Source organism: Bacillus sp. FJAT-27001, assembly GCF_019039175.1.
Classification (GTDB): domain Bacteria; phylum Bacillota; class Bacilli; order Bacillales; family Bacillaceae; genus Bacillus; species Bacillus velezensis.
The window spans coordinates 340866-455721 of the sequence record NZ_JAHOAA010000002.1; the positions used below are offsets into that span (position 1 = coordinate 340866).

119 protein-coding genes and 4 pseudogenes are annotated in these 114856 nt (G+C 45.3%); 99 read left to right on the forward strand and 24 right to left on the reverse strand.

What is annotated here, in order from left to right; all coding sequences use genetic code 11:
* Positions 1 to 198: 198 nt before the first annotated feature.
* The 3 genes from greA to BGM27_RS06410 all read left to right on the forward strand — a co-directional run bounded on the left by greA (position 199) and on the right by BGM27_RS06410 (position 3260).
* On the forward strand, positions 199 to 672 hold the full coding sequence (gene greA / locus BGM27_RS06400; RefSeq protein ID WP_003152766.1) for a transcription elongation factor GreA: 474 nt from the start codon (positions 199 to 201) through the stop codon (positions 670 to 672).
* Between the two features lie 53 nt (positions 673 to 725).
* Complete coding sequence (locus BGM27_RS06405; RefSeq protein WP_020954249.1) at positions 726 to 2480, forward strand: peptidoglycan D,D-transpeptidase FtsI family protein; 1755 nt, start codon at positions 726 to 728, stop codon at positions 2478 to 2480.
* 63 nt (positions 2481 to 2543) lie between these two features.
* Complete coding sequence (locus BGM27_RS06410) at positions 2544 to 3260, forward strand: YrrS family protein (RefSeq protein ID WP_007408217.1); 717 nt, start codon at positions 2544 to 2546, stop codon at positions 3258 to 3260.
* A 39-nt stretch (positions 3261 to 3299) separates the two neighbouring features.
* Here BGM27_RS06410 and BGM27_RS06415 read toward each other — a convergent pair whose 3' ends face one another.
* Positions 3300 to 3503 (reverse strand): YrzA family protein, encoded by a 204-nt coding sequence (locus BGM27_RS06415; RefSeq protein ID WP_007408218.1) that lies wholly within the window; start codon positions 3501 to 3503, stop codon positions 3300 to 3302.
* 183 nt (positions 3504 to 3686) lie between these two features.
* Between BGM27_RS06415 and BGM27_RS06420 the strand changes: the two genes are divergently transcribed.
* The 5 genes from BGM27_RS06420 (at position 3687) to BGM27_RS06440 (ending at position 7473) form a co-directional block, all read left to right on the forward strand.
* A complete protein-coding gene (locus tag BGM27_RS06420) occupies positions 3687 to 4328 on the forward strand; it encodes a class I SAM-dependent methyltransferase (protein ID WP_007408219.1) in 642 nt (213 codons plus the stop codon).
* Between the two features lie 20 nt (positions 4329 to 4348).
* Entirely contained in the window at positions 4349 to 5044 is a 696-nt protein-coding gene (gene mtnN / locus BGM27_RS06425; RefSeq protein ID WP_003152774.1) for a 5'-methylthioadenosine/S-adenosylhomocysteine nucleosidase, read from the forward strand.
* 47 nt (positions 5045 to 5091) lie between these two features.
* Positions 5092 to 6015, forward strand: coding sequence for an O-acetylserine dependent cystathionine beta-synthase (locus BGM27_RS06430; protein ID WP_007408220.1), 924 nt, complete (start codon positions 5092 to 5094; stop codon positions 6013 to 6015).
* A gap of 1 nt (position 6016) precedes the next feature.
* Positions 6017 to 7159, forward strand: a complete 1143-nt coding sequence (locus BGM27_RS06435; protein WP_007408221.1) for a bifunctional cystathionine gamma-lyase/homocysteine desulfhydrase — start codon at positions 6017 to 6019, stop codon at positions 7157 to 7159.
* An 83-nt stretch (positions 7160 to 7242) separates the two neighbouring features.
* Positions 7243 to 7473 (forward strand): YrhC family protein, encoded by a 231-nt coding sequence (locus BGM27_RS06440; protein WP_007408222.1) that lies wholly within the window; start codon positions 7243 to 7245, stop codon positions 7471 to 7473.
* Between the two features lie 39 nt (positions 7474 to 7512).
* Here the strand turns inward: BGM27_RS06440 and BGM27_RS06445 are convergent, their stop codons facing one another.
* Together BGM27_RS06445 and fdhF are read right to left on the reverse strand one after the other, a co-directional pair.
* A complete protein-coding gene (locus BGM27_RS06445; RefSeq protein ID WP_003152780.1) occupies positions 7513 to 8004 on the reverse strand; it encodes a helical membrane plugin domain-containing protein in 492 nt (163 codons plus the stop codon).
* A gap of 17 nt (positions 8005 to 8021) precedes the next feature.
* Entirely contained in the window at positions 8022 to 10964 is a 2943-nt protein-coding gene (fdhF, locus tag BGM27_RS06450) for a formate dehydrogenase subunit alpha (RefSeq protein WP_096335159.1), read from the reverse strand.
* A gap of 306 nt (positions 10965 to 11270) precedes the next feature.
* Between fdhF and BGM27_RS06455 the strand changes: the two genes are divergently transcribed.
* The 7 genes from BGM27_RS06455 to BGM27_RS06485 all read left to right on the forward strand — a co-directional run bounded on the left by BGM27_RS06455 (position 11271) and on the right by BGM27_RS06485 (position 18243).
* A complete protein-coding gene (locus tag BGM27_RS06455; RefSeq protein ID WP_007408224.1) occupies positions 11271 to 11639 on the forward strand; it encodes a Na-translocating system protein MpsC family protein in 369 nt (122 codons plus the stop codon).
* A 266-nt stretch (positions 11640 to 11905) separates the two neighbouring features.
* Positions 11906 to 12706 carry a formate/nitrite transporter family protein gene (locus tag BGM27_RS06460; RefSeq protein ID WP_007408225.1) on the forward strand — a complete coding sequence of 267 codons (801 nt, stop codon included), beginning with the start codon at positions 11906 to 11908 and terminating at the stop codon, positions 12704 to 12706.
* Between the two features lie 389 nt (positions 12707 to 13095).
* Complete coding sequence (locus BGM27_RS06465) at positions 13096 to 13236, forward strand: YrzI family small protein (protein WP_003152787.1); 141 nt, start codon at positions 13096 to 13098, stop codon at positions 13234 to 13236.
* Positions 13237 to 13409: 173 nt separating this feature from the next.
* Positions 13410 to 13565, forward strand: a complete 156-nt coding sequence (locus BGM27_RS06470; RefSeq protein WP_007408227.1) for a hypothetical protein — start codon at positions 13410 to 13412, stop codon at positions 13563 to 13565.
* A 173-nt stretch (positions 13566 to 13738) separates the two neighbouring features.
* A complete protein-coding gene (locus BGM27_RS06475) occupies positions 13739 to 14278 on the forward strand; it encodes a class I SAM-dependent methyltransferase (protein ID WP_007408228.1) in 540 nt (179 codons plus the stop codon).
* 209 nt (positions 14279 to 14487) lie between these two features.
* On the forward strand, positions 14488 to 15054 hold the full coding sequence (locus tag BGM27_RS06480) for a TetR/AcrR family transcriptional regulator (protein ID WP_003152789.1): 567 nt from the start codon (positions 14488 to 14490) through the stop codon (positions 15052 to 15054).
* Between the two features lie 27 nt (positions 15055 to 15081).
* Positions 15082 to 18243 carry a bifunctional cytochrome P450/NADPH--P450 reductase gene (locus tag BGM27_RS06485; RefSeq protein ID WP_007408229.1) on the forward strand — a complete coding sequence of 1054 codons (3162 nt, stop codon included), beginning with the start codon at positions 15082 to 15084 and terminating at the stop codon, positions 18241 to 18243.
* A gap of 149 nt (positions 18244 to 18392) precedes the next feature.
* Here the strand turns inward: BGM27_RS06485 and BGM27_RS06490 are convergent, their stop codons facing one another.
* Positions 18393 to 19601: an MFS transporter gene (locus tag BGM27_RS06490; protein WP_007408230.1), complete on the reverse strand. Its 1209-nt coding sequence runs from the start codon at positions 19599 to 19601 to the stop codon at positions 18393 to 18395.
* A 124-nt stretch (positions 19602 to 19725) separates the two neighbouring features.
* On the opposite strand from BGM27_RS06490, the gene BGM27_RS06495 reads away from it, so the two are divergent.
* From BGM27_RS06495 to manA, 6 genes are all read left to right on the forward strand, one after another.
* Entirely contained in the window at positions 19726 to 20610 is an 885-nt protein-coding gene (locus BGM27_RS06495; protein WP_007408231.1) for a LysR family transcriptional regulator, read from the forward strand.
* Between the two features lie 67 nt (positions 20611 to 20677).
* Entirely contained in the window at positions 20678 to 21160 is a 483-nt protein-coding gene (ybaK, locus tag BGM27_RS06500; RefSeq protein WP_007408232.1) for a Cys-tRNA(Pro) deacylase, read from the forward strand.
* Between the two features lie 44 nt (positions 21161 to 21204).
* Positions 21205 to 22122 carry an MBL fold metallo-hydrolase gene (locus BGM27_RS06505; RefSeq protein ID WP_007408233.1) on the forward strand — a complete coding sequence of 306 codons (918 nt, stop codon included), beginning with the start codon at positions 21205 to 21207 and terminating at the stop codon, positions 22120 to 22122.
* A gap of 229 nt (positions 22123 to 22351) precedes the next feature.
* Positions 22352 to 24304 carry a mannose transport/utilization transcriptional regulator ManR gene (gene manR, locus BGM27_RS06510; RefSeq protein WP_020954247.1) on the forward strand — a complete coding sequence of 651 codons (1953 nt, stop codon included), beginning with the start codon at positions 22352 to 22354 and terminating at the stop codon, positions 24302 to 24304.
* Between the two features lie 152 nt (positions 24305 to 24456).
* The gene (locus BGM27_RS06515) at positions 24457 to 26415 is read left to right on the forward strand and encodes a fructose-specific PTS transporter subunit EIIC (RefSeq protein ID WP_007408235.1); all 1959 of its coding nucleotides are present in this window, start codon (positions 24457 to 24459) and stop codon (positions 26413 to 26415) included.
* 14 nt (positions 26416 to 26429) lie between these two features.
* Positions 26430 to 27377 carry a mannose-6-phosphate isomerase, class I gene (gene manA, locus BGM27_RS06520; protein ID WP_007408236.1) on the forward strand — a complete coding sequence of 316 codons (948 nt, stop codon included), beginning with the start codon at positions 26430 to 26432 and terminating at the stop codon, positions 27375 to 27377.
* Between the two features lie 95 nt (positions 27378 to 27472).
* On the opposite strand, the gene BGM27_RS06525 is transcribed toward manA, so the two are convergent.
* The gene (locus BGM27_RS06525) at positions 27473 to 28198 is read right to left on the reverse strand and encodes a MurR/RpiR family transcriptional regulator (RefSeq protein WP_007408237.1); all 726 of its coding nucleotides are present in this window, start codon (positions 28196 to 28198) and stop codon (positions 27473 to 27475) included.
* 236 nt (positions 28199 to 28434) lie between these two features.
* Between BGM27_RS06525 and BGM27_RS06530 the strand changes: the two genes are divergently transcribed.
* The 9 genes and pseudogenes from BGM27_RS06530 to BGM27_RS06570 form a co-directional block, all read left to right on the forward strand.
* Entirely contained in the window at positions 28435 to 29247 is an 813-nt protein-coding gene (locus BGM27_RS06530; RefSeq protein WP_007408238.1) for a Cof-type HAD-IIB family hydrolase, read from the forward strand.
* A 32-nt stretch (positions 29248 to 29279) separates the two neighbouring features.
* Entirely contained in the window at positions 29280 to 30083 is an 804-nt protein-coding gene (locus tag BGM27_RS06535; RefSeq protein ID WP_007408239.1) for an HAD-IIB family hydrolase, read from the forward strand.
* A 173-nt stretch (positions 30084 to 30256) separates the two neighbouring features.
* Positions 30257 to 30589 carry a DUF2651 family protein gene (locus BGM27_RS06540; RefSeq protein ID WP_007408240.1) on the forward strand — a complete coding sequence of 111 codons (333 nt, stop codon included), beginning with the start codon at positions 30257 to 30259 and terminating at the stop codon, positions 30587 to 30589.
* Between the two features lie 217 nt (positions 30590 to 30806).
* Positions 30807 to 31307 carry a DinB family protein gene (locus BGM27_RS06545; RefSeq protein ID WP_007408241.1) on the forward strand — a complete coding sequence of 167 codons (501 nt, stop codon included), beginning with the start codon at positions 30807 to 30809 and terminating at the stop codon, positions 31305 to 31307.
* Positions 31308 to 31468: 161 nt separating this feature from the next.
* On the forward strand, positions 31469 to 31990 hold the full coding sequence (gene satA / locus BGM27_RS06550) for a streptothricin N-acetyltransferase SatA (protein WP_007408242.1): 522 nt from the start codon (positions 31469 to 31471) through the stop codon (positions 31988 to 31990).
* A gap of 112 nt (positions 31991 to 32102) precedes the next feature.
* Positions 32103 to 32165 carry a tetracycline resistance efflux system leader peptide gene (locus BGM27_RS20785; protein WP_134816631.1) on the forward strand — a complete coding sequence of 21 codons (63 nt, stop codon included), beginning with the start codon at positions 32103 to 32105 and terminating at the stop codon, positions 32163 to 32165.
* 33 nt (positions 32166 to 32198) lie between these two features.
* Positions 32199 to 33575 (forward strand): Tet(L)/Tet(K)/Tet(45) family tetracycline efflux MFS transporter, encoded by a 1377-nt coding sequence (gene tet / locus BGM27_RS06560; protein WP_007408243.1) that lies wholly within the window; start codon positions 32199 to 32201, stop codon positions 33573 to 33575.
* Positions 33576 to 33898: 323 nt separating this feature from the next.
* Complete coding sequence (locus tag BGM27_RS06565; protein WP_007408244.1) at positions 33899 to 34435, forward strand: ATP-binding protein; 537 nt, start codon at positions 33899 to 33901, stop codon at positions 34433 to 34435.
* Between the two features lie 260 nt (positions 34436 to 34695).
* Positions 34696 to 35336 (forward strand): annotated as a pseudogene (locus BGM27_RS06570) (isocitrate/isopropylmalate family dehydrogenase); the annotation flags it as partial.
* A gap of 211 nt (positions 35337 to 35547) precedes the next feature.
* On the opposite strand, the gene BGM27_RS06575 reads toward BGM27_RS06570, so the two are convergent.
* From BGM27_RS06575 to sigK, 4 genes are all read right to left on the reverse strand, one after another.
* The gene (locus BGM27_RS06575; RefSeq protein ID WP_007408245.1) at positions 35548 to 36420 is read right to left on the reverse strand and encodes an AraC family transcriptional regulator; all 873 of its coding nucleotides are present in this window, start codon (positions 36418 to 36420) and stop codon (positions 35548 to 35550) included.
* Between the two features lie 646 nt (positions 36421 to 37066).
* On the reverse strand, positions 37067 to 37594 hold the full coding sequence (locus BGM27_RS06580; protein ID WP_007408246.1) for a PadR family transcriptional regulator: 528 nt from the start codon (positions 37592 to 37594) through the stop codon (positions 37067 to 37069).
* Positions 37591 to 38433, reverse strand: coding sequence for a sialate O-acetylesterase (locus BGM27_RS06585; protein WP_007408247.1), 843 nt, complete (start codon positions 38431 to 38433; stop codon positions 37591 to 37593). Before BGM27_RS06585 ends, BGM27_RS06580 begins: the two co-directional genes overlap by 4 nt.
* Positions 38434 to 38907: 474 nt before the next feature.
* A complete protein-coding gene (gene sigK / locus BGM27_RS06590; RefSeq protein WP_007408248.1) occupies positions 38908 to 39630 on the reverse strand; it encodes an RNA polymerase sporulation sigma factor SigK in 723 nt (240 codons plus the stop codon).
* Between the two features lie 458 nt (positions 39631 to 40088).
* Between sigK and BGM27_RS06595 the strand changes: the two genes are divergently transcribed.
* Complete coding sequence (locus BGM27_RS06595) at positions 40089 to 41345, forward strand: MFS transporter (protein ID WP_007408249.1); 1257 nt, start codon at positions 40089 to 40091, stop codon at positions 41343 to 41345.
* On the forward strand, positions 41311 to 41736 hold the full coding sequence (locus tag BGM27_RS06600) for a GNAT family N-acetyltransferase (RefSeq protein ID WP_007408250.1): 426 nt from the start codon (positions 41311 to 41313) through the stop codon (positions 41734 to 41736). Before BGM27_RS06595 ends, BGM27_RS06600 begins: the two co-directional genes overlap by 35 nt.
* Positions 41737 to 41774: 38 nt before the next feature.
* Here BGM27_RS06600 and BGM27_RS06605 read toward each other — a convergent pair whose 3' ends face one another.
* The gene (locus BGM27_RS06605; RefSeq protein ID WP_007408251.1) at positions 41775 to 42401 is read right to left on the reverse strand and encodes a TVP38/TMEM64 family protein; all 627 of its coding nucleotides are present in this window, start codon (positions 42399 to 42401) and stop codon (positions 41775 to 41777) included.
* 228 nt (positions 42402 to 42629) lie between these two features.
* Here BGM27_RS06605 and BGM27_RS06610 point away from each other — a divergent pair, with 228 nt between their 5' ends.
* The 3 genes from BGM27_RS06610 (at position 42630) to BGM27_RS20730 (ending at position 44375) form a co-directional block, all read left to right on the forward strand.
* The gene (locus BGM27_RS06610) at positions 42630 to 43364 is read left to right on the forward strand and encodes a polysaccharide deacetylase family protein (RefSeq protein ID WP_007408252.1); all 735 of its coding nucleotides are present in this window, start codon (positions 42630 to 42632) and stop codon (positions 43362 to 43364) included.
* Positions 43365 to 43433: 69 nt separating this feature from the next.
* A complete protein-coding gene (locus BGM27_RS06615; protein WP_007408253.1) occupies positions 43434 to 44165 on the forward strand; it encodes an SGNH/GDSL hydrolase family protein in 732 nt (243 codons plus the stop codon).
* Between the two features lie 75 nt (positions 44166 to 44240).
* Complete coding sequence (locus BGM27_RS20730) at positions 44241 to 44375, forward strand: hypothetical protein (protein WP_003152848.1); 135 nt, start codon at positions 44241 to 44243, stop codon at positions 44373 to 44375.
* Between the two features lie 132 nt (positions 44376 to 44507).
* On the opposite strand, the gene sda is transcribed toward BGM27_RS20730, so the two are convergent.
* Positions 44508 to 44648 (reverse strand): sporulation histidine kinase inhibitor Sda, encoded by a 141-nt coding sequence (sda, locus tag BGM27_RS06620; RefSeq protein ID WP_003152850.1) that lies wholly within the window; start codon positions 44646 to 44648, stop codon positions 44508 to 44510.
* A gap of 357 nt (positions 44649 to 45005) precedes the next feature.
* On the opposite strand from sda, the gene BGM27_RS06625 reads away from it, so the two are divergent.
* From BGM27_RS06625 to BGM27_RS06660, 8 genes are read left to right on the forward strand one after another with little or no spacing between them, the layout of a single operon-like run.
* Complete coding sequence (locus BGM27_RS06625) at positions 45006 to 45524, forward strand: YqeG family HAD IIIA-type phosphatase (protein WP_007408254.1); 519 nt, start codon at positions 45006 to 45008, stop codon at positions 45522 to 45524.
* Positions 45525 to 45526: 2 nt separating this feature from the next.
* Positions 45527 to 46627 carry a ribosome biogenesis GTPase YqeH gene (gene yqeH / locus BGM27_RS06630; RefSeq protein ID WP_007408255.1) on the forward strand — a complete coding sequence of 367 codons (1101 nt, stop codon included), beginning with the start codon at positions 45527 to 45529 and terminating at the stop codon, positions 46625 to 46627.
* Positions 46628 to 46646: 19 nt separating this feature from the next.
* On the forward strand, positions 46647 to 47489 hold the full coding sequence (gene aroE, locus BGM27_RS06635; protein ID WP_007408256.1) for a shikimate dehydrogenase: 843 nt from the start codon (positions 46647 to 46649) through the stop codon (positions 47487 to 47489).
* Positions 47483 to 47773: a ribosome assembly RNA-binding protein YhbY gene (gene yhbY / locus BGM27_RS06640; RefSeq protein ID WP_007408257.1), complete on the forward strand. Its 291-nt coding sequence runs from the start codon at positions 47483 to 47485 to the stop codon at positions 47771 to 47773. Before aroE ends, yhbY begins: the two co-directional genes overlap by 7 nt.
* Before the next feature lie 10 nt (positions 47774 to 47783).
* Positions 47784 to 48353, forward strand: a complete 570-nt coding sequence (locus tag BGM27_RS06645) for a nicotinate-nucleotide adenylyltransferase (RefSeq protein ID WP_007408258.1) — start codon at positions 47784 to 47786, stop codon at positions 48351 to 48353.
* The gene (yqeK, locus tag BGM27_RS06650; protein WP_007408259.1) at positions 48343 to 48903 is read left to right on the forward strand and encodes a bis(5'-nucleosyl)-tetraphosphatase (symmetrical) YqeK; all 561 of its coding nucleotides are present in this window, start codon (positions 48343 to 48345) and stop codon (positions 48901 to 48903) included. Before BGM27_RS06645 ends, yqeK begins: the two co-directional genes overlap by 11 nt.
* Positions 48904 to 48920: 17 nt before the next feature.
* Positions 48921 to 49277: a ribosome silencing factor gene (rsfS, locus tag BGM27_RS06655; RefSeq protein WP_007408260.1), complete on the forward strand. Its 357-nt coding sequence runs from the start codon at positions 48921 to 48923 to the stop codon at positions 49275 to 49277.
* On the forward strand, positions 49274 to 50011 hold the full coding sequence (locus BGM27_RS06660) for a class I SAM-dependent DNA methyltransferase (protein ID WP_007408261.1): 738 nt from the start codon (positions 49274 to 49276) through the stop codon (positions 50009 to 50011). Before rsfS ends, BGM27_RS06660 begins: the two co-directional genes overlap by 4 nt.
* A 68-nt stretch (positions 50012 to 50079) precedes the next feature.
* Here BGM27_RS06660 and comER read toward each other — a convergent pair whose 3' ends face one another.
* A complete protein-coding gene (gene comER, locus BGM27_RS06665) occupies positions 50080 to 50901 on the reverse strand; it encodes a late competence protein ComER (protein ID WP_007408262.1) in 822 nt (273 codons plus the stop codon).
* A gap of 58 nt (positions 50902 to 50959) precedes the next feature.
* Between comER and BGM27_RS06670 the strand changes: the two genes are divergently transcribed.
* From BGM27_RS06670 to BGM27_RS06680, 3 genes are all read left to right on the forward strand, one after another.
* Positions 50960 to 51574, forward strand: coding sequence for a helix-hairpin-helix domain-containing protein (locus tag BGM27_RS06670; protein ID WP_007408263.1), 615 nt, complete (start codon positions 50960 to 50962; stop codon positions 51572 to 51574).
* A 65-nt stretch (positions 51575 to 51639) separates the two neighbouring features.
* Positions 51640 to 52209: a ComE operon protein 2 gene (locus BGM27_RS06675; protein ID WP_007408264.1), complete on the forward strand. Its 570-nt coding sequence runs from the start codon at positions 51640 to 51642 to the stop codon at positions 52207 to 52209.
* On the forward strand, positions 52210 to 54561 hold the full coding sequence (locus BGM27_RS06680) for a DNA internalization-related competence protein ComEC/Rec2 (RefSeq protein WP_007408265.1): 2352 nt from the start codon (positions 52210 to 52212) through the stop codon (positions 54559 to 54561).
* A gap of 18 nt (positions 54562 to 54579) precedes the next feature.
* On the opposite strand, the gene BGM27_RS06685 is transcribed toward BGM27_RS06680, so the two are convergent.
* Positions 54580 to 54714, reverse strand: a complete 135-nt coding sequence (locus BGM27_RS06685; RefSeq protein WP_003152870.1) for a YqzM family protein — start codon at positions 54712 to 54714, stop codon at positions 54580 to 54582.
* A gap of 40 nt (positions 54715 to 54754) precedes the next feature.
* Here BGM27_RS06685 and BGM27_RS06690 point away from each other — a divergent pair.
* Positions 54755 to 54911, forward strand: a pseudogene (locus tag BGM27_RS06690) (hypothetical protein).
* A gap of 34 nt (positions 54912 to 54945) precedes the next feature.
* Positions 54946 to 55987 (forward strand): annotated as a pseudogene (gene holA, locus BGM27_RS06695) (DNA polymerase III subunit delta).
* A gap of 16 nt (positions 55988 to 56003) precedes the next feature.
* On the opposite strand, the gene rpsT reads toward holA, so the two are convergent.
* Positions 56004 to 56270 (reverse strand): 30S ribosomal protein S20, encoded by a 267-nt coding sequence (gene rpsT, locus BGM27_RS06700; protein ID WP_003152876.1) that lies wholly within the window; start codon positions 56268 to 56270, stop codon positions 56004 to 56006.
* Between the two features lie 202 nt (positions 56271 to 56472).
* Here rpsT and gpr point away from each other — a divergent pair, with 202 nt between their 5' ends.
* The 12 genes from gpr to mtaB all read left to right on the forward strand — a co-directional run bounded on the left by gpr (position 56473) and on the right by mtaB (position 70393).
* The gene (gpr, locus tag BGM27_RS06705) at positions 56473 to 57579 is read left to right on the forward strand and encodes a GPR endopeptidase (protein WP_020954238.1); all 1107 of its coding nucleotides are present in this window, start codon (positions 56473 to 56475) and stop codon (positions 57577 to 57579) included.
* A 68-nt stretch (positions 57580 to 57647) separates the two neighbouring features.
* Positions 57648 to 58841 carry a stage II sporulation protein P gene (gene spoIIP / locus BGM27_RS06710; protein ID WP_007408269.1) on the forward strand — a complete coding sequence of 398 codons (1194 nt, stop codon included), beginning with the start codon at positions 57648 to 57650 and terminating at the stop codon, positions 58839 to 58841.
* 16 nt (positions 58842 to 58857) lie between these two features.
* The gene (locus BGM27_RS06715) at positions 58858 to 59196 is read left to right on the forward strand and encodes a YqxA family protein (RefSeq protein ID WP_007408270.1); all 339 of its coding nucleotides are present in this window, start codon (positions 58858 to 58860) and stop codon (positions 59194 to 59196) included.
* A 132-nt stretch (positions 59197 to 59328) separates the two neighbouring features.
* Positions 59329 to 61164: a translation elongation factor 4 gene (lepA, locus tag BGM27_RS06720; RefSeq protein ID WP_007408271.1), complete on the forward strand. Its 1836-nt coding sequence runs from the start codon at positions 59329 to 59331 to the stop codon at positions 61162 to 61164.
* Between the two features lie 59 nt (positions 61165 to 61223).
* Complete coding sequence (hemW, locus tag BGM27_RS06725) at positions 61224 to 62363, forward strand: radical SAM family heme chaperone HemW (protein WP_007408272.1); 1140 nt, start codon at positions 61224 to 61226, stop codon at positions 62361 to 62363.
* 80 nt (positions 62364 to 62443) lie between these two features.
* A complete protein-coding gene (gene hrcA, locus BGM27_RS06730; protein WP_003152889.1) occupies positions 62444 to 63475 on the forward strand; it encodes a heat-inducible transcriptional repressor HrcA in 1032 nt (343 codons plus the stop codon).
* A gap of 59 nt (positions 63476 to 63534) precedes the next feature.
* A complete protein-coding gene (grpE, locus tag BGM27_RS06735) occupies positions 63535 to 64110 on the forward strand; it encodes a nucleotide exchange factor GrpE (RefSeq protein ID WP_003152892.1) in 576 nt (191 codons plus the stop codon).
* 24 nt (positions 64111 to 64134) lie between these two features.
* A complete protein-coding gene (gene dnaK / locus BGM27_RS06740; protein ID WP_007408273.1) occupies positions 64135 to 65973 on the forward strand; it encodes a molecular chaperone DnaK in 1839 nt (612 codons plus the stop codon).
* 185 nt (positions 65974 to 66158) lie between these two features.
* Complete coding sequence (dnaJ, locus tag BGM27_RS06745; protein ID WP_003152895.1) at positions 66159 to 67286, forward strand: molecular chaperone DnaJ; 1128 nt, start codon at positions 66159 to 66161, stop codon at positions 67284 to 67286.
* 23 nt (positions 67287 to 67309) lie between these two features.
* The gene (gene prmA / locus BGM27_RS06750; protein WP_007408274.1) at positions 67310 to 68245 is read left to right on the forward strand and encodes a 50S ribosomal protein L11 methyltransferase; all 936 of its coding nucleotides are present in this window, start codon (positions 67310 to 67312) and stop codon (positions 68243 to 68245) included.
* Between the two features lie 22 nt (positions 68246 to 68267).
* Positions 68268 to 69038, forward strand: coding sequence for a 16S rRNA (uracil(1498)-N(3))-methyltransferase (locus BGM27_RS06755; protein ID WP_007408275.1), 771 nt, complete (start codon positions 68268 to 68270; stop codon positions 69036 to 69038).
* Positions 69038 to 70393: a tRNA (N(6)-L-threonylcarbamoyladenosine(37)-C(2))-methylthiotransferase MtaB gene (mtaB, locus tag BGM27_RS06760; protein ID WP_007408276.1), complete on the forward strand. Its 1356-nt coding sequence runs from the start codon at positions 69038 to 69040 to the stop codon at positions 70391 to 70393. Before BGM27_RS06755 ends, mtaB begins: the two co-directional genes overlap by 1 nt.
* A 37-nt stretch (positions 70394 to 70430) precedes the next feature.
* Here mtaB and BGM27_RS06765 read toward each other — a convergent pair whose 3' ends face one another.
* The gene (locus tag BGM27_RS06765; protein ID WP_007408277.1) at positions 70431 to 71357 is read right to left on the reverse strand and encodes a Na/Pi symporter; all 927 of its coding nucleotides are present in this window, start codon (positions 71355 to 71357) and stop codon (positions 70431 to 70433) included.
* Between the two features lie 171 nt (positions 71358 to 71528).
* On the opposite strand from BGM27_RS06765, the gene rpsU reads away from it, so the two are divergent.
* The 25 genes and pseudogenes from rpsU to BGM27_RS06890 all read left to right on the forward strand — a co-directional run bounded on the left by rpsU (position 71529) and on the right by BGM27_RS06890 (position 94512).
* On the forward strand, positions 71529 to 71702 hold the full coding sequence (rpsU, locus tag BGM27_RS06770; RefSeq protein ID WP_003152957.1) for a 30S ribosomal protein S21: 174 nt from the start codon (positions 71529 to 71531) through the stop codon (positions 71700 to 71702).
* Positions 71703 to 71716: 14 nt separating this feature from the next.
* Positions 71717 to 72163, forward strand: coding sequence for a GatB/YqeY domain-containing protein (locus BGM27_RS06775; RefSeq protein WP_007408278.1), 447 nt, complete (start codon positions 71717 to 71719; stop codon positions 72161 to 72163).
* 122 nt (positions 72164 to 72285) lie between these two features.
* The gene (locus tag BGM27_RS06780) at positions 72286 to 73602 is read left to right on the forward strand and encodes an NfeD family protein (protein WP_007408279.1); all 1317 of its coding nucleotides are present in this window, start codon (positions 72286 to 72288) and stop codon (positions 73600 to 73602) included.
* A gap of 24 nt (positions 73603 to 73626) precedes the next feature.
* Entirely contained in the window at positions 73627 to 74619 is a 993-nt protein-coding gene (gene floA / locus BGM27_RS06785; protein WP_007408280.1) for a flotillin-like protein FloA, read from the forward strand.
* A 27-nt stretch (positions 74620 to 74646) separates the two neighbouring features.
* Positions 74647 to 75081: a hypothetical protein gene (locus BGM27_RS06790; protein WP_007408281.1), complete on the forward strand. Its 435-nt coding sequence runs from the start codon at positions 74647 to 74649 to the stop codon at positions 75079 to 75081.
* A 56-nt stretch (positions 75082 to 75137) separates the two neighbouring features.
* Complete coding sequence (yqfC, locus tag BGM27_RS06795) at positions 75138 to 75419, forward strand: sporulation protein YqfC (RefSeq protein WP_003152966.1); 282 nt, start codon at positions 75138 to 75140, stop codon at positions 75417 to 75419.
* 17 nt (positions 75420 to 75436) lie between these two features.
* Positions 75437 to 76661: pseudogene (gene yqfD / locus BGM27_RS06800) on the forward strand (sporulation protein YqfD).
* Positions 76625 to 77584 carry a PhoH family protein gene (locus BGM27_RS06805; RefSeq protein ID WP_007408283.1) on the forward strand — a complete coding sequence of 320 codons (960 nt, stop codon included), beginning with the start codon at positions 76625 to 76627 and terminating at the stop codon, positions 77582 to 77584. Before yqfD ends, BGM27_RS06805 begins: the two are co-directional and overlap by 37 nt.
* Before the next feature lie 80 nt (positions 77585 to 77664).
* A complete protein-coding gene (locus BGM27_RS06810; protein ID WP_007408284.1) occupies positions 77665 to 79797 on the forward strand; it encodes an HD family phosphohydrolase in 2133 nt (710 codons plus the stop codon).
* Positions 79798 to 80271 carry an rRNA maturation RNase YbeY gene (gene ybeY / locus BGM27_RS06815; protein ID WP_003152973.1) on the forward strand — a complete coding sequence of 158 codons (474 nt, stop codon included), beginning with the start codon at positions 79798 to 79800 and terminating at the stop codon, positions 80269 to 80271. It begins immediately after the preceding gene.
* Positions 80252 to 80626 (forward strand): diacylglycerol kinase family protein, encoded by a 375-nt coding sequence (locus BGM27_RS06820; RefSeq protein ID WP_003152974.1) that lies wholly within the window; start codon positions 80252 to 80254, stop codon positions 80624 to 80626. The genes ybeY and BGM27_RS06820 overlap by 20 nt, the downstream gene beginning before the upstream one ends.
* 123 nt (positions 80627 to 80749) lie before the next feature.
* On the forward strand, positions 80750 to 81160 hold the full coding sequence (locus BGM27_RS06825; protein WP_003152976.1) for a cytidine deaminase: 411 nt from the start codon (positions 80750 to 80752) through the stop codon (positions 81158 to 81160).
* The gene (gene era / locus BGM27_RS06830) at positions 81141 to 82046 is read left to right on the forward strand and encodes a GTPase Era (protein WP_007408285.1); all 906 of its coding nucleotides are present in this window, start codon (positions 81141 to 81143) and stop codon (positions 82044 to 82046) included. Before BGM27_RS06825 ends, era begins: the two co-directional genes overlap by 20 nt.
* 154 nt (positions 82047 to 82200) lie before the next feature.
* A complete protein-coding gene (locus tag BGM27_RS06835; protein ID WP_007408286.1) occupies positions 82201 to 82344 on the forward strand; it encodes a YqzL family protein in 144 nt (47 codons plus the stop codon).
* A 36-nt stretch (positions 82345 to 82380) separates the two neighbouring features.
* Positions 82381 to 83148, forward strand: coding sequence for a DNA repair protein RecO (recO, locus tag BGM27_RS06840; protein WP_007408287.1), 768 nt, complete (start codon positions 82381 to 82383; stop codon positions 83146 to 83148).
* A 301-nt stretch (positions 83149 to 83449) separates the two neighbouring features.
* Positions 83450 to 84337 (forward strand): glycine--tRNA ligase subunit alpha, encoded by an 888-nt coding sequence (glyQ, locus tag BGM27_RS06845; protein ID WP_003152984.1) that lies wholly within the window; start codon positions 83450 to 83452, stop codon positions 84335 to 84337.
* Positions 84330 to 86369, forward strand: coding sequence for a glycine--tRNA ligase subunit beta (gene glyS / locus BGM27_RS06850; protein ID WP_007408288.1), 2040 nt, complete (start codon positions 84330 to 84332; stop codon positions 86367 to 86369). The genes glyQ and glyS overlap by 8 nt, the downstream gene beginning before the upstream one ends.
* 100 nt (positions 86370 to 86469) lie before the next feature.
* Positions 86470 to 87108: a transcriptional regulator CcpN gene (gene ccpN, locus BGM27_RS06855; RefSeq protein WP_003152989.1), complete on the forward strand. Its 639-nt coding sequence runs from the start codon at positions 86470 to 86472 to the stop codon at positions 87106 to 87108.
* Positions 87109 to 87133: 25 nt separating this feature from the next.
* Positions 87134 to 87946: a pyruvate, water dikinase regulatory protein gene (locus BGM27_RS06860; RefSeq protein ID WP_003152991.1), complete on the forward strand. Its 813-nt coding sequence runs from the start codon at positions 87134 to 87136 to the stop codon at positions 87944 to 87946.
* Between the two features lie 255 nt (positions 87947 to 88201).
* A complete protein-coding gene (locus BGM27_RS06865; protein ID WP_007408289.1) occupies positions 88202 to 88708 on the forward strand; it encodes a YaiI/YqxD family protein in 507 nt (168 codons plus the stop codon).
* Between the two features lie 21 nt (positions 88709 to 88729).
* A complete protein-coding gene (gene dnaG / locus BGM27_RS06870; RefSeq protein ID WP_007408290.1) occupies positions 88730 to 90541 on the forward strand; it encodes a DNA primase in 1812 nt (603 codons plus the stop codon).
* Between the two features lie 192 nt (positions 90542 to 90733).
* Entirely contained in the window at positions 90734 to 91855 is a 1122-nt protein-coding gene (gene rpoD, locus BGM27_RS06875) for an RNA polymerase sigma factor RpoD (protein ID WP_003152998.1), read from the forward strand.
* 350 nt (positions 91856 to 92205) lie between these two features.
* A complete protein-coding gene (gene cccA / locus BGM27_RS06880) occupies positions 92206 to 92568 on the forward strand; it encodes a cytochrome c550 (RefSeq protein WP_003152999.1) in 363 nt (120 codons plus the stop codon).
* Between the two features lie 125 nt (positions 92569 to 92693).
* A complete protein-coding gene (locus BGM27_RS06885; RefSeq protein WP_012118009.1) occupies positions 92694 to 93398 on the forward strand; it encodes a tRNA (adenine(22)-N(1))-methyltransferase in 705 nt (234 codons plus the stop codon).
* On the forward strand, positions 93391 to 94512 hold the full coding sequence (locus BGM27_RS06890; RefSeq protein WP_007408292.1) for a Nif3-like dinuclear metal center hexameric protein: 1122 nt from the start codon (positions 93391 to 93393) through the stop codon (positions 94510 to 94512). Before BGM27_RS06885 ends, BGM27_RS06890 begins: the two co-directional genes overlap by 8 nt.
* 20 nt (positions 94513 to 94532) lie before the next feature.
* Here BGM27_RS06890 and BGM27_RS06895 read toward each other — a convergent pair whose 3' ends face one another.
* Together BGM27_RS06895 and vrrA are read right to left on the reverse strand one after the other, a co-directional pair.
* On the reverse strand, positions 94533 to 95477 hold the full coding sequence (locus tag BGM27_RS06895; RefSeq protein WP_007408293.1) for a 4-hydroxy-3-methylbut-2-enyl diphosphate reductase: 945 nt from the start codon (positions 95475 to 95477) through the stop codon (positions 94533 to 94535).
* Positions 95478 to 95599: 122 nt separating this feature from the next.
* Positions 95600 to 96295: a VrrA/YqfQ family protein gene (gene vrrA, locus BGM27_RS06900; protein ID WP_007408294.1), complete on the reverse strand. Its 696-nt coding sequence runs from the start codon at positions 96293 to 96295 to the stop codon at positions 95600 to 95602.
* A gap of 165 nt (positions 96296 to 96460) precedes the next feature.
* On the opposite strand from vrrA, the gene BGM27_RS06905 reads away from it, so the two are divergent.
* Both BGM27_RS06905 and BGM27_RS06910 read left to right on the forward strand, forming a co-directional pair.
* Positions 96461 to 97777: a DEAD/DEAH box helicase gene (locus BGM27_RS06905; RefSeq protein ID WP_003153010.1), complete on the forward strand. Its 1317-nt coding sequence runs from the start codon at positions 96461 to 96463 to the stop codon at positions 97775 to 97777.
* A gap of 10 nt (positions 97778 to 97787) precedes the next feature.
* Entirely contained in the window at positions 97788 to 98681 is an 894-nt protein-coding gene (locus BGM27_RS06910) for a deoxyribonuclease IV (protein WP_007408295.1), read from the forward strand.
* A gap of 32 nt (positions 98682 to 98713) precedes the next feature.
* Here the strand turns inward: BGM27_RS06910 and BGM27_RS06915 are convergent, their stop codons facing one another.
* On the reverse strand, positions 98714 to 98968 hold the full coding sequence (locus BGM27_RS06915) for a DUF2624 domain-containing protein (protein WP_003153013.1): 255 nt from the start codon (positions 98966 to 98968) through the stop codon (positions 98714 to 98716).
* A 118-nt stretch (positions 98969 to 99086) separates the two neighbouring features.
* Here BGM27_RS06915 and BGM27_RS06920 point away from each other — a divergent pair, with 118 nt between their 5' ends.
* Positions 99087 to 99968 (forward strand): YitT family protein, encoded by an 882-nt coding sequence (locus BGM27_RS06920; RefSeq protein ID WP_007408296.1) that lies wholly within the window; start codon positions 99087 to 99089, stop codon positions 99966 to 99968.
* A gap of 123 nt (positions 99969 to 100091) precedes the next feature.
* Positions 100092 to 100502: a zinc uptake transcriptional repressor Zur gene (zur, locus tag BGM27_RS06925; protein WP_003153018.1), complete on the forward strand. Its 411-nt coding sequence runs from the start codon at positions 100092 to 100094 to the stop codon at positions 100500 to 100502.
* A 29-nt stretch (positions 100503 to 100531) separates the two neighbouring features.
* On the opposite strand, the gene BGM27_RS06930 is transcribed toward zur, so the two are convergent.
* Positions 100532 to 101113: a nucleotidase gene (locus tag BGM27_RS06930; RefSeq protein WP_007408297.1), complete on the reverse strand. Its 582-nt coding sequence runs from the start codon at positions 101111 to 101113 to the stop codon at positions 100532 to 100534.
* A 133-nt stretch (positions 101114 to 101246) separates the two neighbouring features.
* Between BGM27_RS06930 and BGM27_RS06935 the strand changes: the two genes are divergently transcribed.
* Entirely contained in the window at positions 101247 to 101624 is a 378-nt protein-coding gene (locus tag BGM27_RS06935; RefSeq protein ID WP_087920773.1) for a DUF308 domain-containing protein, read from the forward strand.
* Between the two features lie 32 nt (positions 101625 to 101656).
* Here the strand turns inward: BGM27_RS06935 and ispG are convergent, their stop codons facing one another.
* From ispG to BGM27_RS06950, 3 genes are all read right to left on the reverse strand, one after another.
* Positions 101657 to 102775, reverse strand: a complete 1119-nt coding sequence (ispG, locus tag BGM27_RS06940) for a flavodoxin-dependent (E)-4-hydroxy-3-methylbut-2-enyl-diphosphate synthase (RefSeq protein ID WP_169510269.1) — start codon at positions 102773 to 102775, stop codon at positions 101657 to 101659.
* Positions 102776 to 102907: 132 nt separating this feature from the next.
* Positions 102908 to 103210, reverse strand: coding sequence for a LysM peptidoglycan-binding domain-containing protein (locus BGM27_RS06945; protein WP_007408299.1), 303 nt, complete (start codon positions 103208 to 103210; stop codon positions 102908 to 102910).
* 91 nt (positions 103211 to 103301) lie between these two features.
* On the reverse strand, positions 103302 to 104066 hold the full coding sequence (locus tag BGM27_RS06950; protein ID WP_020954234.1) for a DUF1189 domain-containing protein: 765 nt from the start codon (positions 104064 to 104066) through the stop codon (positions 103302 to 103304).
* 158 nt (positions 104067 to 104224) lie between these two features.
* Between BGM27_RS06950 and BGM27_RS06955 the strand changes: the two genes are divergently transcribed.
* The 9 genes from BGM27_RS06955 to pstB (BGM27_RS06995) all read left to right on the forward strand — a co-directional run bounded on the left by BGM27_RS06955 (position 104225) and on the right by pstB (BGM27_RS06995) (position 113675).
* Positions 104225 to 104707: a DUF456 domain-containing protein gene (locus BGM27_RS06955; protein ID WP_007408301.1), complete on the forward strand. Its 483-nt coding sequence runs from the start codon at positions 104225 to 104227 to the stop codon at positions 104705 to 104707.
* Positions 104708 to 104872: 165 nt separating this feature from the next.
* Positions 104873 to 105478, forward strand: coding sequence for a superoxide dismutase SodA (gene sodA, locus BGM27_RS06960; RefSeq protein ID WP_003153025.1), 606 nt, complete (start codon positions 104873 to 104875; stop codon positions 105476 to 105478).
* A gap of 119 nt (positions 105479 to 105597) precedes the next feature.
* The gene (locus BGM27_RS06965; protein ID WP_007408302.1) at positions 105598 to 106887 is read left to right on the forward strand and encodes an MFS transporter; all 1290 of its coding nucleotides are present in this window, start codon (positions 105598 to 105600) and stop codon (positions 106885 to 106887) included.
* A gap of 101 nt (positions 106888 to 106988) precedes the next feature.
* The gene (locus BGM27_RS06970) at positions 106989 to 109136 is read left to right on the forward strand and encodes a peptidoglycan D,D-transpeptidase FtsI family protein (protein ID WP_007408303.1); all 2148 of its coding nucleotides are present in this window, start codon (positions 106989 to 106991) and stop codon (positions 109134 to 109136) included.
* A 155-nt stretch (positions 109137 to 109291) separates the two neighbouring features.
* Positions 109292 to 110194 (forward strand): phosphate ABC transporter substrate-binding protein, encoded by a 903-nt coding sequence (locus tag BGM27_RS06975; RefSeq protein ID WP_007408304.1) that lies wholly within the window; start codon positions 109292 to 109294, stop codon positions 110192 to 110194.
* Positions 110195 to 110242: 48 nt separating this feature from the next.
* Positions 110243 to 111172: a phosphate ABC transporter permease subunit PstC gene (pstC, locus tag BGM27_RS06980; RefSeq protein ID WP_012117997.1), complete on the forward strand. Its 930-nt coding sequence runs from the start codon at positions 110243 to 110245 to the stop codon at positions 111170 to 111172.
* A complete protein-coding gene (gene pstA, locus BGM27_RS06985; RefSeq protein WP_007408306.1) occupies positions 111172 to 112056 on the forward strand; it encodes a phosphate ABC transporter permease PstA in 885 nt (294 codons plus the stop codon). Before pstC ends, pstA begins: the two co-directional genes overlap by 1 nt.
* An 18-nt stretch (positions 112057 to 112074) precedes the next feature.
* Positions 112075 to 112881, forward strand: a complete 807-nt coding sequence (gene pstB / locus BGM27_RS06990; protein WP_007408307.1) for a phosphate ABC transporter ATP-binding protein PstB — start codon at positions 112075 to 112077, stop codon at positions 112879 to 112881.
* An 11-nt stretch (positions 112882 to 112892) separates the two neighbouring features.
* A complete protein-coding gene (gene pstB / locus BGM27_RS06995) occupies positions 112893 to 113675 on the forward strand; it encodes a phosphate ABC transporter ATP-binding protein PstB (RefSeq protein WP_003153040.1) in 783 nt (260 codons plus the stop codon).
* A 99-nt stretch (positions 113676 to 113774) separates the two neighbouring features.
* Here pstB (BGM27_RS06995) and BGM27_RS07000 read toward each other — a convergent pair whose 3' ends face one another.
* Both BGM27_RS07000 and BGM27_RS07005 read right to left on the reverse strand, forming a co-directional pair.
* The gene (locus tag BGM27_RS07000; protein ID WP_007408308.1) at positions 113775 to 114239 is read right to left on the reverse strand and encodes an endolytic transglycosylase MltG; all 465 of its coding nucleotides are present in this window, start codon (positions 114237 to 114239) and stop codon (positions 113775 to 113777) included.
* Positions 114236 to 114589: a hypothetical protein gene (locus tag BGM27_RS07005; RefSeq protein ID WP_003153047.1), complete on the reverse strand. Its 354-nt coding sequence runs from the start codon at positions 114587 to 114589 to the stop codon at positions 114236 to 114238. Before BGM27_RS07005 ends, BGM27_RS07000 begins: the two co-directional genes overlap by 4 nt.
* Positions 114590 to 114856: the final 267 nt, after the last annotated feature.

Below are 114856 nucleotides of genomic sequence, written 5' to 3' on the forward strand. Positions count from 1 at the left end.
ATGAGACAGTTCCCTTCTTTCCCTGTTTATAAACCGAAACATTTGCAGAAAACACACATTCAGTTTAAGATAAACAGTACCTATATGGGAGAGAAGAACGAGGACTGCCCTGTGTTCTCATTCTTGATTTTTTCGTTTATGCTCTCATACATAATCACACGTTATTGTTGAGGGACAACCACCAAGGAGTGAAGGAACATGGCACAAGAAAAAGTTTTTCCGATGACTCACGAAGGAAAACAAAAACTTGAACAAGAATTAGAGCAATTGAAAACGGTTAAACGTAAAGAAGTAGTAGAACGCATTAAAATCGCAAGAAGCTTCGGAGATCTGTCAGAGAACTCTGAGTATGATTCTGCAAAAGAAGAACAGGCATTTGTGGAAGGGCGCATCACGACGCTTGAAAACATGATCCGCAATGCGAAAATCATCGAGGACGACGGCGGTTCAAATGTAGTCGGTTTGGGAAAAACCGTATCATTCATCGAATTGCCGGACGGTGAAGAAGAATCTTACACGATTGTCGGAAGCGCTGAAGCTGATCCGTTTGAAGGGAAAATTTCAAACGACTCGCCAATCGCCAAAAGCCTGCTCGGCAGAAAAGTGGACGAAGAAGTGACAGTTCAGACGCCGGGCGGAGAAATGCTCGTGAAAATTGTGAAAATTTCATAAGATCCGTTTAACATTGAAACACCTCGTCCAAAATGTGGATGAGGTGTTTTTTTATGATCGTATCAAAAAGGCTGAAAGCGGCCGTGATTTGTTTTCTGCTCGTGTTTTTCTTTCTGCTTGCGAGGCTGGCTGAAATTCAGCTGTTTTTCACAGAATCTTTTTCAAAATCCAATATTAATCTGATTCAGGAAAGCGTCAAGCAGCGGACGGAAGAAGTCCTTATTTCAGACGGACGCGGCTCTTTTCTTGATCGGAACGGCAAAGAACTGACCGGAAAAAAGCAGCCTGCCGTCATACTGTTTCCCTTTCTCGTGACGCAGGATTGGCCGGTTGACCGGGTATCTGACATTCTCGGAATGAAACAGGGGGAGCTCAGGCAGCTGCTCACGGAAGCGAAAAAACCGGTGATCCTGAACAGCAGAAAAATAAAACATTTGACGAAACAATCCGTGTCAAATATCAATTCTTTGAAATATCCCGGCATTTACGGCGTATATATGAAAGACAGCAAAGAAACAAACATAGCCGCTCATCTGTTGGGCGCGACAAACCAGGACCCTGAGCTTTTGAAAAAGAAATACCCCGGCAGGAAGGAACTGCCGATCACGGCAAAAATCGGGACAAGCGGGATGGAGCGGACGTTTGATGAGTTTTTACTGGCGGATCAGGACACAAAACTTTTGTATCATGTCGACGGAAGGGGAAACCCTTTATTCGGAATGGACGTCAAATATACGGCTGAAGCAAACGCGTTTTATCCGCTGCAAGTCAAAACCTCCATCGACCGCAATATTCAAAAAGCAATGGAAGATGTATTGAAAGACCGCGGGTTAAAAAAGGGGGGAGCCGTCCTTTTAGACATTGAAAAAAGCAGTGTGCTCGGAATGGTATCAAAGCCTGACGCCGACATGTCAAAGCAGCAGACACTGCAAAATTACATGCTGACGCCGATTTATCCGGGATCAGTATTTAAAACGGTGATCGCCGCGGCCGCAATAGAACAAAACGAAGTGAAGCCGGGCACTTCCTTTAACTGCAATCTCAACCTGTACGGAGAGCCGGGGGATGACAAAGGCACGCTCAGTTTTGGAGAAAGCTTTGCCCAAAGCTGCAATTATACGTTTACAAGTCTTGCGGAAAAATTGATCAAAAAAGATGATTCCGTTATTGAAAACATGGCGGAAAAACTCGGTCTCACACAGCGGGCGGGCTGGGAAGGCAAGCTGTACCGGGAAGACGGATTCAGGCAGCTGTATAATGAAAAAAGCGGGGTCATTTGGGGAGATGACAAAGACAAAACCGTAAAAAAAGCCGTCGCACAGACGGCGATCGGGCAAAAAAACGTGAAAGTCACGCCTCTTGAAGTCGCCAATATGATGGCGGCGATTGCGCGCGGCGGTGAAAAAAAACAAGTCAAAATCGCGGACAAAATTGAATACAAAAACAAAACGACGATGGCGTCATTCAAAGATCAGCCGTTAAAAGGGGAAAACATCGACAAATATACGGCGCAGCAGCTTCAAAAAATTCTCAGAGAAGTCGTCACCTCACCGAAAGGAACCGGCCGAAGGTTTCAGGACCTGCCGTATGAGATAGCAGGCAAATCGGGAACGGCCCAGACGGGAATGTTCACAAAAGAAAAACAGACGCTTTACCACAAATGGTTTGCGGGATACTTTCCCGCGGACAAGCCGAAATACGCTCTGGTGGTGCTGCACATGGACACGCCGGGGGATAAGGCTCTGACAAATACAGTGTTTTATGATATTGTTAAAAAGGTACATGAAAATGAAATAAATCAGACATAGAACAACCGCTCAGCCCATGTTAAAATATATGCTGAGCAAGAGGGATAAAGGAGTGCAGAATGATTGAGCAATAAACAATCTCGTTTTGAAAACCGTGATAAGCGCAGAAAAGCAAATATGGTGCTTAACATTTTAATTGCTATCGTATCTATTCTTATTGTCGTCGTTGCCGTCAGCCTCTTCATCAACAGTCCGTCGAGCGACGTGAGCGAAAAAGCGGACACGAGCCAGAAGCAGGAAACACCTGCATCAGGCAAGACGAAGCAGACATCCGATGAAGACATAAAAGACAGCAAAAAAGATACGGCATCAGACGATGACAAAAAAGATAAACAGGATAAGGACACATCTGATTCATCTTCAGACTCTGACAGCAAAAAAGACGATGATTCATCGAAAAGTGATGACAGCAGCAAAAAAGACTCTGATTCAAGCGATCCTTTTAAAGGCGCAAAAATAACAGAGGGCGGCTCATCAAGCGATGTCGAGAAAACAATTGTTAACCCAAAATGGAAAGCGGTCGGCACAAAGCAGACGGGAGAACATACGGCGACGTATGACTCAAGCTCTGAAGACTGGTCCGAAATGCTTGACGCCATCTCTTACGCAACAGGCGTGTCAAAAGATCATATGACAGTGCTGTGGCTCGGAAACAATGGAAGCCCGCAAGATGCGAAGGGTAAAGTTTTAGACAAAACGAACGGCAAAAAATATCAGGTCACCATCACTTGGAAAGACAAAAAAGGCTGGAAGCCGACAAAAGTAGAAACCTTAAAATAACCGCAAAAAAGCAGCTGATTATTCAGCTGCTTTTTTCTGTCATACGTCAGCTGAAAAATGCACCGACGCGCTGTAAAGGATTCTGCCGTCAACGGCCGTCACCTGATGGGATACGGAACGGACGCGAAGCATAATCGCCTGGTTGTTTTCAATCTGAACGTTTATTTTTTTTTCAAGCTCCTGCAAAGATACCGCTTCGAAAAATTCTACTTTATCTTTGATTAAATCCAATTGAAAATTCATCAGTACAGATCCTCCTGATTTTTCTTCTGAGTCAATGAAAGTATAAGCCTTTCTGCCGTAATTGCGCAATAATCCCAAAGTATTTTAGTACCCTTCCATTCTTTTTTGTGATAGGATAGGAACTGTTCCACGATTAATCCATACTATACTCATAGGAATTATAAATTATGGAGAGTGAAAAATATGGGCCGTGAATTTATTCCTTTATTTGAAGATTGGGCAGCGACTTATGACGCCACAGTGCACGGGGCTGACAAACAATATGCCGCTGTTTTTAAAGGATATGACAGCATTCTTGACAACATTGTCGCACTTTCAGGTTCAAACGTTTTAGAGTTCGGACCGGGAACGGGGAATTTAACGGCGAAATTAGCCGCCGCGAACAAAAAGGTGTTTGGTGTAGAACCGTCTCCGTCAATGAGAAAACTGGCGGCTGACAAGCTTTCTGACAAAGCCGTGTTCAGTGACGGAGATTTTCTGGAGTTTCCCGCTCCGCCTTTTCAAATAGATACCATCGTCAGCTCGTACGCCTTTCATCATTTAACCGATGAAGAAAAGCGAACGGCTGTAAAGCAGTATGGCGCAATCCTTCAGAAGCATGATAAAATAGTGTTTGCCGATACAGTCTTTAAAGATCATGAAGCTTATGATGTAGCCATTAAAAAAGCAATCCGAAACGGCTATCATCAATTAGCGGACGATTTAAAGACGGAACATTATCCGACACTCGGGACAATGAAAAACATCTTTTCAGAAGAGGGATTTGCCGCGCGGTTTACGCAGCAAAATGACTTTGTCTGGATAATGGAGGCGATTAAACGGTAAATCGAAGGGATTGTGTATAAATGAAACTGGCAGTCATCGGAGCAATGGAAGAGGAAGTTACGATTTTAAGAAGCAAACTGAAAGACGCAAAACAAGAGATGATCGCTCACTGTGAGTTTACAACTGGCAGCTATGAAGGCGTCGAAGTCATCTTGCTGAAATCAGGTATCGGGAAAGTCAACGCGGCGATCAGCACGACGCTTCTGCTTGACCGTTTCAAACCTGATTATGTGATTAACACAGGCTCAGCGGGCGGTTTTCATCATACATTGAATGTAGGCGACGTCGTCATCTCAACAGATGTCCGCCATCATGACGTAGATGTGACGGCGTTTGACTATGAATACGGACAGGTGCCGGGTCTTCCGGCAGCATACAAAGCTGATGAAAAGCTGATCAGTATTACTGAGGAAGCGGTTTCTGAACTGAACGGCATTCAAGTCGCCAAAGGCACAATCGCTACGGGAGATTCTTTTATGAATGATCCGAAGCGGGTTGAAGACGTACGCGCCAAATTTGCGGATTTGTACGCGGTTGAAATGGAAGCTGCGGCTGTCGCACAGGTGTGCCACCAGTTCAAAACGCCTTTTGTTGTCATCAGAGCTTTATCTGATATTGCCGGAAAAGAATCTGACGTTTCATTTGATAAATTTTTAGAACAGGCTGCCGTTCATTCAACTGAGCTTGTCCTGAATGTCATCAAACGAATTCACTAAGCGGGGGATTCTCGTTCTCCTCCGCTTTTCCAGGAGGAGGACATATATTGAACGTGATAACAGATATTACAGAACTGATCGGAAATACACCGCTGCTCCGTCTCAAGCATTTTGATCTACCGGAGGGAACAGCGGTTTATGCTAAGCTTGAGATGATGAATCCGGGCGGAAGCATTAAAGACAGGCTGGGCGGGATGCTCATTGAAGATGCGCTTCGCACGGGAAAGGTGAAACCGGGCGGCGTTATCATTGAGGCGACTGCCGGAAACACCGGGATCGGACTCGCTCTGTGCGCCAGAAAGCATCAGCTTCGCGCCGTTTTTTGCGTCCCGGAGCATTTCAGCAGAGAAAAGCAGCAAATTATGAAAGCTCTCGGAGCGGACATCGTGCATACGCCGAGAGAAGAAGGCATGCAGGGAGCCATCCGAAAAGCGCTTGAACTGGAGAGAGAGATTAATAATTCTTATGCCGTTCTGCAATTTAAAAACCGAGTAAATCCATTGACTTACTACAAAACGATCGGACCTGAAATATGGAACGCGCTCGGCGGGGATATCCACGCTTTTGTCGCAGGAGCGGGTTCCGGCGGCACCTTTGCCGGTACGGCAGCTTATTTAAAGGAGAAAAATCCTGCCGTCAAAACGGTGATCGTTGAACCGGAAGGCTCGATCCTGAACGGAGGAGAGCCGCATGCCCATAAAACGGAAGGCATCGGCATGGAGTTTATCCCGGATTATATGGACGAGAACCATTTTGACGCCATTTACACGGTGGAGGACGATACGGCGTTTTCGCTTGTCAGAGAAGCGGCCGAGAAAGAAGGCCTCTTAATCGGAAGCTCTTCAGGGGCGGCTCTTTATGCAGCGCTTGAAGAAGCGAAAAAAGCGCCCGCCGGATCAAATATCGTCACCATTTTCCCTGACGGCAGCGATCGATATATAAGCAAAAACATTTTTCAAGGAGGCCAGTAAGATGAAGAAAAAAACGCTGATGGTGCACGGAGGAATTACGGGAGATGAAAAAACAGGAGCGGTTTCCGTACCGATTTATCAAGTAAGCACGTACCGGCAGCCGAAAGCGGGCGAGCACACGGGTTATGAATATTCAAGAACGGCCAATCCGACGCGGACGGCGCTTGAAAGCTTAATTGCGGAGCTTGAAGGCGGCGCGGCGGGATATGCGTTCGGCTCAGGCATGGCTGCGATTACTGCCGTCATGATGCTGTTTGACAGCGGCGATCATGTTATTTTGACGGATGATGTATACGGCGGCACTTACCGGGTGATGACAGGCGTGCTGAACCGCTTCGGCATTGAAGCGGACTTTGTCGATACGAGCAGTGAAGAAAAAGTCAAAAAGGCCATTCGCCCGAATACGAAAGCCATTTATATCGAAACACCGACAAACCCGCTATTGAAAGTGACTGACCTCAAACTGATGTCTGACATCGCAAAAGAAGCGGGTGTATTGCTTATCGTCGATAATACGTTTTACACGCCGTATTTCCAACAGCCGCTCAGCTTCGGCGCGGACATCGTGCTTCACAGCGCGACAAAATATCTCGGCGGCCACAGCGATGTCGTCGGCGGCTTAGTCGTCACGGCTGATAAAGAACTGGGCGAAAAGCTTCATTATGTGCAAAACTCAACGGGCGGCGTTTTAGGACCGCAGGATTCATGGCTTTTGATGAGAGGCATTAAAACGCTGGGACTCAGAATGGATGCCATCAATCACAGCGCCGGAAAAATCGCCGGGCTGCTTGAAGCACATGATGCCGTTCAGACGCTCTACTATCCCGGATCAGCGAAACACCCGGGCCATGAGCTGACAAAAGCGCAAAGCTCCGGTTTCGGCGGAATGATTTCCTTTGATGTCGGCAGCAGCGAACGCGTCGACGCGTTTTTAGAAAAATTGAACCTGTTTACGATCGCGGAAAGTTTAGGAGCGGTTGAAAGCTTAATCTCCGTGCCGTCCAGAATGACGCACGCATCGATCCCGCGCGACCGCCGGCTTGCGCTTGGCATTACCGACGGGCTCGTGCGGATCTCGGTCGGTATTGAGGATACTGAGGATTTAACGGCGGATGTGAAACAGGCGCTTGATTCACTTTTATAAAGAATGGATAGATTTACATTCTCTGTCGGCTGTCAGCTTGTATTATAATGTTGGTAGACTATAAAACTGGCAGGTGACCTTATATGGAGAAGAAAAGACTGAAATCATTAATAGAAGATTTTAAGCATTACGCATTTATTCTGCTTGCAGTCAGCACCTTCATTTATATCGGCGCGGTTCTTCCCGGACAAGGGCTGACCGCGGGCCAGAAAATGCTGATGTTTGTAACGGATTGTGTATTTTTAGCGGGCGCTTATTTCTGCGTTGACCGTTCACTTATTTATAAAAAGAGGCTGGAAGAGGCCGAAGAATAAAAAAAAGCCATTGTCTTTTGACAATGGCTTTTTCGTTTCTTATTCAGACGGGGTTTCGCGTAATTCTTTTCCCATTCCTTTTAAAAACTGCAGCCCGAAGCCGAGCGCGCGGTTAATATCAGGATCACCGACGGCTTTCATCAGTTCAAACATACTGACTTTCCTGTCCTCTTTTAAAAATCTTTGCGCCTGATCCGTCCCGGCCATGGCGCTTTCTAAAAGTCTGCCCATAAATTCGGGATCAGCTTTTGACAGCGCGCCTCCCGCGGCCATCATCGTATTCAGGAGATTGGTGACAGGTTCCCGGGAAATCTGTCCGAGTGCGATTTTGGCAATCTCCTCTTTTGCCTGGAGCATATAGCCGGCGGCATCAAAAATGCCCAAGCCATTCAGCTCTGCCATGATGGACATCGTTTTCGCGACGGCTTCTTCATTTTCTGCGAGAAGCGTCTTCAGTTCTTCCAGTTTTTCAGCTTTCAGCTGTTCCTCTGTTTTCGTTTCTTTTTGAATTTCAGTAATTGGGCTTGCCATAATGTTTCCTCCTTTCCTTAATCAGTTAAGTGCACATAGCCCGGACGGTTCCATTTTCGCTGAGCTTCCACACCGTTTTGCGGATGACGTTTTTTGTTCCGCGGATTCGTTTTCGGAAGCGGCGGAGTATCACAGGAACCGAGCACTTCCATGCGGACTTTTGTCTGCTTATAGGCAGGTGTATGTGTCCGTGAATCATACGCAGGCCCGGTCAGGAAATTAATCGCAGAATCTTTATCTGTAGAGTTCATCGGCAGATAAAGCTCATTTGCGCGGACGCGGTCTGTCACAAGCGCGTTCAATTTAACCGCCCCAAAAGGAGAGACGAGCCGGATCATTGTCCCGTCGCAAATTCCGCGTTCAGCCGCGAGCTCCGGCGATACTTCAACAAATACATCCGGAACTTTAGACTGAATGCCTTTTGACTTGTTTGTCATGTTTCCTTCGTGGAAATGTTCAAGCATCCGTCCGTTGTTAATATGCAGGTCATATTCTTCAGGGAATACGGCAGGCTCCACCCAATCGCTCAGCGCAAAACGGGCTTTTTTGTCCGGGAAGTTAAAGCCGTCTTCATAAAGAAGCGGAGTGCTTTCTCCCGTAAAGCTTCCCCACAAGAAGCTGTTCCAGCCGCTAAGAACGTCGTAGCTTGCTTTTCCGAACAGCGGAGAAAGGCTCGCCATTTCTGAGAAAATGTCGCTAGGATGCGTGTAATTCCAATCAGCGCCTAAACGATTGGCGACTTCCTGAATAATCCACCAGTCGGGTTTTGCATCGCCGAGTGTCGGAAGCGCCTGATACAATCTTTGCACACGCCGCTCTGTGTTTGTAAATGTTCCGTCTTTTTCAAGAGATGGAACCGCAGGCAGGATGACATCCGCGTATTGCGCCGTTCTTGAAAGGAAAATATCCTGCACAACAAAGAAATCAAGGCTGGATAAAATGTTATGAACATGGTTGGCGTTTGAATCGACGAGCGCCATATCTTCACCGACGAGATACATGGCTTTCATGTTTCCTTCTTCAATCGCATGGAGCATTTCGATATTATCAAGACCCGGCTTGCCGTCAATTTCAACACCGTAAGCTTTTTCGAATTTAGCGCGTGCCGCATCATCGGTAATATGCTGATACCCCGGAAGCCAGCCTGGAAGAGTTCCCATATCGCAAGCGCCTTGAACGTTGTTATGTCCCCGCAGCGGATAGGCTCCGGCGCCCGGACGGCGGTAGTTTCCTGTGGCAAGCAGCAGGTTGGAAATCGCCGCTGATGTATCAGAGCCGCCTGTATTTTGAGTAACGCCCATGCCCCAAAGAACACAAGTGCCGTCTGCATCACGAATCATTTCGGCAATGCGGATGATCGTATCCTGAGAAAGTCCGGTGATGCGCTCCGCATATTCCAATGTGTATTTTTCCAGCGTTTCTTTATAATCATCAAAGTAGTTGACATTTTCATCAATAAACGCTTGATCGTGCCAGCCTTGGTCAATCATATATTTCGTTACTGCCATGAGCCAGACCTGGTCAGTCCCTTGTTTCGGGCTGATAAAGAGGTCGGACCGTTCAGCCATTTCATTTCTGCGCAGATCGGCAACAATCAGTTTTTGGCCGTGCAGTTTATGGGCGCGTTTCACGCGTGTGGCCAGAACCGGATGTCCTTCCGCCGGATTGGCGCCGACGATGAGCACGAGGCCCGCTTTTGCGATATCTTTAATTGTGCCGGCGTCTCCGCCCATACCGACGGTGCGGAATAAGCCGTCCGTTGCCGGTGACTGGCAGTAGCGTGAGCAGTTATCCACGTTGTTGGTTTCAAATACTTGACGTGCCAATTTTTGAATGACGTAGTTGTCTTCATTCGTAATTTTAGAAGAAGAAATAAAACCGACAGAACCATTTCCGTGTTCGGCCTTGATCGAACCGAGTCTTGAAGCGACAAGATCAAGAGCTTCTTCCCATGACGCTTCAACAAATGCGCCGTTTTTCCGGATAAGCGGTTTTGTAATCCGTTCTTCCGAATTCACGAAGTCCCAGCCGAATTTCCCTTTCACACATGTGGAAATCGCGTTAACCGGAGCATCGGAAACAGGCTGAATTTTAAGGATGTCACGGCCTTTTGTCCATACTTCAAAAGAGCATCCGACGCCGCAGAACGTGCAGACTGTTTTTGTTTTTTTCGTCCGTTTATCGCGCATAGCCGCTTCCACTTCAGACACGGCGAAGATGCTTGTATAGTCGGGTTCAACATTTTTCACTAAATCAATCATCGGTTCCATGACATCTTCTTTTATTCCTGTCATAAATCCGGCTTGGCCGATCATTGATTTTTCCATCAGTGCGTTACAAGGACAGACAGTGACACACTGGCCGCAGCTGACGCAGGAAGATTCATTAATGGCGACGCCTTCATCCCAAATGACCCGCGGGCGGTCGCGCTCCCAATCAATTGAAAGGGTCTCATTCACCTGAAGGTTTTGACACACTTCCACACATTGGCCGCAGGCGATGCATTGGTTCGGATCATAGCGGTAAAACGGGTGAGACATATCAACCGCGCACTTTGAATCATCTTTCGGTGTATACGGATATTTCTGATGCTCAATTCCCATCATTTCCGCTGTATTATGGAGTGTGCAATTGCCGTTGTTGTTATCGCATACCGTACAGTAAAGCAGGTGATTCTCGAGCAGGCGGTCCATGGCCTCTGTCTGAGCCTCTTTTACCCTTCCCGACGTAAGCGAGATGGACATCCCGTTTTCTGCAGCCGTGGAACAAGAGCGCTGCAATTTCCCGTTTACTTCAACAATACAGGTGTCACATGTTTGAATCGGATCCACTTCCGGTACATGGCAAATTTGCGGAATCTCAATTCCGTTTTGGTTTAAAATATCTAAAATCTTAGACCCCTCTGGTGCTACATACTCCGTGCCGTCAATTTTGACACGGATAGACTGAACGTCTGTCACTTCCAATTCCCCTCCATCTTTTAAACTCGAAAAAAAGCCATGCACATAGATACCGGCCTCCTGTCCGGAGAACGGTAAAAATACGCATGGCGGAATAGTTCACTAGCAAGTCTTACTAACAGACCAATCCTATTTGTATAAAACGATAGACTCATAACACGTTTCCTATTACAAATCCATCTTCACTGCTTTTATTATAAGGTGATATTTATTATAATACAATACGAAAGGAAAACTTTAACCAGGTGAAATGTCACAAAGGGGAACCGGGAATGTCTTTCATAGGCTAAAATCGGAGGGGACAATATGTCTAAAAAAATTCATGAATTTAACGATATTATCCGGAAATTGCGCAAAGAATTATTTGGAAAGGGGCCTGAACGAATTCACACCGTTTTTGTGGATAACATGGCGGTATCTACACTTTACGGCAATCTAAGCGCAAGTGAGCAGTTTATCGCACGCACGCCTGAAGGAAGAGAAATGGTTCATGCGGCGCGAACCAGCTTAATTCAGGAGCTGTATTCAAAACAAACGCCTGACGGAATGGAAGAGCTCATCGGAGCAAAGCTGGTGCATCTGTTTTCAGATATAAAAATAGAGGAAAATATTGCTGTATCGGTGTTTGTCTTTGACCGCTCAATTGAAGAGCATAAAGAAGAAATCAAAAGCTGACAATATTCAATTGACACGAAATTGTCACATTTGATATGATATGAACTGCCAGCAGTGGCCTAAGGACGATTTTTTATGGAATGTGTGCATGATCTGTACATATTCTATACCGCATATTTTCATTCTGCTTGATATTGTTGTATGGGTATGCATACAAGTTAGGCAGCATTCAAACCCCGTTTTTTCAGACGGGTTAGTTGAATGCTGCCTTTTTTGTTAGGCGTCTTTGGAAACTGCGGGCTGAAATGATAAATGGAGGGGTTATTATGGCTTTTCGTAAACCGGACGAAATAGCGGAGCTTGCGGTCGAATCAGGGGTAAAAAAGGTGCATTCACCGCTTTCAGCACTGATTGTATTAGGATTTTTGGGAGGAGCGTTTATCGCACTCGGTTATTTGCTTGATATCCGTGTCATCGGCGACCTTCCGAAAGAATGGGGAAGCCTGTCGAGTTTAATCGGGGCGTCCGTGTTTCCCATCGGATTGGTGCTCGTTGTTCTTGCCGGCGCGGAGCTGATTACGGGAAATATGATGTCGGTATCCATGGCGCTGTTTTCCAGAAGAATATCCGCCGGTGCATTAGTGAAAAATTGGGTGATCGTGACGTTGATGAATCTTGTCGGCGCACTGTTTGTCGCTTACTTTTTCGGACATGTTGTCGGATTAACCGAAACAGGACCTTACTTGGAAAAAACGATTGCGGTCGCACAAGGCAAATTGGATATGCCGTTTGGAAAAGTCATTGTTTCGGCGATCGGCTGTAACTGGCTTGTCTGTTTGGCTGTCTGGCTTTCTTTCGGCGCAGAAGACGGAGCCGGAAAAATCGCGGGTATATGGTTTCCGATTATGGCGTTTGTCGCAATTGGTTTTCAGCACGTTGTAGCCAATATGTTTATCATCCCGGCTGCGATATTTGCAGGTTCTTTTTCGTGGGGTGATCTGATTGGCAATCTCATTCCGGCCTTTATCGGGAATGTCATCGGCGGGGCAGTGTTTGTCGGTCTTATTTATTTTATTGCATATTCAAAAAAAGATCAGAAAAAGCAAGGGATGAAAAGAGTTTCCTGAGGTAAGAAAGATGCCGGAAAACACGGACAATTGAAGCAGAATGCCAGCACATTTTCCGTCCAAATCTTGAAAAAAATGTTTACAAAATGGAAGCTGATGGATATACTTACAAAGTAAGAAAAAAGCAAAGGGAGGTTGAATCACATGACGACGTTAAACGGCAATCAAAATCTACAATTGAACCGATTCAGCCTGTGGAAGAGTTCGTGTCCTTCCTTAACCTCTGCCCGTCAAGCACGTTAATTTCGGAGTATCAGGACATTCGCAGCTCCCCGCAGGGAAAGAAGCACAGTCTTCTTTTGTCTGCGGATTTAGTCTGCCCGCAGCGCATATGAACTTTGCTGCGGGTTATTTTCGCTTGTGCGGATATTGAAAGGGGGTGAGCGATAATGACCATTAATCTTTTCTTTTTAACACTGACCATTTCAAAGCGTTTTAAAAGTGCGGAAGAGTATGAACGAGAACAGCAGGTCGAAGAGTTTTATAATGAAGCGAAAGAACGCCAGCTGAAACACTTTTATATGAACTGAACGGACACGAAGGGCCAAAACGGAGGAGAAGGAGGAGATTATCATGTTCAGAATTGAACTGCTGAATCATTACACAATGGAGAAGGACCAGGTTTAGCGAGGATGTTGCTGTCACGTCGCAGACGGCCTGCATACCATGGTAAAGAAAGAAAAATTGGTAAGCGGGTGATAGCATGCAAGGCGGTCAGAACAGAATTCCATCCATCGGGCACGGGTATGCGTCAATGCCCCATTCATTTAAACACGGCTACGGCAACCCGTATCGCCGGCAGAGAATGGCGGCGCTTTCCCGGCAGACAAGATATATAGCACCGTATTATTGGTACTAGAGCAGGCGGAAAACCTACGTTTTCCGTCTTTTTTTTTATGAAAACAAATATAAATTTCAAATAAATCGAAACGTTCATGAAGAGAAGTGCGTCTAGTTAGTACCTCATACTAATATGAGGTAATATTATTTCTGAATAATAAATCACAGGAATGGAAAAGCGGGTGTTATACAATGTTGCAACACACATCTTCAGCATTAAAACGAATGCGCGCGAAATACTTTGCTGCATCAGAACCGGCAGAGTCAGTCATTCAGCAAATCTTGATGGACATACAGGAATACGACCGCATTTTGGAAATCGGGACCGGAAACGGCTCAATGTTTAAACAAATCATCGGACAGCTTGAAAAGGGCAGTCTTAAAAGCATAGAAACATCGAAACGTAAAATACGGAAAACACAGCGCGCAAACCGTTCGGTTATAAAAGCCGGGCTCGGAAACATTCAGCAGGGGAGGCCGGAAAGCATACCGTTCCGCGACCGCAGTTTTCATAAAGTCTTCTCGTTACATACTGCTGAAACAGTCAGCGATTACCGGACGGCATGTAAAGAAGTGTACCGCGTTCTTCAAATTGACGGGTGTTTCTATATGGTTTTGAAACCTTCGCGGATGAGTGAAAAGGATGTGATTGAGGTGCTCTATGATCAGCATTTCAGAGACATTTCAGTTGTCAGCAGAGATTCATTCCATTTTATTACTGCCATTAAATAGAATATTTCTTGGGAAATAAAAAGAGCTGCTTAAGTCACTGCAGCTCTTTTTGTGAAATTGGGCATATTTCCTTATTTTTGGTTATTTCACATATATTTTATATTAAAAAAAGTTTTTTTCTTATACAATGGTAATCAGATGACCGTACATTTTAAATATTTTGAACAAACGGAATGAATATTCATTCCGCATTTAGAAAGGGGGATGAAATGACAGCTTCAAATAAGGTTGAACTCATTATGAAAGCGTCGCTTACTTTGTTTACAGATAGAGGATTTGACGCCACGACGATTCCGATGATTGCCGCTCAGGCCGATGTCGGAACCGGCACAATTTACCGTTACTTTGACAGTAAAGAGACACTTGTGAACGTACTGTATCAGGAAAGTGCGCAGCGTTTTATGAAAAAAGTCAAAACGGACTTTCAGGGGATATCTGTAAGAGAAGGGTTTCATCACCTGTTTTATTGTCTGATTGATTTTACGAAGGAAAGTGAGTATGCATTGTTTTTTCTTGAAACGAATAAGGACGCCTACTTTCTGAATGAAACGAGCCGTAAGCTTCTTGATGAAATAACACAGATGCTTGACGTCTTTTTTCAGCGCGGCAAGTCTGAAGGCGTGCTCCGCAATCTGCCGTCCAATGTGCTGATGGCGCTGCTGCTCGGGGCATATCTCAAACTCTATCAGCTTATCCGGACGGGAAGCGTCGAAATAACAAAACCGTTTCTGAAAGAACTGGAACAATGTTCTTGGGATGCCATCAGAACTCATTAACTATTCGCCGAAGGAAGGAAGATCGATATGAAACAGCTAAGCGCTATACCGCAGCCGAAAACATACGGGCCTCTGAAAAATCTCCCTCACTTGGAAAAAGAAAAACTGTCACAATCGCTTTGGAAAATTGCCGAAGAATACGGCCCGATCTTTCGTTTTGAATTTCCGAGCTCTGTCGGGGTCTTCGTATCAGGCCGCGAGCTCGCGGCAGAAGTCTGCGATGAAAAGCGATTTGACAAAAATCTCAGCAAAGCTTTGCTGAAGGTCCGTGAGTTTGGCGGTGACGGACTATTTACGAGCTGGACTCACGAAAAGAATTGGCAGAAAGCGCATCGGATTTTATTGCCGAGCTTCAGCCAGAAGGCGATGAAAGGCTATCATTCAATGATGCTGGATATTGCCATGCAGCTCGTGCAGAAGTGGAGCAGATTAAATCCGAATGAAGAAATTGATGTTGCCGAAGATATGACGCGCCTGACGCTGGATACAATCGGCCTGTGCGGATTTCATTACCGCTTTAACAGCTTTTACCGCGACACACAGCATCCTTTTATCACAAGTATGCTTCGTGCGCTGCAGGAGGCAATGCGCCAATCACAAAGACACAGCCTGCAGGACAAGCTGATGATCAAAACGAGACATCAGTTCCAGCAGGATATTGAAGAGATGAATTCGCTTGTAGACCGGATCATCGCTGAACGGAGGGAAAATCCGGATGAGAATCTGTCTGACCTTTTAGCATTGATGCTTGAAGCGAAAGACCCCGTAACGGGGGAAAGGCTGGATGATGAAAATATCCGTTATCAAATCATTACCTTTTTGATCGCTGGGCATGAAACCACAAGCGGGCTGCTTTCTTTTGCGATATACTGCCTGCTGAAAAATAAAGATAAATTGAAAAAAGCCGTTCAGGAAGCCGAGCGGGTGCTGACGGGAGAGACCCCTGAATATAAGCAGATTCAGCAGCTGACATATATCCGCATGGTGCTAAACGAGACTTTGCGGCTGTATCCGACTGCCCCGGCATTTTCTCTGTACGCGAAAGAAGATACGGTTCTCGGCGGGAAATATCCGATTGCGAAGGGACAGCCGGTGACGATTCTGACTCCGCAGCTGCACCGGGATAAAAGCGCATGGGGAGAAGATGCCGAGTCATTCCGTCCGGAAAGGTTCAGTGATCCCGCGGCAATCCCGGCAGATGCGTATAAGCCGTTCGGAAACGGACAGCGCGCATGCATCGGGATGCAGTTTGCCCTGCAGGAAGCGACAATGGTGCTCGGCCTTGTCCTGAAACATTTTGAACTGATTGATCATACTGATTATGAGCTTACGATTAAAGAAGCTCTAACCATTAAGCCCGGTGATTTTAAAATCCGTGTGAAAAACAAGGACGTGTCCAATCATCAGCCCGTACAAAACCATAAAGCTGAAGGCAGCGGTCACAAAGAAGAAACGAAAGAAATCCCGTCCCACGGAACGCCGCTTCTCATTCTTTACGGTTCAAATTTGGGAACTGCGGAAGGAATCGCGGAAGAGCTGGCTGATATCGGAAGAAGCAAAGGATTTTCAACTGAAACCGGCCCGCTCGATGATTATGCCGGGAAACTGCCTGTAAAAGGCGCGGTCGTTATTGTTACGGCTTCTTATAACGGGGCGCCGCCTGATAATGCAGCGGGTTTTGTGAAATGGATGGAAACCCTTGAAGATCAGGAATTAAAGGGTGTTTCTTACGCCGTCTTCGGCTGCGGAGACCGCAACTGGGCCGCCACTTACCAAAGGATCCCCCGCCTGATAGACAAAGTGCTTGAAGAAAAAGGGGCAAAACGGCTGACCTCTATCGGGGAGGGCGACAATGCCGATGATTTTGAGTACAGTCAGGAAGCCTGGGAAGACTCATTCTGGAAGGACATCATGAAGGCTTTTCATATAGAGGCCGCTCCAAAACAGACAAACAAATCACAGTTATCAATCGAATACGTAAGTGAAGCAGCCGAGACGCCGATTGCCAAAACGTACAAAGCATTTGAGGCGGAGGTCATCACGAACAAAGAGCTTCATACCGAAAGCAGCAAGCGCTCAGTCCGGCATATTGAGCTGCGTCTCCCCGAAACAGAAACGTATCAGGAAGGAGATCATCTCGGGGTGCTTCCGCAAAACAGCGGGGAACTGATCAGCCGTGTCATTCGCCGATTCGGTCTTGATCCGAACCAGCACTTTAAGATCAAGGGCCGGCAGCTGCCTCATCTGCCGATGGACCGGCCGGTTAATGCGCCGGAGCTTTTGGCGTCCTATGTAGAGCTGCAGGAGCCGGCAACGAGAGCCCAGCTTCGCGAACTTGCCGCACATACCGTGTGCCCGCCGCACCAAAAAGAATTGGAGCATCTTTATTCTGATGATGCGGCATATAAAGAAAACGTGCTGAAAAAACGAATGACCATGCTGGACCTGCTGGAAGATTATCCTGCATGTGAACTGCCGTTTGAGCGCTTTTTAGAACTTCTGCCGTCCTTAAAGGCGCGCTATTATTCAATCTCAAGCTCACCGAAGGCAACCAGCGGGGAGCTCAGTATCACGGTCGGCGTTGTGACGGCTCCGGCATGGAGCGGCCGTGGGGAATACCGGGGCGTGGCTTCGAACTATTTAGCCGGATTACAAAAAGGCGATTCTGCCGTCTGTTTCATCCGCTCGCCGCAGTCGGGTTTCGCATTGCCTGAAAATCCGAAAACGCCTCTCATTATGGTCGGAGCAGGCACAGGAATTGCGCCGTTCAGGGGATTTATCCAGGCGCGGGCTGCCGAAAAAATGTCCGGTAACAGCCTGGGTGAAGCTCATTTATACTTCGGCTGCCGGCATCCTGAAGAAGACGATCTGTACAAAGATGAATTCGACCATGCGGAGAAAAACGGCCTTGTCACCGTGCATCGGGCGTATTCCAGGTTAGATCAGGACTGTAAAGTATATGTACAGGATGTTCTGCTTCGCGAGGCTGCACAAATTATTGCCCTTCTTGACCAAGGCGGCCATCTCTATATATGCGGCGACGGAAGCAAAATGGCTCCGGCTGTCGAAAATGTACTGCTTCAGGCGTATGAAAAGGTGCATAACACCGATTCAAAAGTTTCCTTGGAGTGGCTTGAACAGCTGCAGGCGGAAGGAAGATATGCGAAAGATGTTTGGGCAGGTATGTAACAGAAGAGTGAGACAACTGAAGAATGTTTTTTAATTGAAGAAAGCCGGCACGATATTTGAAATCTACTGAATCAAAAGGAATAGTTATAGGGAGTATCGTGCCGGCCTTATCTTTAGTATCGGACAAAAGGCACAAATCTTTAATGTTTTTATTGATTTACATGCAGGCGGCTATGTCCCTTTTTTCTGAATTCCGCCAGAAATAAAACCGGATAAGACAGCAATAGCAAAACCGAAATAAATGAAATGATACCGATCCAATGAAAATGCGTCCAAAAGAAACCGCCGCAAGACCCGGCCACGCTTGAACCGATATAGTATGCAAGCAGATATAATGAAGAGGCTTGCGCGCGCTGATCACCGGCTGCGCGGCCGACCCAGGCGCTTGCGATCGAATGAGCGCCGAAAAAGCCGAAGGTAAAGACGGCAATCCCCGCGATTTTGAGCGCAAGCTGGGGCAAAAGTGTCACCGCTGCGCCGGCAAGCATAACAAAAATCGCAATCTTAATCATTTTTCCGCTTCCGAAAAGATCTGCTTTTTTCCCCATATAGACCGAGCTGAACGTTCCCGCGAGATAGACAATAAAAATAAAACCGATCACAGTCTGCGACAAATGATAAGGAGCCGCCATTAAATGAAAGCCGATATAATTATATAATGTCACAAAACTCCCCATTAATATAAATCCCAGAGATATTAACAAAAGCAGCCGTTTGCGGTGCAGGACCGCTCCGTATTCCTTACATGCCGCTTTTACGCCCGCATGCCGCTGAGATGAATGGCGCGGAGCCGGAAGAAAACGCCAAAACAAATAGCTTAATACAATAGAAAGAATGCCGATGATGGCAAGCGCCGGCCGCCAGCCGAATACATCGGTCAGAAGCCCCGTTAACAGCCTGCCGCTCATTCCCCCGATGCTTGTGCCGCTGATATACAAGCCCATCATTTTCCCGAGGCCCTTCGGATCAAACTCCTCGCCTACATATGTCATAGCGACAGCCGGAACTCCTGCCAGGAAAATACCGAGCAGCGCCCTCATCGCCAAAAGCGCCGGAAAGGCCGGACTGAACGCTGTTAATAGACCTAAAACAGAAGTAGCTGTTAACGACAGCACCATTAATTTTTTTCTGCCGAATCCGTCAGACAACGAAGCGGCGGCCAATAATGAAAATGCCAAAACGGCTGTTGAGATGGATAAAGTTAAGCTGGCAGCCGCAGCGGAAATATGAAACTCTTCCGAAAACAAAGGCATAAGCGGCTGTGTCGTGTAAAGCGTGGCGAAGGTCACAAAGCCGCTGATAAACAGAGCCAAGCTGGCCTTTCTGTAAGCCTTTGTGTGAGGCTGAATAAACGTCATGAATGTCCCTCTTTTCTCACTGTTGGTTATATATGTATCGTACGCTTTTCATTTCAATGTGTCTAATTTATAATAACTATAGAATTAATGCGTGTAGGTTATGAAGAAAGGGGAGAAGGAGAAAATGGAGCTTCATCAAATTGACAACTTCATTGCGGCGGCAACTCATCAGCATTTCACAAATGCGGCAAAAGAAAGAATGATTTCTCAGCCGGCATTAAGCCGATCGATTATCAGGCTCGAAGAAGAATTAGGCGCGCCGTTATTTTACAGAGAGACAAAAGCCGTCCGGCTGACAAGGCACGGAGAGCAGTTCTTAATAAAAGCAAAACAAGCGAGACGAGCTTTAAATGAAGGCGTTGAACAAGTGAAAAAGAATATGAGCCTGGAGCACGGCGAAATATCTGTATCTTTTCTTCATACGCTCGGGCTGCGCTTAATGCCTCAGCTGATTGCCGAATTTAAAAAGCTATACCCAAACGTGACCTTCCGGCTTTATCAAGGCGCAAATGAAACGCTTCGCAAAATGGTGGAAACGGGAGATGCGGATATCTGTCTCAGTTCCCCGCCGCTTCCCAGCGAGCTTTTACAATGGACAGTGCTGGAGAAAGAGCCTCTTTATGCGGTGCTACCTGAGAACCACCCGCTTGCAGGAAATAAAAGCATTCAAATGAAAGAGATGCAGGACGAGGATTTTGTGGGTTTTAAACCGGGATACGGGCTGAGGTATATGTTTGATCTGATGTGCCGGGATTTGAATATACACCCGCATCTCGCATTTGAAGGAGAGGAAGTGTCAACCATATTAGGGCTGACCGCCGCGGGTCTGGGGGCTGCAGTGCTGCCGAAAACCGCGGAGCATTCATACTTTCCGGTCGTTTTTCTTCCGGTTGCAGATTACCAATGCGAACGCACCATAGCGTTAGCCCAGCTGAAAAACCATGCTCTCTCTCCCGCTGCTGAGCGTTTTAAACAGTTTGCACTTGAGTATTACAAAGCACGCAACTGAGCGGTCATTTTATTAAAATCAAAGTTGAAAATAAAGCAGAAAGAAATACAGAAAACGGAGGAAAACCATGGCGAAAAAAACAGTGAAAACAAATGCTGTCCGTATCATTGAGCAGCAAAACATTCCCTATGAGCTATTAGGTTACAAAACAGAAGGGGGACAGCCCGCAGACGGTCTTTCCGTTTCACAAAAAATCGGATACGCTGCCGAATATGTTTATAAAACCTTAGTGGCATCTGCAGGAACTGATCATTATTACGTCTTTGTCGTTCCCGTTGCAAAAGAACTGAATCTGAAAAAAGCTGCGAAGGCGGCAGGTGAGAAGAAAATAGAAATGATTGCCATGAAGGACCTTTTGGGAGTAACCGGCTATATGCGCGGCGGCTGCTCTCCGATTGGCATGAAAAAAAGGTTTCCGACTCTTATTGATAGATCCGCTGAAACACTGGAGTTTATGATTGTCAGTGCGGGGAAAATCGGAATGCAGCTGAAAGCAGCGCCTCAAGATTTAGCCGAAGCAAGCGGGGCGGTATTTACAGACATTGTATAAATGTCCGATGAATCTAATGGAACACGTGTCAAGGGAGAATGATAATGAAAAAAAGATATGAAAACTTGAATGGCGTGAAGAATGAACATGGATTCAGAGACATGTGGAAATGGATGAAAGAACGAAGAGAAAAAAGTAAAGACTTAAGCGAGAACATTCCGAAAGCGGTCACAAGGGATGTCCGTGATGTTGCTGTCAATCGGACGGAAACCGCCATAACATGGATCGGCCATTCTTCATTTCTGATCCAAATACAGGGGCTTAACATAATGACCGACCCTGTATGGGCGCGGAGGATGGGTTTTCAAAAACGGCTGACAGAGCCGGGATATGAGTTGAGCGAACTGCCTGACATTGATGCTGTGCTCATCTCACATGGGCATTATGACCATCTTGATTTTCCGAGTATAAAAAAACTGAGAGGAAACCCGGATTTTTACGTGCCTGCGGGACTGAAAAAGCTGTTCAACAAAAAAGGCCGCAAAAAGGTCCATGAAATGAATTGGTGGGATCGTTTTGAGATGCGGGGGGTGAATATATCATTTGTTCCGGCCCAGCACTGGACACGGAGAACGCTTTGGGATACCGATACCTCTCATTGGGGAGGCTGGGTCATAGAAAGCAAAAACGGCGAGTCCATCTATTTTGCAGGAGATACAGGCTATTTTGAAGGCTTTAAAGAAATCGGAGAGAGGTTTCGTATTAAGGCGGCTCTGATGCCGATCGGAGCATACGAACCGGAATGGTTTATGCAAGTGTCACATATCAATCCGGAAGACGCCGTGAAAGCGTTTTTGGAGCTGAAGGCTGACAGCTTCATTCCCATGCATTACGGGGCATTCCGGCTTGCTGATGATACAGGCCCGGAAGCATTAAGCAGACTGCATGGCGAGTGGGACCGACTTGCATTACCTCCTGAAAACCTGAAAGCATTAGCGCTTGGCGAAACATTTTGGCTGTAACAGCAGGTTTTTGCTGCCGACACCAATCGTTTAAAAACGGTTGGTGTTTTGTTGTCAACCAAAGGTGAACAGCTTTAGTATAAAACATGATTTTTCCGGAATCTGCGGTAAAAAACAAAACTTTTTACTCTTTTGTTTCACTATAAAATGAAAACGGTTTCGTATGTGCAGTATATTTAACCTATCACAATTGCTCCAGCAGAAACGGACAGGAAGGATAGAAAAACAGATGAAATACATGAATTCAAGGCAGAAAAAGATTTTGTATCTGTTGTTATCTGAACCTGATGACTACTTAGTTGTGCAAGATTTCGCAGACAGGGTCCGCTGTTCTGAAAAAACGATCAGGAATGATTTGAAAACGATTGAAGATTTCCTGAATGAACATGCTCAAGCTCAGCTGATCCGCAAACCGGGATTAGGCGTCTATTTACATATATCTGAACAGGAAAGGTCACGGTTAAGCCGGCAAATTTATAATGAGCACTTTACGTGCAGGCACAAGACTGATGAAGAAAGAATACTTCACATCGCTTATGATTTATTAATGAATTCAAAGCCCGTTTCCGCAAAAGAAATTGCCGCACAGCATTTTGTAAACAGAGCTTCCATTAAAAAGGATGTAAGTGCGGTTGAAGAGTGGCTGAAGCGATTTGATCTCACGCTGGTTTCTAAACAGCGGCTCGGCTTAAAGATTGAAGGGGACGAAAAAAACAAAAGAAAAGCATTGGCGCGAATTTCAGATTTGATTGATAATGCGGAATTTACAAGCCAATTTATAAAAAGTAAGTTTTTAAGTTATGAAGCGGACTTTGTGAGAAAAGAAATCAAGTTATTACAAAAAAAACATTCTATCTATTTTACGGATGAAACATTTGAAAGTTTGCTGCTGCATACATTGCTGACTATCCGCCGTATCAAAATGAAACAGCCGGTCGCCATTTCTGCAAGACAGCTGGACGCGGTAAAAAAGAAGAAAGAATATGAATGGACACTGGCTTGTTTAAAACGGCTTGAGCCGGTATTTGCCATCCGGTTTCCTGAGGAAGAAGCCGTCTATTTAACTTTACATATAATAGGCGGGAAAGTCCGCTATCCATCGCAGCAAGAAAAGAAGCTTGATCTTGAAGATTCTGAGCTTTCCAAAGTCGTCAGGCATTTGATCAATCGTGTTTCAGAACTGAAAATGCTGGATTTTCATAAAGACCAGGAACTGATCAACGGATTGAACATTCATCTCGATCCGGTGTTGAAGCGGCTGAGCTATGATCTCTCTGTTTCAAACCCCATGCTTCACGACATCAAAAAAATGTACCCTTATTTGTTTCATCTTATCATTGACGTTTTAGAAGACATCAATCAAACATTTGATCTTTATATTCCTGAAGAAGAGGCGGCCTATTTGACGCTGCATTTTCAGGCAGCGATCGAACGGCTGCGCCGAAGCAGGCATAACCCTAAAAGGACGATCATCGTCTGCCATATGGGCATTGGCATGTCACAATTGCTGCGGACTAAAATTGAACGCAAATTTCATCACATTACGGTAAAAGACTGTATCGCAAAAGCGGAGCTGACAGAGTATATCAAAAAGCATAAAGATATAGATTTCGTTATTTCTACGATAGGGCTTGGAAATGTAACGATCCCTCATATTGTCGTATCACCGCTTTTGGAGTCTGCTGATGAAAAGAAGCTCAGCGCATTTATGCAACAGCTTGATACATCGCACCGCCGGGAGCAAAAAACGTTTAAAATGCTGAACGACACGACTCCGTTTCTCGTTTTTTTACAGCAAGAGACAGAGCACCGTTATCAGGTCATTGAAAAGCTGGCGCAGGCTTTGTATGAAAAAGGCTATGTAGAAAAAGAGTATGGCATTCATGCAGTAATGAGAGAAAAAATGTCGGCGACAAATATCGGGGCGGGTATTGCCATCCCTCACGCGAACTCTAAATATATCAAACAATCAGCCATTGCAATCGCCACCTTAAAAGAGCCGATTGAATGGGGGACAGAAAAGGTGTCGCTCGTTTTTATGCTTGCTGTCAAACACGAAGATCAAAACAAGGTAAAGCAATTATTCAGTGAGCTTTCCTATCTTAGCGAGCAGCCGGCATTTATTCAAAAACTGACGGAAGAAAAAAATGTGATGACGTTTTTATCGTATTTAAACTATTAAAAGCAGGGAATATCTCCCTGCTTTTTTTCTGTTTATAGGGAAAAATGCCGTTATTTCCGGAACTTATGGTAAAAAAACGCGCTTATCACAGGCTGATTTCAGTATAAAGTTGAGACAAGATCTTGAAATTCAGACTGCAAAGGAGGATTTATATGAAACTGTTAGCGATTACATCATGTCCGAACGGCATTGCCCATACGTATATGGCTGCTGAAAATTTACAAAAAGCAGCCGGCAGATTAGGCGTTGAGATCAAAGTGGAAACCCAAGGCGGAATCGGGGTGGAAAATAGGCTGACCGAAGAGGAAATCCGGGAAGCAGACGCAATCATTATCGCGGCGGACCGCTCGGTGAACAAAGACCGATTCGCGGGAAAAAAGCTGCTGGCCGTCGGGGTTCAGGAAGGCATCCGCAAACCGGAAGAATTAATTCAAAAAGCGCTTAGCGGTGAAGTGCCGGTCTATCAATCTGCTTCAAAAGCTGAATCCGCAAGTCAGCAGGGCAAAAAACAAAACCCGATTTACCGTCATTTAATGAACGGCGTTTCTTTTATGGTTCCTTTCATTGTCGTCGGCGGATTATTGATAGCGGTTGCATTGACGCTTGGAGGAGAAAAAACACCAAAGGGGTTAGTCATTCCGGACGAGTCTTTTTGGAAAACGATTGAACAGATCGGCAGTGCTTCTTTTTCATTCATGATCCCGATTTTAGCCGGGTACATCGCGTTCAGCATCGCTGATAAGCCGGGTCTTGTCCCCGGAATGATCGGCGGATATATTGCGGCATCCGGCAGCTTTTACGACAGTGCAAGCGGCGCAGGATTTCTTGGAGGAATCATTGCGGGATTTTTGGCGGGATATGCGGCGCTTGGAATCAAAAAATGTAAAGTTCCTAAAGCAATACAGCCGATTATGCCGATCATTATTATTCCGGTGTTTGCCTCACTGATCGTCGGTTTGGCGTTTGTCTTTCTGATCGGCGCCCCCGTCGCTCATATTTTCGCATCATTAACAGTTTGGCTTGCGGGAATGAAAGGTTCGAGCTCAATTCTTCTGGCATTGATTTTAGGAGCGATGATCTCCTTTGATATGGGAGGACCCGTAAACAAGGTGGCCTTTCTTTTCGGATCGGCAATGATCGGAGAAGGAAATTATGAAATCATGGGCCCGATTGCCGTTTCCATTTGTATACCGCCGATAGGGCTTGGGATTGCAACGTTTTTAGGAAAAAGAAAATTCGCCGCCGCAGAAAGAGAAATGGGAAAAGCATCATTTACGATGGGCCTTTTCGGTATCACGGAAGGAGCCATTCCATTTGCGGCCCAAGACCCCCTTCGTGTGATCCCGAGTATTATGGCGGGTTCTATGACCGGATCGGTGATAGCGATGATCGGCCATGTGGGGGACAGAGTGGCACACGGCGGCCCCATCGTTGCTGTACTTGGAGCAGTAGATCATGTACTGATGTTTTTTATCGCTGTAACAGCAGGCTCTCTTGTCACCGCTCTGTTGGTTAATGTACTGAAGAAAGATATGGCGAAATCCCCCGCGCCCGGCGAGGTGCTGCAGTCTGCCGCACCAAATGAAGCTGCAGCGGCAAAAGAAACAAAGGAACCATCTCAGGCTGACAGCCGAAAAGCCGGGATGACCGAAATCAAAAAACTGACTGACATTATCAGTACGGACTTGATTGAACCGCATTTATCCGGCGAAACGAGGGATGACATTGTCGACGAAATGATCGAGAAAATGTCCCGTAAAGGTATGCTGCTGTCTGACAGCGGATTTAAGCAGGCCATTTTGAGCCGGGAACAGCAGGGAACCACGGCGATAGGTATGAATATCGCCATTCCGCACGGAAAGTCTGAAGCCGTCAAAACGCCGGGTGTCGCATTCGGAATAAGACGCTCGGGTGTTGACTGGAACAGCCTTGATGGTTCTGATGCAAAACTGATTTTTATGATTGCCGTACCGAAGGAAAGCGGCGGAAATCAGCATCTGAAAATATTGCAGATGTTATCCCGAAAACTGATGGATGACAGCTATCGGGAAAGGCTGCTCTCCGTTCAGACAAAAGAAGAGGCGTATGAGCTTCTGGAAGAAATCGAATAAAGCGGGGGATGATCATGTCTACTGAACCGATATTTTTCAATCCGGTTTTCAAAGAAAGAATTTGGGGAGGCGCCGCCCTGCGTGATTTTCACTATAATATTCCGTCCGAGCGGACAGGGGAGTGCTGGGCCTTCGCCGCTCATCAAAATGGACAGAGCACAGTTCAAAACGGCATGTATAAAGGATGTACGCTCGGTGAATTGTGGGAGCATCACAGAGATTTATTCGGAAACCTTGAAGGAGATCGTTTTCCTCTTCTTACAAAAATTTTGGACGCGGACCAAGACCTGTCCGTTCAGGTGCATCCGAATGATGACTTTGCCAAAATGCATGAAAACGGGGAACTTGGAAAAACCGAATGCTGGTATATCATTGATTGTGCAAAAGATGCGGAGATCATTTTCGGCCACAACGCAACAACAAAAGAAGAACTGATATCCATGATTGAGCGCGGAGAATGGGGCGGGCTCCTGAACAGAGTTAAGGTAAAGCCGGGAGATTTCTTCTTTGTCCCAAGCGGCACCGTTCACGCGATTGGAAAGGGCACACTTATTTTAGAGACGCAGCAAAATTCAGATACGACTTACAGATTGTATGATTACGGAAGAAAAGATGCGGACGGCAGGCTGCGCGAGCTCCATTTGGAAAAAAGTATAGAAGTGATAGACGTTCCATCTGTCCGTGAACGGCCGACCGTTCAATATAAACAAACAGATGATCTGCTGGCAGCTGTTTTAATAGAATGTCCTTATTTTTCAGTCGAAAAGTGGGTTGTAAAAGGTGAAGCAAATCTATTCCAGCATCATCCCTTCCTTCTTGTCAGCGTGATCGAAGGAGACGGAATAATGAGTGCAGGCGGACATGAATATCCCTTTAGAAAAGGAGATCATATTCTCCTGCCTTCCGGTTTGGGAGAATATAAACTGGCAGGCCATGCAAATTGTATTGTGTCTCATCTGTGATCCTCAAAACCCTTCTCTAGCATCAGAGAAGGGTTTTTTATTATTTTTACAAAAAGGACGGAATTTCCAGTGTATCAGTGTTTTCGTTCCTGAATTTATTCTCTCAATTTGTATATCTCCCGAGCCATTGATTCAAGTATGTACATAGCGGGGATTTGGGTGGTGACATTCGCATTTTCAACCCATTCTTCCGTCACGTAATATGAAATATTCACATCGGACATTTTGGCAATGGTTGAATGTTTATGATTTGTAATACTGATGACCCGGCTGCCTTCTTGTTTCAGCTGATTCAGATGAGTCACCGTAGAATCTCCTTCACCTGAAACCGATAATGCGATTGTGATGCTGTTATGACGGAAATGGGAATGGGCCGGAAAGTAAGGATCTTTAATATACATTGAAAGTTTCCCTAAGCACGAAAAATATCTGGCCCCGTATTCGGCGAGAATTCCTGAACTTCCCACTCCGATAAAAATGACGCTTTCTGCATCGGCCGCAAGGGCTGCTGCTTCCTTCAGCTTTTCTTCCATCTCTCCGCTTACTGTTCTTTCAAAAAACTCGGCAACGGAATGATGGGGACTCTTTAAAATCGTTTTTTTATTTGCCTCCGTATACATTTTCAGCTTCACCTTAAACTCCGAAAACCCTTCACAGTTTATTTTTTTGCAGAAACGTAAAATAGAAGCCGTAGATACATGGGTTTCATTTGCCAATTCACGGATTCGCATATAGACGACTTTCTCGCTATTTTGGGAGATGTAGTTGTATAAAGAAGTTTCAAGCTCGTTAAATGAAGCAATCATTTCGTGTGTGAACATGCAGGGGGATTCTCCTTTTTATGAGAATGGTGAATGTACATCTAATCGTAACATATCATTTTTAAAAGAAACATAGTGTTATATTTATGTGACAAATCACTTTTTGTGTCATTCAAAACAAGACGTCAGCCAATGATTTACGGCGCAAAACAACTGCGGATATAATTCGTTCATACGCTTTATGCATGATCTCTTCAAGGGTCTCTGACAAAAGCGGCCGAAAAAAGGAGGACAATATGAGTATCAAACTGATAGCGGTTGATATGGACGGAACGTTTTTGAATGATGAAATGGCATATAATAAAGAGCGTTTTATGAATCAGTATCGTGAATTAAAATCGCGGGGGATTAAATTTGCCGTAGCAAGCGGAAACCAATATGCGCAGCTTACATCCTTCTTTCCGGAAATCAAAAGTGAAATCGCTTTCGTTGCTGAGAATGGCGCTTTCGTCGTGAATGCCGGAGAAGAATTATTCGCGGGTAGCATGTCTGAAAACACTATAAAAGCAGTGATCCTTGCTTTAGAGCAGTATGAGGTGAAAAACGTCATTGTCTGCGGAAAAAAAAGCGCGTATATTCATGAAAAGGCCGGTGAAGATGAATATCTGCATGCCAGTAAGTATTATTATGTGTTAAAAAGGGTGCCGCATTTTGAAAACATCGATGATGACATTTTAAAATTTTCCATCAGCTTTCCCGCCGAACATTGTTCCGCACTTCTGAGCCATTTGAAAAACGCCATCGGGTCTTTCGTCACGCCTGTATCAAGCGGGCACGGTGACATAGATCTGATCATACCGGGGCTTCATAAAGCAAGCGGGATTAAGCTTCTCCAGAAACAATGGGGGATGGGTGATGAAGAGTGTGCGGCCTTCGGAGACAGCGGCAATGATCTGGAGATGGTGTCCGCCGTGAAATACGGGGTCGCCATGGATAATGCGCAGGAAAGCATTAAACAGGCTGCCGCGCATATCACGCAATCAAACAATGAAGAAGGGGTCTTAAATGCGATTGATTCCATCCTCAAATGTGAAAAACCCTTTGTCTGAAAAAGACGTTTTAACTGCGGAGGTGCTGAACGATGATTAAATTAGTGATTACGGATTTAGACGGTACATTTTTAAATAATCAAGGCGATTTTGACAGAACGTTATTTGAAAAGACAAAACGAGTAATGGAGGAACAGCATGTCGCTTTCGCCATCTGCACCGGGAAGCAGTGTGAAAGGGTGGAAGCCTTATTCGGAGAAGACGCGAATGATTTTTGGGTTTTAGGAGACAGTGCCACACGTATAAAAAAGAACGGCAAGTTCGTATATGAATCTTTGATCAGCAATGAAGCGGGACTGTCAATTATAGGCGCTTTAGAAAAAATCAGCTGCGGGCATAGCATTATCGCGTGCACAAAAAATGGCGCGATCGTAAAAGAAAATCTGTCTGAAAGTGAAATGAAATATGTAAATGCCTCTTATGCACATGTAACGAAAATAACTGATTTTACTGAGATAAAAGACGATTTTATCAAGATTACGGTTCATGACCCCGACGCCAACTGTCCGGAAACGAGAGAGAAGCTGCATGAATTTTTTCACCAATTATATATCGTAGCATCAGAGGATACCTGGATGGACATATCAAATATCGGAATACATAAAGGAACAACAGTACAAGAACTGCAGCGATTATTAGGGGTTTCGGCTGATGAAACAATGGCGTTCGGAGACGGCCGCAATGACAAAGAATTGATGGAAGCGGCATCCTACAGCTTTGCGGTTAAGAATGCCATTGACGAAATAAAAGATGCGGCGCACTTTGTCATCAAATCAAATGAGGAAAGCAGCGTCATGCACACGATTATGAGAATATTAGCGCTGCAAAAACAATGATGGGCTAAAATCAATGCGGCATGACTTACTAGGGATAGAAAAAGCGGGCTATCCTCAGACTTTAATTCACTCCTGATTTTCCTAAAGTATGTTAAAAATGAATAAATATCTATATTTGACTCGATGGTATTGGTATAATATGTATAAAATGAATGAAGCGGTGTAATATCAAGATGAAAAAAATCACTTCATATCAGACAAAAAGTAGGAACTGCCTCGTTTTGAAATTCGGAGGTGTTTGTATTAGCCCGCTGTTGAGCCCCGCGTATATCATTCTTATTTTTCTTCCGGCAGCTTCTTTTCTGTTAGGGATTTTAGGATATTTCATCTTTAAAAAAGTATGGATGATGGTTGTTATTGTCTTCATTTTGTCCTTGATATTCATGTTTATTGTAATAGGTGCCGAACCGACATTTTTCATTTGGGTGGCTATGATGACGGGGAGCTGTTTTGTCTCCGGTTCAATCACTAAGACGATATGGACTTTTGCAAAGAGAAAATATTAGACAGAAGAATCCTGTTTGAACAGCTATCCTTTTTTTGTCGATTGAAGAAAAAGAAGTATAGAGGTATCCGTTATGTTCTTATATTTTGTCTGTTGTTGTCAGTTCGGGCTTTCTGTTAAAAATGTCTGTCTATCGTTTTGTTCTTTTTTAACTAAACGGAGCACTATAATTGAACTGCAGATACATAGAAAAACAAAAAAGGATAAGGAGGATTTTTATGTTTCAAACTTTAGACCATTTTTTGAAATCTTGGGAATTCGAAGCCGATGCGACACAAAAACTGCTGAATCATCTGACTGATGAATCACTTAAACAAGAAATCACTTCAGAACATTGGACTTTAGGCCGTATTGCTTGGCATACTGTCGCTGCCATTCACATCATTACCTCAAACACAGATTTAACGTTTCACGCTCCGGCCGAAGATTATCCTGTTCCTGCATCGGCGCGGTTTATTGCTGAGAGTTATCATCAAGCCAGTAATGCATTTGTACAGGCGTTAAAAACGCAATGGACTGACGATACACTTCAAGAATGTGTCAACTTTATTGGTCAGCAATTGCCAAATGGTTCACTTTTGATGTTTTTAATTCAACATCAAAACCATCATCGAGGACAAATGACTGTCCTTATGAGACAAGCAGGTTTACCTGTTCCGGGTATTTACGGTCCGGCAAAAGAGGAATGGATTAAATTCGGTTTGGAAGCTCCGAAATAGGATATTGTTGTAAGGGCTCGAAAGAATAGATGATACCAATCGATGTTGGTATCTTTTTTGTTTTAGTCTTAGAGTGATTAAACCGGTATCCATGACATGCAGACGAATCAACAGTTCAATAGATGTAAATTAAGGTCAATAAATGCAGAAAGGTGATTATGATGATAACTAAAATGACGCGATTCAATATGAAAGACTTCAATAAACCAAACGAACCTTTCGTAGTTTCAGGGAGAATCATCCCTTCATTTGAGGACAATGTTTGGACATATACAGAGGAGAAATTTGCTGAGCCTTATGTCAAAAAATATGACGATGAAGACATTGATGTCAGTTATATTGAAGAAGAGGATAAAGTTGTCTTTTTTTATTACGCAGAGAACGACTGTGTCGGCCGGAGTAAGCTTCGTTCTAATTGGAATGGATACGCACTGATTGAAGACATTGCCGTTGCAAAAGATTATAGAAAAAATGGTGTCGGGACGGCTTTATTACATAAATCGATTGAGTGGGCGAAGGAGAATCATTTATGCGGTCTTATGCTTGAAACACAAGATATTAATGTTTCAGCTTGTCATTTTTATGCCAAAAATAACTTTGTCATAGGAGCGGTCGATACAATGCTTTATTCCAATTTTTCAACAGCAAATGAAATTGCGGTTTTTTGGTACTGTAAATTTTAAATATAACAGTATTTGATGTTTCGTCATTTGCGGGTGTGTGTCGCAAAGTATTCAAAACATCGGCTTGAGGATTTATAATAAGGTATATCAATCAATGCAGGGGGAGTTATGTATGAAGTGCAAAAAAATGAACAGGGTCCAATTAAAAGAGGGAAGCGTATCAATGGCCCTATAAACTGCGTCTGCCCTCATTAATGGAGGGAAATTTGTGAATACGCCTTATTCACAGTCAGCTTTACGGCACCACCAAGTGTTCATTTGGCTTTGTGTTCTGTCATTTTTCAGCGCATTAAATGAAATGGTTTTGAACGTATCATTACCTGATATCGCCAACGATTTTCATAAACTGCCAGCGAGTGCAAACTGGGTGAACACGGCCTTTATGTTAACCTTTTCCATCGGAACTGCTCTGTATGGAAAGTTATCAGATCAGCTGGGGATCAAAAAGCTGCTCCTATTTGGAATTATGGTAAATGGCTTCGGGTCGATCATTGGATTTGTCGGACACTCTGTCTTTCCTGTACTCATTCTGGCCCGATTTATTCAAGGGGCTGGTGCAGCCGCATTCCCGGCTCTTGTGATGGTTGCAGTAGTACGCTATATTCCGAAAGAAAACAGGGGTAAAGCATTTGGTCTGATCGGGTCGCTGGTGGCAATGGGGGAAGGTGCCGGACCAGCTATTGGCGGAATGATCGCTCATTATATTCACTGGTCATATTTGCTGCTTATTCCGACAGCAACAGTTATCACCGTTCCATTCCTGATGAAACTGCTGGAAAAGGAAGAAAGAATCAGCGGGCGCTTTGATATGGCGGGGATTATATTAATGTCTGCAGGCATCGTATTTTTTCTGCTGTTTACAACGTCATATAGAATGTCTTTTCTGATCATCAGTATTCTAGCTTTCCTGATATTTGTGAAACATATTAGGAAAACTCAAGATCCCTTTGTTGACCCTGCGCTGGGGAAAAATGCCTTGTTTATGATGGGCGCCCTTTGCGGAGGCCTGATATTCGGCACTGCAGCAGGATTTGTGTCTATGGTTCCTTATATGATGAAAGATGTTCACCATTTAAGTACTGCGGCAATTGGAAGCGGGATTATGTTTCCCGGGACGATGAGCGTCATCATCTTCGGTTACATTGGAGGATGGCTTGTTGATCGGAAAGGTTCTTTATATGTGCTGACCATTGGGATTGTATTGATGTCTTCCAGCTTTTTAATCGCTGCCTTTTTCATAGATGCGGCACCTTGGCTCATGACCGTTATCATCGTTTTTGTTTTTGGGGGGCTCTCCTTCACAAAAACGGTTATATCTACAATTGTGTCTGGCAGTTTGAAACAAAAGGAAGCCGGCGCCGGAATGAGTCTGCTTAATTTTACGAGCTTTTTATCAGAGGGAACAGGCATTGCAATTGCAGGCGGTTTATTATCGATCCGCTTGCTGGATCAAAGGCTGCTGCCTGTTAATGCTGATTATTCCGCTTATTTGTACAGTAATATGCTCATTCTTTTTGCAGGAATCGTTGTTATGAGCTGGCTGGTAACCATGAATGTCTATAAACGTTCGCAAAGAAATGACTAAAAAGGGAAAAGGATCAAACTTGATAAAAGTTTTGATCCTTTTTTGAGGAGATTCCTTATTCCGGAAGCTTTTGTCGATCAATGAAAGGGGAGTTCACTGCCAATCGGGACTTTTGAGAAAGTGTTTGAGGATATTAAAATAGGCCGGAGAGAAAGTTAATCATTCTGTTTGAAAATGACCATGAAGTTCGTAAGCAGTATGGTTTTAACACGCATCTGGATTCCCCTGACAAAGTAAAGGTTTTTGGGGATTTATGTTAAAATAATAGTAAGAACCTTGTGCAGCGGACAGGGAGTTTCGTTGCTTCATAAGGAGAGGGATCTATGAAAAATAAGATTCACATACTGGGAGCCTCCGGAGTCGGAACTTCAACATTGGGAGTTGCATTATCAAAGCATTTGCCTCATACGCATCTTGATACTGATGATTACTATTGGACAGATAAATTCACTAAAAAAAGAGAAATTCCTGAAAGAAGAAAGTTGCTTGAAAAAGACTTGACAATAAATGAGAAATGGATTCTTTCTGGCGCAGTGTGCGGCTGGGGCGATGATTTAAAAAGTTATTTTGACCTTGTCATCTTCTTATGGATTCCGCAGGATATACGGCTCGAGAGATTAAGGCATAGGGAATTTCAGCGTTATGGAAACGAAGTGTTAGCCGGCGGCAGTAAATATGAACAATCAAAAACATTTTTAGAGTGGGCTTCTTTATATGATCATGCCGGAATGGAAGTTAGAAGCAAAGCTTTACACGAACATTGGATGGCAGATTTATCTTGTCCATTGTTAAAAATTGAAGGAGATTACTCAGTCAATGAAAGAGTTGATCGTGTCTTGGATTATCTGAATTCAAACTAACGGATGGAGATAACTGCAAAATCCAAAAGTCAAAGACGGTTCCGGCCATTTTAACGGAGCTGTTTTTTTATACCGCTTTCAGTTTCTCTGTTGTGAAGTGATTTATTTTCGGCAGTATCCCACAATAGAGAAGTGATTTGTTCTTCGTGAGGAAGTTTTTGGTTAAGTTGCAAGAAACGGAACTCCAATGAATAGATACACCCTGAAACCTGTCCAGCCAGCGTTTAAGCTGGTTACCATTGAGTGAAAAGCAATTGCCGCCGGCAAAGACAATACCTGGAATGAAAAGTATTGCAGGGAAAGCTAATTTGGTCATTTACCGTGAAAATACGGAAGGCTTTTACGCTGGCCGAAATATGTATATCGGTTTAGGGGAATGGCAGGTAACCCCGGAAGTGGCTGTATTGACTGGAGTTTTCACTAAAAAGGCGATTACACGTATTGCGCATGCAGCCTTTCAAAGTGCGATGGAACGCCGTAAGAAGGTTACATGGCTCGGGACTCTTTTTGAATACGTGCCGAGAAATGCCGGAACAATACCCTGAAGTGGATGATTATCATATCGATGCAATGACGGTACATTTAGTTCGTCGGCAGCTTGGGGCTTGCACTGTCAATTAATACAAATGGGAAAGCAGGCAATGGCCCAGGCTGCTCAAGGTTCGGCACCTGACATTGCAGGGAAAATATTGCGAATCCTATCGGTATTATACTTTCAACTGCTATGTTGTTTGAATGGCTCAGTACACAGTATCGTGATAAAAAGCTGAAAGAAGCAGCGGAATTAATAGAAAACTCACTTCGGGAAACCGTGAAGGCAGGAATCAAAATGGGAGATCTTAGCGGTCAATCATCAACGTCCGACTTTGCAGAAGCAATTGCAGAAAGGATCGGACGTTAAGGCGGAAAATAAGAGGTGAGAAGCAGATCATCAAAACGCAATAGGACACCTCAATTTAGATTTTCAGTAAGAACGGCTCTGCTCATTAAAAAACTCAATTCGTAGATTAATGGCATCAATAATGCTGCAGATCGGGTTAGTAACTTAAAGAGGAAGGGATGAGACCCCTTCCTTAACACCTTCAATTCCTCTAATTTCATTGTAAGATATATTACTTTTTTGAAATGGGTATCCAAATTTCACTTTTAAAAGATGGCGATGTTACATCTTTATGCTCATTCCACAGGATTTCTGGGCCTTCAATTTGTTCATAATGTGACGATGGAAACCATTCAGAATAAATCCGCCCCCATACTTCCTGCAGTGCATCCGGAAATGATCCGGCTGCTTCGAATACAGCCCACGTTGAGGCAGGGACTTCAAGCTGTGATAGGTGATTTGGGCAATGTTTCGTTGTGGCTGCGCCAATATAGTGATCAAGCTCACCGTTTTCCTCTGTCCGGCCTTCAGAAAAGTTCGTGGATGCACTGATGAGTCCTACAGGCGCTACATTAGAAAGCTCTTTTAGTTGTTTGATTGCTGTTTCATCTAAACTTTCCCACATCGATGCAATGTCAGGATTCACGCCTTTGAATAAAATAGGGACTCTTTTTTTAATGCCGACGATGCGAAATGCCTTTTTTTCTTCAATGCGATAGTTCATTTCATTTCCTCCTTTGATTGATAACTGGAAGGTCATTCGCGGATAAGCTTTAAGTGAATGGCCATTATGTTTAGCTGCTGATGGGCTTATGCCATGCAGATTTTGAAATGCTCGTGCAAAAGAATCTGGTGAGTGATAACCGTATTTTATTGCAAGATCAATCACCTTTACGCTGCTGTCTTTAAGTTCAAAAGCTGCAAGAGTAAGACGTCGTCGACGAATATATTCCGATAATGAAATACCTGTAAGGAAGGAAAACATCCTTTTAAAATGATATTCAGAGCAGAAAGCAAGCCTTGCTGCTTCTTTGAAATCAATATCGTTCGTGAGGTTTTCTTCAATATACGTTAATGCGCTATTCATCCTTTTAAGCGAATCCATTTATTTGACCTCCTTTAACAAAAGAATAACAGGAGCGAAATGTATCTGCCCGACATTTCGTGCACAGTTTTGCAGGATAACTTATATGTAATAAATTAAGTGATTCACCTGTATTTGTACAGATAAAGAAAACCACCTAATAACTGCTTGGGTTTCATAAGATGAAAGAAGTTATCATTGTTTTATATTGAAAAGAAAACAGAAAAAGACGGAGTTTTCTTGTTGGAGGGGTTTACTATCAATCAATTGAAAGTTGCTTACGCAGAGGTAGATAAAATGTCGAGAACGGTGTTCACCTTCACTGCTTGTTCAATTAGAGGAAGTGATTCTTCCTTAAGGGAGATCACTTTTTCTTATTCGACGAAAGCAGCAGTTTAGCGGAAGATGGAGAAAAATCAGTTGACTTACTTGAATACTAAATAGGTGTAAAAAGTGGTTATTCATACGGATTGAAAAAGAAGAACACGCAGCAGATTCACTTGCTCTTGTTCGGGGCAAGTGTTGACAACCCCATTACTGGTTTAATTAAAAGAAGGGGTATAAAACCTGTATCAATGGTGTTACTCGATATCTGCGACACAGGTTTTATATGCAGGTAACTAATATTCCTATATATGTAACATTGCATTTTTTATTATGCAATAGTTCACTCTATTTCTGCTTTCAATTTTTCGAACCACTCTAAATTAACCAAGTGATGTGAACGGGAATTTTCATTCATGCGGCGAAAGTAATTGATTGTGCCGGGAATTTCTTGAGTGATGGACAGGTATTCGTCAAGGAGCTCGATTCGAGTTTTAGTCTGATCGATTTGTGATTGGATCAGATCCAGTAATTTATTTTTGTCGAATTCATCGGCAAAGAGTAACGCCCCATAAAATTGCAGGTTCACATATTCCGATTTAGTGCCGTATTTGATCATTAATTTCTCGAATTCTGCCCTTCCCGATTCTGTGACGTTAAAGTTACGGATTTCACGCCCGCTGGTTGAGGGTTTCTGCTGAATCTGTTCAATCAAACACTTTTCTTCAAGTTGCTGCAGATTGTAATAAAATGAACCTTTCGTGAAGTTAACGATGTACTTGTAATGACGTTTTTCCATTAAGGCCAGAAGTTCATAGCCGTGAGCTCCGGGGTTTTGGATGAGCAAGCCAAGGATAAGTAAGGGAATCATGGTTTCATCACCTTCGCCATCCGCGCCTCAAATTCCGCGTACGTGATTTTACCCGAAGCCAAATCCATACTATGAAGGTAAATCTGTTCTGTTTTAGAATAGTCACCATTCACTTTCAGTGATTGCTCCTCTCCCGAAATGGGTTTCAGGATATGGTGCTTTTTCGAAAAAGCCTCGAAATAGCGATAACCGAATTTGCGTTGTGAAGCTGCGTCTAAATGAATGCCATCAGGATTCGCAGTCAAACCTGCCGCAGTAACAAAATAACAATTCTGTTGTTCATTAGCAAAACGCAGCAATTGTTCATTAACCTGTCGAAATTCAGTCGCGTGCTGTCCAAAACCAGTCTTCCCAAGAAAGTCACCAAGCCCTCCAATAATCAACGGTAGCTCATCTAATTCCAACTCGTTTCTTAGCGTCTCGATGATAAGAGTTAATTTCTCGTAATAAGTTTCATGCAGCGAACGATAACTGTCACTCTCACCTTGATGCCAAAGGATTCCACAAATTTGACTGGATCGGAGGGCGAAGCGGGCTTCGGACAAAGCATGCTGAAAAAGGATGCCTTCCGGATGCCAGTCATTCAATGAACTGCCGCCTTCCGCACACGGGATCAAGCCAATTTCTTCATCGGGATGAGCTTTCGACCATGCATCTGCAAAAGATGCGGCCAGGCCAACGCCTGAAACCGGACGGTCGTAATTAATCGGCTCTGTCATCATCTGCCACTGTCCATTGCGCAGCATTTTAATTTTTTCATTATAGATAGGGTCTACTTCATTCAAAAATCCACGGCCCGCCATATTCGACTGCCCCAACATTAAAAAAGACTTTATCATCTAATTTTTCACTTCTTTACATCAATATTTTAGTCTAATTAGACTATAGTCCATTCAGCTTGTCTTGTAAAGTTTCAACTAGGTTTTATTTTTATTATTAGTATGTATGAAAAACAAACTAACATTGAAAATTTGGTGGATGTATTTGAGAATTAGCAAGTTCTTTTGCTTTAGGTCTTGATAAACAATGAAAAAACAACAAAAACCCTGTCATGTAAGGGTTCCTATGAGGTTCAAAATCATTTTTCATAGGAAATACATTCAATGATGGGGGTGTAGCCCAAATGAAATGGATTGTTAAAAAGAGAGGGCTATGTTGAAGGGGTTAAATATCAATAAAAAATTATTAAAAAGGTTAACGATTGTACCAATTCTATTCATTTGTTATGTTTTATTTTTAAATCCTGAAGTTATACTTGAAGAGCAATGTCCTAAAATGCAGAAAAAGCCGGGATGTCAGATCCGGCTTTTCGCTCACTTTCCCTTCTTCTTCCGCTTCTCCTTCTCCGCCCGATAAAACTCATGAAACATCTTCATCAATGCGCGTTTTTCAATCCGCGACACATAACTCCTTGAAATGCCGAGCTCCTTTGCGATCTCGCGCTGCGTTTTTTCTTTTTTTAAATCAAGCCCGAAGCGGCCGACGATGACTTCTTTTTCGCGGTCGTCTAAAATATCGATATATTTTTTGACCTTTTCAAGTTCCATGTTGAGCTGAATGGTGTCGATCACATCTTCGCTTTCCGACTTGAGGACATCGATCAGGCTTATTTCATTCCCTTCTTTATCCTGGCCGATCGGATCATGAAGGGAGACGTCTTTTTTCGTTTTTTTCAATGCGCGCAGATGCATTAAAATCTCATTCTCAATACATCGTGCGGCATATGTGGCAAGCTTCGTGCCTTTTCCGGCTGAGTAGCTTTCAATTCCTTTAATCAGCCCGATTGTACCGATGGAGATCAGATCTTCCGCGTCCTCTCCCGTGTTTTCGAATTTTTTCACAATATGGGCGACTAAACGGAGATTATGTTCGATCAGCATGTTGCGGGCGTGTTCATCTCCTTCAGCCATAAGGTCTAAGTATTTTTTCTCCTCATTATTTGAGAGCGGTTGTGGAAAGGCATTATTTTTCACGTATGATACTAAGAACACAAGTTCTTTCACAATAAACCCGAGCGCTGCAAAAACACCTGTCACCGTCCTCACCTCCACAAAGTTATGTAGGCAATCGCCTATATGTAACTGTATGTGGAGGTAGGGCTGTTTGTGTCTGTACAGGGAAATTAATCAAAATCGGGTTTTATTTCTTACAGCCTCTTGATTTTTGATGATTGAGCCTGTATATTTTTTAAAAAAGTAAGGGTGAAAACAATATAACCGAAAAGCGCTGAAGAGACGAGTAGACAGATATCATTCATGACAGAGAGCTCCGGGAGCTGTGAAGGAGTATGAATGGATGTGTTGAAACAAACCTCTTAGCTTCGCATCGGAATCATGCAACCCGACGATGATGCGGCGGATACTCCTGTTACCGAGTAAGCTTTGTACCCGGCAAGGCCGGCACCAAACCGAATTGAGGTGGCATAGCGGGCTGTTTCCCGTCCTCAAGACTTTATTGTCTTGAGGGCGTTTTTTATTTCTAAGGGAGGGATAAGATGAAAAACCTGAAGTCTTGGCGGTACCCGTTGCTTCTGTTAACCGGAATCGGGATAGCAAATATTGGTGAATGGATCTATTTTTTGTCTCTTAATCTTATTGTCTTAAAAGAAACGGGGTCTGCTTTTGCGGTTTCCATCCTTTATTTAATCAGGCCTGCGGCTGTTTTGATGACAAATGGCTGGGCGGGCAGCATCATCGACCGGTGTAACAAACGGAATATGATGATGTCGCTTGATTTCACCCGGGCTGCATTCATTGCCGTTCTGCCGCTGATGGTTACTGCACGGTCTTTATTTTCCGTTTATTGTATCGTGTTTTTGATTCATATGGCCAATGCGATGTTTCGTCCGTGTTCCATGGCGTATGTGACGATGCTTATTCCGGCTGAAAGGAGAAAACGATTCAATTCACTAAGGGCTTTGTCGGAATCAGGGGCTTTTCTCCTCGGGCCGGCTGCGGCCGGGCTGCTTTTTATCGCCGGCACGCCGATTTTTGCGATTTGGGTGAATGCGGGGGCTTTAGTGCTGTCCGGTTTCATCACGATGATGCTGCCGAACCTTGAAAATGAGCCTCACGTACATTCTCCCAGACAGAAGCTTTCTTTGGCAGTGTGCAAAGAAGATTGGAAGCTCGTCTATCGCTTCAGCCGAACGGCGCGAAACGTCATGATCATTTATTTTTTATTCAGTCTGGTCATGACCGTTATGCCATCCGCGCTTGATTCGCTTGAAGCCGCTTTTGCAAAAGAAGTTCTTCAGCTGACTGATGCCGATTATGGTTTTCTCGTCAGTGTCTCAGGGGCAGGCATTATTGCGGGAGCGCTTGTCAATGTGTTCTTTAATAAAAAAATGCCGGCTTCTTTATTGATGGGAATGGGCTCTTTATTCACAGCGGCCGGATATATGATTTATGCGTTTTCTGACGTTTTTTGGACGGCTGCTTTCGGATTTTTCCTTCTCGCTTTTTTTCTGGCGTTTGCCAATACAGGCTTTCTGACGTTTTATCAAAAGAATGTTCCGGTGGACATCATGGGGAGAGTGGGGAGCTTTTATTCATTAGTCGAAGCCGTCTTCATTATAGTAGTAACGGCGGTTTTCGGAGCGGCTTCTGTCAGTTCTTCCGTCCGCGGCATCGTCATCGCAGGCGCTGCTGTTATGCTGGCGTTGGCAGCCGTTTTATGCTCGTTCTTATTTGCGGCCGCAAGAAGGAGGACTCCTGATGTATTTCAAGCGGATCAATTTAAACAAACATAAAGAGACGGCCGTTTCGTTTGGTGAGGATTCGTTTTTCGTCAGCTTTGGCACGGCGGATCATTTTAATAGGGATGAATATCTCAGGTGGCTGTCATCCCAAATCAAATGCTTTCCCGACGGTTTTATGCTGCTTTTTCATAACGGACAGCCGATCGGACAGCTAGAAGCTTCCATCAAATTTTACCGCAGCCAAAAAATCGGTTATGTGCACCTTTACTATATGACTGAGAAGCAGAGGGGAAGGGGGTGCGGAACGAAACCGCATCAATACGCGAATCAGTTTTTCAGAGCGAACGGTGTTTCGGAATATCACCTGAGAGTTTCGCCGGGCAATGAAGCGGCTCTGTCATTTTACAGAAAGAAAAATATGGTAGTGGTCGGTTCAGAATGAGAGGAGCCGTACCGCCGGAATAGGGGGCGGTACGCGCTTCATTTTTTCGTTGTTTTTAAAAGGCCGGGAAACTTCTTATAAATGACCGCCATTAAGACGAGCATATACATTCCGTAAATCCCGAAAGACAGCAGTTTGTTGCTTGTAAATGAAGCGCCTGCGACGGTCACGATCACAATGTTCGGAATTTTGCCGAGCACCGACGCAGAAAAAAAGATCGGCCATCGGATATTACTCAGCCCGCAGACGGTATTCATGGCAAGCGACGGTATAATCGGAATCAGCCGCCCGAAAAGCACCGCCGTAAACGCGTGCTGATGAAATGAATCTTCATATTGGGCCGCTGCCGGGTAAGCCAGCAGCTTTTTTCTGGCCCAGTCTCTGAATCCGTACCGAACGAGAAAAAACAACGCCATTGTTCCGAGCATCGCGCCTGACAATGTAATCCACACCCCGTTTACAATCCCGAAAACCGCTCCGTTTAAGGCCGCGATAATGGCGAATGGAACAATCGGAAAAAATACGTCAGCTGCGACCAGAAGGATACTCATAAGCACGGCGTACATGCCGCCCGCGCGAATCATGCTGAGCCAGACGTCTTTTTGCAAAAAGCCGATCATCACGACAGCAATGATGACGGCAAGACTGAATCCCTTTTTTATCATCTGCACGTTCACCTCTTTTCAATTAGTATACAGCACAAATCTATCTCCTTCTATTAAAATAAGCTGTCCGATAAGCGTATTTGATTTATCAGCATTTGCCGTTTGATGAGAAACGGCTGCACCCGGATTTGGACAAAAACAAGCGGGTGATGTGCATCATTTGATGCAGAGAATGATTTTTTATAAAAGGGGACACGTTAACAGTAGTGTTTACTGGAGGTGTAAACGTTGAGATGCTTTCATCTGATCATCATGATATGCGTCCTCACGAGTCTCACTGCCGTGTCCGCCGATGCGAAATCTTTAAAAAGAAGTGACATGGAGAAAACGGGAAACGTGTACTGGGATAAAAGGTCTGAAAAAAAGAAACTATCTTTAACCTTCGATGACGGCCCCCATCCTGTCTATACGGAGGCTGTGTTAGACGTGCTGAAACAGCACAATGTTAAAGCAACCTTTTTTTGTGTCGGGAGCCGTATAGACAAATACCCCATAACGGCAAAACGCATCGTTGAAGAAGGGCATGAAATCGGCAACCATACGATGAACCATGTTTATTTTCACCGACTGAAACGCAAAGACATTTTACAAGAGCTTCACAGCTCAGCGCATCATATCACATCGCTACAGCCGGAAGGGGACAAGTTATTCCGCCCGCCGGGAGGGTCGCTGAATCATACGGCTTTCAAAAGCATCTTAAAAGAGGGCTATCATATCATCATGTGGTCATGGAACCAAGATCCGAGGGACTGGAAAAGGCCAGGGAAAGGAAAAATCGTCAGGCACGTTGTTTCACATGCCAGAGATGGAGATATCGTTCTTCTGCATGACGGCGGAGGAAACCGGCGCCAGACGGTTGAGGCTTTGAAAGAAATCATTCCAAAGCTGAAAAAGCAGGGCTACACGTTTGTTAAGGTTTCGGATTTGATCGGACAGGATTCCGGTCCTTTTCATATCCAGTAAAGAGAGCGCCGCGTTGAAAGCCGCCAAAGAGATGTGTACCATAGGAGGTAAGGTTTGGGGGGAGAGAAAATGAAGTTTGCTGTTCTTTTTATTACGATAATCTGTCTGTTATCAGGATGCGCCGCGGGCAAAGAAAAAAGTGTTGTCGCGTTCGGCGACAGCAATACGCGCGGTTCCAACTGGGATTATCGTGATTATCCGAAGGCGCAGCAGTGGGTAAACATTTTAAAAACAGCGGAACGCGGCCGTCTTACGGTTATAAATGCGGGAATAGGCGGCCAGACGACTGAGGATGCGCGCCTGCGTTTTCAAAGCGACGTGCTGGACCGTAAGCCCCAATATTTATTTATCATGTTCGGAACAAATGATGCGGGCATTTTGACGGGCGATCAGCCGCGGGTATCAAAGAAACGGTTTAAAGAAAACCTGACTTATTTCATAAACGAAAGCAGAAATCACGGCATAAAGCCGATTTTAATGACGTGCATCCCGGTTATAGAAGGAAACGGAACGCATCATCTCTATTACTATTCGAGATATAAAGCCTCAGCCTTTAAAGAAAAAGGCGGCGCGAGAAAATGGCATAATTCCTATAACGGCGTTACGAGGCAGGTTGCAGCTGAGTTGAAAGTGCCGCTGGTGGATAACTGGAAACACTTTATACGCGCGGACGGCGGCAAAGATACAGACCGGGCGCTGATTCAATCCGGACTGATAGATCCCTCCGGAAATCATATGACGCCAAAAGGCGCCAGAATCTTAATTGAAGGCATAAAAAATGGGCGGGTTTTGGAACGCTGACGCCGTCAGCTGCCTAAACCGTTTTGCTTCTGCTTCATAGGCTGTAGAAAAAACATCTTTTTGGAGGCGATTGCTATGAACCGCGGTTTCCCTCCGCAATATCCTGTATGCCCGCCTCCTCGGGTGAATGCGGGGTACTGGTACGCATTTTTTGTTGTGCTGCTCGTCGTCATTCTCGTCCTGGGCGGTCTGTATTGGTTCAATATATAGCAGCTGTCCTCTTAAACACCTCTATTTTAGGGGTGTTTTTTGTTGAAAGTGGTAGTAATGCGCATAACCGAAGTGATATAATATCAGTCATCTGAGTAAAAAAAGGAAATTCGCCCGGGAACTTTTTTCTGTTTAAGAAGAAACGGAAATAATGTGTCCGAGCGATCTTCTTTTAATTTCGTTTTCAATTAACTCGATAAATTCACGGCTCAAATTCATTTCATTGGCTTTGAAATAAGATTCTATTAGTAATTCATCAGAAAGCTTTCTCATGCCGGGGACCCAATTAATGGGAGTGGCACCTCCTTACAATTGTAATCAATCATCAGACGCAAGCATATGATGGAAGGTTGCGTTTCAATCATGGTGAGGTTATCTTTAATCTACCATGAAATACAAATAAGAACAATCGTTCTGTTATCCACACTCGTAAGTGGATAACCTGTTAGTATCTTGTTTATAATCTGGATAAATCCGGATGTAATAAGAGTGGATAATGTGTGTAATTTTATCCACAACTGGTGAAGAAACCCAATTTTTGTCGAAATTTTTTTACTGAGTCCGACTTTGTTTTTAAATCTGACAGGTTTCGACATATAGATGGTAGAAAGAAAAGGAAGGGTGCGGGTTTTGTTAAAAAAGTTTTTTTTACCTGACGAATTTGTGAAAAATATATTTCATATCACACCGGAAAAGCTCAAAGAACGCAATGTGAAAGGGATTATTACAGACCTTGACAACACGCTTGTGGAGTGGGACAGACCGAGTGCGACACCTCGATTAATCGAGTGGTTTGAAGAAATGAAGGAGCACGGCATTAAAGTCACGATCGTCTCCAATAATAATGAACGAAGAGTGAAATTATTCTCGGAGCCGCTTGGCATACCGTTTATTTATAAGGCAAGAAAACCGATGGGACGCGCCTTTAAAAGAGCCGTCAGCAGCATGGATCTGAAAAAAGAAGACTGTGTGGTCATCGGCGATCAGCTGCTTACTGATGTTCTCGGCGGAAACAGAAACGGGTATCATACGATCCTCGTCGTGCCTGTCGCTTCCTCTGACGGAGTCATGACGCGCTTTAACCGCCGGATTGAACGGAGAATATTGAGTTCTTTGAAACGTAAAGGCCATATTCAGTGGGAGGATTAGAAATGGAAAAGGTTGTTTGCATCGGCTGCGGAGTAACGATCCAGACCGAGGATAAACAAGGTCTCGGATACGCGCCAAAGGCATCGCTCACGAAAGAGAATGTCATCTGCCAGCGCTGCTTCAGACTGAAAAATTACAATGAAATTCAAGATGTTTCATTAACGGATGATGACTTTTTAAATATCTTGCACACAATCGGCGATACTGACTCTCTTATTGTCAAAGTCGTTGATATTTTTGATTTTAACGGAAGCTGGATAAACGGGCTGAACCGCTTTGTCGGCGGTAATCCGATCATTCTTGTCGGTAATAAGGCCGATATCCTGCCGAAATCCGTAAAACGGGAACGGCTCGTTCAATGGATGAAACGCGAAGCGAAAGAATACGGCTTAAAACCCCTTGATGTCTTTTTAATCAGCGCTTCCCGCGGACAAGGGATGAAGGAAGTCATTGACGCCATTGAACATTACCGCGAAGGGCGCGATGTGTATGTGGTGGGCTGTACCAATGTCGGCAAATCCACATTTATCAACCGGATTATTAAAGAGGTCTCAGGGGAAGAGAATATTATTACCACCTCTCAATTTCCGGGCACGACGCTTGACGCGATTGAAATCCCGCTCGATGACGGATCTGCGCTTTATGATACGCCGGGAATCATTAACCATCACCAGATGGCGCATTACGTGGACAAGCGTGACTTAAAGGTGCTGACACCGAAAAAAGAACTGAAGCCGCGCACTTTTCAGCTGAATGAAAAACAAACGCTTTATTTCGGCGGGCTTGCCCGGTTTGACTATGTATCAGGCGATAAAACGGCGTTTGTCTGCTATATGCCGAATGAATTGATGATTCACAGAACAAAGCTTGAAAATGCTGATGCCTTATACGAAAAGCATGCGGGAGAACTGCTTACCCCGCCCGGAAAAGATCATTTGGATGAATTTCCGGAGCTTACGCCCCACACGTTTACGATTAAAGAAGGAAAGACGGATATCGTTTTTTCCGGTCTCGGCTGGGTCACGGTGCAGCAAGCAGATAAAAAAATAACGGCATACGCTCCGAAAGGCGTACACGTATTTGTCCGCCGTTCATTAATATAGAGAGAAGGGGAGAGGGAGCATGAAACAATTGTACGGAGTAATCGGAAATCCGATCGGGCATTCAATGTCACCCGATATTCATAACGCGGCTTTGCAAGATAAGAACATCAACGGGCAGTATTTTGCGTTTCAGGTGGAACCTCATCATCTCAAGGACGCCGTTAACGGAATCAAGGCGCTTGGCATCTGCGGAGTGAACGTCACAGTCCCGCATAAAGTCGCGATCATGGAGCATCTGGATGAAATACATGAAAGCGCGAAAGTACTCGGGGCCGTAAATACCGTCAAAAGAGAGGGAGACAGGCTCATCGGGTATAATACTGACGGAGATGGGTTTTATAAATCCTTAGTCAAAGTATTGGACAAACCGATATCAGAGCTCTCCATCCTCATGATTGGGGCGGGAGGAGCGGCAAGAGCGATTTTTACGACGATCGTCCGCAGAGAGCCGAAACAATTTGACGTTTGCAACCGCACGCCGGAAAAAGCAGAAAGTCTGATTGCGGCTGCTCCCTCTTTTCAGCAGAAACGCGCCCTTACTTTAAAAGAAGCTGAAAATCAGCTTGAACAATATGACGTCATTATTCATACAACATCTGTCGGCATGTATCCGAAAACGGATGCCGTGCCGCTCTCATTGGAACGGGCCAAAACGGGCGCCATCGTTTGTGATATCGTATACAACCCGATTCAAACGGCGTTCTTAAAAGAAGCTGAAAAAAGAGGTTTAACAACCCTTGACGGTGTCGGCATGTTTGTGGAACAGGCTGCACTGTCTTTCAAGCTGTGGACGGGACAAGAGCCTGACAGCGGCTTAATGAGAGCAATTGTTGAAGGAAAACTAGGAGGAACACAATGTTAACAGGAAAACAAAAACGGTTTTTGCGTTCAAAAGCGCATCACTTAACGCCTATTTTTCAAGTGGGAAAAGGCGGAGTCAACGAAAACATGGTGAAACAGATTGCCGAGGCTTTAGAAGCAAGAGAGCTGATTAAAGTCAGCGTGCTTCAAAACTGCGAAGACGATAAAAATGATGTCGCAGAAGCCCTTGTGAAAGGCACCCGCTCACAATTGGTGCAGACGATCGGAAATACGATCGTACTGTATAAGGAATCAAAGGAAAATAAACAAATCGAGCTTCCGTAAGGTGGTTGACATGAAGAAAATCGGAATATTCGGGGGCACATTTGACCCTCCGCACAACGGACATCTTCTGATGGCTAATGAAGTCCTTCATCAGGCGGAGCTCGATGAGATTTGGTTTATGCCCAATAAAATCCCTCCGCATAAGCAGAATGAAGACTTTACAGACAGCCGGCACCGGGTGGAGATGCTGAAGCTTGCCATCAGCTCTAATTCCGGCTTTAAGCTTGAGCTTGCGGAAATGGACCGGAAAGGCCCTTCTTATACCTATGATACCGTCCGTTTACTGAAGGAGCGGCACCCGAACGACAAGCTTTTCTTTATTATCGGGGCGGATATGATTGAATATCTGCCGAAATGGTACAAACTGGACGAACTGCTCACGCTCATTCAATTTATCGGAGTGCGGCGCCCGGGGTATCATATTGAGACACCGTACCCGCTGCTTTTTGCCGACGTTCCGGAATTTGACGTTTCGTCAACGATGCTGAGAGAACGTCTCAAAGCAAAAAAGCCGACGCAATACTTAATGCCGGATAAAGTGAGGCAGTATATAGAGGAGAATGATTTATATGAATCGTGAGGAAGCACTTGCCTGCGTCAAAGAGCAGCTGACCGAGCATCGCTACATCCACACAATCGGCGTGACAGATACGGCGGTTATTCTCGCAGGCCGGTTCGGAGCAGACCCGAAAAAAGCGGAAATGGCGGCTATTTTTCATGATTATGCGAAATTCCGGCCGAAAGAAGAAATGAAGCAGATCATCGTGCGGGAAAAAATGCCGGCTGAGCTCTTGGATTACAATGCCGAGCTGTGGCATGCCCCTGTGGGAGCGTATCTGGCTGAGAAAGAAGCGGGGATCACTGATCCTGAGATCTTGGATGCAATCCGCTATCACACGTCAGGGCGTCCCGGAATGACCCTTTTAGACAAAGTCATTTACGTTGCGGATTACATTGAACCCGGCCGCCATTTTCCCGGAGTGGAAGAGGTGCGCCGTCTGGCGGAAACAGATCTGAACGATGCGCTCATACAAGCAATGAAAAATACAATGATATTTCTGATGAAAAAAAACCAGCCGGTCTTTCCGGAGACGTTTGCAACCTATAACTGGCTGGTGTCTCAAAATTGACAGGAGGAATTTGAAGAATGAATCAAGCTTCCGTATTAAAAATCGCGGCAAAAGCATGCGACGATAAACGTGCAGAAGATATTTTAGCGCTGGACATGGAAGGAATCTCACTTATAGCGGATTACTTTTTAATCTGCCACGGGAATTCTGATAAGCAGGTTCAGGCAATTGCGCGTGAAATTAAAGATCAGGCAGAAGAAAACGGCATTGATGTCAAAAAGATGGAAGGGTTTGATGAGGCCCGCTGGATTTTAGTTGATCTCGGCGACGTCATTGTCCACGTTTTCCATAAAGATGAAAGAAGCTACTACAATCTTGAAAAGCTATGGGGCGACGCGCCGCTCGCAGAGCTTGAACTCGGCTTGAACTCATGATTTACCAAGGCTTCGCCGGCGTATATGACGAGTTAATGTCACATGCGCCGTATGATGAATGGGCGGGCTGGATCGAAGCGTCTCTTCCGGAAAAGGGAAGGGTGCTTGATCTTGCCTGCGGAACCGGAGAAATATCCATCAGGCTTGCTGAAAAAGGCTGCGAAGTCACGGGGATTGATTTGAGTGAAGATATGCTGAGCTGTGCCCAGCAGAAAAAAACGGGAAAGCCGATTCTTTTTCTCCAGCAGGATATGAGAGAGCTTTCCGGTTTTGAAGAACAGTTTGATGCCGTTGTCATCTGCTGTGATTCCCTAAATTACTTAAAAACGAAAAATGATGTCTTAAGCACCTTCAAAAGTGTTTTTCAAGTTTTGAAGGAGGGCGGCCTGCTTCTGTTTGACGTCCATTCCCCATTTAAAATGACGGAGCTTTTTCCGGACAGCACCCATGCGGATCAGGATGAGCAGATCAGCTATATCTGGCAAAGCTTTGCCGGCGATGAAGAGCTTTCTGTCATCCATGATATGTCTTTTTTCGTATGGAACGGACAATCTTATGACCGTTATGACGAGACGCATGAGCAAAAAACATTTTACATTGAAGAATATGAACAAATGCTTGCAGAGACCGGATTTGAACTGAAGAAGGTGACGGCTGACTTTACAGACCGGCCTCCTTCAACAGAGTCTGAACGTCTTTTCTTAACGGCAGGCAAACCAAAAACCATCGTTTAAACGGAACGATGGTTTTTAAAATGCATTTTTGGCGATTGGCGCGATAAAGCACTTTATGGCATACTCAGTTACACGTGAAATTGCTTCTTCACTAACGATATATCTTCATCGTATTTGTCATGTGTACGCTGAAAGACACGGTTGAACATATCCTGAACACCGCTTTCGAGAGCCTTCAGTCCTTCTCCGGTTACGCCGCCTTTTACGCATACTTTTTCCTGCAAGGCGGGAAGCGTGTAATGCCCTGTTTCCAGAAGCTTTCCGAGACCGACAAGCATTTCCGTCGACATTATCACGGCTTCTTCTTTGGTGATGTCCGTTTCGTCCACTGCCGCGTCAATAAAGCGCTGAACGAGATAACTCATAAAAGCGGGCCCGCAGCTGACAATGTCTGACGCCGCTCTTGTAATGCCGCTGCTGATTTCTACGGGTTTTGAAATATGAGTGAACAGCGTTTGAATATCCGCTTTTGCCGACTCGCTGCAGCTTTTGCCGAACGTAACAAGCGAGACGCCGGCCAAGGCGCGGTTCGTAATGCTCGGAATGACGCGGGCCGTCTGACACGGAACCGTATGTTCAATCTGATCCGTCTGAACGGGGCTGGTAATGGAGATTAAAATGTGATCTTTCCGTAAATGCGGTGTGAGTTTTTTCAGCAAAGGATATATATCCAGCGGTTTTACACAAATGAATATTATTTCATTATCCTGTACGAGCTTTTCCTGATCCTCGGTGACATGGATGCCGCTGAAACGTTCTTTTAGTTTTAATGCTTTTTCGATTGTTCTGTTTGTGATGGTGATATGTGAGGGATCGGCAGCGTTTGATTCGATAAACGATTCAATCAGGATCGTTCCCATGTTTCCGGTGCCGATAAAGCCTATTTTCAATGAATTCCCCTCCTTTTTCCCTTAATCCTCTAAACCTTATGCGGGGAGGCAATGCAATATGACGAAAGCGATGATGACGGAGCGGCTGCGGCGGAACCTGAAAATTCTGGGCGCTTGTCTTGCGGCAGGGGCGGTTTTTATCTGTATTTGGCTGTTTCGTTCTGAAAAGGAAGAGCCGGTCAAACAGCAGTCCGTGCTCGGCCAAACAGCCTCAGCATCCGTCGCGGACAAAAAAGACACCGCAGACGACAAGATTATGATTGATGTGAAAGGCGCGGTCCGAAATCCCGGCGTGTATGAAATGAAAGCGGGAGACAGAGTGACGCAAGCCATTGAAAAAGCCGGCGGCCTGAAGAAAAAGGCGGATGAATTGAATGTTAATTTAGCAGAGCAGCTGCAGGACGGGACGATTGTTTATATTCCGAGTGAAGGCGAAGAGGAGAATCGCCCGAAAACAGCGGCGGGTGAAAAGGAGAATGCAGCTGTCAATATCAATACGGCATCTCTGGACGAACTTCAGGCGATTTCCGGGGTGGGGCAGAAAAAAGCGGAAGCGATTATCGCTTACCGAGAAGAAAAAGGACGGTTTCAGACTGCTGAAGATTTGATGAATGTATCAGGCTTTGGAGAGAAGTCATTTGAGCGGATAAAAACTTCCATTACGGTAAAGTGAATTGACGGTTCTGCTTAAATCTATGTAAACTTAGAAAGCAACAAGACTTTTTGGAGGGAACACTTGTGGAACGAATCTCATGGAATCAATATTTTATGGCGCAAAGCCATTTGCTGGCGCTGAGAAGCACATGTCCGAGACTGTCAGTCGGGGCAACCATAGTCAGAGATAAGCGTATGATTGCCGGCGGATACAACGGCTCAATCGCCGGCGGCGTCCATTGCGCTGATGAAGGATGCCTTTTAATAGATAATCATTGCCAGCGGACCATACATGCAGAGATGAATGCGATTCTGCAATGTTCTAAGTTCGGTGTTCCGACGGAAGGCGCCGAAATTTATGTGACGCATTATCCTTGTATTCAATGCTGCAAATCAATTATCCAGGCAGGCATCAAAACGGTCTATTATGCCGAAGATTACAAAACACAGCCTTATGCAAAAGAGCTGTTCAGCCAAGCCGGAGTCAAGGTGGAGCAGGTCGAACTTGATGAGATGATCATCGATCTGAAAAACCGTGAAAAATTGTCTTTTGTAGCAGGTCTGATTCAGCAATTATCTGATGCGGGGGTTAAGGCAGATGAACTGAAAAAAATTCATGAACAGGCCAATGAGCTGTTTACCAGTTACGTATAAATGAAATATAAATACCTTCTTCTGCCTCTGGCGGCGGTTTCTGCAACTGCGGGAATTGCCGCCGCTCATGTCTTCTGGGTTCTGCTCCTTTTTCTTCTGTATCTTCTCTTTATTATTGTAAAAACAAAGCAGTATGCTCCGGTTATCGTCTGCCTCGTTTCTTTTTGTCTTTATTTCTTTCTTTATACGGTTTGTGACGCTGCGAATGTAACGCGCTATCAGGCCGGCAGTTATACTGAACAGGCCGTCATCACTAATATTCCGAAGGTTGACGGAGCGAAAATGTCAGCTGTTATCCGTACACATGACAAGGAAAAATGGGCGGCTTCGTACAAAATCCGTTCTCTTGAGGAAAAAAGACTCATTGAACAGCTTGAACCGGGGATGCGCTGCACGTTTACAGGCTCTCTGGAACAGCCTGCACATGCGACGGTTCCCGGAGGTTTTGATTATAAGGAATATCTTTACTCTCAGCAGATTCACTGGTTATTTTCCGTGACTTCCATTGAGCAGTGTGAAAAATCCAAACAGCCGCTGTTTAAACTGCTGAACATCAGAAAAAATTTGATTTCGATCATTCGGAATCACGTGCCTGAATCTTCCGCCGGAATTGTTGAAGCGCTGACCTTAGGTGAAAGATTTTCTATAGAGGACGATATACTGAGTGCGTATCAAAATTTGGGAGTCGTTCATTTAATGGCGATTTCCGGAATGCATGTCGGTCTTATTACGGCGGGATTATTTTATGCTCTGATCAGAATCGGGCTGACAAGAGAAAAGGCGGGAATTTTGCTGCTGCTGTTTTTGCCGGTGTATACGCTGCTGAGCGGTGCCGCCCCATCCGTATTGCGCGCATCCCTCATGCTGGGGTTTTATATCGCCGGAACTCTTGTTAAACGCGGCATTCATTCCTCTGCTGCATTGTCCCTGTCTTATCTGCTGCTTCTGCTGTTTAATCCTTACTTCCTTTGGCAGGCGGGCTTCCAGCTTTCCTTTGCGGTAAGCGCCTCTTTAATTCTGTCATCCTCCATTTTAAAGAAAGCAGGGAAAAGCAGACTTGCCGGGCTTGCGATGGCTTCATTGATTGCAGAGCTCAGCTCACTTCCGTTTCTTCTCTATCATTTTCAGCAGATTTCACTTGTCAGTTTTCCGATGAATATGGTGATGGTGCCATTTTATACGTTATTTGTCATTCCGGTTTCTGTCATCGGTTTCCTTCTTCTTTTACTCTCAAGGCAGATGGGAGAATGTTTGTTTGGTATGTTTGACCTTGTGATGAAGCCTGTGCATGATTTCATTACATATGCGGCATCCGTTGATTTATTTACTATGATTGTGTCAAAGCCTGACTTTCTTTCCCTTCTTCTGCTTGCGGTTTCCGTTTTTACGCTTTTTGCGGCTTTGGAAAAGGGAGGTTTTTTAAAACTCAGGAAATCGGCTCTTTTTTTCTGCGCGGTTTTGGCTTATTTAATATGCCGTCCGTATTTCAGTCCATGGGGAGAAGCGGATATGCTTGATATCGGGCAGGGAGACTCACTGTTTATAAGCGCGCCGCACCGCAAAGGGACCGTAATGGTTGATACAGGGGGAGTGATTGCTTATCCCGGAGAATCATGGAAAGAAAAACGCCACCCGTATTCTATCGGCGAGAAGGTTTTGATTCCGTTTTTAAACGGAAAAGGGGTGAAAAAGCTGGATGCGCTGATTTTAACCCATGCGGATCAAGATCACATCGGGGAAGCCGGAGTGTTAATCAAAAATCATAGAGTCAAACGGTTAATTGTCCCCGTAGGATTCGTAAAAGAACCGAAGGATCAGAACATATTAAATATGGCGAAAGAAAACAACATTCCCGTTGCCGAAGCAAAGCGGGGCGACACCATTACAACCGGTGATCTTCAGTTTCAGGTGCTGTCTCCGGAGTCGTCTGACGGAAGGAGTAAAAATGATTCGTCACTGGTGCTTTGGACGGTTTTTGGCGGAGTGAGCTGGCTTTTGACGGGAGATTTAGAATCGGACGGCGAAACGGAAGTGCTGAAAACGTATCCGAATCTGAAGGCTGATATATTGAAGGCGGGTCATCACGGCAGCAAAAGCTCAACGAGTGAAGCCTTTTTGAAGCAGCTTCAGCCGGAAGCAGCGCTGATTTCAGCAGGAAAAGAGAATCGATACCATCATCCGCATGAAGAAGTGCTGGATCGTTTGAAGGCGTACTCTGTAAATGTGCTTCGCACCGATATCAGCGGAACGATTCAATACAGATTTAAAAAAGGCGCCGGAACGTTTTCCGTCTTCCCTCCATATGATATAGAAGAAACCAGGGCGCAAGAAGTAAAAAAGACTGCCGATTGACAGCAGCCCGGAATGCGGCTAAGAGCCGATAAGATGGATGGCTGTTGCCATCACGAACAAAAAGGCGAAAAATCCGAAGGACACGACAAAACCGACAGCTGAGTCAACAGCATCATTTCGTTTGCTTTGAACGTTTTTTTCAAAATCATTCAATTTCATCCCTCCTGACTTCCCTAAGTATACTGGAATTGTTTTGAAAAATCTAGAAGTGATGGTAACGTTTTCTGTTCTTGTGGTTATCGCCTTTTTACAAGCAGACCCGGGAGCTTGTGAATCAGGCGTTTATTATAAATGAGGAAGCTGTCCTTAAAGCTTCCTCTTTACTAATTGCCGAACTCAATTTAGGATAGAAGGGGATCAAGAAAGAGAGGAAGTCATACGATCATGGTATTTGATGTTTGGAAAGCCCTGAAAAAAGGGGATGTCCGCTCCGTTTATTGCTTATACGGAAAAGAAACGTATCTGCTCCAAGAGACTGTCAGCCGGATCAGACAAGCTGTCGTTGATGAGGAGACAAAGGATTTTAACCTGTCTGTTTTTGATCTTGAAGAAGATCCGCTTGACCAGGCCGTAACCGATGCGGAAACGTTTCCGTTTATGGGAGAGAAGCGGCTGGTCATCGTAAAAAATCCGTCTTTTTTAACAGGGGAAAAAAAGAAAGAAAAAATAGAGCATAATACAGCCGCTCTGGAGACTTATCTGAAGGAGCCTGCGCCTTATACGGTCTTTGTGATTGTGGCTCCGTATGAGAAGCTGGACGAACGGAAAAAGCTGACGAAAGCGCTGAAGCAAAAAGCCCTTATGATTGAAGCTAAGGAGCTGAATGCAAAGGAGACGACTGATTTTACGATTAATCTGGCGAAATCCGAAAATAAAACGATGGATACAGAAGCTGCCGAGCATTTGGTTCTGCTTGCAAACGGTCATCTGTCTTCCATATATCAGGAAATACAAAAACTCTCCGCCTACACCGGTGACAGACATGAGATCACGCTTGAAGATGTCCGGGAGCTTGTCGCAAGAAGTTTGGAGCAGAATATTTTTGAGCTGATCAACAAAATCGTGAACCGAAAACGGACGGAAAGTCTTCAAATATTTTATGATCTTTTAAAACAAAACGAAGAACCGATCAAAATTATGGCGCTGATCGCCAACCAATTCCGTCTGATTATGCAGACGAAGTATTTTGCGGGACAAGGATACGGCCAAAAGCAAATCGCTTCCAACTTAAAGGTGCACCCCTTCCGGGTAAAGTTGGCGATGGATCAGGCGAGGCTTTTTTCAGAAGAAGAGCTGCGGCGTATTATAGAAAGACTCGCAGTGATGGACTATGAAATGAAAACGGGGAAAAAGGACAAGCAGCTCTTGCTGGAGCTCTTTCTCCTTGAGCTTCTCCGCACTGAATGAAAAAAACGATCCCCGTTAAAGGGATCGTTTTTGTATTATGCAGAAAGTCCGTTCACTTGTTTCGCAAGTCTAGATTTGTATCGAGCTGCGGCATTTTTGTGTACAAGACCTGTTTTCACTGCTTTATCAATGCGTTTCGCTGCTTCAGAAAGAGCAGTTTTCGCTTTATCCGCTTCGTTGTTAGCAACAGAAGCTTCAACTTGTTTGATTGCAGTACGCATAGCAGATTTGATTGTCGCGTTATGAGCGCGGCGTTCGTTGTTTGTTTTTGTACGTTTAATCGCTGATTTAATGTTTGGCATGTGTTTCACCTCCTAAGATACAACCTGTAGCACAGTGTCTTAAGGTTAAATCTTCTTCACAATAGAACAAATTGTATTCTATCAAACAGAACTTTAGATTGCAATATAAATGTAAAGTATTTTTCGTTGATGGGTAAATTCGCATGATTCGTTTTGTAAATGGCCACACTATGTACCACGATGATTGAAGGAGGTCTTCCCTGTGAAAAACAACGAACTGGATGTCAATCAATTTCTGATACGGACGGATTTAGCGGTAGAAACGAAACAGGCGGTAAAAGACGGACAAGCCGGTCAGAAAAAAGAAATAAACGGGTTTATTGAAAAAGAACGCGACAAGGGCGGCATTAAAGTCAGAACCGTCGATATTACCAAAGAAGGCGCCGAGCTATCGGGGAAAAAGCAGGGACGCTATGTCACGATCGAGGCTCAAGGGGTCCGGGAACACGACTCTGACATGCAGGAAAAAGTAACGGAAGTGTTTGCCGAGGAATTTTCCGCCTATCTGTCGGCATTAAAGATTCCAAAGGATGCAAGCTGTTTGATCGTCGGTCTGGGCAACTGGAATGTGACGCCGGATGCGCTCGGCCCTCTCGTGACCGAAAACCTTCTTGTGACAAGGCATCTGTTCAGGCTTCAGCCGGAAAACGTGCAGGAAGGGTACAGGCCGGTCAGCGCGCTTGCTCCCGGTGTGATGGGATTAACGGGAATTGAAACGAGCGATATTATTCAAGGTGTGATCAAAGAATCAAAGCCGGATTTTGTGATCGCGGTAGACGCTCTTGCGGCAAGAGCCGTTGAAAGGGTGAACACGACCATCCAATTTTCTGATACTGGCATTCACCCGGGATCAGGCGTCGGCAATAAGAGAAAAGAATTAAGCAAGGAAACGCTCGGCATTCCCGTCATCGCAATCGGGGTACCGACTGTTGTTGACGCGGTTACGATCGCAAGCGATACGGTGGATTATATATTAAAACATTTCGGAAGAGAGATGAAAGATGACAGCCTGTCAAGATCTCTGGTGCCCGCCGGAATGAACTTCGGCAAAAAGAAGGTGCTGACAGACGAAGACCTTCCGGGAGAAAAAGAACGCCAATCCTTTCTCGGTATTGTCGGCACGCTGGACGAAAACGAAAAACGCCAGCTGATTCACGAAGTGCTTTCTCCGCTCGGCCATAATCTGATGGTCACGCCGAAGGAGATTGACACCTTTATTGATGATATGGCGAACGTACTTGCAAACGGGTTAAACACCGCCCTTCATGAAAAAGTGTCACAAGATAACAAAGGTTCTTATAATCATTAAAATGAGTTCTACCTCCTCTAGCTTGTTCATAGAGTAATTACTAGACAAGCGCTGGAGGGATTCAAATCATGAGAAAAAAACGCAGAAACCGTCAAATTGTCGTTGCAGTAAACGGTGGAAATGCGCTCAAGGGCATGTTTTTGTTTATGACAAGCCTTATCGTTATTTTCGTATTATCGGGTGTGCTCACATCGCTTCGCCCTGAACTGAGGCTTTCTTCGGATTCTCTTCACGGGATTGCCGGAGAACTTTCGGGTGACGCGTTTGCACACCTCCTCGGCATGGAAAATCATTATTTCGCCTCAGAGCTTCCTGAAAAAGACTCTTTTCAGCTGTCCCGGCTTTCCTTAAAACTGGCGACAAGCATTAATATGGAAGACCCGCGGAGTTTCTTGGGACGTGAGCTGCCGGGATTTGCCCAATACGATACGGAGATCCTTCTGGCGGGGCAGGGGACGGATTATACGAATATGCCGGCTGAATCTCCGCCGCCGTCAAAGGTGATGGAAAAAGAAAAAGAAGTGAACCTGGCAGAAATCGAAAACAAAACGAAAAAAGAAGAAACGGCGCCGCCGAAACATTCAACAGGCAGCAAAAAAGTCGTTTTTATTTACCACACTCATAATACCGAATCCTATCTTCCTCTGTTAAAGGGGGAAACAAATCCGGATAACGCCCGCCATTCGAAGGCCAATGTCACGCTTGTCGGAGATATGTTCGGAAAAGCGCTTGAAGCGCAAGGTGTAGGAGCGACCGTAGATAAAACCGACATTCAGGCCCGCCTGAACAAAGACGGTTTAAATTATGCGCGAAGCTACGACGAATCAAGGCCGGTCGTAAAAAGCGCGCTCGCCAAAAATAAAAACCTGCAATATACCATAGACATTCACCGGGATTCCCGCCGCAAGAAAAATACGACAGCCGACATCAAAGGAAAAAGCTATGCCAGAGTCGCCATCGTCGTCGGCAAAAAAAGCGCTAATTTTGAAGAAAACTATAAACTCGCAAGTGAACTTCATAAGCTCATGGAGAAAAAATACCCCGGCTTAAGCGTCGGTGTTTTATCAAAAGGCTCTCCGGGAGATAATGGAGTATACAACCAGGATTTAAACGACCGGTCGCTTCTGCTGGAATTCGGGGGCGTGGATAACAATCTTGAAGAACTGAGGCGCGCATCAGATGCCGTGGCCGATGTGTTCAGCGAACTGTACTGGGATGCAGAAAAGGTCAGCTCGCAATCAGGAGAGAAGAAAAAACAATAGAAATCAGGTGATTCGAATGATCCGTTTTACCGGCAAATGCCTGCTGATCGCCATTGTCATGTTTTTCGGCGTTTTGTTCGGCATGCAGCAGGCAAACAGCGGAATGCTTGATATGAAAGGATACAAAGATCCCTCCTTAAAAGGAGCATTCACGCTCGGCGGCGGAGAAGGACAGGAAAAAGAAGCTTCCATTTTGGGGCAAACCGTTACGGCGAAAGATCTGGAAGAAAAACAAAAACAGCTGGAACAGGCGGAAACCTTCAACCTGTTTTCAAAAGCCGGAGAAACCCTTTCAAATACCGTGACGGACTCGGCGCAGGCGATGTATGAGTGGGTTTCGAAACTGAACCGTTAGCATTGATGAAGAGAAAAGCGGATGATTCCTTAAAGGAAGCTTTTCTCTTTCTTGTTTTAATTGAATGTTTACAATCCTATTGATATAATCTAAGCTAGTGTATTTTGCGTTTAATAGTAGGAGTGATAGATTGTGACAGATAAAGAAAAGCGTTTAGAGAGGCAGTCAAGAATCCGGAATTTCTCCATCATCGCCCACATAGACCACGGCAAATCGACCTTGGCGGATCGGATTTTAGAAAAAACATCGGCGATCACCCAGCGGGAAATGAAAGAACAATTGCTTGACTCAATGGACCTTGAACGTGAACGGGGAATTACCATCAAATTAAATTCCGTTCAGCTGAAATACAAAGCAAAAGACGGAGAAGAATATATATTTCATCTTATCGACACGCCCGGACACGTCGACTTTACATATGAAGTTTCGCGAAGCCTGGCTGCCTGTGAAGGCGCGATTCTCGTTGTTGATGCGGCTCAGGGAATAGAAGCGCAGACATTGGCGAACGTCTATCTGGCGCTTGATAATGATCTTGAGATTCTTCCTGTCATTAATAAAATCGATCTCCCGAGCGCAGAGCCAGAACGTGTGCGTCAAGAGGTTGAGGACGTTATCGGCCTTGACGCTTCAGACGCCGTCCTCGCTTCAGCGAAAGCGGGCATCGGCATCGAAGACATTTTAGAACAGATCGTAGAAAAAGTGCCGGCTCCCGCGGGAGATCCGGAAGCTCCGCTGAAAGCGCTCATCTTTGACTCGCTTTATGACGCGTACCGCGGAGTCGTCGCGTATATCAGAGTCGTAGAAGGAACGGTCAAACCGGGCCAGAAAATTAAAATGATGGCAACCGGAAAAGAGTTTGAAGTGACAGAAGTCGGTGTGTTCACGCCGAAAGCAACTCCGACAGATGAACTGACTGTCGGCGATGTAGGCTTTTTAACTGCTGCGATCAAAAATGTCGGTGACACACGCGTCGGTGACACGATAACAAGTGCGGCCAATCAGGCTGCCGAAGCATTGCCTGGGTATCGCAAGCTGAACCCGATGGTGTATTGCGGTTTGTATCCGATCGATACGGCCAAATACAATGATTTAAGGGAAGCTCTTGAGAAGCTTGAACTGAATGACTCATCGCTTCAATATGAAGCAGAGACATCCCAAGCGCTCGGATTCGGTTTCCGCTGCGGATTTTTAGGTATGCTTCACATGGAAATCATTCAGGAGCGGATTGAGCGTGAGTTTAAAATCGACCTGATCACAACGGCACCGAGTGTTATCTATGATGTGTATATGACAGACGGCGAAAAGGTTGTTGTCGACAACCCGTCCAACATGCCTGACCCACAAAAGATCGAAAGAATCGAGGAGCCGTATGTAAAAGCGACAATGATGGTTCCGAACGATTACGTCGGAGCGGTTATGGAGCTTTGTCAGGGGAAACGGGGCAACTTTATCGATATGCAGTACTTAGACGCCAACCGGGTCAGCATTGTATATGAGATGCCTCTTGCGGAAATCGTATATGAATTTTTTGATCAGCTGAAATCCAGCACGAAAGGATACGCCTCTTTCGATTACGAGCTGATCGGCTACAAACCGTCTAAACTTGTCAAGATGGACATTATGCTGAACGGAGAAAAAATCGACGCCCTTTCATTTATTGTGCATCGCGATTACGCGTACGAACGCGGAAAAGTAATTGTGGAAAAACTGAAAGAGCTTATTCCGCGTCAGCACTTTGAAGTACCGATTCAAGCGGCGATCGGACAGAAAATCGTGGCCCGCTCAACCATTAAGGCCATGCGGAAAAACGTCCTTGCAAAATGTTACGGAGGAGACATCTCGCGGAAACGGAAGCTTCTTGAAAAACAAAAAGAAGGAAAACGCCGGATGAAGCAGGTCGGCTCAGTAGAAGTGCCGCAGGAAGCGTTTATGGCCGTTCTTAAAATGGATGACAGCCCGAAAAAATAACGGAAGCCGCCGCAGTCCCGCGCTGCGGCTTCTTTCTGTAAAGAAGAAGGTGTTTCAAAATGAAATCAGCTTATATTCATATTCCGTTTTGTGAGCATATCTGCCACTATTGCGATTTCAATAAATATTTTATTCAGAGCCAGCCTGTCGATGAGTACTTAAACTCACTCGAAAAGGAAATGATAAATACAATAGAACGGACGGGACGCCCTGATCTCCGCACGATTTTTATCGGGGGAGGCACGCCGACATCGCTCTCACCCGTCCAGCTGGAAAAATTGATGGATTCCATTCACCGCGTGCTGAAGCCTTCTGACGGACTCATAGAATTTGCCGCGGAAGCGAATCCGGATGATTTGTCTCCGGAAAAATTAAAAATCCTGAAAAATGCCGGTGTCAACCGGCTGAGCTTCGGTGTTCAAACCTTTGAAGATGAGCTTTTACAAAAAATCGGAAGAGTGCATAAACAAAAGGACGTATTCACTTCCTTTGAACGTGCGAGGGCTCTCGGCTTCGACAACATCAGTCTCGATTTAATGTTCGGCCTGCCGGGTCAGACGCTGGCCGATCTTGACAATTCCGTCAAAACGGCTTTGTCTCTTGATGCGGAGCACTATTCCGTTTACTCGCTGATCGTAGAGCCGAAAACGGTGTTTTATAATTTAATGCAAAAAGGCCGCCTGCATCTCCCGGCGCAAGAACAAGAGGCCGAGATGTATGAAACGGTCATGAGGCAGATGAGTGAAGCGGGCATCCGTCAATACGAGATCAGTAACTTTGCAAAGCCCGGATACGAGTCCCAGCATAATCTGACGTATTGGAGCAATGAAGAGTATTTCGGTTTTGGCGCAGGCGCTCACGGATATATCAGCGGCACGCGCACCGTCAACGCCGGCCCTGTGAAACATTACATGCAGCTCATCGAAGAAAAGGGGCTGCCTTACCGTGACACGCACGAGGTGACACGTGAGGAGCAGATTGAAGAAGAAATGTTCCTCGGTCTCAGAAAAATGTCCGGCGTACAAAAGCAAGCTTTTCTTGATAAATTCGGACGCTCGGTCGACGAACTGTTTCCCGATGTTCTCAAAGATTTAACCGAAAAAGGCCTGATCTGTGACACGGAAGAATCGGTTGCATTAACGCATGAGGGCAAATTATTAGGAAATGAGGTTTTTGGCGCTTTTTTGGGTGAGTTATAATTGACATTTTTCTTTTGGTTTGTTACTTTTGATATAGAATTAGCACTCGCTGACCTTGAGTGCTAACAGGGGTGATGATGATGTTAACAAATCGTCAGCTGTTGATCCTGCAAGTGATTATTAATGATTTTATACAATCAGCGCAGCCTGTAGGATCAAGAACTCTTTCAAAAAAAGACGAGATTACATTCAGCTCTGCAACGATCAGAAACGAGATGGCTGACTTGGAGGAATTGGGCTTTATTGAAAAAACCCATTCATCCTCAGGACGGATTCCGTCGGAAAAAGGGTACAGGTATTATGTCGATCATTTGCTGTCACCCGTCAAGCTGACAAAAACCGATCTGGATTTAATTCACTCGATATTTAAAGAAAAGATCTTTGAGCTGGAAAAAACAGTCCAAAAATCAGCGCAAATCCTGTCCGACCTGACAAACTACACATCGATTGTCCTCGGGCCGACGCTGAGCGAGAACTATCTTAAACAGATTCAAATCGTACCGATCCAGCCGGATAAGGCGGTCGCTATCCTCGTCACGAACACGGGGCATGTCGAAAACCGCACCATCAATTTCCCGGCTAAAGTGGATTTGGCCGATATTGAAAAACTGGTCAATATACTAAACGATCGATTAGCGGGCGTGCCGATGGACGAACTGAATGAGCGCATTTTCAAAGAGGTTGTCACATATTTAAGGCAGCATATTGCCAACTATGATAGCATACTTGAATCGCTCCGCTCCACATTCCATCCGGCGGCCCACGTTGAGAAATTGTTTTTCGGCGGAAAGATCAACATGCTGAATCAGCCGGAGTTCCATGATATTGAAAGGGTCCGCTCGCTCTTATCTTTAATTGAAAAAGAGCAGGATGTTCTGAAGCTGTTTCAGTCATCAAAAGCCGGGATTTCAATCAAAATCGGGAAAGAAAACGACTACGAAGAAATGGAAAACTGCAGTTTAATCACGGCCACCTATACAGTTGATACGAAACAGATCGGATCAATCGCCATTATCGGGCCGACGCGCATGAATTATTCAAGAGTCGTCAGCCTGCTGCAGCACGTGACTTCGGACTTGTCAAAAGCATTCACAAGTTTGTATGATGAATAAGGGAATTTTGGCAATCATTTTCAGTCATCTTTTTACAGCATTTGAGGGAGGTGAACACAATGTCAGAAGAAAAACAAACCGCAGAACAGGTTGAAGCAGCAGAACAAGAAGAAGTGACAGAACAGGCAGAACAAGCCGCTTCACAAGAGCAGCATGAAGAAACGGCAGGTCAGGAAGAAGCCCTTCAGCACCAAATTGATGAATTGCAGGGTTTGCTTGATGAAAAAGAAAACAAGCTTTTGCGTGTTCAAGCAGACTTTGAAAACTATAAACGACGCAGCCGCCTTGAAATGGAAGCTGCTCAGAAATACCGTTCTCAAAACGTCGTAACGGAAATCCTTCCGGCGCTCGACAACTTTGAACGGGCGTTACAGGTAGAAGCTGAAAGCGAGCAGACAAAAAGCTTGCTGCAAGGTATGGAAATGGTCCGCCGCCAGCTGATGGACGCACTTGAAAAAGAAGGCGTTGAAGCCATCGAAGCTGTCGGTCAGGAATTTGATCCGAACCTTCACCAAGCCGTCATGCAGGTGGAAGATGAAAACTTCGGCAGCAATATTGTTATCGAAGAACTGCAAAAAGGCTACAAACTGAAGGATCGCGTCATCCGTCCTTCAATGGTAAAAGTGAATCAATAACTACATAGCAGGAGGTAATTCAAAGTGAGTAAAGTAATCGGAATTGACTTGGGTACGACAAACTCATGTGTGGCAGTGCTTGAAGGCGGAGAGCCTACAGTTATCGCCAACGCTGAAGGAAACCGTACGACTCCGTCAGTCGTTGCATTTAAAAACGGCGAGCGCCAAGTAGGGGAAGTGGCAAAACGCCAATCCATCACAAACCCTAACACAATCATGTCTGTCAAACGCCATATGGGTACTGACTATAAAGTGGAAATCGAAGGAAAAGACTACACGCCTCAAGAGGTGTCAGCTATTATCCTTCAGCATCTGAAAGCATATGCTGAAAGCTACCTCGGCGAAACAGTTTCAAAAGCCGTTATCACGGTTCCTGCATACTTCAACGATGCAGAGCGCCAAGCGACAAAAGATGCCGGTAAAATCGCCGGTCTTGAAGTAGAGCGTATTATCAACGAGCCGACTGCAGCAGCGCTTGCATACGGACTTGATAAAACGGACGAAGACCAAACAATTCTTGTTTACGACCTTGGCGGCGGTACGTTTGACGTATCTGTTCTTGAACTTGGCGACGGCGTGTTTGAAGTCCGTTCAACTGCCGGTGACAACCGTCTTGGCGGAGACGACTTTGACCAAGTCATCATCGATCATCTCGTAGCAGAATTCAAAAAAGAAAACGGTATTGATCTTTCAAAAGACAAAATGGCGCTTCAGCGTTTGAAAGATGCGGCTGAGAAAGCGAAAAAAGATCTTTCCGGCGTATCATCCACACAAATTTCTTTACCATTTATCACAGCGGGAGAAGCAGGTCCGCTTCACCTTGAGCTGACACTGACCCGCGCTAAATTCGAAGAGCTTTCCGCTCACCTTGTTGAGCGCACAATGGCTCCTGTCCGTCAGGCTCTTCAAGATGCGGATCTTTCTGCAAGCGAAATCGACAAAGTTATCCTTGTCGGCGGATCAACACGTATTCCTGCCGTACAGGAAGCAATCAAAAAAGAAACGGGTAAAGAAGCGCATAAAGGCGTAAACCCTGATGAAGTTGTAGCGCTGGGTGCAGCCATTCAAGGCGGCGTCATCACGGGAGACGTAAAAGACGTTGTTCTTCTTGACGTTACACCGCTTTCTCTCGGTATTGAAACAATGGGCGGCGTGTTCACGAAACTGATCGACCGCAACACGACAATTCCGACGAGCAAGTCTCAAGTATTCTCAACTGCAGCTGACAACCAAACGGCTGTTGACATTCACGTGCTTCAAGGTGAGCGCCCGATGTCTGCCGACAACAAAACGCTCGGCCGCTTCCAGCTTACTGATATCCCGCCTGCACCGCGCGGCGTACCGCAAATCGAAGTTTCTTTCGATATTGACAAAAACGGTATCGTAAACGTAAGAGCGAAAGACTTAGGCACAGGAAAAGAACAAAATATTACAATCAAATCTTCATCAGGTCTTTCTGATGATGAGATCGAACGCATGGTAAAAGAAGCGGAAGAAAACGCTGACGCTGATGCGAAGAGAAAAGAAGAAATCGAAGTCCGCAACGAAGCTGACCAGCTTGTGTTCCAAACGGAAAAAACATTAAAAGATCTGGAAGGCAAAGTGGACGAAGAGCAAGTGAAAAAAGCAAACGACGCGAAAGACGCGCTGAAAGCCGCTATCGAGAAAAACGAAATTGAAGACATCAAAGCGAAAAAAGATGAGCTTCAAACAATCGTTCAAGAGCTTTCTATGAAGCTTTACGAAGAAGCGGCGAAAGCGCAGCAGGCTGAAGGCGGAGCAAACGCTGAAGGCAAAAAAGCGGATGACAACGTTGTCGATGCGGAATACGAAGAAGTAAAAGACGACGAAACGAAAAAATAAGTTCTGTCCCGCATGGCTATAGGCGGAAGAACACACATCATATTCTGATTCAACAGACAGAAAGTCAAAGTCAGGCATCTCTTGGCTTTGACTTTTTTTCTTGCCCGGGATAAAAGGAATTGAAAAAACATAATTCAAAATGATACAATCTAATTTATGTGAGAAATTCGGGAGAGTGAAGCGAGATGAGTAAGCGTGATTACTATGAAGTGCTTGGGGTAAGTAAGAGCGCTTCAAAGGATGAAATCAAAAAAGCCTATCGGAAGCTTTCAAAAAAATATCATCCTGATATCAATAAAGAATCCGGAGCAGATGAAAAATTCAAAGAGGTAAAAGAAGCGTACGAAGCGCTCTCAGACGACCAAAAACGCGCTCAATATGACCAATTCGGCCATACAGACCCTAACCAGGGATTCGGCGGCGGTTTCGGAGGCGGCGGAGACTTCGGCGGCTTCGGTTTCGATGACATCTTCTCAAGCATCTTCGGAGGCGGCACGAGACGCCGTGACCCGAATGCGCCGCGGCAAGGAGCGGATCTGCAGTATACAATGACCCTGTCATTTGAAGACGCGGCTTTCGGGAAAGAAACGATCATTGAAATTCCGCGCGAAGAGAATTGCGAAACATGTAAAGGGTCTGGCGCGAAGCCGGGAACAAAGCCGGATACGTGCTCGCACTGCGGAGGTTCTGGCCAGCTGAACGTCGAACAGAACACGCCGTTTGGCAAAGTGGTTAACCGAAGAGTCTGCCACCACTGTGAAGGAACAGGAAAAATCATCAAAAACAAGTGTTCTGACTGCGGCGGCACGGGCAAAGTGAAAAAACGGAAAAAAATCAATGTCACGATTCCTGCCGGTGTGGATGACGGACAGCAGCTGCGCGTTCCGGGCCAAGGTGAACCGGGCGTAAACGGAGGGCCGGCGGGAGATCTGTTTGTCGTATTCCATGTGCGCGCCCACGAGTTCTTTGAGCGCGACGGAGACGATATTTATTGCGAAATGCCGTTAACGTTTGCCCAAGCGGCACTCGGAGACGAAGTGGAAGTGCCGACGCTTCACGGAAAAGTGAAATTGAAAATACCTGCCGGCACACAAACAGGCACGAAATTCAGATTAAGAGGCAAAGGCGTTCAGAACGTCCGGGGCTACGGACAAGGCGACCAGCACATTGTCGTCCGCGTCGTCACACCGACGAATCTGACAGACAAACAAAAAGACATCATCCGCGAGTTCGCTGAAGTCAGCGGAAACCTGCCGGATGAACAAGAAATGAGTTTCTTTGACAAAGTAAAACGCGCATTTAAAGGCGAGTAATGATTGGATAGGAGTTGGTAGTTTTGAAATGGTCCGAAATCAGCATTCACACAACACATGAAGCGGTCGAACCCATCTCAAATATTTTGCATGAAGCTGGTGCGAGCGGGGTTGTCATCGAAGATCCGCTTGATTTAATGAAAGAGCGTGAGAATGTTTACGGGGAAATCTACCAGCTCGACCCCAATGATTACCCCGATGAGGGTGTCATTGTCAAAGCGTATCTGCCGATCAACAGTTTCCTCGGCGAAACGGTGGACGGCATTAAAGAGACGATTAATAATCTGCTTTTGTACGACATTGATTTGGGCAGAAACACAATCACCATTTCTGAAGTTAATGAAGAAGAATGGGCGACAGCTTGGAAAAAGTATTATCATCCTGTGAAAATTTCTGAAAAGTTCACGATCGTTCCCACTTGGGAAACGTACACACCTGTTCATACAGATGAACTGATTATCGAAATGGATCCGGGTATGGCATTCGGTACGGGAACGCATCCGACAACCGTTCTGTGCATTCAGGCGCTTGAGCGTATCGTTCAAAAAGGCGACCGTGTCATTGATGTCGGCACCGGTTCAGGAATTTTAAGCATCGCGGCCGCCATGCTTGAGGCCGAATCGGTTCATGCGTATGACCTTGATCCGGTCGCTGTTGAAAGCGCGCGTCTGAATGTAAAATTGAACAAAGTGAGTGATACGGCTGAAGTGAAGCAGAACAATTTGTTAGACGGCATCACGGGCGAACATGATGTCATTGTCGCAAATATTTTGGCGGAAGTGATTCTCCGCTTTACATCACAGGCGTACGACCTGCTCAAAGACGGAGGCCATTTTATTACTTCAGGCATTATCGGCCAGAAAAAACAGGAAGTAAAAGAAGCGTTAGAAAAAGCCGGCTTTACCATCACAGAAATTCTGTCTATGGAAGATTGGGTCAGCATCATCGCGAAAAAATAACAGTTAGTAGGTGTCACAGCGTATGCAACGATATTTTATCGAGCTCACGAAGCAGGAGATGGACGAAACTCCTGATTTTCAAATCACGGGGGAAGACGTCCACCATATAGCGAACGTCATGAGAATGAGTGCGGGAGACCGGATAATCTGCTGTTCGAAAGACGGCCATGAAGCGTTATGCCTGCTTAAAGAGGTTTCTAAAGATCATATATCATGCAGCATTGCTGAGTGGACGGGTGAAAACCGTGAACTGCCTTTGAAGATCAGGATCGCCAGCGGCCTCCCGAAAGGCGATAAGCTTGAGTGGATTATCCAAAAAGGGACCGAGCTGGGGGCAAGTATGTTCATCCCTTTTCAGGGCGCCAGATCCGTCGTTAAGCTAGACGACAAAAAGGCAAAGAAAAAGCGGGAGAGATGGGCGAAAATCGCGAAGGAAGCGGCGGAGCAATCGTACCGCAATGAAATTCCCGAAGTGAAAACCGTTCATACGTTCCGGCAGCTGCTTGAAATGGCGGAGAATGTCGATAAATGTGTCGTTGCATACGAGGAGTCATCAAAGCAGGGAGAAACGGGCGCTTTCGCTGCGGAGCTCAAAAGCCTTCCGCAAGGTTCGTCTCTTTTAATCGTATTCGGCCCTGAAGGCGGTCTGACTGAGTCTGAAGTTCATCAGCTTTCAGAAAAAGGCGCCGTCTTATGCGGCCTCGGACCGAGAATTTTACGGACTGAAACTGCGCCTCTTTACGCGTTAAGCGCAGTTTCCTATCATACAGAGTTATTAAGAGGTGATCAGTAATGGCAACTGTTGCTTTTCATACCCTTGGCTGCAAGGTCAACCATTATGAAACAGAAGCAATCTGGCAGCTGTTTAAAGATGCGGGTTATGAACGAAAAGAATTCGAACAGACAGCAGATGTATATGTCATTAATACATGTACGGTAACAAACACGGGAGATAAAAAAAGCCGTCAAGTCATCAGACGGGCGATCCGCCAAAATCCTGACGGCGTCATCTGCGTAACAGGGTGCTATGCGCAAACCTCTCCGGCGGAAATTATGGCCATCCCGGGTGTTGACATCGTCGTCGGCACGCAGGATCGTGAAAAAATGCTCGGTTACATTGAGCAGTACAGGGAAGAGCGCCAGCCGATCAACGGCGTCGGCAATATTATGAAAGCACGCGTGTTTGAAGAGCTGGATGTTCCCGCTTTTACTGACCGTACAAGAGCGTCGTTAAAAATCCAAGAGGGCTGCAACAACTTCTGTACGTTCTGCATTATCCCTTGGGCGCGCGGCCTGCTTCGTTCCCGTGATCCGGAAGAAGTCATTAAACAGGCGCAGCAGCTGGTGGATGCCGGCTATAAAGAAATCGTCCTGACGGGGATTCATACGGGCGGCTACGGTGAAGATATGAAAGATTATAATTTCGCCAAGCTTCTCCGCGAGCTTGATACACGTGTAGAAGGACTGAAGCGGATCAGAATTTCATCTATTGAAGCAAGCCAAATCACTGATGAAGTAATTGAAGTGCTGGATGCGTCTGATAAAATCGTCCGTCACCTTCATATCCCGATTCAGTCAGGATCAAACACCGTTCTGAAACGGATGAGACGCAAATATACGATGGAATTTTTCGCGGACCGTTTAAATAAGCTGAAAGAAGCGCTGCCGGGTCTGGCTGTCACATCTGATGTCATCGTCGGTTTCCCGGGAGAAACGGAAGAAGAATTTATGGAAACATACCGGTTCATTAAAGAACATAAGTTTTCAGAGCTTCACGTATTCCCTTACAGCAAACGCACCGGAACACCTGCGGCCAGAATGGAAGACCAGGTTGACGAGAACGTGAAAAACGAACGGGTGCATAAGCTGATCGCGCTGTCTGACCAGCTTGCAAAAGAATACGCCTCCGATTATGAAGGAGAGGTTCTGGAAATCATTCCGGAAGAGGCGTTTAAAGAGTCTGATGAGGAGGGCATGTTCGTCGGCTATACGGACAATTACATGAAAGTCGTCTTCAAAGGCACGGAAGATGTAATCGGCAAACTTGTCAAAGTCAAAATTCAAAAAGCGGGCTATCCGTATAATGAAGGACAATTCGTCCGTGTCGTTGAGGATGAAATGACCCGAAACATGCGCATGTCTTCATAACTGATAAAAAAACCGGTGCCTTCCCGCATCGGTTTTTTTACGGTTTCGGAGGAATCAGCCTGTCAATCAGCCGGTAAAACAAATGTGTGAACGGCAGAAACAATAAGGCGGTGACTACGTTAAATAACAGGCTGAAATGCGCAATCATCTGCGCGGGATCATCAGACAGTCGCTCCGTAAAACCTGCTGATGCGGACAGGAAGGGAAATACGAGCAGCACGCCGAGAATATTAAACACAACGTGAGCACCGGCGGTCTGTCTGGCGGCATAACCGCCTGAAACAGCAGCCATGACGGCCGTGACGCATGTCCCGATATTAGATCCCAGAACGACGCTGACCGCTTGTTCAATGCCGATCACCCCTTCGTTCATAAAACTCATCAAAATGCCGATGCAGACGGAGCTTGAATGAATGATTGCCGTCAATATCATGCCGATAAAAAGAGCGGACCAGCTCGAATCATTCACATGTCGCAAAACCTCCGCCCCCGCCTTCATTTCTGTCAGCGGAACGGCAAGCCGGCTGAAGCATGTAATGCAAAAAAAGATGATGCCGAGACCGAGGAAGCTTATGCCGATCTGCCTGAACGGATATTTACGGAGGAGGATAAACACAAGGCCTCCGATAAAAAGCACCCAAATGAGCACATCCATCTTTATGGCTAAAAACTCCGTCGTAAACGTGGAGCCGACATTCGTGCCGAGAATCATCGGAATGGTCCGTTTAAAAGATAAAGCGCCTGCGCTGACAAAGCCGATGACAATGACCATGAAGGCTGAGCTGCTCTGAAGAAAACCGGTGAATACGATGCTTATGAGAAAAGCTTTCAAAGGGTGGTCGGTAAATAAGAGCAGGCTCTTCTCAATTTTTGAATACGTTAAGGCGATCAGGCCCTGCCTGAGCAGGCTCATTCCGAGTAAAAAAACCAGGATAAGTGCGGTAAAGAGAATCAGTATCATCAAACGAAACACCCCTTTCCATCATTATATAGACAAGCAGCCTTATTCATGACGGAAAAGTGAGCTCGCTTAGTTGACCTGACTGATGGCTTATATTATAATGTCAAAGTACATGTTTATATATGTATCTTTTTAAAGGTAGTCGATTGGTGTATTCGGAGGGAGGGAAAGAGAATGTCAAAAACGGTCGTTAGAAAAAACGAATCGCTTGAAGATGCTCTTCGTCGCTTCAAACGCAGTGTATCAAAGACAGGTACTTTGCAAGAAGCAAGAAAGCGCGAATTTTATGAAAAACCTAGCGTAAAGCGCAAGAAAAAGTCAGAAGCTGCTAGAAAACGCAAATTCTAAAAGAGGGTGGATTTATGAGTCTTCTTGAGCGACTTAACCAAGATATGAAGCTGTATATGAAAAGCCGTGAGAAAGACAAACTGACTGTCGTTCGAATGGTGAAAGCTTCACTTCAAAACGAAGCAATTAAGCTTAAGAAAGACAGTTTGACCGAGGATGAGGAACTTACTGTCCTATCTCGTGAACTTAAGCAACGTAAAGACTCCCTCCATGAATTTTCAAACGCTAATCGTTTAGATTTAGTAGATAAAGTTCAAAAAGAGCTGGACATTTTAGAAGTTTATTTACCGAAGCAGCTTTCTGAAGAAGAGCTGCAGACAATCGTAAATGAAACCATCGCTGAAGTCGGTGCGAGCTCCAAAGCGGACATGGGCAAAGTGATGAGTGCTATTATGCCTAAAGTAAAAGGTAAAGCTGACGGCAGCGTAATTAACAGACTTGTCAGCAGTCAATTATCTTAATTGACAAGAAAAAAGACATCTTTCCTTGAGAGATGTCTTTTTTTATACATAAAAAAATGAAACTAAAGTACATTTGTTACGTATATAAAGAAGAACGAAACGGGAAGGAGGGTATATTTGCCTTGTTCCGAAAAAAAACCGGAATTGCTGTTGCTCTATTGGGCTTATTTGTATTATCTTTATTAGGGGTTCAATTGAACGCGAAAGCTGATCACCCATCGGTTTATGTCATCCCGGTTGAGAAAAATGTCGAACAGGGGCTCGCCTCGTTTTTATCGCGTTCTTTCAAAGAAGCGAAGGAGTCCGGCGCGTCACACATTATTCTTGACATCAATACACCGGGAGGCGCCGTTCAATCAGCCTTGGATATTGCGGATATCATCGGCCGCGCGGATGTGCCTGTTACCGCTTACGTTAATAAACGGGCGCTTTCTGCCGGAGCGTATATAGCGCTTCAGGCAGATGAAATCTATATGGCGCCGGGCGGAAAAATGGGTGCCGCAGCCATCATCGACGGAAAGGGAAACGCGGCAGACAAAAAGGCCCAATCACTGTGGCATGCAGAAATGGAGGACACAGCGGTTAAAAACAACCGAAATCCGAAATACGCCCTGGCCATGGCAGATCCCGCCATTAATGCAAAGGAAGCGGGCGCCCCAAAGGGAAAACTGCTGACACTGACAGCTGAAAAAGCCAAGGAAGTCGGATATTCGGAGGGCACGGTTTCAGACCTTGATGCTTTATATACAAAGCTCGGTTTTGACAAAGCGGATGTTCACCATGCAAAAGAAGGTTTCGTCGGCAAACTGGGCAGATGGCTGACAAATCCGTTTGTTGTCCCCGTCTTATTAACGCTTGCTTTGCTTGGTTTGACCATTGAATTGTTCTCGCCGGGCCTCGGGATACCGGGTGCCGTCGGACTGACGGCCATGCTGCTGTTTTTCACCGGGCATATCGCTGCCGGATTCGCCGGCTATGACAGCGTATTCTTATTTTGCGCGGGCTTGGTTTTTATCCTTTTAGAGATATTTCTGCCCGGAGGCATAATCGGTCTTATCGGAATTGCAGGCGTCATCGCGAGCCTCTTTCTCGCTGCGGGCAGCTTTACCGTCATGGCGGTTTCTCTCTTGATCGCCATTGCTGTGTCTATTACAGCCTTTATCATATTAACAAGGGTGTTGGGGAAACGAATGAAATTCTTTAAAAAATTAATATTAACTGATTCAACAAGCACGGAGAGCGGTTATGTTTCAAATCAGAACCGGACGGAGCTGTTGGGAAAAGTCGGCGTTACCGCTACAGCCCTCAGACCGTCAGGCACCGTCATTATTGATGATGAACGTCTGGATGTCGTCTCGGAAGGATCATTCACTGAAAAAGACAGACAGGTGAAAGTAGTGAAAGCGGAAGGCTCACGCATTGTCGTGAGAGAAATATAGATGATAACCTTGAGGAGGAATTAGATGGAACTGTCAAGTTTGGCGATTTTAGCATTAGTTGCTGCTGCCATTATTGTGTTAGCCATATTCTTCACCTTTGTACCGGTGATGCTATGGATTTCGGCGCTTGCGGCAGGAGTCAGAATCAGCATTTTCACTTTGGTCGGGATGAGGCTGCGGCGCGTCATACCAAGCCGCGTTGTCAATCCGTTAATTAAAGCGCACAAAGCCGGCCTGTCCGCAACAACAAATCAGCTCGAAAGCCATTATCTGGCCGGAGGTAATGTCGACAGGGTGGTCAATGCCCTGATTGCGGCACAGCGCGCCAATATTGAGCTGTCATTTGAACGCTGCGCAGCCATTGACCTGGCCGGGCGTGACGTATTGGAAGCCGTACAGATGAGCGTTAATCCGAAGGTCATTGAAACACCGTTTATCGCGGGTGTCGCCATGGACGGAATTGAAGTAAAAGCAAAAGCCAGAATCACGGTTAGAGCCAATATTGAGCGCCTTGTCGGAGGAGCGGGAGAAGAGACGGTTGTCGCCCGTGTCGGAGAAGGGATTGTCTCGACAATCGGTTCTTCACACAATCATAAAAAAGTGCTTGAAAACCCTGATATGATTTCGCAGACCGTACTTGGCAAAGGGCTGGATTCAGGCACCGCATTTGAAATTCTTTCGATTGACATCGCCGACGTGGATATCGGCAAAAACATCGGAGCGATTCTTCAGACGGATCAGGCAGAAGCAGACAAAAACATTGCGCAGGCCAAAGCCGAAGAGCGCCGCGCCATGGCGGTCGCCCAAGAGCAGGAAATGCGCGCTCGCGTAGAAGAAATGCGTGCAAAAGTCGTGGAAGCAGAAGCCGAAGTGCCGCTTGCGATGGCAGAAGCGTTGCGTGAAGGAAACATCGGCGTCATGGACTATATGAACATAAAAAATATCGACGCGGATACGGACATGAGGGATTCTATCGGCAAGCTGACGAATGACCAGCAAGATGAAGACCAACAATAACCTCTCTATTAAGGAGGGAGCCGCTATATGCACGAGATTCTGACAAATCCGCTCGTCATTGCCGCCGTCATCGGCATTATATCGGCAATATTCGGCAAGAAAAACAAAGATGAAAAACGTCCGCCGGGTACACGTCCCGGAAATCAGGCAAAAAAGCAGGATCAAAAACAGCCGCAGAAAGAGCATAAGCCGGAAGCGGAAGAATTGCCTGCCGTTTCAGAAGAGAACCCTTTTGAGCAAAAAAGAAGGGAAGCTGAAAAGCGCCTAGCGGAGACGGAGCAGATGTTTAACGGGCTCGAACATAAGCTGACATCCGCACGCGCACGAAACGCGTCTCTGAAGAAATCAGCCCTCAAAATAAATAAAGAAACTGCGGTCCAAGGCATTATATTCAGTGAGGTTTTGGGTCCGCCCCGTGCAAAAAAACCGCACCGGACCATGCGGAACATCGGTAAAAAATAAAGTGTTAGAACCCCTTTTCAAATCATACATATGAGATGAAAGGGGGTTCTTTTTTTATGGGGCAAAGAAAGAATCGTGTAAAGGCATGGCTGACAAGAGCATTGGAAATTCCCCCGGACGTTATGATGGATCTGCCTCGTATTACGATGGTCGGCAGACTTCATATCTACATAGAGAATCACAGAGGCCTCCTGCTGTTCAGTGAAGAAGAAGTCAGGCTGATGCTCAAGCAGGGGCAGTGTATCATATCAGGAAAAAACTTGGTCATTAAGGCAATCCTTCCTGAGGAAATCCTTTTGGAAGGCACGATAGATCACGTACGATATGTCGATTCATAAAGCCGGGGGGAAATAATGTGAAAAACAAATGGCTGTCATTTTTTTCGGGTAAAGTCCAAATGGAAGTCAAAGGAAAAGGGATTGAACGGCTGCTGAATGAATGCACGAGAAACGGAATCGCCATCTTTGCGGTGAAAAAAAAGCAAGACTGTGTTCTGCTGATGATTCAGCTTCAAGATGTACATGCTTTCAGAAGAGTCATCAGAAAACATGAATGCAAAGCAAGCTTTACAAAAAGAAAGGGTCTTCCCTTTCTGCTTCTCAAATCAAAATTAAATCTGGGCTTCACTGCGGGATTTGTGATATTTTTTGTTATATTGTTTCTTTTGTCCAACATGATTTGGGAAATTGATATTAAAGGGGCCAAGCCAGAAACCGAGCATCAGATGGTAAAGCACCTTGAAGAAATCGGTGTGAAAAAAGGCCGTTTGCAATTTTTAATGATGACGCCGGAAAAAATTCAAAAATCATTAACAAACGGCATCGATAATATTACGTGGGTCGGTGTGGAATTGAACGGGACAGCCCTTCATATGAAAGTGGTCGAAAAGAACGAACCGACAAAAGAAAAGTACGTAAGCCCCCGCCATATCGTTGCCAAAAAGAAGGCGGTCATCAAAAGGATGTTCGTGCAAAAGGGGCAGCCGATGGCTTTTGTGAACGATCATGTTGACAAAGGACAGCTCCTCGTCTCAGGACTGATCGGAAATGAAGACCGGAAAGTCGCCTCAAAAGCGGAAATTTACGGAGAAACATGGTACAAGTCAGAAGTAACCGTGCCCCTTGAAACATCATTTACGCTATATACGGGTAAAGTAAGGACGAAGCACAAGCTGTCTTTCGGATCATGGGGTGTGCCTTTTTGGGGCTTCGGGTTTAATGAGGAGCCGCTGAAACATCCGAAAACAGAGGAAGAAAAGCATCCGTTTCAATTTCTGGGGATGAAGCTTCCGGTTTCTTACGTTTCAGAACAGACAAGAGAAAGTGAAACATCCGTGCGGACTTATACGAAAGGCGAAGCGGTTCAGGCCGGTATCAAAATGGGAAGACAAGATGTAGAAAAGCGATTAAACGGCAGCGGAGAGGTAGAAAGTGAAAAAGTTTTGCACCAATCCGTTGAGAATGGTAAAGTAAAGTTGATTATTCTCTACCAAGTTATAGAAGATATCGTTCAAACCACACCTATTGTTCAGGGAGACTAAAGAATGGCAGAACATTTACTTGCGATTAATCACAAACTGAAAAGCCCGGACGAAGCACTTTCTTTGTTCGGCAGCCAAGATGCTTTTTTACATTTAATGGAGAAGGATCTGGGCATTAGCCTCATCACACGCGGTGAAACCATTTACGTTTCCGGGAATGATGAAACATTTGAGATCGCTGACAGATTATTGGGCTCGCTCCTTACTTTGATTCGCAAGGGGATCGAGATTTCGGAACGTGATGTGCTGTATGCCGTAAAAATGGCAAAAAAAGATGAACTGGACTATTTTGAAAGCATGTATGAAGAGGAAATAACGAAAACGGCAAAAGGCAAACCGATCCGTGTCAAAACCATCGGCCAAAGAGAATATGTGGCGGCGATGAAGAAAAACGACATGGTGTTCGGCATCGGGCCGGCGGGAACCGGCAAAACTTATTTGGCGGTCGTAAAAGCGGTGCACGCTTTAAAAAACGGCCACATTAAAAAAATCATTTTAACAAGACCCGCTGTGGAAGCCGGCGAGAGCCTCGGTTTTCTGCCCGGAGATTTAAAGGAAAAAGTAGATCCTTATCTGCGCCCGCTGTATGACGCGCTCCATGATGTGCTCGGAAGCGACCATACGGAGCGTCTTATGGAAAGAGGGGTTATCGAAATCGCCCCGCTTGCCTATATGAGAGGGCGGACGCTTGACGACGCGTATGTGATTCTTGATGAAGCCCAGAATACCACTCCCGCTCAAATGAAAATGTTTTTGACGAGATTGGGTTTTGGCTCTAAAATGATCATTACGGGCGACGTAAGCCAAATTGACCTGCCGAAAGGCGTCACATCGGGACTTGCAGTAGCGAAGGACATGCTGAAGGACGTAAACGGCATCTCCGTGATTGAACTTGACCAGACAGATGTGGTCAGGCATCCGCTTGTTGCAAAAATTATTGAAGCTTATGATAAGCAAAAGTAATGCAAAAATGACCCGATCTCCCGTTATCGGGTCATTTTTATATGATGTGTTCCTGATGTTTCAGGGAGGAGGTTCTTGTTTTGAAAAAGAAGGGAAAGGGCAAAAGCGCCCGGGAACGGTTCCGCAGTTTCAGACATGCCCGCTCAGCCCATGTGCTGCTGTACCTGCTGCTTTCAGCGATCATGTTTGGTTTGCTCTTTATTCATGTAAAACCTGAATCACTTAATTTGGATTTGTTTGCAGTCAGTGATAAAACGATTTACGCGCCCGCCACAGTGGAAGATCAGCAGGCGACGGAATCGAAAAAACAGGCGGCCGAAGATGCGGTGGAAGATCAATACACTCTGAAAAAAGGCTATACCGACAACCGGCTTGACCTGATCACTTCCATTTTTGACAGTATCGGCGAAGTGAAAAAAGATGCGGAAAAAGACAAAAAGTCACCTTCGGAAAAATCACTGGTAAAATCGGTGAAAAACAAGCTGACACAGGATGTCAATGAATCCGTCTCGGAAGATGCCATTAAATCGCTTCTCCATGCAAACAATGAAGATTTCTCATTTGTGAGGGATTCCGTCATTACCGCGGTGAATACGGTGATGAGCAGTGAAATTCCTTCTGAAAAGCTTGCTGAAGCGAAGGATAAGGTCGCAAAAGAGCTGAAAAGCGCTTCTGTGCCGTCAAAATATTTAGCGGCTGCGACTGAAATCGGAAAATACGCGGTCATCCCGAATTACGTTTTTGATCCGAAAGCGACCGATGAAAAACGCCAGGAAGCGTCAGACAGCGTCCAGCCGGTACAGATCAAACAGGGACAGGTTCTCGTGGAAGAGAATGATCTGATTGACCGGGAAGTATACAGGAAGCTTGAACTGACGGGTCTTTTGAATAATTCCAACCTGTTAAAACCGATCAGCGGTCTCCTTCTGATGATCGGCCTGTTTATTGCCACGCTTGTCTACTATTTTGAGAAACAGCAGCAGGAGCTTAAGCTGAAAAATAAATCTCTTTTGCTGTTTTCTATCATTACAACGCTTATTCTCGTCATTATGGAAGTCGTCAGTCTCTTTCAGAAGATTGAATACACCAATATCGGCTATCTTGTGCCGATCGCCGCCGGCGCGATTTTAATCAGGCTGCTGCTCAATGAAAGGCTCGCCATTTTAGGAAGCATCATTCTGGCGATCTGCGGCAGTATGATGTTTAATCAGGGTGTGACGGGAACATTTAATTACGTCATCGGCATTTACTATTTAATCAGCAGCATTTCAGGCATTCTGTTTTTGGGAAAACATAATGCGAGATCAAAAATATTGCAGACGGGACTGTTCGTCTCATTTATTAATATGATTATCGTGCTGTCGCTTTTATTAATACAAAATACGGCGCTGTCACCGGTTGAAATCGGAACGCTGATGCTGATGGGGGTCGTCTCGGGACTTGCTTCATCCGTTTTGATTATCGGTCTGATGCCGTTTTTTGAGACGGGATTCGGCATTCTTTCAACAATGAGGCTGATTGAACTGTCTAATCCGAATCATCCCCTGCTTCGAAAGATTTTAACGGAAACACCCGGTACATATCATCACAGCGTCATGGTGGCAAATCTGTCGGAAGCGGCTTGTGAAGCCGTAGGGGCAAACGGTCTTTTAGCACGGGTCGGAGCGTATTATCACGATCTCGGCAAAACGAAACGTCCGCAATATTTTATTGAAAATCAGATGAATATGGATAATCCGCATGACAAGCTGTCTCCTCAGCTCAGCAAAAATATCATTATCGCACATACGACAGACGGTGCGAATATGCTCAGAAGCTATAAGTTTCCGAAAGAGCTTGTGGATATCGCGGAGCAGCATCACGGAACGTCCCTTTTAAAATTCTTTTATTATAAAGCGAAAGAAAAGGGCGACCAGATTACAGAGAAAGAGTTCCGCTACCCGGGGCCGAAGCCGCAATCGAAAGAAGCGGCTATTATCTCAGTGGCCGACAGCGTTGAAGCCGCCGTCCGTTCCATGCATAATCCCAATCCCGAGCGGATCGAAAAACTGGTGCGGGGAATTATATCCGATAAGCTTCAGGACGGACAATTCTCAGAATGTGATCTCACGTTCCGAGAACTGGATACGATCGCAAAAACACTATGTGCGACTTTAAAAGGAATTTTCCACTCCCGGATTGAATATCCGGAGGCTACGAAGAAGGTGAAATAAATGGGTTTACTCATAGATATTGTTGATGAAACGAACAGCGTCTCAGCTGATGCGCTCCAAGAAGTGGAGAAGCTGCTCCAATTCGCGGCGGAAAAAGAAGGCGTTCAGGACCAGGCTGAAGTATCGGTCACGATTGTGACAAATGAGGAAATCAGAGAAATCAACAGAGACTACCGGGGAAAAGACACTCCGACTGACGTCATTTCGTTTGCGCTTGAAGAAGAAGGCGAAGACGAGGTTGAAATCGTAGGCGCCGACATGCCGCCTGTTTTAGGAGATATTATCATCAGCGCAGACAGAACGAAAGAGCAGGCGGAAGAGTACGGCCATTCGTTTATGAGGGAGCTCGGTTTTCTGGCCGTGCACGGCTTTTTGCATTTGCTTGGCTATGATCACATGACAAAAGAAGAAGAGGAAGAAATGTTTTCAAAGCAAAAGGATTTGCTGGATGAGTATGGACTCACGAGATCATAAAAACGAGTGGAGCAGGTTCCTGAAGAGCTTTGTCCATGCATGGAGGGGAATCTGGAAAACGGCGCGGTCAGAGCGGAATTTTCAATTTCATATTACCGCGGCCTGCGCCGTTATCGTTTGCGGTTTTCTCACCGGGCTGAGCACAGCCGAATGGGCCGTTGTTTTGGTGCTGATCGGAGGAATGCTTGCTTTGGAGCTTTTAAATACGGCGATAGAGCATGTTGTGGATTTAGTTACCGATCAGTATCACCCGCTCGCAAAAGCGGCAAAGGACGCGGCCGCCGGAGCCGTTTGCGTCTTTGCCGTGATATCGTGTATCATTGGTTTACTCATCTTCTTGCCGAAGATATGTTAGCAGAAGATTCTTACAATTATTTTACATTGCCAAAAATGGGCGTGAAAAACCAATCATAATTATGTAAAATAAAAGTGACAGCGGTATCATACAGGATAAAGGTAAGAGAGGAATTAAGTACACATGAACAGACAAGAATTGATTGCAGAAGCATTAAAAGCGCGGGACACAGCGTATGTGCCGTATTCAAATTTCAGAGTGGGAGCCGCTCTTCTTACCAAAGACGGAAAAGTGTACAGAGGCTGCAACATCGAAAATGCGGCATACAGCATGTGCAACTGTGCTGAACGCACGGCGATATTCAAAGCTGTTTCCGAGGGGGATACGGAATTTGCGATGCTCGCCGTGGCTGCGGATACTCCGGGACCGGTTTCGCCGTGCGGAGCCTGCAGACAAGTAATTTCCGAGCTGTGCTCAAAGGATATGCTTGTTATTCTGACCAACTTACAAGGACAAATAAAAGAAATGACTGCGGAAGAATTATTACCAGGCGCATTTTCATCGGAGGATTTACATGACGAACGAAAGCTTTAAATCAGGATTTGTATCTATCATCGGAAGGCCGAATGTAGGAAAGTCTACCTTTTTAAACAGGGTCATCGGTCAAAAGATCGCCATCATGAGCGACAAACCCCAGACGACAAGAAATAAAGTCCAAGGGGTGCTGACAACCGGCACGTCGCAGACCATTTTTATTGATACACCGGGCATTCACAAACCAAAGCACAAGCTTGGCGACTTTATGATGAAAGTGGCGCAGAATACGCTGAAAGAAGTTGACTTGGTGTTATTTATGATTAACGCCGAAGAAGGGTACGGAAAAGGCGACGAGTTTATCATTGAAAAGCTCGGACAGACGTCTACACCGGTCTTTCTGATCGTAAACAAAATTGATAAGATCCACCCTGACCAGCTGCTTCTTTTAATTGATGAGTACCGTACGCGCTATCCGTTTAAGGAAATCGTGCCGATCTCAGCTTTGGAAGGGAACAACGTCGAAACCCTTCTCGCGCAGATTGAAGCGTATTTACCGGAAGGGCCTCAGTTCTATCCGAGCGATCAGGTGACTGACCATCCCGAGCGGTTCATTATTTCTGAACTGATCAGGGAAAAGGTGCTCCATCTGACAAGGGAAGAAGTGCCGCACAGCATCGCTGTCGCCATCGAGTCCATTAAAGGGCAGGAAAACGGCTCCGTCCATGTCGCCGCCACCATTGTGGTCGAGCGGGATTCTCAAAAAGGCATCGTCATCGGCAAAAAAGGAGCGCTTCTGAAAGAAGTCGGCAAAAGAGCGCGGGCTGATATTGAAGCTCTTTTGGGCTCACGCGTTTACCTGGAATTATGGGTGAAGGTGCAGAAGGACTGGCGGAATAAAATGTCTCAGCTGCGTGATTTCGGCTTCAAAGAGGATGAATATTAATTCATCTAAGGCGCATGCCTGAGGTGTGAGATTACCTCACAGAAGCAGGGATTCGTTAGCAAAATTTGTTTAACATGAAAAGGAGGACATCAGGTCAAGATAAGGGTAAGAATTTGGATTGCAAGCTAGTTTAATGATGAAAGGTGGGTTTTTTGTGTTGAATTTTACCTGGAACGTATTTTCTCAAACAGGAAGTGTTGATACGTACCTTCTTTTTAAAGAACTGGAAAAAGAGAACCTGGAAAGACCCGAAGAACCGGAAGATGAGCTAGCCCGAATTGATTTTCCAATTTTGTAAACCTCTTGGCCCCTCCCATTGTTGGAAGGTGCGGAAATGCTGACTAAATGTGAAGGAATCGTGCTCCGTACGAATGACTACGGGGAGACGAATAAAATCGTGACATTGCTGACGAGGGAACACGGCAAAATCGGCGTCATGGCAAGGGGCGCCAGGAAGTCAGCCAGCCGGCTGTCAGCAGTCAGCCAGCCGTTTTTGTACGGGTCATTTTTAATGCAAAGAACATCCGGACTCGGCACGCTCCAGCAGGGTGAAATGATTCTCAGCATGAGAACGATCAGAGAAGATTTATTTTTGACGGCGTATGCCGCTTTTATCGCTGAACTCACTGACAAAGGAACGGAAGAGAAGAAACCGAACCCCTATTTATTCGAATTGATTCTCGAATCCTTTAAGAGGCTGAATGACGGGACTGACCCGGACGTGATCACCTTCATCGTGCAGATGAAAATGCTCGGCGTCATGGGGCTGTATCCGGAGCTGAATCATTGTGTCCACTGCAAAAGCGGGGAAGGAACGTTTCATTTTTCGATAAGAGATAACGGGTTTATCTGCCACCGCTGCTTTGAAAAGGATCCGTACAGAGTTCCGATTTCGCCGCAAACGGCAAGGCTGCTAAGGCTTTTTTATTACTTTGATATCGGAAGGCTCGGCAGCGTCTCGTTAAAACAGGAAACCAAAAACGAAATTAAACGGGTCATTGATCTGTATTACGAGGAATATTCAGGACTTTATTTAAAGTCAAAACGGTTTTTAGATCAGATGGAAAGCATGAAGAACCTTTTGGATGAAAACAAAAGTTGACATTCTGCCCATCTTTTTATATGATCATTTATTATAAAATATGTTGCAGTGACAGAAAGAAGTACTTGCGTCCAACTCATACAAGCGACCTTAGGGCAGTGTAAGCTAAGGATGAGCGCGCAACGAAAGGCATTCTCGAGCAACCCTTTAAAAAGAGGCTGAGTGATTCACATCCTCAGCAACTAGGGTGGAACCGCGGGAGAACTCTCGTCCCTATGTTTGCGGCCGGCAAGCATAGAGACGGGAGTTTTTTGGTTGCCGCCGCACTTGTAAAAGAATGGAGAAAGTGGAGGTGCTTGAAATGAACATTCAAGATATGATTTTAACCTTGCAGAAGCACTGGTCGAATGAAGGCTGTGTGCTCATGCAGTCGTATGATGTGGAGAAAGGCGCAGGCACAATGAGCCCGTATACATTTTTACGAAGCATCGGGCCGGAACCGTGGAGAGTGGCTTACGTTGAGCCGTCCAGACGGCCTGCGGACGGACGGTACGGTGAAAACCCGAACAGGCTCTATCAGCATCATCAATTCCAAGTCATTATCAAGCCGTCGCCTGATAACATTCAAGAGCTTTACCTTGATTCATTGCGTGCGCTCGGCATTGACCCGCTTGAACATGATATCCGTTTCGTAGAAGACAACTGGGAAAACCCGTCTTTAGGCTGTGCAGGTCTCGGCTGGGAAGTATGGCTTGACGGGATGGAAATTACTCAGTTTACATACTTCCAGCAGGTGGGCGGAATTGAATGTAAACCGGTATCCGTTGAGATCACGTATGGTATTGAACGTCTCGCGTCATATATTCAGGATAAAGAAAACGTCTTTGATCTTGAATGGACGTCAGGATTTACTGTGAAAGATTTATTTATGATGGCTGAATATGAGCATTCCGTTTATACTTTTGAAACATCTGACGTGGATATGCTTTTCCATTTGTTCAGCACCTATGAAAAAGAAGCGATCAGACAAATGGATAACGGGCTCGTGCATCCGGCCTATGATTATGTGCTGAAATGCTCTCATACATTTAATCTGCTCGATGCAAAAGGCGCGATCTCGGTGACGGAGCGGACGGGTTATATCGGCCGTGTCCGCAACTTAGCGAGAAAAGTGGCAAAAACGTATTATGAAGAACGGGAAAAATTAGGGTTCCCAATGCTTAAAGAGGAGGGCTCTTCCCATGAGTAAACAAGACTTGCTTTTAGAGATCGGACTCGAGGAAATGCCGGCGCGGTTTTTACATGACAGCATGGTGCAGCTCGGTGAAAAGCTGACCGACTGGCTGGCTGAAAAAAATATCGCCCATGGCGAAGTGAAACTTTTTAATACGCCGAGACGTCTGGCAGTATATATAAAAGACGTAGCAGAAAAACAGGCTGATATTCAGGAAGAAGCAAAAGGCCCTGCGAAAAAAATCGCTCTGGATGCTGACGGAAACTGGACAAAAGCCGCTATCGGATTTTCAAAAGGCCAAGGCGCCGGAGTGGATGATCTGTATATAAAAGATGTAAACGGCACGGAATATGTCTTCGTTCAAAAATTCCAGGCGGGACAAGAGACGAAGACACTTTTACCGCAGCTGGAAAATTTGATTGCCGGAATGCATTTTCCGAAAAACATGCGCTGGGGCACGCAGGATCTGCGCTATATCCGTCCGATCAAATGGATTATCGCTCTCTTTGGGAAAGACGTCATTCCGTTTGAAATCACAAATGTCGAGACGGGCCGGAACACGCAGGGACACCGCTTTCTCGGCCAAGAAGTATCTGTTGATGCACCGTCATCATACGAAAAGCTGCTGAAAGAACAAAGCGTCATTGCTGACCCGAAAGAACGCAAACAAATGATCCAAAGCCAGCTGGACGCGCTTGCGGCCGAGAAGAAATGGAACATTCCGATCGATGAGGACTTGCTGAACGAAGTCAACCATCTGGTGGAATACCCGACGGCGCTTTACGGATCTTTTGAATCCGAGTTTCTTTCTATCCCTGAAGAAGTACTTGTAACAACAATGAAAGAGCATCAGCGCTACTTCCCGGTAAAAGATGAAAACGGGAATCTGCTGCCTCATTTTATTACGGTAAGAAACGGGAACAGCCATGCAATTGAAAATGTTGCTCGCGGAAACGAGAAAGTGCTGAGAGCAAGGCTTTCAGATGCTGCGTTCTTCTACAAAGAAGACCAAAAGCTGAACATTGATGAAAACGTGAAGAAACTGGAAAATATCGTTTTCCATGAAGAGCTCGGCTCCCTTGGAGATAAAGTAAGAAGAGTGGCCGCCATTGCGGGCAAACTTGCCGTCCGCCTGAAAGCGGATGAACAGACGCAAAACCTTGTGAAGCGCGCCGCAGAGATTTCTAAATTTGACCTGGTTACACATATGATCTATGAGTTCCCTGAGCTTCAGGGCGTGATGGGAGAAAAATATGCGCGCATGCTCGGTGAAGATGAAGCCGTCGCTGCCGCTGTCAATGAGCACTATATGCCGAGAGCGGCCGGGGGAGAAGTGCCTTCAACCTTCACCGGCGCGGTTGTAGCGTTAGCTGATAAACTGGACACGATTGCTTCCTTCTTCAGCATTGACGTGATTCCGACAGGTTCTCAGGACCCGTACGGATTGCGCCGTCAGGCAAGCGGCATCGTTTCCATTCTGATCGACCGCAACTGGGGCATTTCTTTTAAAGAGCTGCTGTCATTGACAGAAACGGAAAAAGAAAATGAGCTCCTCGATTTCTTTACACAGCGTCTGAAATACGTCTTAAACGCTGAAGACATCCGTCATGACGTTATCGAAGCCGTTCTGGACAGCACAGAGCTTGAGCCGTATGCAGCCGTTCATAAAGCAAGAGTGCTTGAGAAGCACCTCGGCACACCCGGATTTAAAGAAACGGCTGAATCACTCGGCCGGGTCATCTCCATCAGCAAAAAAGGCGAGAGCCGCGATATCAATCCGGATCTGTTTGAAAATGAACAGGAGAAAAAGCTGTTTGACGCTTATCAAAAAACAAAAGACAGTGTCACGGAAAGCTTTGCCTCCAAAAACTATGAACAGGCGCTTGCCGTGCTCAGCGGATTAAAGGAGCCGATCGAAGATTACTTTAATCACACGATGGTAAATGCGGACGATGAAGCATTAAAAACCAACCGTTTAGCGCAAATGACCGCTCTTGCAGATGTGATCAAGTCTTTTGCTAATATGAATCATCTTATTGTAAAATAAAGAAAAAGACGGTTGCTGTGTGATCGGCAATCGTCTTTTCCCCTTTTACATAAACATCACAGAATGAAAACATAGATAAAGAAACCCTTCCATAAAGGTGGTGAGTACGATCGAATTAAATAAACGGCAAGAACAAATTTTACAGATTGTAAAGGAAAACGGCCCGATTACCGGAGAGCATATCGCAGAACAGCTCAATTTAACGAGGGCCACGCTGCGGCCGGACTTGGCCATACTCACCATGTCAGGCTTCTTAGAGGCCCGTCCGCGGGTCGGTTATTTTTATACGGGGAAAACGGGAAATCAGCTGCTTGCGGATAAATTGAAAAAGCTGCAAGTGAAAGATTTTCAATCGATCCCTGTTGTCATCAATGAGAATGTCTCGGTATACGATGCCATCTGCACCATGTTTTTAGAAGATGTCGGCACGTTATTTGTCGTAGATCGTGATGCTGTCTTAGTCGGTGTGCTGTCACGCAAAGATTTGCTGCGGGCGAGCATCGGCCAGCAGGAACTTGCCTCAATACCGGTTCATATTATCATGACAAGAATGCCGAATATCGCCGTCTGCCGGCGTGACGATTATGTGATGGACATCGCCAAGTATTTAATTGAAAAACAGATCGATGCCCTGCCCGTTATTAAAGATACGGATAAAGGCTTTGAGGTCATCGGCCGGTTTACCAAAACGAATATGACTAAGATACTTGTCAGTTTATCAGAAAATGAAATCATATAAGCTTGAAAACTAACGGGGGGATAACATGGACAATCGCATCATTTATGTAGTATCAGACTCAGTCGGAGAAACCGCCGAACTCGTTGTAAAAGCCTCGCTCAGCCAGTTTAACGGCTCAGCCGATGATACGCATATCAGAAGAATACCTTATGTGGAAGATATCGGCACCATTAATGAAGTCGTGTCTCTCGCCAAAGCGGACGGCGGCATTATTTGTTTTACGCTCGTTGTTCCTGAAATGCGCAAATACCTGGTTGAACAAGCGGAAAAAGCGAATGTGCTGTATTACGATATTATCGGTCCGCTCATCGATAAAATGGAATCGGCTTACGGTCTGACCGCTAAATATGAACCGGGCCGCGTCCGCCAGCTTGATGAAGATTATTTCAAAAAGGTCGAGGCGATCGAGTTTGCCGTCAAATATGACGATGGCAGAGATCCAAGAGGCATTTTAAAAGCCGATATCATCCTGCTCGGAGTATCCAGAACGTCTAAAACCCCATTATCACAATATCTTGCCCATAAGCGTCTGAAAGTGGCCAATGTGCCGATCGTTCCTGAGGTCGATCCGCCGGAAGAACTGTTCAGCGTTGATCCGAAAAAATGCATCGGCTTAAAAATCAGCCCTGATAAACTGAACCATATACGAAAAGAACGGTTAAAATCTCTCGGCTTAAATGACAAAGCCATTTACGCCAATATCAACAGAATTAAAGAAGAGCTGGAGTATTTTGAGAAAATCGTGGACCGGATCGGCTGCCAAGTCGTTGACGTTTCGAATAAAGCGGTCGAGGAAACAGCGAACATCATTCATCATCTCAAAACAAAGGGCCGATAACTCAGGACGCTTTATCCTGGGTTTTTGGGTATGCAAATAGGGAATAAACAAAAAGGATGGCATCTTCGCGAAGTTTGTATTATAATAAAAAATTGTGATAAAATGTTTATTTTTAGGTTTAAGCTTCGTGTGATACGAATAAACTATTATGGGTAAGATGTCAAGAATAACTCCCGGAAATTTTTCGACAAAGCTCAAAATAGATCCGCAGTCATGGAGCATATGCGATTTCGCTTGTTTTTATGCAGGAGATTGATGGAGGGATGGAGAATTAGTCTTCTAAATGAAAAAGAAAAGACGATTTTTGTCGATGCAGACGCATGCCCCGTAAAAGAGGAAATAATGCTCATTGCATCGCAATACAGCGTTCGGGTTATTTTCGTCGCATCATTTGAACACTACCAGCTTTCCAGAAGCAAAGACGAGAACTGGGTATACGTTGATCCTCATAAAGAAGCGGCAGACTTATATATCGCAAACCATGTGAGATCGGGAGACGTCGTAGTCACGCAGGATATCGGTTTAGCCTCTCTTTTGCTGAACAGAAATATTGCCGTCTTATCGGAAAGGGGCCGTTCTTATACTGAAGACACGATTGACTTCGCTCTGATGAGCCGTCATATGTCAGGCAAAATGAGAAGAAGCGGCATTCATTCCAAAGGACCTAAAAAATTAAATAAAGAAGATCGGAATCGATTTGTTACCCTGCTTAAAAAAATCCTGTCGAATGATGAAGGGATTTCAAATCAAAACATCGAATAATGTACGACGGAGTGTTATAAGATGGGAAACCGCATACCAGATGAAGTAGTTAATCAGGTGCAGCAGTCAGCAGACATTGTTGAAGTCATAGGTGATTATGTCCAATTGAAAAAGCAAGGCCGCAACTACTTTGGGCTCTGTCCGTTTCACGGGGAAAACACGCCCTCGTTTTCCGTCTCCAGCGATAAGCAGATCTTTCATTGCTTCGGATGCGGTGCGGGCGGGAACGTTTTCTCTTTCTTACGGCAGATGGAAGGTTATTCATTTACGGAAGCTGTTTCTCACCTTGCGGATAAATATCAGATTGATTTCCCTGATGATATAACGATTCACTCTGCATCCAGGCCGGAATCTTCCGGAGAGCAGAAGATGGCGGAAGCCCACGAGCTTCTGAAGAAATTTTACCATCATTTGCTAATAAATACAAAGGAAGGCCAGGAAGCGTTAGATTACCTTTTATCAAGGGGTTTTACGAAAGAGCTCATAGATGAGTTTGAAATCGGCTACGCGCTGGATTCCTGGGATTTCATGACGAAATTCTTGAAAAAGCGCGGTTTTGAGGAAGAACTGATGGAAAAAGCGGGTCTGCTGATCAGAAGGGAAGACGGCAGCGGGTATTTTGACCGTTTCAGAAACAGAATTATGTTTCCCATTCATGATCACCACGGAGCCGTGGCGGCTTTTTCAGGAAGGGCGCTCGGAAGCCAGCAGCCGAAATATATGAACAGCCCGGAAACGCCGCTGTTTCATAAATCTAAGCTGCTGTATAACTTTCATAAGGCGCGCCTGCCGATCAGGAAAGAGGAGAGAGCCGTTCTGTTTGAAGGCTTCGCTGACGTCATATCCGCCGTCAGCTCAGGCGTAAAAGAAAGTATCGCCACAATGGGGACGTCGCTCACCGAAGAACATGTGAAAATCCTCAGGAGAAATGTTCAGGAGGTCATTCTCTGCTACGATTCGGATAAAGCCGGGTACGAAGCTACGCTGAAAGCGGCCGGCCTGCTCCAGAAAGCCGATTGTAAGGTAAGAGTAAGCATGCTGCCTGACGGGCTTGATCCTGATGATTATATCAGAACCCGGGGCGGAGAAAAATTCCGGACCGATATCATTGATGCAAGCGTTACGGTCATGGCTTTTAAAATGCAATATTTCCGCAAAGGGAAAAACTTATCTGACGAAGGAGACCGGCTCGCTTACATGAAAGAAGTGCTGAAAGAAATCAGCGCTCTTTCCGGGTCGCTTGAGCAGGAAATGTATGTGAAGCAGCTCGCCTCAGAATTTTCTCTTTCGGTAGAATCTTTGACGGAACAGCTTTCCATCTACGCCAGACAAAACGCCCCCGGCGACAAAAACGCCGAACCGCAGACAAGACGGGCCCGGGTGACGACAAAAGCGAAACGGCGCCGTCTCCGTCCCGCCTATGAGAACGCGGAAAGACTTCTGCTCGCTCATATGCTGAGAGACCGAAACGTCATAAAGAAAGTGATTGAGCGTGTCGGCTTTGAATTTAACATTGACGGACATCGTGCGCTGGCAGCATACCTGTACGCTGTTTATGAAGAGGGCGCTGACATGACGCCGCAGCATCTTATGGCGAGAATGCAGGATGAGGAAATCAGCCAGCTGCTTTCAGATATAGGGATGCTCCAAGTAAACGAGGAGCTCTCAGAGGCCGAGTTATCCGATTACGTAAAAAAAGTGTTGGATCACCGAAAATGGTCAATGATAAAGGAAAAAGAAGCAGAAAGAGCGGATGCGGAGAGGCAGAAAGACTTCGTGAAAGCTGCGTCTCTGGCTCAAGAAATTGTTGCATTGAACCGATCATTAAAGTAACACCACAAAGAGGCTTGCGTTCTGATTGGCAATGATTCCTTGCGGAGGAGCAAATAGATCGCTTAACCTCATCATGAATTGTCATTTATTATCCGCAGCCCTGCATGCTGAAAAAGAGAGAAGGCTTCCGGGTCGGATAAGAAACATACCGCTTTTAGAATTCGTTGCAAGCTTTGGAAGGAGGGATCCATAATGGCTGATAAACAAACCCACGAAACAGAAACAGAACTTACATTAGACCAGGTAAAAGAGCAGCTTACTGAAACTGGAAAAAAACGTGGCGTTTTAACATATGAAGAAATTGCTGAACGCATGTCCAGCTTTGAAATTGAATCAGACCAAATGGATGAGTATTATGAATTTTTAGGAGAACAAGGTGTTGAATTAATTAGTGAAAATGAAGAAACGGAAGATCCTAATATTCAACAGCTTGCCAAAGCCGAAGAAGAATTTGACCTTAATGACCTCAGCGTACCGCCTGGCGTAAAGATCAATGATCCAGTCCGCATGTACCTTAAGGAAATCGGACGGGTAAATCTTCTTTCTGCTAAAGAAGAAATCACCTACGCTCAAAAAATTGAAGAGGGTGACGAGGAATCTAAACGCAGACTGGCTGAAGCAAACCTTCGTTTAGTTGTCAGCATTGCTAAACGGTATGTCGGCCGCGGCATGCTTTTCTTAGACTTGATCCAAGAAGGAAACATGGGTCTCATGAAAGCCGTCGAGAAGTTTGACTACCGTAAAGGATATAAATTCAGTACGTATGCGACTTGGTGGATCAGACAGGCGATTACACGCGCCATCGCTGACCAGGCGAGAACAATCCGTATCCCGGTTCACATGGTGGAAACCATCAACAAATTAATCCGGGTGCAGCGTCAGCTTCTTCAGGATCTTGGCAGAGAGCCGACACCGGAAGAGATTGCTGAAGACATGGATCTTACGCCTGAAAAAGTCCGTGAAATATTAAAAATTGCTCAAGAGCCTGTTTCTTTAGAAACGCCGATCGGTGAAGAGGACGACTCACATCTCGGTGATTTCATCGAAGACCAGGAAGCGACATCTCCGTCGGATCATGCGGCATATGAGCTTTTAAAAGAACAGCTGGAAGATGTGCTGGATACGTTGACAGATCGTGAAGAAAACGTGCTGCGTCTCCGTTTCGGTCTGGATGACGGACGCACAAGAACTTTGGAAGAAGTAGGCAAAGTGTTTGGAGTAACGAGAGAGCGTATTCGCCAAATTGAAGCAAAAGCGCTTCGCAAATTGAGACATCCGAGCAGAAGCAAACGTCTGAAGGATTTTCTCGAATAGAATGGAACGGGTCTTTTTGATCCGTTCTTTTTTATGTATAAGATATATGGATAATATACCTTTATTTTACTGGATAAGCATATGTTTTGCAAATGAGTTTGGAAAAAATGCGGCATGTCCTGAAAGGGGGAAAATGAGATAAGTTTATTTATATTCTTTATTGTAAGCGTATACAATTCATTATACAATAGAATAAAGATAATTTTGTGATAAACAAAACAGTTATTTTTGCTTTTTGTATAAATTGTGAAATCAATGAAATTGCTGAGTAAGACCATTTACTTTTTGTAAAAATAAGTTAGAATTAGAAGTGTTTACATAGGGGGAGAATGAAAAAGGGGGATGGAGATATGAAGTGGAATCCGCTGATTCCTTTTTTGCTCATTGCAGTGCTGGGAATAGGGCTGACTTTCTTTTTAGCTGTAAAAGGCAATGGAGATGCGCATCAGATCGCAAGCGGCGGTGAAAGCAAAAATGCCGAGAAGGAAACTGCAAACGCTTCACCTGAAGAGATTTATAAAGCGAACTGCATCACCTGTCACGGGGAAAACTATGAAGGTGTGTCAGGGCCGAACTTAAAAGGCGTCGGCAAAAGAAAAGATGTCGCTGAGATTAAAACAAAAATTGAAAAAGGCGGCAACGGGATGCCCGCGGGCCTTGTGCCGGCCGAAAAGCTGGATGACATGGCAAAATGGGTTTCTGACATTAAATAAAGCTTTACCGGTCCCTATATAAAAGACATATGAAAAACTCTATCCGCCGCTTGGATTCCGGGCGGTTTTTTTATATGATAGTAAAGGAAAAAGAACCTGAGAAAAGTTGTGATATTGTGAATGAAATGAAGTTATCTAAAAGATTGCAGTCTGTGGCGGAATATATCCCTCCGGGTGCCCTGGTTGCTGATATCGGGTCGGACCACGCGTATCTTCCTTGCTATGCCGTTTTGAATCATTTGGCAAGCCGGGCAATCGCCGGTGAAATTACAGACGGACCGTTTCTATCCGCCAAACAGCAGGTGGAAAAACTGGACTTAAGCACTCTTATCTCCGTAAGGAAAGGTGACGGGCTGAGCGTCCTTGAAAAAGGAGAAGCCGGCGCCATTACAATCGCTGGCATGGGCGGAGCGCTGATCGCTCATATTTTGGAGTCCGGAAAAACGAAATTGACGGGGCGTGAACGGCTGATTCTGCAGCCGAATATTCATGCCGTTCATATAAGAGAGTGGCTGTATCAGGAAGGCTATGAACTGATTGATGAAGTGATTCTCGAAGAAGACGGAAAGTGTTATGAAATCCTCGTTGCGGAAACTGGCGACCGTGATGCGCCGTATCGGGACGTGCCGATGGCTGCCGGAATGCTTGCGGGTCCGTTTTTATTAAAAGAGAGGAATGAAGTGTTTCTTCGGAAATGGAGCCAGGAACTTAAGCATACTGAACAAATTTATGAACAGATCAGCCGCAGCGCAAAGCATGAAAATCATGAAAAATTAGCTGAATTGAAAGAGCGGATTTCTCTGCTGAAGGAGGTAATCGGACATGCCTAAACATGTGAACGGACAGGAAATCATCCAGCTGTTTGAACAATTTTCACCGAAGGCTTTTGCGGTGGAAGGAGATAAAATCGGTCTGCAGATCGGTACATTGAATAAGCCGGTGAAAAATGTCATGGTGACACTGGATGTTCTGGAACAAACGGTAGATGAAGCCATAGAGAAAAAAGTTGACTTAATTATCGCCCACCATCCGCCGATCTTTCGGCCGCTTAAACAGATCACCACTGATCAGCCTGGCGGAAGACTGATTGAGAAATGTATAAAGCATGATATTGCCGTATATGCGGCTCATACGAATCTTGATGTGGCGGACGGCGGTGTGAATGATCTGCTTGCCGAAGCTCTCGGCCTGACAGACACAGAAGTGCTCGTCCCGACATATTCGGACCCGATGAAAAAGCTTGCCGTCTATGTTCCGAAAGACTATGAAGAAGCTGTAAGAACCGCACTTGGCAACGCCGGAGCGGGACATATCGGCAATTACAGCCATTGCGCGTTCTCCTCTGAGGGAATCGGCAGCTTTAAGCCGCTGGACGGGGCGGAACCGTTTATCGGACAGACGGGAGAACTGGAGCTCGTCCATGAAGTGAGACTTGAGACCGTTTTTCCGGCAAGTATGGAGAAAACCGTCGTAAAAGCGCTGAAAAAAAGCCATCCGTATGAAGAGGTGGCATATGATATTTATCCGGTGGAGCAGTCTCCGCTTGAAAAAGGACTCGGCCGCATCGGAAAACTTCAGCAAGACATGACGCTTGAAGAGTTTGCTCTGTTTGTGAAAGAAAAGTTTGACGTTAACGGAGTCCGGATGGTCGGAGAGCGAAACAGCAAGGTGAAAAAAGTCGCGGTTCTTGGCGGTGACGGAAATAAATATATTTATCAGGCAAAGCGGAAAGGTGCAGATGTTTACGTGACGGGCGATCTTTATTTCCATGTAGCGCATGATGCGATGATGATGGGATTAAACGTCGTGGACCCGGGGCATTATGCTGAAAAGATCATGAGAAAAGGCACGGCTGAGAAGCTTACGGCAATGGCAGGAGAGAAAAACTATGATGTGCGCATTTTCGCTTCCGAAACAGATACAAACCCATTTACCTTCTTATAAAAAAACTGAGGCCCCGGGCCTCAGTCTTTTATTTTTACTTTCGGAAGGATTTTTTTAAGCGGCACACTGTGTTCAAGCTGCCATGTCGATTCATCGTTGTGGTCAAACTGCTCTAAAAAGCGGATGACTTCCTTTGTAATCGGTGTCGGTGTTGATGCGCCTGCGGTAACGGCGACGGTATTGACGTCTTTCAGCCATTCGAGCTTCAGTTCACTGATGTCTCCGATTCGGTAGGCTTTTGTTCCGGCGATTTCTTCTGACACTTGCGCCAGTCTGTTGGAGTTATTGCTTTTCGGATCACCGACAACAATGGTTAAGTCCGCTTTTTTTGCCTGCTCTGATACAGCTTCTTGACGAACCTGTGTGGCCAGGCAGATTTCCTGATGGTATTCCACGTACGGGTACTTTTCTTTGACTGATTCCATAATATCGTGGACGTCCCACTGGGACATTGTCGTTTGGTTTGTAACGATTAATTTCTCAGCCTGAATATCGAGATTTCTCACGTCTTCCTCTGTTTCAACGAGATGAACGATTTCAGGAGCGACGCCGACAGCTCCTTCAGGCTCGGGGTGGCCTTTTTTACCGATGTATATGACGTGATAACCTTCAGCTTTTACTTTCCGGATTAAGTCATGTGTTTTCGTGACGTCCGGGCATGTGGCGTCAATCGTAACAAGCCCTTTTTCCTCAGCGGCTTTTCTTACTTCCGGAGATACCCCGTGAGCCGTGAAAATAACGGTTCCTTTTTCCACCTGCTTTAAAATCTCCAGACGGTTTGTGCCGTCAAGCGTGTAAATGCCGTCTTCCTCAAACGCATCTGTGACATGCTTATTATGAACAATCATTCCGAGTATATATATAGGTCTTGGCAGTGTTTTATCGAGTGACGCGTTTTTGGCTATGACCATGGCATCAACAACGCCGTAACAGTAGCCGCGCGGCGATATTTTGATAACGTCCAATGTAGATGTCCTCCTATCAAAAGTGAGTGTAGAGGCAATATAAAAAGCCGTAGTTAAACGGCTCAAATCTTGCATTCTTCTGATCTCATTATAGCTAATCTTTCGTGAGATATCAAAGAATGTTAAATATATAATTTCGGCTTTGATCTGCCCGATGTTCTTTTTGGACGCGGCTGTTCCGCTGAGTCTGCCTGTGCGGCGTCTTTTTCTTTTGAAGCGGATGCTTTTTCAGACGTCTTCTTTGATGTTTTGGATGAGGCGTCTGATTTGTTTTCATCTTCTGTTTCATCTGTTTTTTCAGCTTCATCCTTTTTGTCCTGTTCGTCTGTTTCTTTCGTCTCGTCAGATTCATTCTCGTCATCACTGCTGCTTAATTGGCTGTAAAGCTTCATCATGGCGGGCAGACTCCGTACTAAAGGACCGTACTGCTGGATCATCGGCGTAACCTGCTGCGCCACGCCGAGCACCTTCTGAACGTTGCCGAGCATGTTCGACAGGGATGCCGGACTTGCCAGGTTCTGTATTCCCTGCAGTCCTGCACCTGCTCCTCCGCTGGCCGCCGCCGGTGCCGACGCGGCAGCGCTTCCTCCTCCTGAACCGGGTAAAAAACGGGAAAGCATACCTTTTAAGCCCCCTCCGCCGCCCGTGCCTGCGTTTCTCAGGCCCGCTCCGGCAATCTGCTGCTGAGGGAAAAGCTGCCGGCCCTGCTGCATTAGCTGCCGTCCCGGCAATGACGGTCTTCCTCCCATCATCATACGCGGATTCATAAACGGCCGTCCCTGCTGCGCCATATTTCTCATCGGCTGCTGTGGAAACATACTTGTACCTCCTTTCTGTCTCTCTGCTATTACAATATGCATCGGAGGGGGCATTTGCTTTTCTGTCTCGAAAACAGGATTCCCCCAAGACATGGTGTTTTTAAGTAAAATCGGTTATAATGTGATGATGGACACAGAATGTGCCGCTTTAAGGAGCTGGGAAAAATGAAAGAAACTAAATTTGATGGATACAACTTAAAACCGTTTATTATAGATGCAGTTCACCGCCTTGGTTTTTATGAACCGACAGATATTCAAAAGCGTCTGATACCTGCCGTACTGAAAAACGAAAGCGTGATCGGGCAGTCCCAGACGGGGACGGGGAAAACCCACGCCTATTTATTGCCAATTTTGAATCGGATTGATCCGGGTTCTGATACGGTACAGGCTGTTATCACGGCGCCGACGAGAGAGCTTGCCAATCAGATTCATCAGGAAGCACTCAAAATCACACAGGGTGCGGAAGATGAGCCGATCCGGACAAAATGCTTCATCGGCGGGACGGACAAGCAAAAATCAATTGATAAGCTGAAAACACAGCCTCATCTCGTCGTCGGAACGCCGGGCCGGATCGCGGATCTGATTAAGGCGCAGGCATTGAACGTCTATAAAGCGCAGTCTCTCGTCATTGACGAAGCTGATCTGATGCTTGATATGGGCTTTTTAGAAGACGTTGATTATATCGGATCGCGTATGCCGGAAGAACTGCAGATGCTTGTGTTCTCAGCTACGATTCCGGAAAAGCTGAAGCCGTTTTTGAAAAAGTATATGGAAAATCCGAAGTACGCGCATGTTGAGCCGAAAAGAATCACAGCCGAAAAGATTGAACATGTGTTGGTTCCTTCTAAACAGCGTGATAAAGACAAACTGCTTTTTGATATGATGTCTCATCTGAATCCTTATCTGGGCATTGTGTTTGCAAATACGAAAAACACGGCTGACCATATTGCGAAATACCTGACTGAAAAGGGCATGAGGATCGGTCTTCTGCACGGGGGATTAACGCCGCGTGAGCGTAAGAAGGTAATGAAGCAGATTAATGATCTGGAATTCACTTATGTCATTGCGACAGACCTTGCGGCAAGAGGAATTGACATTAAAGGCGTAAGCCACGTCATCAACTATGAGCTTCCGGACGATCTGGATTTTTATGTTCACCGCGTCGGGAGAACCGCACGCGCGGGTTCATCAGGCCAAGCACTGACCATTTATGAGCTTTCTGACGAAGATGCGCTCGTAAGACTCGAAAAGATGGGTATTGTGTTTGACTATGCGGAGCTTGTAAACGGCGAATGGAAGAAAGGCGATGACCGCCACCGCCGCAAAAAACGCAAAAAATCGGAGAATGAGGCCGACCAAATGGCGAAGCGCCTCGTGAAAAAACCAAAAAAAGTGAAGCCGGGCTATAAAAAGAAAATGAGCTACGAAATGGAAAAGATAAAAAGAAAGCAGAGAAGAAACAAATCTAACAAAGGAAAGTAGGGGAATCGGGTTGCTGAAAATAGGTTCACACGTCTCAATGAGCGGAAAACATATGCTCCTTGCCGCAAGCAAGGAAGCTGTTTCGTACGGGGCGAATACATTTATGATCTATACAGGCGCTCCCCAAAACACGCGCCGCAAAAAAATTGAAGACTTGAATATCGAAGAGGGCCGCGCCCATATGAAGGAAAACGGCATCGATGAGATTGTCGTGCATGCGCCGTACATCATTAACATTGGAAATACGACAAATCCGGCAACATTTGAGCTGGGCGTTGATTTTCTGCGTTCTGAAATTGAAAGAACGGCAGCGATCGGCGCGAGACAGATCGTGCTTCATCCAGGGGCGCATGTCGGAGCCGGGGCTGAGACGGGCATCAAAAAAATCATTGAAGGTTTAAACGAAGTGATTGTTCCCGGGCAAAACGTGCAGATTGCGCTGGAGACAATGGCGGGCAAAGGATCAGAATGCGGGAGAAGCTTTGAAGAGCTGGCCGAGATCATTGCGGGGGTCACGCATAATGAACATCTATCCGTCTGCTTTGACACTTGCCACACCCATGACGCCGGGTATGATGTCGCTAATGATTTTGACGGTGTTCTTAACGAGTTTGATAAAATCGTCGGCATCGATCGGATAAAAGTCCTTCATGTTAACGACAGTAAAAATGTCAAAGGCGCCCGGAAAGACCGCCATGAAAATATCGGGTTCGGAGAGATCGGTTTTGACGCTCTGCAGTACATCGTTCATCACGAGCAGCTTGCCGATATCCCGAAAATCCTCGAAACACCGTATGTAGGCGAAGACAAGAAAAATAAGAAGCCGCCGTACCGTTTTGAAATCGAAATGCTGAAAGAAAAGCAGTTTGATAAGGAGCTTCTTGAAAAAATATCAGCTCAATAAGAAAGAAAGGAGGGGCGGGTGTCCCTCCTTTTTTACCCTGAGAATTGATTGAAAAGTTCGTCAACTTTCCGCGCCGTTTCTTTTGAAGTTATCGTTTCCACTTTTTTCAGCAGGCGCAGCCGCTCCTGTTCATCAAAAATATTGATGTTTTTTCCGTGCATCAGAGCCGCTACCTCAGCCGCTTGACTTCTTGTAATGCTGATCCCGTATTGCTTGGAATATTTCAGCAGATCGTCCGCAGTGACTTGATTGAGCCGCTGCAAAATAATTCTTTGTATTAAAATCATCGATACTTTCACCTCTTTAGACATAATGTATTGAGCAGATCATTAAAATGTTACAGCTTTTAATGGTAAAATAAAGTTGCTTACTGTTTAAAATAGTTATTATAGGAAAGGAGATTTTATGACCCCAAATAAACAGCATAAAAGAGAATCATTTTTACACTTTATCTTCAGGGTCATTATGATTCTGATCGGGGCGGGTTCAGCCGCCGTAAGTATTGAATTGTTTCTGGTCCCTAATAATTTTATCGACGGAGGCATTATCGGTGTTTCATTAATTTTAGACCACCTCTTTATGTCCAATCCCCTCCTCAATTTTGCCTTATTCGTTGTGTTACTCAACATTCCATTTATGATTTTCGGATATAAATATATCGGAAAAACATTTCTCATCTCTACTGTTATCGGAATCGTCGGTTTAGCGCTGATTGAATCCTCATTGCACCATGTGGAGGCCATTACGACCCAGCCTATTTTGGCGACGGTATTCGGGGGGCTTTTGCTCGGTTTCGGGGTAGGCCTTGTCATCCGAAACGGAGGCTCGATGGACGGTACTGAAATCCTCGGTATCCTTCTCACGAAAAAGCTGCCCTTTTCAGTCGGGGAATTCGTTATGCTCATCAATGTGTTTATTTTCATTTGGGCCGGTTTTGTGTTCGGTCCGGAGCAGGCAATGTATTCTTTCATGACTTATTATATTGCCATGAAAACGATTGACGCGGTCATCCAGGGGCTTGATGAAACAAAAGCGGTCATTATTGTTGCAGAGCAATATGCTGAGATCTCAGATGCAATATTGCACCGGCTTGGACGGGGAACCACTAAGCTTCAGGGAAAAGGCGGATATACGGATGAAACCAAAGAAGTCATTTACGCGGTCGTGACAAGGCTTGAAGTGACTAAATTGAAATCCATTGTGTTTGAAATTGATAAAAACGCCTTTATTACAATCATGAATACCCATGAAACGAGGGGCGGTAAGTTCAAAACCGCGATTCACTAGGCTTTCATTTACTTTTCATCATTTTATAGGTATAATTTGATACATCATAAGAAAATGGCCTGCTGTTCAGACAGCTGCCATTTTCTTTTTGGAGCGATACCGTGTTGTAAAGGGGAGGTCCTCATGAACGTACAAGAAGCGTTGAACCTGCTGAAAGAAAAAGGGTATAAATATACGAGTAAGCGAGAAGACATGCTGCAGCTTTTTGCTGATTCTGATAAATATCTGACCGCCAAAAACGTGCTTGCCGCATTAAATGACGACTATCCGGGTCTGAGCTTTGATACCATATACAGAAATCTTTCGTTATATGAAGAACTCGGCATTTTGGAAACGACGGAGCTTTCCGGAGAAAAACTGTTCCGTTTTACATGCTCTTATACCCATCATCATCACCATTTTATCTGTTTAACCTGCGGGAAAACGAAGGAAATTGAGTCCTGTCCGATGGATAAGCTGCACGATGATTTGGAAGGGTATGAAATCAGCGGCCATAAGTTTGAAATTTACGGCACCTGTCCGGCGTGCCGATAAAAAACCTCCTGCTTATACAGGAGGTTTTTTCAGCTTTTGACATGCTGAAAGCTATGTTTGTTTTTATTAATCCAGGCGACGGCTTCAAGCCAATTCTGCACCCTGATAATATTGGAATCGATGGGGAGCTGATTATATGGGGAGTTAAAAAGGATAACCGGAATGCCTGCTTCTTTTGCGATCATTGTCGCATTGCCGTGGTGATCTTCGAAAAATAAATCAATGCCGTGTTTTTTGACGGCTTCCACTTTGTGATGGCCTCCGACAAGCTCAATGTGATCGTAATGAATGTCCCGGTTTGCAAACCAGTCCAGCGTAACATCTTCTAAGTGGCCGCGTCTTGCCGTAATGTAGATCAGACGGTGCTCTTCTTTCAGTCCGTCCAGTGCCTGCTTGGCAAATTCCGCGAGCTTCGCTTCTTTATATATGGCTGCTTCATGAACGTTCATCCATTCCCAAAATTCCTCGTCTGTAATGTTCAAAAGCTTCGTCAGATCATAATCAGTCATATCATCCAAGGTAATGGAAAGATGAAATGAGCGGTTTAAATAAGGGACAAATGTATCCTGTGCCGTAACTGTGCCGTCAATATCTATACCTAACCGTAACATGTCCACACTCCTATAAATTCATCCCTTCAAGTGTAACATAAACAATTAACAATACCAGAAAAGTTTAGCAAACATGAATTCGTAAAAAACGCGGAAACTAAAAAAGCTCCTTTCATAAAAGAAAAAGGGGGAATTGAAGGTGGCATACGATTACGAAAATCGAAAAGGCAACGACTACTACGTGGATCATGGATCGGAAGGAACCGATATCACGCGTGATGTTTATTCAGAAGAAACAGCGGCCGAAATTTCAGAGCCATATCGTGCTTCTGACCGGGCAGCAGACCGTGATGATAATCGGGACGGAGTAAGTGAAGGCCGGGGGATAGGGTATGCAGCATTGGCTATTTCTATCATTTCCCTGTTTGTGCTCCCTGTTTTATTAGGGGCATGCGGCATTATCGTCGGCTATATCGCCAGAAGAAGAGGAGCAGGCGCTTTAGGCGGATGGGCGATGGGAATCGGTATTGTTTCCCTTGTGCTCGGCATCTTCATTACACCGTTTTTTTAACACAACGCAAAAAAAGCTTGGCGGAATATCCGTCAAGCTTTTTGTGTTTCTTGTTCTGCTTTTGCTTTTTCCGCTTCAAGCTTTGCGTAGTGTTCTTCTGCCAGCTTGTCGATTTCTTTTTTCAGCTCTTCGACCATGGTTTCTTCAGGGACTTTGCGGACGATTTGGCCTTTGCGGAAAAGAAGTCCTTCGCCGCGCGCGCCGGCAATCCCGATATCAGCTTCTCTTGCTTCGCCCGGTCCGTTAACGGCACATCCGAGAACGGCTACTTTAATCGGCGCTTTGACTTTAGAAATGTATTCTTCCACTTCATTTGCGATGCTGATGAGATCAATTTCGATCCGTCCGCATGTCGGGCATGAAATAAGCGTAGCCGCGTTTGAAGCAAGACCGAATGATTTCAGCAGTTCTCTGGCTACTTTTACTTCTTCAACCGGGTCGGCGCTCAGAGAGATCCGGAGCGTGTTTCCGATTCCTTTGCTTAAAATCGCTCCGAGTCCGGCCGCGCTTTTTACCGTTCCGGCAAACAGCGTGCCCGATTCTGTAATTCCGAGGTGGAGCGGATAATCAAATGCTTTTGATGCTTTTTCGTATGCTTCTATGGCTAGATTGACGTCAGACGCTTTCATGCTGACGATGATGTCGTGAAAGTCAAGGTCTTCCAGGATTTTGATATGATGAAGCGCACTCTCAACCATTCCGTCAGCAGTCGGATAGCCGTATTTTTCTAAAATGCGTTTTTCCAAAGAACCCGCGTTTACGCCGATCCGGATCGGAATTCCTTTTTCTTTCGCTGCTTTTACGACGGCTTCCACTTTTTCGCGGCGGCCGATGTTTCCCGGGTTGATTCTGATTTTGTCGGCCCCGCCCTCAATTGCTTTTAATGCAAGCTTGTAGTCAAAATGAATATCGACAACGAGAGGGATGGAAATTTGTTTTTTGATGTCGGCAATCGCGTTAGCGGCGCGTTCGTCCGGACATGCCACCCGGACAATTTGGCAGCCGGCTTCGGCTAAACGGTTGATTTCCGCAACTGTTGCTTCTACGTCGTGTGTTTTGGTCGTCGTCATACTCTGAATGACGACTTCGTTATTTCCGCCTATTGTTAAAGGTCCCACTTTGACGGGACGCGTTTTTGTACGATGTGTGATTTCACTCACTTGTCAATCGCTCCTTAATTGTAGTTACCGCTTTTGCAGGCTGAGCCTTTTACATGTCAGGCAACTTCTATTTACATGTTATATTGTAACAGTGTATTTGCCGAACTGACAAGAAATTAACGTTTAATTGCGGTAGACGGGGAATTTATAAGCGGTGCCTGCCTGAATGGCATTTGCTTTTACATTCGGATTCAGCGCTTCAAAATCTTGTGCAATATCATCTGGCGCTTTATGTGCGCCGACTATCGACATCACCGTATCGCCTTTTTTGACCGTAACCGTTCTGTATGAAGATTCCTGTCGGGCTGGCTGTGCCGCCGCTGCGTATGCTGGAAGGTCTTGAGAAGGGATCGTGCCGATTTTAAGATCGTAAAAGATAATGAATATCACAAATAAACTGCCGAATACAAAAGTAAGCCGCTTCATTCCAACCGCCTCCCGCATACATTTTTACTTCATTGTATGCTTGTCCCATTTTGTTCATGACAAAAAAGAAGACCGCCGGGGGCAGTCTTTGTTACACAGCTGTTTTACTTCGCGGTATCTCTTTTAAGACGAGGAAAAGGATGATAAAGTTTACAAACCAATTCACTAAAAATTCACTCGGCACCGTAATAACAAGCGCGCGCATGATCGTAAAGAATATGGTCGAAAGTGTAATGGAATAAGCCGAAAGCTTCCAGAGCTGCTGGTAATTCAATGTCTTTCTTTGCGCATTTTTCAATATCAGGCCGATGACGGCGAGAAATGATACTTCAATGAATTTTCCGGCCGCTGTCATGATGAACAGCAAAATGGACAGGACAGTGACGATCATTGTTTTATTTTGGTTTAATGCTGATATGATTTCTTTTTTTGTGATATCAGCTGGCATCAGCGAATAATTCATTTCTGTCGCCTGTCCGTCTACAGCAAGCACCATTTTATTTTTCAAAATGCCGATCGCATTTTGTTTCGCCGCTATTTGTTTCGCGCCGTAAGCATCTGTCGGATCAAACACGATGACGAACCCGTTCGCTTCCGTTTCCTTAGAGGCGGATGCTTTCGTCTGCAATTCTCCGTTTGAAATGCTGAAATCAGGGAAATCTTTCTTTAACACGGTTTTGAAACCGTTCATTGAGTTTACGGTGCCTGAGGAAAGGTAATAAGCGCTTGGCAGCGTAAAAAGGACAGACAGCAAAAATACATAAAGGATCGCTTTTCCTATCCCCTGAAAACGTGTTTTTGCAATATCCGCCGGAGAGTATGTACTTTTCAATAAAGCCGTAAATATGTTCAACATCTTCACTTCCTAGCCTAAACTGGTATATGTTGCTTATTGTATCGTTCACAGGGGATGAACACAAGTGAGAGTATTTAAAGCGGTGATAAGGAATCATACATAATAAGATAAAGCGGGAAGCGGTGATCGCCCGCAAAACAAAGGAGGGTGTTTTTTTCATGAGTGTTTTGTATTGGCTGATGATCATTGCGGTCTTCGTCATTGCTTTTATCGGGCTTGTATATCCGGTGATTCCAAGCGTTATTTTTATTGTGGCCGGTTTTCTTCTCTACGGATTTTTGTTTTCCTTCAGTCCTTATTCTTACCTGTTTTGGCTCATTGAGGCGGTATTTGCGGCCGTTTTATTCGCAGCTGACTATGTGTCAAATTTACTTGGCGTTAAAAGGTACGGAGGAAGCAGGGCGGCAATCTGGGGAAGCACGATCGGATTATTGATCGGACCCTTCGTTATTCCCGTGGCAGGCATTATATTAGGCCCGTTTATCGGTGCTCTCTGCGCTGAGGTGTTTGTTCATCAAAAGGATATCAAGTCCGCGGCAAAAGTGGGGCTCGGCTCGTTAATCGGCTTTTTAACAAGCGTGGCGGCAAAAGGCGTCATTCAGCTCTTTATGATCGGGTATTTCTTATGGACGGTGCTTTAGAAAGGTTTAATTTCGGCCGTGAACGGATAAAGTGTAATATGTCTGCTGGAATCGCCGGATTGTGAGCTTTTTCATTGATTACCACGCTTTCTTTTGTTACATTGAGATTAGAAAAGTTCGCGTTAAGCGGCATTTCAGTACATATATTTAAAGGAGGAAAAAATTATGGCTTACAAACTTCCAGAATTGCCTTACGCTTATGATGCTTTAGAACCTCATATCGATAAGGAAACGATGACGATTCACCATACGAAGCACCATAACACATACGTGACAAACCTCAACAAAGCGATCGAAGGATCTGCGCTTGCAGAGAAATCTGTAGATGAGCTTGTTGCTGATTTGAACGCAGTGCCGGAGGACATCCGCACGGCAGTCCGCAACAATGGCGGCGGACATGCAAACCACTCTTTATTCTGGACTCTTTTATCTCCGAACGGCGGAGGCGAACCGACTGGTGAGCTTGCTGAAGAGATCAAAAGCACGTTCGGAAGCTTCGATCAATTTAAAGAAAAATTCGCCGCAGCAGCTGCAGGCCGTTTCGGTTCAGGCTGGGCTTGGCTCGTTGTAAACAACGGCAAACTTGAAATTACAAGCACGCCAAACCAAGATTCACCGCTTTCAGAAGGTAAAACACCTGTTCTCGGTCTTGATGTTTGGGAGCACGCGTACTACCTGAACTACCAAAACCGCCGTCCTGATTACATTTCAGCTTTCTGGAATGTTGTGAACTGGGATGAAGTTGCCCGTCTTTACAGCGAAGCAAAATAATTGAGTTGAATGATCACAAGGTCTCCCGCGGGAGGCCTTGTTTTTTTATTGACTTTGATTCCTTTTACATATCTCAGTTTGAGTGAGACAAACTAATGTGTAGTAAAGGGGAGTCAATGATGAGCAAAATAAAAAAAATTATCGGCGACATCGAAATAAATAAAGGGCTGCTGCTGTTATTGACGATTGGCGGCCTTTACTCATTGGGCATCGCGCTGTCAAATACATTTGTCAACGTGTATTTGTGGAAGCAGTCGGGAAAATTTATTGATTTGGCCATATACAATTTGTCGGTCGTAACGATGCAGCCGGTTACCTTTCTGCTGGCGGGCCGGCTGGCTAAAAAAATTGACAGGGTGTTTATTCTAAGGTTCGGCGTTATCTTTTTGGCCGCTTTTTATTTAAGTGTGCTGCTTGCCGGAGAAACTGCGGCTTCCCGTCTCGTTTTGATAGGGGCCGTGCTCGGAGTTGGATACGGCTTTTACTGGCTGGCTTTTAATGTGCTGACTTTCGAAATCACGGAACCGGAAACGAGAGATTTTTTTAACGGGTTTTTAGGCATTTTGTCTTCATCGGCGGGCATGATCGGTCCGATTGTGGCCGGATATGTCATTTCAAGACTTGAAAACAATACGGGTTATACAATCATTTTCAGCCTGTCGCTCGGCTTATTTGCCCTTGCCGTGGTCATGAGCTTTTTTCTGAAGCGGAGGGAGTCGAAAGGCCGGTTTATGCTGAAAAAAGTTTTTGATGAGCGCCACACGAATCTGAATTGGCGCCGGATTACCAACGCGCACTTTTTTCAAGGCTTGAGAGAAGGGATTTTTGTTTTTTTAATCAGTGTATTTGTATTCATTGCGACAAACAGTGAGCTGGCGCTCGGAACATTCGGTCTCGTCAATTCCGCGGTTTCTTTTTTTGCCTATTATTTTGCATCAAGGCTCATCAAAAAAAGAGCGCGGAAAAAGGCGATTCTTATCGGCGGATTGATCTTGTACGGCGCCCTGTTTCTCATCATTTTTAAAATGAGCTTCACGACGCTCCTTTTGTACGGAGTGTTTATTGCGATCGGCTATCCAGTTCTTCTCGTGCCGTATGTCTCGCTTACATACGATGTGATAGGCCGGGCGCGGCTTGCCAGAAAAGCCAGAATTGAATACATTGTGCTCAGGGAGTTATTTTTAAATGCGGGCCGGATCGTTTCCATCCTTTGTTTCCTTGTCATCGTTACATTGTTCAAGGAAAAAGTGGGAATACCGGCGGCGCTCGTGCTGCTCGGAGCCGGGCATCCGCTGATTTATTACTTTATAAAAGACATCAAACTGGACACGGAAACTTCTGATGAAACAGTGGAGGAAGACCGACAAAAACGGGCGGCGGAACCGAATTTTATAAAAGGAGAAAGATAAAAGGGTTATCTGTAGAAAAATATCGAAAAAACCTTTAGAATGAAAAATGGCACCTGAACAGAAGGTGTCATTTCTTTCTGTAAATAAGAAAAGGTGATGTCATGAGGAGAAATAAAAAGAAAATAGCTGTAAACAAAGAAAAGAAAAAATCACTGCCGATCCGGCTTAATTTTTTGTTTTTGGCTGCGTTTCTTATTTTCACTTGGATTATCGTCGAGCTTGGCATCAAGCAGATCGTTCAGGGTGATGATTATAAAAACGCCGCTAATAAGCAGGAGGAGTCTGATGTCAGCACGGCGGTTCCGAGAGGGAAAATTTACGACCGGAACCTAAATCCCATCGTAACGAATAAAGCATTAAATGCGATTACATATACACGTTCAGCCTCAACCACCCAGGCGCAGCGTTTGAAAATCGCAAAAAAACTGTCGGGTATGATTAAGGTAAGCACCAAAAAGGTGACTGAGCGGGATAAAAAAGACTATTGGATGTTAACGAGGCCTGATGAAGCGAAAAAACTGATTACGGCCGAAGAAAAGCAAAAAGCTGAAGACAAAAAACTGTCTGACGATGATTTATATCAGCTTCAGCTGAAACGTATCACAGACAAACAGCTGAATGAGCTCACTTCAAAAGATATGCAGATCCTTGCGATCAAAAGGCAGATGGATTCAGGCTACTCACTGACGCCTCAATACATCAAAAATGAAGGGGTGTCGGCAAAAGAAATGGCCGTCGTCAGCGAACATTTGGATGAACTGCCGGGAGTTGACGTGACGTCTGACTGGGAACGGTCTTATCCAAATAAAGGGTTGTTAAAATCAGTTCTCGGCAGTGTCTCGAGCTCCAATGAGGGACTCCCTTCAAATCTTCTTGAGCATTATTTGTCACTCGGCTACAGCAGGAATGACAGAGTAGGAAAAAGTTATTTAGAGTATCAATATGAAAATCTGCTGCAGGGCCAAAAAGAGAAAGTGAGAAATGTGACAGATTCCTCTGGAAACGTAACAGATACAGAAACGGTTTCAAAAGGTAAAGCCGGGGATGATTTAGTGCTCACTATAGATACCGAATTGCAAAAAGACGTTGAAAAAATTATTGAGAAAAATTTAAGGGCTGCAAAGGCAAGACCGAGTACACAGTTGCTTGACAGAGCATTTGTCGTAATGATGGATCCCCGTAATGGAGAAGTGCTTACAATGGCGGGTAAACAGATTAAACAAGCAGGCGGCAAATATAAAATTGATGATTATGCACTAGGAACAATGACTTCCTCTTATAACATGGGCTCAGCTGTAAAAGGGGCAACATTGTTAACAGGTTATCAAACAGGTGCTATTAAAATCGGAAATATATTTACGGATGAAGTTTTAAATATTAAAGGCTCCCCTCCTAAAAAATCGGTAAGTGTAATGGGGCCGATAAATGATTTAACTGCACTTGAGCGTTCATCTAACGTTTATATGTTCAAAACTGCGATTGCAATTGGTAAGGGTAAATATATATCAGGACATTCACTTCCGCTTGATTACAGCGCATTTGATAAATTTCGTTATTACTTCAGTGAATTCGGTTTAGGGGTAAAAACAGGAATTGATCTGCCTAACGAAGCTACAGGATATGTGGGAACTAAAAGACAGTCAGGTTTCTTACTTGATTTTGCGATTGGCCAATATGACACATACACTCCGCTTCAAATGGCTCAGTATGTATCGACCATTGCTAATGGCGGCTATCGTATGAAGCCCCAAGTCGTGAAAGAAGTAAGAAAACCTTCAAAAAAAGGTATCGGGGCAGTCGTTGAATCTGTTAATCCGGAAGTGATGAACCGTCTTGATATGACGGAAAATGAAATTAAACGTGTTCAACAAGGTTTTAAACTTGTTATGAATGGAGCTCAAGGGACTGCGAGAGCAAATTTTGCTAATAAAAGTTATCACCCAGCCGGTAAAACTGGAACAGCACAAGCTTTCTATGATGGACCTATAAAATCAAGAACTGGTGCTTCTACTTATAACACAACTTTGGTGGCTTATGCTCCTGCTGATCATCCTGAAGTTGCTATTTCGGTAGTGGTTCCATGGGCTTATGAAAATTACAATGATAGGTATTCAATAACTAATGACATCGGGGAAGCAGCTCTGGACAAATACTTTGAGCTGAAAAAGAAGCAAGAAGATAATAATACGAAGCAGAAAAACGAAGATAAAATTCAGGAAGACGCTGAAAACGGCAATACAAACAACTAATAGAAAAACGCTCACAATCTGTGAGCGTTTTTTTTATACAAAAAAACATCCGGATTTACAAAACCTTAACACTTGATTTATACGCATTTTACAAGAACCCTTTACTCTAGACCTGTAGGACAAATTACACATTAAATGCAGGGGGAATTCAGGAAATGAAAAAAAACAAATGGATGCTTATGCTTCTGATGGCTGCTGTTATGATTGTTGCTGCAGCATGCGGAAATGCAAAGGAAAGCGGCAAGACAGACAGTCAATCTGCAAGTGAGGATAAAAAAGCATCAGGTTCTTTAACCATTTCTGGTTCATCAGCCATGCAGCCGTTAGTACTGGCAGCGGCGGAAAAGTTTATGGAAAAACATCCGGATGCTGATGTGCAGGTGCAAGCGGGAGGTTCAGGAACAGGTCTTTCGCAAGTGTCTGAAGGGGCAGTGCAAATCGGCAACTCAGATGTCTTTGCTGAAGAAAAAGAAGGCATTGATGCAAAAGCCCTAAAAGACCACCGAGTAGCGGTAGTGGCGATGGCGGCTGCGGTCAACCCCGGTGCGGGCGTAAAGGATATAACCAAAAAACAGCTGACAGACGTCTTTACAGGAAAAATTAAAAACTGGAAAGAGCTTGGCGGTAAAGATCAAAAAATTACACTCGTGAACCGTCCTGATTCATCAGGAACACGCGCTACGTTCGTCAAATACGCGCTTGACGGAGCAGATCCTGCTGAGGGCATTACAGAGGATTCCTCCAATACAGTCAAAAAAATCATTGCGGAAACGCCGGGAGCAATCGGTTATCTGGCATTCTCTTATATAAACGATGACAAAGTAACGCCTTTATCGATCGGAGGCATCAAACCGGAAGAGAAAAACGTCGTCACAGGCGAGTATCCGATTTGGGCTTACGAGCACTCTTATACGAAAGGTGAAGCGTCAGGCCTTACAAAAACGTTTCTTGACTATATGAACAGCGATGAAGTACAGAAAAGTATCGTAAAAGATCAAGGTTACATTCCGATCTCTGATATGAAAGTCACACGTGACGCAAACGGCAAGCAAAGCTGAGGGGAGGGCGGGCTCCCCGCCTCTTCTTCCTTATAGGAGTGTAAACAAATGATAAATCACAGAGAAAAAGAGTCTGTAAGCGAACGCTTAATAAGCTCAAAACAAAACAGGCAAATGGATGAAGTCCGCGGAAGGGTGATTGTGTCTGTGTGTGCCGCGATTATCATTGCGGCATCAGCGGCGATCACAATTTTTCTCGGCATAAAGGGGCTGCAATCTTTTTTTGTAAATGGTGTAAGCCCGATTGAGTTCTTAACAAGTCTGAATTGGAATCCAACCCAGGCAAAACCTGAGTTCGGCGCGCTGCCTTTTATTTTCGGATCATTTGCGGTCACGGTTCTGTCCGCTCTGATCGCAGCGCCCCTCGGTATTGCGGGTGCCGTGTTTATGACGGAAATTGCGCCGACTTGGGGAAAAAAGGTGCTGCAGCCGGTAATTGAGCTGCTTGTCGGCATTCCGTCCGTCGTTTATGGATTCATAGGTCTTACAGTATTGGTTCCGTTTATCGGCTCTTTTAAATCAAGCGGAACGGGTCACAGCCTTCTGGCGGGGACGATCGTACTCTCGGTAATGATTCTGCCGACTGTTACATCGATTTCCGCTGATGCGCTTGCGTCACTTCCGAAACACCTTCGCGACGGTTCATATGCGCTTGGTGCGACGAGGTGGCAGACAATCAGAAAGGTGCTTATCCCGGCGGCGTTTCCGACATTGCTGACCGCTGTCGTGCTCGGGATGGCAAGAGCGTTCGGAGAAGCACTCGCCGTACAGATGGTTATCGGAAATACAAAGCTTCTGCCGGAAAGCCTGCTTGATACGGCGGGAACATTAACGACGATTATTACGTTAAACATGGGCCATACCACATACGGCAGTATTGAAAATAATACGTTATGGTCTATGGGGCTTGTTCTTCTCATCATGTCGTTTCTGTTTATATTGCTCATACGCTACTTGTCGTCTAGGAGGAAAGTGTAATGAACCGGAAAATAACGGATAAATTGGCCACCGGTGTATTCGGGTTATGCGCCGCTGTAATTGCGGCGATTTTGGCAGGATTGTTTTTGTACATTCTTATTCACGGCGTCTCTGAAATCTCCTTGCATTTTCTTACGTCAAAATCGAGCGCCATTGCGTCAGGCGGCGGAATACGGGATCAGCTTTTTAATTCCTTTTACATTCTGTTTATCACCATGCTGATCACGATACCGCTTGGTGTGGGGGGCGGCGTCTTTATGGCTGAATATGCGCCCCAAAATAAAATCACTGATTTTATCAGAACGTGTATTGAGGTTCTGTCTTCGCTTCCGTCCATTGTCATCGGGATGTTCGGCATGCTGATGTTTGTAAACCTGACCGGATGGGGCTACACGATTATCGGAGGCGCGCTCGCATTAACGGTCTTTAACCTTCCCGTTATGGTCCGGGTGACAGAAGGCGCGCTCACTGCAGTTCCTAAGGAGCTGAAAGAAGCTTCTCTCGCTTTAGGCGTATCGAGATGGCATACCGTCAAAACGGTGCTGATTCCGAGTGCGATTCCTTCGATTTTAACCGGAGCCATTCTCGCATCAGGAAGAGTATTCGGAGAAGCGGCCGCATTGTTATTTACAGCGGGACTGACAACGCCGCGGCTGAATTTTACGGATTTGAACCCGTTTTCTGAATCATCTCCTTTCAACATTTTCAGGCCGGCTGAGACGCTGGCGGTTCATATATGGAGTGTCAATACGCAGGGAATCATCCCTGACGCCGAAGCGATTGCAAACGGCGGCTCCGCGGTGCTGGTGATTTCGGTGCTCTTGTTTAACCTTTGTGCAAGATGGCTCGGATCTGTCATTTATAAAAAGCTTACGGCAAATTAATCGGAAAGAGGCGAAAACATGATTGATCACATCATCAGGGAACAAGCGGAACAGACAAAGCGTTCGCCGGAGTCTTCAATTTTGGAAGTGAAGCATTTATCAATTTATTACGGTGACAAACAAGCGGTTAAAGATGTAAACATGGATATTGAAAAACATGCGGTGACGGCTCTGATCGGTCCGTCCGGCTGCGGGAAATCAACATTTTTGAGACAGATTAACAGAATGAACGATGCCATCCCTTTTGCAAGAAGCGAGGGAGAGATCCTTTATGAGGGGCTGAATATTTTGGGGGAAGCGATTAATGTCGTGTCTCTCAGACGGGAGATCGGTATGGTGTTTCAAAAACCGAATCCGTTCCCGAAATCCATTTACAATAACATCACACATGCGCTGAAGTATGCGGGGGAACGCAGGAAAGCCGTTTTGGATGATGCGGTCGAGGAAAGCTTAACGAAGGCGGCGCTTTGGGATGAAGTTAAAGACCGGCTTCATTCATCGGCTCTTTCGTTATCAGGCGGCCAGCAGCAGCGTCTTTGTATCGCCCGTACGCTTGCGATGAAACCTGCCGTACTTCTTTTAGATGAACCGGCCTCAGCTCTGGACCCTATTTCAAACGCCAGAATCGAGACGCTTTTGACAGAACTGAAAAAAGATTATTCGATTATTATCGTTACGCATAACATGCAGCAGGCGCTGAGGGTGTCTGACCGAACGGCTTTCTTTTTAAACGGGGAAGTGGTGGAATACGGGCAGACAGAACAAATTTTCACGAGTCCTAAAGCGCAAAAGACAGATGACTACATTAACGGAAAGTTCGGATAGGGGGAAGGACTGTGAGCCTTGTGAAGGAAGCGGTGCACACACAGAATTTATTTGATATTCACGGCATGAACGTATGGTACGGAGCCCACCAGGCTTTAAAAGACATTACGATCGGTTTTGAGGAGCGGAAGGTAACTGCGATCATCGGTCCGTCCGGCTGCGGGAAATCCACTTTTATTAAAACATTAAACTTAATGCTGCAAATGGCCCCGAATGTCAAAGTGACAGGCGACATGATCTATAACGGACGCAATCTGCTGAAAGAAAAGACGGATGCGGCAGAATTAAGAAAACAGATCGGTATGGTGTTTCAAAAAGGCAATCCGTTTCCGCAGTCGATATTTGAGAATGTCGTGTACGGTCCGAGAATTCACGGCGAAAAAAATAAAAAGAAACTGCTTGAAATCGCCGAGGAATCTTTAAAGGCCGCCGCGCTCTGGGATGAAGTGAAAGATCGCCTTCACCAGCAGGCGCTTTCACTGTCAGGCGGTCAGCAGCAGCGGCTGTGCATCGCAAGGGCGCTCGCCACAAAACCGGACGTCCTTCTGATGGATGAACCGACGTCCGCTCTTGATCCCGTGTCCACGCGGAAAATAGAAGAGCTGATTTTGACATTGAAAGAAAAGTATACAATCGTCATTGTGACGCACAACATGCAGCAGGCTGCGAGGGTCTCTGATCAAACCGCGTTTTTCTATATGGGCGAACTGGTAGAGTGGGGGGATACGGGCAAAATATTTTCTCAACCGGATCATCAAAAAACACATGATTATATCACCGGAAAATTCGGATGAAAAAAACGGGCCCGGCCATTGACCGGGTCCGTTTTATACTGCCTATTAAAAAAGCCTGCCGGCCATATCCATCTGAATGGACGATGCCTGCAAGCTTTTTTAGCGGGTTAATGTTTTGACGATTTTTTTAAAGCTCATATCTGAGTCGACTTTGAAATGGCCGGCGCGGATTTCTTTATGGTAGCCTGCGTCAATGACGTAATCATTAAAGTCCTTCGCTGAAGGAATAATCCCTTCTTTTTCAAGAATGGATGACACATCAGCAGTGCTCATTCCGTCTTTAATCGTCAGTTTGTATGTTACTTTTTTCTTTTTGGCGTCTGTGTTTTGGTCGTTGTTTAACGATTTTTCTTTAGAATCAAGCAGTTTTTGATAGTCATCCCGGTTGACGGAGACTTTTTGCTGATCGTCGAGGTAGCTGTTTACTTCTTTTTCTGTCAATGCTGTTTTTTCGGTTTTAACGGCGGCTGCCTGGTCATGGTCAGTCAAATAGAAGACAGCGGCGAGAACGGCCGTCGCTAAAATCATGCCTGCTGCAAAAGCCTGAATGCCCCGTTTTGTCATACGAGCACCTTCTCATTATCTTTAATAATGGTATTGACGTCCTCGACAGACACGTGCTCCGCTTTTGCGATGGCTTCCGCAGACATTCCGTTGTTATATTTTGAAATGATTTGTTTGGCGATTTTTTGGTTAATGCCGCTGCTTTTGGCTTTGCGGATCACGAGGTTGGTTTCCAGCAATTCTTCTTCAAGCACCGTCATTTTCTTTTTCAACTTGTAAATTTCCTGCATGGCGGAAAGCTGAAGCGTTTCAAGCTCCTGTTCCACGTCTTTCATCGGATCTCTTTGAGAATATGAGAATGCAATAAGCGCTATACTGACGATAAACAACGCAATAATAGCAATTTCCACGTTTCATCACCTTCTATTATTAATTTGCCCTTCTTTTTTATACCATAAAACGCCGCCATTCTAAAGGAAATAGAGAAAAAAACGGAATTTTGTCGGGAAATCTTTTTTATTCGGGGAGCAAACGGTTATTTCTCTATAGATTTCGTATCAGAAAGTCCTTTTTTGTCCTGTTTCGTCATATTTTCCCTTCATTTGACGCAAGCTCATTCAGAGGATCAGAAGCATAAACTGATGTTTTCTGCACTTAAACAACATTTCATGTAAATC

What these genes read in the sequence shown, in the direction of transcription:
- greA (WP_003152766.1), top strand. Translation starts at nt 199, where the DNA reads ATGGCACAAGAAAAAGTTTTTCCGATGACTCACGAAGGAAAACAAAAA.
- BGM27_RS06405 (WP_020954249.1), top strand. Translation starts at nt 726, where the DNA reads ATGATCGTATCAAAAAGGCTGAAAGCGGCCGTGATTTGTTTTCTGCTC.
- BGM27_RS06415 (WP_007408218.1), bottom strand. Translation starts at nt 3,503, where the DNA reads ATGAATTTTCAATTGGATTTAATCAAAGATAAAGTAGAATTTTTCGAA.
- BGM27_RS06420 (WP_007408219.1), top strand. Translation starts at nt 3,687, where the DNA reads ATGGGCCGTGAATTTATTCCTTTATTTGAAGATTGGGCAGCGACTTAT.
- mtnN (WP_003152774.1), top strand. Translation starts at nt 4,349, where the DNA reads ATGAAACTGGCAGTCATCGGAGCAATGGAAGAGGAAGTTACGATTTTA.
- BGM27_RS06435 (WP_007408221.1), top strand. Translation starts at nt 6,017, where the DNA reads ATGAAGAAAAAAACGCTGATGGTGCACGGAGGAATTACGGGAGATGAA.
- BGM27_RS06440 (WP_007408222.1), top strand. Translation starts at nt 7,243, where the DNA reads ATGGAGAAGAAAAGACTGAAATCATTAATAGAAGATTTTAAGCATTAC.
- BGM27_RS06445 (WP_003152780.1), bottom strand. Translation starts at nt 8,004, where the DNA reads ATGGCAAGCCCAATTACTGAAATTCAAAAAGAAACGAAAACAGAGGAA.
- BGM27_RS06455 (WP_007408224.1), top strand. Translation starts at nt 11,271, where the DNA reads ATGTCTAAAAAAATTCATGAATTTAACGATATTATCCGGAAATTGCGC.
- BGM27_RS06460 (WP_007408225.1), top strand. Translation starts at nt 11,906, where the DNA reads ATGGCTTTTCGTAAACCGGACGAAATAGCGGAGCTTGCGGTCGAATCA.
- BGM27_RS06465 (WP_003152787.1), top strand. Translation starts at nt 13,096, where the DNA reads ATGACCATTAATCTTTTCTTTTTAACACTGACCATTTCAAAGCGTTTT.
- BGM27_RS06470 (WP_007408227.1), top strand. Translation starts at nt 13,410, where the DNA reads ATGCAAGGCGGTCAGAACAGAATTCCATCCATCGGGCACGGGTATGCG.
- BGM27_RS06475 (WP_007408228.1), top strand. Translation starts at nt 13,739, where the DNA reads ATGTTGCAACACACATCTTCAGCATTAAAACGAATGCGCGCGAAATAC.
- BGM27_RS06480 (WP_003152789.1), top strand. Translation starts at nt 14,488, where the DNA reads ATGACAGCTTCAAATAAGGTTGAACTCATTATGAAAGCGTCGCTTACT.
- BGM27_RS06485 (WP_007408229.1), top strand. Translation starts at nt 15,082, where the DNA reads ATGAAACAGCTAAGCGCTATACCGCAGCCGAAAACATACGGGCCTCTG.
- BGM27_RS06490 (WP_007408230.1), bottom strand. Translation starts at nt 19,601, where the DNA reads ATGACGTTTATTCAGCCTCACACAAAGGCTTACAGAAAGGCCAGCTTG.
- BGM27_RS06495 (WP_007408231.1), top strand. Translation starts at nt 19,726, where the DNA reads ATGGAGCTTCATCAAATTGACAACTTCATTGCGGCGGCAACTCATCAG.
- ybaK (WP_007408232.1), top strand. Translation starts at nt 20,678, where the DNA reads ATGGCGAAAAAAACAGTGAAAACAAATGCTGTCCGTATCATTGAGCAG.
- BGM27_RS06505 (WP_007408233.1), top strand. Translation starts at nt 21,205, where the DNA reads ATGAAAAAAAGATATGAAAACTTGAATGGCGTGAAGAATGAACATGGA.
- manR (WP_020954247.1), top strand. Translation starts at nt 22,352, where the DNA reads ATGAAATACATGAATTCAAGGCAGAAAAAGATTTTGTATCTGTTGTTA.
- BGM27_RS06515 (WP_007408235.1), top strand. Translation starts at nt 24,457, where the DNA reads ATGAAACTGTTAGCGATTACATCATGTCCGAACGGCATTGCCCATACG.
- manA (WP_007408236.1), top strand. Translation starts at nt 26,430, where the DNA reads ATGTCTACTGAACCGATATTTTTCAATCCGGTTTTCAAAGAAAGAATT.
- BGM27_RS06525 (WP_007408237.1), bottom strand. Translation starts at nt 28,198, where the DNA reads ATGTTCACACACGAAATGATTGCTTCATTTAACGAGCTTGAAACTTCT.
- BGM27_RS06530 (WP_007408238.1), top strand. Translation starts at nt 28,435, where the DNA reads ATGAGTATCAAACTGATAGCGGTTGATATGGACGGAACGTTTTTGAAT.
- BGM27_RS06535 (WP_007408239.1), top strand. Translation starts at nt 29,280, where the DNA reads ATGATTAAATTAGTGATTACGGATTTAGACGGTACATTTTTAAATAAT.
- BGM27_RS06540 (WP_007408240.1), top strand. Translation starts at nt 30,257, where the DNA reads ATGAAAAAAATCACTTCATATCAGACAAAAAGTAGGAACTGCCTCGTT.
- BGM27_RS06545 (WP_007408241.1), top strand. Translation starts at nt 30,807, where the DNA reads ATGTTTCAAACTTTAGACCATTTTTTGAAATCTTGGGAATTCGAAGCC.
- satA (WP_007408242.1), top strand. Translation starts at nt 31,469, where the DNA reads ATGATAACTAAAATGACGCGATTCAATATGAAAGACTTCAATAAACCA.
- BGM27_RS06565 (WP_007408244.1), top strand. Translation starts at nt 33,899, where the DNA reads ATGAAAAATAAGATTCACATACTGGGAGCCTCCGGAGTCGGAACTTCA.
- BGM27_RS06575 (WP_007408245.1), bottom strand. Translation starts at nt 36,420, where the DNA reads ATGGATTCGCTTAAAAGGATGAATAGCGCATTAACGTATATTGAAGAA.
- BGM27_RS06580 (WP_007408246.1), bottom strand. Translation starts at nt 37,594, where the DNA reads ATGATTCCCTTACTTATCCTTGGCTTGCTCATCCAAAACCCCGGAGCT.
- BGM27_RS06585 (WP_007408247.1), bottom strand. Translation starts at nt 38,433, where the DNA reads ATGATAAAGTCTTTTTTAATGTTGGGGCAGTCGAATATGGCGGGCCGT.
- BGM27_RS06595 (WP_007408249.1), top strand. Translation starts at nt 40,089, where the DNA reads ATGAAAAACCTGAAGTCTTGGCGGTACCCGTTGCTTCTGTTAACCGGA.
- BGM27_RS06600 (WP_007408250.1), top strand. Translation starts at nt 41,311, where the DNA reads ATGTATTTCAAGCGGATCAATTTAAACAAACATAAAGAGACGGCCGTT.
- BGM27_RS06605 (WP_007408251.1), bottom strand. Translation starts at nt 42,401, where the DNA reads ATGATAAAAAAGGGATTCAGTCTTGCCGTCATCATTGCTGTCGTGATG.
- BGM27_RS06615 (WP_007408253.1), top strand. Translation starts at nt 43,434, where the DNA reads ATGAAGTTTGCTGTTCTTTTTATTACGATAATCTGTCTGTTATCAGGA.
- BGM27_RS20730 (WP_003152848.1), top strand. Translation starts at nt 44,241, where the DNA reads ATGAACCGCGGTTTCCCTCCGCAATATCCTGTATGCCCGCCTCCTCGG.
- sda (WP_003152850.1), bottom strand. Translation starts at nt 44,648, where the DNA reads ATGAGAAAGCTTTCTGATGAATTACTAATAGAATCTTATTTCAAAGCC.
- yqeH (WP_007408255.1), top strand. Translation starts at nt 45,527, where the DNA reads ATGGAAAAGGTTGTTTGCATCGGCTGCGGAGTAACGATCCAGACCGAG.
- aroE (WP_007408256.1), top strand. Translation starts at nt 46,647, where the DNA reads ATGAAACAATTGTACGGAGTAATCGGAAATCCGATCGGGCATTCAATG.
- yhbY (WP_007408257.1), top strand. Translation starts at nt 47,483, where the DNA reads ATGTTAACAGGAAAACAAAAACGGTTTTTGCGTTCAAAAGCGCATCAC.
- BGM27_RS06645 (WP_007408258.1), top strand. Translation starts at nt 47,784, where the DNA reads ATGAAGAAAATCGGAATATTCGGGGGCACATTTGACCCTCCGCACAAC.
- yqeK (WP_007408259.1), top strand. Translation starts at nt 48,343, where the DNA reads ATGAATCGTGAGGAAGCACTTGCCTGCGTCAAAGAGCAGCTGACCGAG.
- rsfS (WP_007408260.1), top strand. Translation starts at nt 48,921, where the DNA reads ATGAATCAAGCTTCCGTATTAAAAATCGCGGCAAAAGCATGCGACGAT.
- BGM27_RS06660 (WP_007408261.1), top strand. Translation starts at nt 49,274, where the DNA reads ATGATTTACCAAGGCTTCGCCGGCGTATATGACGAGTTAATGTCACAT.
- BGM27_RS06670 (WP_007408263.1), top strand. Translation starts at nt 50,960, where the DNA reads ATGACGAAAGCGATGATGACGGAGCGGCTGCGGCGGAACCTGAAAATT.
- BGM27_RS06680 (WP_007408265.1), top strand. Translation starts at nt 52,210, where the DNA reads ATGAAATATAAATACCTTCTTCTGCCTCTGGCGGCGGTTTCTGCAACT.
- rpsT (WP_003152876.1), bottom strand. Translation starts at nt 56,270, where the DNA reads ATGCCAAACATTAAATCAGCGATTAAACGTACAAAAACAAACAACGAA.
- spoIIP (WP_007408269.1), top strand. Translation starts at nt 57,648, where the DNA reads ATGAGAAAAAAACGCAGAAACCGTCAAATTGTCGTTGCAGTAAACGGT.
- BGM27_RS06715 (WP_007408270.1), top strand. Translation starts at nt 58,858, where the DNA reads ATGATCCGTTTTACCGGCAAATGCCTGCTGATCGCCATTGTCATGTTT.
- hemW (WP_007408272.1), top strand. Translation starts at nt 61,224, where the DNA reads ATGAAATCAGCTTATATTCATATTCCGTTTTGTGAGCATATCTGCCAC.
- hrcA (WP_003152889.1), top strand. Translation starts at nt 62,444, where the DNA reads ATGTTAACAAATCGTCAGCTGTTGATCCTGCAAGTGATTATTAATGAT.
- grpE (WP_003152892.1), top strand. Translation starts at nt 63,535, where the DNA reads ATGTCAGAAGAAAAACAAACCGCAGAACAGGTTGAAGCAGCAGAACAA.
- dnaJ (WP_003152895.1), top strand. Translation starts at nt 66,159, where the DNA reads ATGAGTAAGCGTGATTACTATGAAGTGCTTGGGGTAAGTAAGAGCGCT.
- BGM27_RS06755 (WP_007408275.1), top strand. Translation starts at nt 68,268, where the DNA reads ATGCAACGATATTTTATCGAGCTCACGAAGCAGGAGATGGACGAAACT.
- mtaB (WP_007408276.1), top strand. Translation starts at nt 69,038, where the DNA reads ATGGCAACTGTTGCTTTTCATACCCTTGGCTGCAAGGTCAACCATTAT.
- rpsU (WP_003152957.1), top strand. Translation starts at nt 71,529, where the DNA reads ATGTCAAAAACGGTCGTTAGAAAAAACGAATCGCTTGAAGATGCTCTT.
- BGM27_RS06775 (WP_007408278.1), top strand. Translation starts at nt 71,717, where the DNA reads ATGAGTCTTCTTGAGCGACTTAACCAAGATATGAAGCTGTATATGAAA.
- floA (WP_007408280.1), top strand. Translation starts at nt 73,627, where the DNA reads ATGGAACTGTCAAGTTTGGCGATTTTAGCATTAGTTGCTGCTGCCATT.
- BGM27_RS06790 (WP_007408281.1), top strand. Translation starts at nt 74,647, where the DNA reads ATGCACGAGATTCTGACAAATCCGCTCGTCATTGCCGCCGTCATCGGC.
- yqfC (WP_003152966.1), top strand. Translation starts at nt 75,138, where the DNA reads ATGGGGCAAAGAAAGAATCGTGTAAAGGCATGGCTGACAAGAGCATTG.
- BGM27_RS06805 (WP_007408283.1), top strand. Translation starts at nt 76,625, where the DNA reads ATGGCAGAACATTTACTTGCGATTAATCACAAACTGAAAAGCCCGGAC.
- ybeY (WP_003152973.1), top strand. Translation starts at nt 79,798, where the DNA reads ATGGGTTTACTCATAGATATTGTTGATGAAACGAACAGCGTCTCAGCT.
- BGM27_RS06820 (WP_003152974.1), top strand. Translation starts at nt 80,252, where the DNA reads ATGGACTCACGAGATCATAAAAACGAGTGGAGCAGGTTCCTGAAGAGC.
- BGM27_RS06825 (WP_003152976.1), top strand. Translation starts at nt 80,750, where the DNA reads ATGAACAGACAAGAATTGATTGCAGAAGCATTAAAAGCGCGGGACACA.
- era (WP_007408285.1), top strand. Translation starts at nt 81,141, where the DNA reads ATGACGAACGAAAGCTTTAAATCAGGATTTGTATCTATCATCGGAAGG.
- recO (WP_007408287.1), top strand. Translation starts at nt 82,381, where the DNA reads ATGCTGACTAAATGTGAAGGAATCGTGCTCCGTACGAATGACTACGGG.
- glyQ (WP_003152984.1), top strand. Translation starts at nt 83,450, where the DNA reads ATGAACATTCAAGATATGATTTTAACCTTGCAGAAGCACTGGTCGAAT.
- glyS (WP_007408288.1), top strand. Translation starts at nt 84,330, where the DNA reads ATGAGTAAACAAGACTTGCTTTTAGAGATCGGACTCGAGGAAATGCCG.
- BGM27_RS06860 (WP_003152991.1), top strand. Translation starts at nt 87,134, where the DNA reads ATGGACAATCGCATCATTTATGTAGTATCAGACTCAGTCGGAGAAACC.
- BGM27_RS06865 (WP_007408289.1), top strand. Translation starts at nt 88,202, where the DNA reads ATGGAGGGATGGAGAATTAGTCTTCTAAATGAAAAAGAAAAGACGATT.
- dnaG (WP_007408290.1), top strand. Translation starts at nt 88,730, where the DNA reads ATGGGAAACCGCATACCAGATGAAGTAGTTAATCAGGTGCAGCAGTCA.
- rpoD (WP_003152998.1), top strand. Translation starts at nt 90,734, where the DNA reads ATGGCTGATAAACAAACCCACGAAACAGAAACAGAACTTACATTAGAC.
- cccA (WP_003152999.1), top strand. Translation starts at nt 92,206, where the DNA reads ATGAAGTGGAATCCGCTGATTCCTTTTTTGCTCATTGCAGTGCTGGGA.
- BGM27_RS06885 (WP_012118009.1), top strand. Translation starts at nt 92,694, where the DNA reads ATGAAGTTATCTAAAAGATTGCAGTCTGTGGCGGAATATATCCCTCCG.
- BGM27_RS06890 (WP_007408292.1), top strand. Translation starts at nt 93,391, where the DNA reads ATGCCTAAACATGTGAACGGACAGGAAATCATCCAGCTGTTTGAACAA.
- vrrA (WP_007408294.1), bottom strand. Translation starts at nt 96,295, where the DNA reads ATGTTTCCACAGCAGCCGATGAGAAATATGGCGCAGCAGGGACGGCCG.
- BGM27_RS06905 (WP_003153010.1), top strand. Translation starts at nt 96,461, where the DNA reads ATGAAAGAAACTAAATTTGATGGATACAACTTAAAACCGTTTATTATA.
- BGM27_RS06915 (WP_003153013.1), bottom strand. Translation starts at nt 98,968, where the DNA reads ATGATTTTAATACAAAGAATTATTTTGCAGCGGCTCAATCAAGTCACT.
- BGM27_RS06920 (WP_007408296.1), top strand. Translation starts at nt 99,087, where the DNA reads ATGACCCCAAATAAACAGCATAAAAGAGAATCATTTTTACACTTTATC.
- zur (WP_003153018.1), top strand. Translation starts at nt 100,092, where the DNA reads ATGAACGTACAAGAAGCGTTGAACCTGCTGAAAGAAAAAGGGTATAAA.
- BGM27_RS06930 (WP_007408297.1), bottom strand. Translation starts at nt 101,113, where the DNA reads ATGTTACGGTTAGGTATAGATATTGACGGCACAGTTACGGCACAGGAT.
- BGM27_RS06945 (WP_007408299.1), bottom strand. Translation starts at nt 103,210, where the DNA reads ATGAAGCGGCTTACTTTTGTATTCGGCAGTTTATTTGTGATATTCATT.
- BGM27_RS06950 (WP_020954234.1), bottom strand. Translation starts at nt 104,066, where the DNA reads ATGTTGAACATATTTACGGCTTTATTGAAAAGTACATACTCTCCGGCG.
- BGM27_RS06955 (WP_007408301.1), top strand. Translation starts at nt 104,225, where the DNA reads ATGAGTGTTTTGTATTGGCTGATGATCATTGCGGTCTTCGTCATTGCT.
- sodA (WP_003153025.1), top strand. Translation starts at nt 104,873, where the DNA reads ATGGCTTACAAACTTCCAGAATTGCCTTACGCTTATGATGCTTTAGAA.
- BGM27_RS06965 (WP_007408302.1), top strand. Translation starts at nt 105,598, where the DNA reads ATGAGCAAAATAAAAAAAATTATCGGCGACATCGAAATAAATAAAGGG.
- BGM27_RS06970 (WP_007408303.1), top strand. Translation starts at nt 106,989, where the DNA reads ATGAGGAGAAATAAAAAGAAAATAGCTGTAAACAAAGAAAAGAAAAAA.
- BGM27_RS06975 (WP_007408304.1), top strand. Translation starts at nt 109,292, where the DNA reads ATGAAAAAAAACAAATGGATGCTTATGCTTCTGATGGCTGCTGTTATG.
- pstC (WP_012117997.1), top strand. Translation starts at nt 110,243, where the DNA reads ATGATAAATCACAGAGAAAAAGAGTCTGTAAGCGAACGCTTAATAAGC.
- pstA (WP_007408306.1), top strand. Translation starts at nt 111,172, where the DNA reads ATGAACCGGAAAATAACGGATAAATTGGCCACCGGTGTATTCGGGTTA.
- pstB (WP_007408307.1), top strand. Translation starts at nt 112,075, where the DNA reads ATGATTGATCACATCATCAGGGAACAAGCGGAACAGACAAAGCGTTCG.
- BGM27_RS07000 (WP_007408308.1), bottom strand. Translation starts at nt 114,239, where the DNA reads ATGACAAAACGGGGCATTCAGGCTTTTGCAGCAGGCATGATTTTAGCG.